This is a genomic window from Variovorax sp. NFACC27 (assembly GCF_048301545.1).
Lineage (GTDB): Bacteria > Pseudomonadota > Gammaproteobacteria > Burkholderiales > Burkholderiaceae_C > Variovorax > Variovorax gossypii.
Genome location: NZ_CP157613.1, coordinates 110,361 through 217,500, shown reverse-complemented (window position 1 = coordinate 217,500; position 107,140 = coordinate 110,361). Strand labels below are relative to the sequence as shown.

Genomic DNA, 107,140 nt, shown 5'->3' with positions numbered 1-107,140 from the left:
GCGGAGCCTTGTAGTCTAGCACGATTTTTTCAAATCTCACCAAACTTTCCTGGCTTTTCGCCTCAACCAACTTCTTTCGCAACCCGCAACATTCATCGCAAGTCGCTGAAGCAGTTCGTTTCAGCGAAGCCTTCGATTATGCACCGTTTTTTCAAACCGCGTCAACTTTCGAAGACTTTTTCTTCACCCCATCCAACCACCTCCGAAGAGACCGGCTGGACCTGAACACCAAGAGGTATTCAGCAGCGAAGCCCACGAGTATATGACAGATTTTGAGGTCCCGTCTACTCTTGAGCACTTTTTTGCGCGGAGGCTCTACACCTCCCCTCATAAATGAAGAAAGCCGCCCTCGGGCGGCTTTCTTCATTCAGCGAGACGCTACTTATTAGTAGTAGCGCGAGCTGTTCATGCGACGCATGGCTTCGTACAGCGTGGGCATGCGCACTTCCTGCGAACGGGCGCTCATGCGGGCCAGTGCGTCGATCTTGGCAGCTTCAGCCGCCGGGACAGCGCCTTCAGATTGCTGGCGCCACATCGCGGCTTGCAGATCCTGCATCACGCGCGGATCGTTCTTGGCGGTTTCCAGGAAGCGGGCATCGGCACGGGCAGCAGCGCGGCGTTGTGCGGCGGCGCGCCAGGCGGTGCCGATGGCACCCTGGCTGATCGAACCTGCGAACAGCGCGAACAGGCCGATGGCCGCGACGCAGAACACAGTCCAGACAGCGAGCAGGCCGCCGTCGTTCCAGTTGGAAACGAGCGATTCGGTCACCACCAGGACAGCCGCCGCGATGGCGATGATCAGCAGGGCGATGAGCGGGCGGGCGCCATTGGCACCTGCGCGGGCGGCCTGGATCTGGCCGAACAGGACTTCGGCGCGACGTACGCCGGGGTGGACGGTAGGTTGGTCAACGTGAACGAAGCTGGTCATGATGCATCCCTCCTGGGACAGTGGTAATCAGTGGTGGCGAACAAGGCCGATGTGGTGATATTAGGGCTTACCCTAGTGTTTATCCACTTTATCTTTCTGATGTTTATCATTCACAAGACTGATGGACGTCAACTTTCGCACGCTAGACCTCAACCTGCTCCGCGTCTTCGACGAGGTGATGGCAGAACGCAACCTCACGCGCGCCGCCCGCAACCTGTCGATCACACAGCCGGCGGTAAGCAACGCACTGCGACGCCTGCGCGAGGTTCTTGGAGATGAACTGGTGCGCCGCTCGGGCGCCGGCGTGGAGCCCACGCCGCGGGCGCTCGCCCTCTGGCCGACCGTACGGGACTCCCTGCGCCAGCTGCAGCACACGCTGGCCCCCGGCGAGTTCGATGCCGGCGTCGCCGACACCACCTTCCTGCTGGCTATGGCCGACGCCACGGCGGCCGAGCTCATCCCGGGCCTGGTCCAGATCGCCGAACAGGAAGCCCCCGCCATTTCGCTGCGCGTGCTGCCGCTGACCACGCGCGATCCGCGCCGCATGCTGGAACAGGAAGAAGTCGACATGGCCGTCGGCTACTTCCCGGCGGTGATCGCGAGCCTCGCGGCGCGGGGGCAGTCGGGGGTGGGGGTGCCGTTCGAGACCCAGCGGCTCTACCTGGGTCAATATGTATGCGTGATGCGACGGGGCCATCCACTGGCCGATGCGCCCCTCACGCTGGACGACTACTGCGCCGCCCGCCACCTGCTGGTGAGCTTCTCGGGGCGCCCCTACGGCTTCATCGACCAGACGCTGGGCGCCATGGGACGCGAGCGACGCATCGTAGTAACGGTGAACCAGTTCTTCACGGCGGGCCGGGTGGTCGCCAATTCAGACCTGCTGACCGTGCTGCCCCGTCACTTCGTGACCGTGACCGGCATCGACGACCAGCTGGTGCTGCGCGACCTGCCCTTCGACCAGCCCCCGGTGCACGTCGACGCCATCTGGCACCGGCGCGCCCAGCACGGGCACTCGCACGAATGGCTGCGCAATGCGCTGCTGCGCTCGGCGGCCGCAGCTTTCGCCGGGTCGGTCCTCGGGCAGAAAGTGCCCGGCTGACCGAACCGGAACTGGATCAGCGGACGACGCTGAGCCAGGCGCTGGCTGCAGCGCGCAGTTCCTGGGCGTGATGAGCGCCGCGGCCGGCGCGCATGTCGGCGCTTTCCATCAGTGCGGCGGCGTGGCTGGCCGGGGCATTGGCGCTGGAGGAACGGAAGAAACGGGCCACTTGGGCGATGAGGCTGAACATGATGGTGCGCGGCTCGTGGCTGCGCTTGAGTGGTTGATGTCCCAAGAATAAGGGTTAACCCTAGCAAATCAACCCGGGCTTTATGCGTGTCATGCATGGGGCAATTCACCTAGACTGGCCCGACGATGAAGCTGCAACTGCTGTCCGACCTGCACCTGGAGTCCCATCCCCACTTCCGCGCCGAGCCGCTACCGGGCGCAGACCTGCTGATACTTGCGGGCGACATCGGCTCCTACCAGCAGGGCTCCCGCCTGACCGACACCGATTTCGGCCTGGGCAGGTTCTCGCCCCGCAACGGCTGGCCGGTGCCGGTGATCTACGTGCCGGGCAACCACGAGTACGACAGCGTCGACTTCGACGAGACCCACCAGCGCCTGCGCGCGCTCTGCGACGAGCTAGACATCATCTGGCTGGAGCGCGAAACCCGGGTGATAGAAGGCGTCCGCTTCGTCGGCACCACGCTCTGGGCCGATTTCGACGCACTGGCCGAGCCGACCGACAGCCTGGCCGAGGCGCTCAAGAAACGCGGCAAGGCGATGCGCGCGGCCGATTTCTATCTTGAAAAAGCGGCCACCATGCGTAACGGCGAACTTTTCCTCGCCGCACAGCTGCGCGACCAGGCGCTGGCCTGCCAGACCTGGCTCACGCAAGCGCTGGCCGAGCCTTTCGAGGGCACCACGGTGGCCATCACCCACTTCGCGCCCAGCCTCGAAAGCGCGGATCCGCGCTACGGATTGACACCGGGCACCGCCGGTTTCTGCAATGCGCTCGACGAACTGCTGCCGCAGGCGAGGCTGTGGCTGCACGGCCACCTGCATTGCCCGTCCGACTACGTCAAGAACGGCTGCCGCGTGGTCGCCAACCCGCTGGGCTACGCCCGCAACGGCGAACAGGAAGGCTACAAGCCCCAGCTGCTGATCGAGGTGCCCGGCACCCGGTAACGGTCGGCAACGCCTTGGCAGCCGTCGCTGTGTAGACTGGCCCGATTCCATCTGATCGATGGGGAGCGCGCCATGACGCAGCAGCAGACACAACAACGACGTAACTTCCTGCAGCAGACCGCCGGCGCAGCCGCGGCCACGGGCCTGCTCTCCCTATGGCCGAGGGCCTTTGCCCAAGGATCGACGGAGCCGGCCACCGGCAGGGCCATGGGCCAGCTCTCGATGACCGAGATGTCCCGCCGCCTCGCCGCGGGCAGCCTCAGCAGCAGCCAGCTGGTGGAAGAAGCGCTGGCCGCCATCCAGAACCCCGCCGGCGAAGGCGCGCGCACCTTCATCCGGGTGCACGCCGACTCGGCCCGCGCCACGGCGGCCCGGCTCGACGCCGAGCGCAAGAGCGGCCGCCCGGCTGCCTCGCCCATCGCCGGCATCCCGATCTCGCTGAAGGACCTGTTCGACGAAGCCGGCGTCACCACGCTCGGCGGCTCGATGGTGCTGGCCGGCCAGCCGCCCGCGGCGCGCGACGCCCTCGTGGTCGAGCGGCTGCGGCGTGCCGGCGCGATCGTCATCGGACGCAGCAACACCGTCGAGTTCGCCTACACCGGGCTGGGCATCAACCCGCACTACGGCACGCCGAAGAACGTCTACGACCGCGCGACGGGCCGCATTCCCGGAGGCTCGACCTCGGGCGGCGCAATCTCGGTGGCCGACGGCATGGCGGCCGGCGCCATCGGCACCGACACCGGCGGCTCGCTGCGGATCCCGGCCGCGCTCAACGGGCTGGTGGGCTTCAAGCCGACGCAGCGGCGCATTCCGCTCGACGGCGTGATGCCGCTGTCGACCTCCTTCGACTCGGCCGGCCCGATGGCCTGGACGGTCGAAGACTGCGCCCTGCTCGACGCCGTGCTGGCCGCCGAGCTGCAGCGGCCGCTGCGCGTGCTGCCGATGCGCGGCCTGCGCTTCGCGGTGCCCAAGACCTTCTTCCAGGACGAGCTCTCGCCGCCCGTGGCCGCGGCATTCGCGTCGGCGCTGGCCAAGCTCTCGGCCGCCGGCGCCACCGTCACCGAGCTGCCGATGACGGAGTTCGCGAAGGCGCCGGCCATCAACCCGCGCGGCATGATCACCGCCGCCGAGGCCTTCACCTGGCACCGCGAAATCATCAAGACCGGCGCGGCCAAGTACGACCCGCGCGTGCTGGCCCGCATCAAGACAGGCGAAACCATCACCGCCCCCGACTACCTGCAGCTGCAGGCGCTGCGCCGCCAGTTCATCCGCTCGATCAACACGGCCGCCATCGGCTACGACGCGATGCTGATGCCCACCACGCCCGACATCGCCCCGCCGATCGCCGAGGTTCTGAAGGACGACGACACCTACTACCGCATCAACGCCCGCATGCTGCGCAACCCCTCGGTGGTGAACCTGTTCGACGGCTGCGCGCTCTCGGTACCCTGCCACGACGCGGGCACGGCGCCCGTCGGGCTGATGCTCGCCAGCATCGGCAATACCGATCACCGCCTGCTGGCGGTCGGCGCGGCGGTGGAGGCGGTGGTGGCCCCGCGGCGCGCGCTCGTCAGCAGCTGACGGGGGCTGCCTTCTCGCCAGCCGCTCAGCGCGCGGCCAGGCCGTCGAAGCAGGTCGCGAGCACCAGTTCGACGATCTGCTCGTCGGTCTGCTGTCCACCGGCCTTCAGGAAGCCCAGCACCGGATCGCAGGCGCGCGCGAACAGCGTGTAGAGCACGGCGATAGCCGGCAGCTTCGGGTTGAGCGAGCCGTCGGCCTGCGCCGCCTGGATCCAGCCGCCGAGCCGGTCGCTGATGGTCACGAGGCGGTCGAGGTAGCCCTTGTTGCCCATCAGCGTGGCGCGCAGGCTGGAGTTCTGGTGAGGCAGCAGGGGCATCTCGCCGGCCAGCTGCACCTCCATCGCCCAGCGCACAACTGCGCGCAGCTTGGCGGCCGGCTTGTCGTCGGCCGGCACCGAGGCCAGGAAATCGAGGGTGCGCTGCATGATGCGCACCATCGCGGCGGCGGCCAAGTCTTCCTTGCTCGGAAAGTGCTTGTAGAGGCTGGCCTTGGCGATGCCGACGGATGCGGCGACCTCGTCGACCGTCATCGATTCGAAGCCCTTCTCGGCAAGCAGGCGGTTGGCGGTCTGCACGATGGCCTCTTCGCGGGCCAGCAGCATCTGTTCCTTGAACGAGGTCTTGACGGGGGCGGTGGCGCTCATGCCGGAAATTCTAGTCTTGCCCGTCGCTGGGCAGACGGCACGGATGCCGAAATACCGGACAGTCTATTAATTACCAACCGGTTGCCTTCACTCATCCTCGGCCTCGGTCTCAGCCGCCGCGCCCCTTGGACACCAGCTTGATGCCCGGCATCAGCTCGGCCGCCAGCTCGGGCCGCTCCAGCGCGTAGTCGAGGTTCATGCGCGCGATCTCGACGTGCTCCTCGCCCAGCGCCTGCGCCCGCGAGCCCTGCCCGCGCTCGATGGCCTGCACCATCGCATGGTGCGTGCGGTGCGCCTGCCGCATCCACTGCTGGCCCTCCTCCATCGACGACTGCATCGGCAGCATGGCGCTGGGGGCGGCGAAGGGCTGGCCGCCGAGCATGTCCATCACCCGCTTGAGCGCGAGGTTGCCGCAGCCTTCGATGATCAGCTTGTGGAAGCGGTCGTTCATCTCGACGTAGGCCGCGTAGTCGTCGAGCTCCATGCTCGGCTTGTTGACGGCGCGATCGCCGTCCTCGAGGCAGTCCTTGAGGTCGCGCAGCAGCTGGCGGGGCGCGCCGTCCTCGGCCAGCAGGCGCGCGGCGAAGCCTTCGATCACGCCGCGCACGCGGATGGCGTCGGCCACCTCCTGCGAGGTGAAGCGGCGCATCTGGTAGCCGCCGCTGGGCGACTGCTCGATCAGCCCTTCGTGCTCCAGGCTGGCCAGCGCCAGCCGCACCGGGGTGCGCGAAGCCTCGAGCTTCTCGGCCAGCGGGATCTCGGCCAGCCGCTCTCCGGGCACGAATTCGCCCTTGAGGATCATGTCGCGCAGTTGCACGAGCACGCGGGATTGTTGGGAGTCCATCGGCGAATTCTAGGAGACGAGGCCGGCATTGCACGCAGCGTATTTACGCTGGCTCAGTTGTTGCATGCACTGCTTCACAAGAAGTGTCAAAAACTGACGATACGCTCAGCGTTTACCCTGATTTTCGGCTTTCAAAGCCCCAAATCGGGGCGAAACGGCAGATGAAAGTTTGACCCGGATCGAGGATCACCAACAGAATGCATACAGTTGCATGCAATAGCTGCAGACCTCTTTCCACAGTCCCCACGATGGAGCCCGCACGATGATCAGCGCAGAGCAGAACGATTTCATCACCCGCGTCGGACCCGGCGCCCCTGCCGGCAAGCTGCTGCGCCGCTACTGGCAGCCGGTGGCCCTGGCCGACGAACTGGCCGGCCCGCGCCCGGTCAAGCCCGTGAAGCTCATGGGGCAGGACTTCGTCCTGTTCCGCGACGAGAGCGGCCAGCTCGGCATGCTCGACCGAGACTGCCCGCACCGCGGTGCCGACCTCGCCTTCGGCCGGCTCGAGAACGGCGGCATCCGCTGCGCCTTCCACGGCTGGCTGTTCGACGCCAAGGGCAACTGCCTCGAGACCCCGGCCGAGCCCGCCACCAGCAAGCTGTGCAGCCGCATCAAGCAGTCGGCCTATCCGGTGGTCGAGAAGAGCGGCGTGGTCTTCGCCTACATCGGCGAGGGCGAGCCCCCCGCCTTTCCCGAGTTCGACTGCTTCGTCGCGCCCGACACCCACACCTTCGCGTTCAAGGGCCTGTTCGAGTGCAACTGGCTGCAGGCGCTCGAAGTGGGCATCGACCCCGCGCACGCCTCTTACCTGCACCGCTTCTTCGAGGACGAGGACACCTCCGAGAGCTACGGCAAGCAGTTCCGCGGCGCCTCGGCCGACTCCGACATGCCCATCACCAAGGTGCTGCGCGAGTACGACCGGCCCGACATCAGCGTCGAGCCCACCGACTACGGCTTCCGCCTGAAGGCGCTGCGCAAGCTGTCGGAAGACACCACCCACGTGCGCGTGACCAACCTGGTGTTCCCGCAGGCCTTCGTGATTCCGATGAGCTCCGAGATGACCATCTCGCAGTGGCACGTGCCGGTGGACGACACGCACTGCTACTGGTACGCCATCTTCACCAGCTTCACCGGCCCGGTCGACAAGCAGCAGATGCGCGAGCAGCGCCTGAAGCTCTACGAGCTGCCCGACTACACCTCGCGCAAGAACAAGCGCAACAACTATGGCTACAGCATCGAGGAACAGCTCACCGAGACCTACACCGGCATGGGCGACGACATCAACGTGCACGACCAGTGGGCGGTGGAGTCGCAGGGGCCCATCCAGGACCGCACGCGCGAGCACCTGGGCAGCACCGACAAGGGGATCATCGCCTACCGCCGCGTGCTGGTGAAGGCCATCGAGGCCACGCTCGCCGGCGAAGGCGCGCCGATGGTCATCGACGCCGCACAGGCCGGCGCCATGACCGGCCCGCCCTCCATCGACGGCATCGGCCGCAACGTCGCCGACGAAGCCTCCACCGAGGCCTACTGGCAGGACGCCGACCGCGCACGGCGCCTGAAGTCGGACTGGGCCTCCGCACGCCTGGCCGCTGCCTGACCCGCTCACAGGACGCACGCGCCATGAGCAGCCACACATTCGTCGACCGCTTCGGCCTCTGGAGCGAAGACCAGCACGCGCAGGCCAGGGAGCTGGTGCGCCGCATCGACAGCGGCGAGGTCGACCTCGTTCGCTTCGCCTGGCCCGACCAGCACGGCATCCTGCGCGGCAAGACGCTCGTCGCCGCCGAGGCGCGCTCGGCCCTCTGGGAGGGCGTGAACCTCACCTCCACCCTGCTGGCCAAGGACACCTCGCACAAGACCGTGTTCCCGGTGTTCACCCAGGGCGGGGGCTTCGCCGTCGAGGGCCTGCAGGGCGGCGCCGACTTCACCATCGTGGCCGACCCGGCCACCTTCAAGGTCCTGCCGTGGTCACCGCGCACCGGCTGGGTGATGTGCGACGCCTACATGGCCGACGGCAAGCCCTGCCCCTTCGCAACGCGGCAGATCCTGCAGCGCGCAGTGCGCCAGCTCGACGAGCTGGGGCTGGACTTCATCGCCGGCCTCGAGGTCGAGTTCCACGTCTTCAGGCTCGACGACGCGCGCATGGGCCTGGCCGACTCGGGCCAGCCCGGCGAGCCGCCGCGCGTGTCGCTGCTCTCGCACGGCCACCAGTACCTCACCGAGCTGCGCTACGACCGCGTCGACGGGCTGATGGAGCTGCTGCGCTCGCAGCTCATGGCGCTCGGCCTGCCGCTGCGTTCGCTGGAAATCGAATTCGGCCCCAGCCAGTTCGAGCTGACCTTCGGCCCCACCGCCGGCGTCATGCCCGCCGACACCATGGTGCTGCTGCGCAGCGCCATCAAGCAGGTCTGCCAGCGCAACGGGCTGCATGCCACCTTCATGTGCCGGCCGAAGATCCCGAACGTGATGTCCAGCGGCTGGCACCTGCACCAGTCGCTGCGCCGCAAGAGCGACGGCGTCAACGCCTTCATGCCGGAAGCCGCAAGCGGCCAACCGCTGAGCGAGACCGGCATGCACTACCTCGGCGGCCTCAAGGCGCACGCCTGCGGCGCCGCGGCGCTGGCGAGCCCCACCATCAACGGCTACCGGCGCTACCGCCCCTTCTCGCTCGCGCCCGACCGCGCGATCTGGGCCAAGGACAACCGCGGCGCGATGCTGCGCGTGCTCGGCGGCCCGGGCCAGTCCGCCACGCGCATCGAGAACCGCGTGGGCGAGCCGACGGCCAACCCGTACCTGTATCTCGCATCCCAGCTCTTCTCGGGCCTGGACGGCATCCGCAACCGGATCGACCCCGGCCCCTCGGCCGACGCGCCCTACGAGACGCCTGCGGAGCAGCTGCCCCGTTCGTTGGGCGACGCCCTCGCCTGCCTGCGCCGCGACGAGATGCTCAACGCGCAGATGGGCAAGACCTTCGTCGACTACCTCTGCCACATCAAGGAAGCGGAGATCGCCCGCTTCAACCTGGAAGTCTCGGAGTGGGAACACCGCGAGTACTTCGACATGTTCTAGAACCCATGCCCACGATCCACTACATCCTCAAGGACGGCACCACGCGCGAGGTCGACGCCAAGGTCGGCGCCAGCGTGATGGAGACCGCCATCCGCGGCAACGTGCGCGGCATCGACGCCGAGTGCGGCGGCTGCTGTTCCTGCGCCACCTGCCACGTCTACGTGGACGACGCCTTCATCGACATGCTGCCGCCGCCCGACGACATGGAGAGCGCGCTGCTCGATGCCGTGGCGTCCGAGCGCAGGCCCGGCTCGCGCCTGAGCTGCCAGCTCAGCATCACCGCGGCCTTCGATGGCCTCACGGTGCGCGTGCCCGATACCCAGGTTTGACGCCCCCTCGGGCATCATCGCCCGCTTTGTTTTCACCCGGTTACACGACAGCGGCGCCCGATCGGCGCATCCACTCCACCTGAAAGGCCCTTTTCCATGACGCCAACGACGATGACCAAGAGAACCCTCCTCTCGACCCTGCTGCTGGCCGGCCTCGGCTTGGCGGGCGCCACGGCGCATGCGGCCGGCGAGCCGCTGCGCATCGGCCTCATCGCCACCTACTCGGGCCCCTACGCCGACTACGGCCGCCAGTTCGACGCCGGCATCGCGCTCTACCTGAAGGAGCACGGCGGCAAGGTGGGCGGCCGCACGGTCGAGATCATCAAGAAGGACACCGCCGGCCCCGCGCCCGACGCCGCCAAGCGCATCGCGCAGGAACTCATCGTGCGCGACAAGGTGAGCGTGCTCACCGGCCTGGACTTCAGCCCCAACGCGTATGCCGTGGGCGCCATCGCCACGCAGGCGAAGATCCCGACCATCGTGATGAACGCGGCCTCGTCGGCCATCACCACCAGCTCGCCCTACGTGGCGCGCCTGTCGTTCACCGTGCAGCAGGTCACCGACCCGATGGCGCGCTACATGCTCAAGGAAGGCATCAAGGACGCCTACACCGTGGTCGCCGACTACGCCTCGGGCGTCGATGCGGAAACCGCCTTCAAGAAGACCTTCACCGCCGGCGGCGGCAAGGTCTCGGGCGAGGTGCGCACGCCGATGAACAACCCCGACTTCTCGGCCTACGTGCAGCGCATCAAGGACGCCAAGCCCCAGGCCGTGTTCTTCTTCTTCCCCTCGGGCGTGATGCCGCCGGCCTTCCTCAAGGTGTGGAAGGAGCGCGGCATGGAGCAGGCCGGCATCAAGCTCTACGCCACCGGCGAGGCCACAGACGACAGCTACCTCGACGCCACCGGCGACGTGGCGCTGGGCCTGGTCACCAGCCACCACTACTCCTTCGCACACCCTTCGCCGAAGAATCAGAAGTTCGTGAAGGACTTCGCCGCCGACAACGGCACCAAGCTGCGCCCGAGCTACTTCGCCGTGACCGCCTACGACGCGATGGCCGCCATCGACCTCGCGCTGGCCAAGACCAAGGGCGACACCGCCGGCGACAAGTTCATGGACGCGCTCAAGGGCCTGAGCTTCGAGAGCCCGCGCGGCCCCGTGGAGATCGACCCGGCCACCCGCGACATCGTGCAGACCGTCTACATCCGCAAGACCGAGCGCGTGAACGGCCAGCTGGTGAACGTCGAGTTCGACAAGTTCGAGCGCGTGAAGGACCCGGCCAAGGAAGGCGCCGCAGCCAAGTAGGCGCGCCCTCGTATCCATCGTTCAGCCAGCGAGTCAGCAAGCGGGAAATTCATGGGCATCGTGATCTTCGACGGAGTGGCCTACGGCATGCTCCTCTTTCTCATCGGCGTGGGCCTGTCCATCACGATGGGGCTCATGAATTTCGTCAACCTCGCGCACGGCAGCTTCGCGATGGTGGGCGGCTACGCCGCGAGCGTGCTCATGAACCAGCTCGGGCTGGGCTTCGGGCTTTCGCTGGTGGCCGCCTTCGTGGCGGCCGCGGTCACGGGCGCGGTGCTTGAATTCCTGTTCTATCGCCGGCTGTACCGCGCGCATCCGCTCGACCAGGTGCTGCTGTCGATCGGCGTGGTGTTCGTGTCCATCGCCGCCTTCACCTACTTCTTCGGCCCGACGATGCAGCCCTTCACGCTGCCGCCGGCGCTCGACGGGCAGGTGTCGCTGGCCGGACTGGAAGTGGGCCGCTATCGCCTCTTCCTGATCGTCTGCGGCGTGCTCGTGCTGGCCGCGCTGCTGCTGGGCCTGGGCAAGACGCGCTACGGCGCCATGGTGCGCGCGGCGGTGGACAACCAGCGCGTGGCCGGCGGCACCGGCATCCACGTGCAGCGCCTCTTCTTCCTGACCTTCTCGCTGGGCTGCGGCCTCGCGGGACTCGGCGGCGCGCTGAGCCTCGGCATGCTGGGGCTGGAGCCCTCGTTCCCGCTCAAGTACCTCGTCTACTTCCTGATGGTGGTCTGCGTCGGCGGCGCGGGCACCGTCACCGGGCCCTTCATCGCGGCGCTGCTGGTCGGCATCGTCGACGTGGCGGGCAAGTACTACCTGCCGGAGACCGGCGCATTTCTCATCTACGTCTTCATGATCGTCATGCTGCTCGTGCGGCCGAACGGCATCGTCGCGAAGAAGGGGCTCGCATGAGAGCCCTGAGCCTTTCCCCCGCGCAGATGCGCATCGCCGAAGCCGCGTTCTGGCTCGCGCTCGCGTCGAGTTTCTTCCTGCTTCCCGACAAGCTCACGCTGATGAGCCAGGTCATGATCTTCGGCCTGTTCGCCGTGTCGCTCGACATGGCGCTGGGCTACGCGGGCATCCTCACCGTGGGCCACGCGGCCTTCTTTGGCGCCGGTGCCTACGCGGCCGGCCTGCTCGCGAAGTACGGCTGGAGCGAACCCTTCAGCGGCCTCGTGTTCGCGCTGGCGGTGTGCGGCGCGCTGGGCTACGTGCTGAGCTACCTCGTGGTGCGCGGCGCCGACCTCACGCGGCTGATGATCACCATCGGCGTGTGCGTGCTGCTGTACGAGCTGGCCAACCGGCTCTCGGGCATCACCGGCGGCACCGACGGGCTGCAGGGTGTGGCCATCGCGCCGGTGCTGGGCCTCTTCGAATTCGACCTCTACGGCAAGACCGCGTTCGGCTATGCCTTCGGCGTGGTGCTCGCGATGTTCCTGCTCGTGCGGCTGGTGCTGCGCTCGCCCTTCGGGCTGGCGCTGCGCGGCATCCACGACAGCCGCAAGCGCATGACGGCCATCGGCTCGCCGGTGGAGGCGCGGCTGCGCATGGCCTACGCCTTCTCGGCGGCGGTGGCTGGCGTGGCGGGCGCCCTGCTGGCGCAGACCACGCAGTTCGTCGGCATCGAGTCGATCGGCTTCAACCGCTCGGCCGAGGTGCTCATCATCCTGGTGCTCGGAGGCACGGGGCGGCTGTACGGCGGGATGATCGGCGCCATCGTCTACATGCTGGTGCACGACTGGTTCGCGGACATGAATCCGCAGTACTGGATGTTCTGGCTCGGCATCTTCCTGATCGCGGCCGTCATGCTGGGACGCGGCGGCATCATGGGCGCGCTCTCGCGCTTCGTGCGCACGGGGAAGGCGCGATGACGAACACCACGCACTCCCTGCGCACGCAGGGCCTCGGCGTGCGCTTCGGCGCCTTCCAGGCCGTGGGCGACGTCAACCTCTCGCTCGAACCCGGCGCGCGGCAGGCGCTGATCGGGCCCAACGGCGCGGGCAAAACCACGCTCATCAACCTGCTGACCGGCGTGCTCAAGCCCACCAGCGGCAGCATCCACATGGGCGGGCTCGACATCACGCGCCTGCCGGGCGACAAGCGCGCACGCATGGGCCTGGCGCGCACCTTCCAGATCAACACGCTGTTCCCTAGCCTCACGCCGCTGCTGTCGGTGGTGCTGGCGATAAGCGAGCGCGAAGGGCTGGGCGCCACCTGGTGGCGGCCGCTGAAGGGCTGCACGGCCGTGTTCGACGAGGCGCACGCACTGCTGGGCACGCTGAAGCTCGACAGCCTCGCCGACGTGCCCGTGGCCGAGCTGGCCTACGGCAAGCAGCGGCTGCTCGAGATCGCGCTCGCGCTCGCGGCCAAGCCCCGCATCCTGCTGCTCGACGAACCCGCCGCCGGCGTGCCGGAGGACGAGAGCGGCGAGCTGTTCGAGGCCATCGCGGCGCTGCCGCGGGACATCAGCGTGCTCTTCATCGAGCACGACATGAAGCTGGTCTTCCGCTTCGCGCGCCGCATCTCGGTGCTGGTGGGTGGCCGCATCCTCACCGAGGGCACGCCTTCGGAAATCGGCGCAGACCCGCGCGTGCGCGAGGTCTACCTGGGCAGTTCGCACCTCCATCACCACCCACACGACCAACATGCCTGAAGCACTCGCCTTCGACAACGTCACCGCCGGCTATGGCAACGCCGTGGTGCTCGACCGGCTGGCTTTCTCCCTGCAGCAGGGCGAAAGCCTCGCCATCCTCGGGCGCAACGGCGTGGGCAAGACCACGCTGCTCGAGACGCTGATGGGCAACACACGCGTGATGCAGGGCGCGATCCGCTGGCAGGGCACGGACATCGTGCGCTGGCCCTCGCACCAGCGCGTGCGCGCGGGGCTGGGCTGGGTGCCGCAGGAGCGCGAGGTGTTCCCCTCGCTCACCGTCGAGGAGAACCTCACCGTCATCTCGCGCCTGGGCGGCTGGAACCTCAAGCGCGTCTACGACTTCTTCCCGCGCCTGCGTGAGCGCCGCGGCAACTACGGCAACCAGCTCTCGGGCGGCGAACAGCAGATGCTCGCCATCGGCCGCGCGCTGATGACCAACCCGAAGCTGCTGCTGCTCGACGAGCCCATGGAAGGCCTCGCGCCGATCATCGTGGAAGAGCTCGCCGCGGCGATCCGCCGGCTGTGCGAGTCCGAAGGGCTCGCCTCGATCGTGGTCGAGCAGCATCCGGTGCTCGCGCTGGAGATGACGCACAAGGCGATCGTGCTGGAGCGCGGCACGGTGGTGCACGCGGGGCCGAGCGCGGAGCTGGCGGCCGACCAGGAATTGCTGGAAGGCTTGCTGGGCGTCGGGGTCTGATTGCAGGACACCGCGGAACCGGCTTTGCCGGGCCGCAGGTGTCGCCCCCGGCGAGGGGGTTGGCGAAGCGACACGAAGTGCGCGAAGCCTGGGGGAGTACCTGGCCTAGCTGAGCATCTGCCCGCGGCTGCCGATGACGGCCACGTCCACGAACTGGCCGCCTTCGCGGTTGGTGCGCCCGTAGTTGATCTTCACGCCGCCCAGGTCGAAGTTCTCGATGCTCGCGAGGCCCGACATCACCGAGGCGCGCGTGAGCGAACTGCCGGCGCGGCGCATGCCTTCGGCCAGCACGGCGGCATTCAGGTAGCCCTCGAGGCTGGTGAGCGAGAACTCCTTGACGCCGTTGGCCGTCATGTCGGCCTGGTAGCGGCGCACGATCTCGAACTTGGTCGAGTACGGCGAGGGCACCACGATCACGAAGCCCAGGCCCTTGGCCAGGTCGCCCATGGCCGACAGCGCGCTGGCCGTGATCGACAGGCCGTAGGCCGAACTGCTGTTGCCCGCCTCGCGCAGCGCCTTCAAAAACACCGGCGCAGTGCCGGCCAGGCCGACCACCACCACCTGCGGCTTGGCCTTGGCGATGGCTTCGGCGGCGGGGCCCACTTCCATGCTGGTGGTGTTGGGCGTGGTCGCGATCACCGCCGGCTCCAGCTTGGCCTTGGCCAGCGCGTTCTTGAAGGCGGCCAGCACCGACTGCCCCAGCGGGTCGTTCGAATGCACGAGGCCGATGCGGCTCTGGCCGAGCACGGCGGCGGTGCTCACCAGCTTCTCGACTTCCTGGTCGTAGTTGGCGCGCACCCAGAAGGTGTTGGGCGAATTCTTCTTGCGAAGGGAGATGGTGCCGGTGATGGGGCCCACCACGGCCATGCCGGGCACCGCGTCCATCACCTCGGCCGTCTGGCGCGTGCCCAGCGGGTGCACCAGCGCGAGCACGGAGCTGTCCTTCTCGAAGGCCAGCGCGTTGGCCTTGGCCACTTCGGGCTTGAAGGTGTCGTCGGCCATCACGAGCTCGACCTTGGTGCCGTTGATGCCGCCCGCCTTGTTCAGCGCGTTGAAGAAGGCGCTCGAACCCTGGTAGAGCCCCTGACCGTTGGCCTTCTCGACGCTGCTGTTGTCGAAGGTGGTCCCGATGCGCAGCGGCCGGTTCTGCGCGAGCGCCGGAAACCCGAGGCCTGCGGCGGCGGTTGCGGCGGCCAGCCCGGTCAGTGCGCGACGACGGCTGGTGGAAAGCGGCGCAATCGACTCGCGCGGCACGGGAACGGTCATGTCGAAGTCTCCAGAAGAAAGGCGTCTGTGACAAAAGTTCACAATCTCGGAGGAAATGTAACGCACCTTCCCTCGCCGGCGATGACCCAGGCAGCTACTTCGTCGCCGGCTTCGGCATGGCCGCCACATAGCGCGCGTCGGTCAGGGTGCCGAGGAAGGCGCTGATCTCGTCGATCTCCTCGTCGGTCAGCGCCGGCGTTGTGCCGGGGCGACGGTTCATCGGCGTGGAATTGACGTTGATGTTGCCGCGATAGGCCGCCGGCACGTCGTCGAAGGTCGGCTTGCCGTGGTACCACTTCGCCGGGTCGGTAGAGCGCGTGGCGTAGAACGCGACCGCGTCGCGCAGCGTGGTGAACACGCCGTTGTGCATGAAGCTCTGGCGCACCGCCACGTTGCGCAGCCCCGGCGTGCGGAAGTAGCCGCACCACTGGTTGGGCTCCGGCCAGCGCAGCTGCGCGGCCGTGCGGCACAGGCCGTTGTCGAAGCGGCGCGGATCGCGGTTGGCGGGCAACGAGCGGTTGCGCGGCACGGCGATGGCGTCATAGCCGAAGTCGGTGAACAGCGATCGCTCGGGCCGGCTCGCGGTGTCGGACAGCGTGTGGCACGACATGCAGTTGCCCTTGTCCGGGTTCTTGAACAGCGCCAAACCGCGCATCTCCTGCGGGCTCAGCGGCGTGCGGTTGCGCAGGTAGTCGTCGAAGCGCGAGCTGAAGGGCGCCATCTCGTCGCTCTGCAGGAAGGCCTGCAGCGCCTGGCCGATGCCCTTCACCGCCTGCTCGGGGTCGCGCAGCACGCGAGGCCCGAAGGCCAGCGACATCGCGGGCGCGAGGTCGGTGCCGCGCAGCTTGCGCAGCAAGCTCTTCGGCGAGGCGTTGTTCATCTCGTCGCGATCGAACAGCGGGCCGCGCGCCTGTTCGGCCAGCGTGTCGGCACGGCCGTCGGCGAAGAGGCCGCCGAAGGGCGAGGCGAAAGGCGCGTCGTCGTCCTGGTAGAAGTGCCGGCGCGGCACGTAGCGCACGTACAGCAGCGACGGCGCGGTGCGCGCGCTGAAACGCCCCGGGCGGCTGCCCTGCGGCGTGCGGGGGCCGGCCAGCGAAGGCGCGTTCAGCGTCGATGTGAAGGCGCGCAGCGGATCGTGGCAGCTGGCGCATGAGGTGCCCTGCGGCTGCGACAGCCGCGTGTCGAAGAAGATGCGCTTGCCCAGCGCGGCCAGCGCCGGGTCGGACTTGAAGGTGGCGGCGGTGGGATCGATGCGTGCGGAGATCTTCGGCGTGGCGCCGATGCGATCGATCACCACGCTCGGCGGGCCGCCGGGGTTGATCTCCGCCGTGGTCGCGGCAATGGCAACGGCCGCCGTGCCCGTCCAGGCCAGGCATGCGGCCGCCATCGCCAGCGCGGCGCGCATCGTCACGGCGTGAGGAAGCCCGTCTTGTCGCAGGCCAGCGTCCGGCCGGTCTGCTCGCAGGTGGCGAGCAGCTTGCCGGCCACCGTGTAGGCCTTGAAGGTCCAGCCCACGCCGGGCGCCGCCTTGCGCTCCATCATCATGAAGCCGAAGCTGCTGTGGTGCGTGATGCGGTCGACCGTCACGTCGGGCGCGGGCGTGGTGCCGGGCGGCAGCGGATCGGGCAGCGCCACGTCGAGGTTGTCGCCGCCGTTGCCCGTCACCAGCGTGGCGGGGTGGTCGGTGGCGAAGTTCAGCGCCTGGAAGTCGTGCACGTGGCCGTGCAGCGCGATGTGCACGCCGCTCGGGTAGTAGGCCTTGGGGTTGAGATTGCCCATCACCGACTGCAGCGCGAGGTTGCCCGAGGCCGGGGTGGAGCCCGCGATCGGCGCGAAGGCCAGGATCGGGTGGTGGTTGGTGAACATGGTGGTCGTGATGCCGGCCTTGGCGGCCAGCGTCGCGACGGTCTGGAACTGCTTCTGGTAGGCGATGAACTGCGGGTCGTCCGTCTTCAGCGCCGCCTTGCCGGCCTTGGCCGAGTCGAACACGATGACCTGCGAGCCCGTGCCCAGCTGCACCGCGTACGGCTCGGAATAGTTGCCGGTGCTGTCGTTGGCCGGCTCGTTGCACGACCGCTTGTCGGAATACGGGCGCGGATCGAGGAAGCGCATCCAGCCCTGGCCGCCGCGCGCGCATTCCTCGTGGTTGCCGCGCACCAGGATCCACGGAGCCTTGGCCAGCAGCGGCGCCGCCGGCTTGAAGAAGTCGGCCTGCCAGGTGTCCCAGCCATAGCCCCAGGGGCTGCCCTTGCAGCCGGCAATGTCGTCGGGGCAGACGTTTTCGCGGTAGTGGTAGTCGCCGATGTGCAGCACCAGGTCGGGGTTGAAGCCCGCGCCGGTGGCGGCGAGCGGCGCGAACGGCCACACGCTGCTGTCGTTGCAGGGCTGGTAGGCGTTGTCGGCCTTCTTCAGGCGGCAGCCGGTGTCGGCCAGCACGAGGACGCGCTGCGGCTCGGCCTTGGGCAGCGGCAGCGCGCGGCTGCCGATGGCGGCCTGCTTCGCGTCGGCGGGCAGCGTGGTTTCGCAGGACGACACGGGAAAGGCGGAAGGCTTGGAGTCGGCCGGGTCGCTGGCCGTGGTGCGCAGCGCCATGGTGCCGGCGCCTGCGCGCAAGGTCATGCGCGTCGTCTTGCCGTCCACCGTGATCTGCGGGCATGCGGCGTTGGCGTCGGCCGTGGTGGCGGAGGCCGGCGCGGTGTAGCTGGTGATGGCGCGCGCGATGGCCGCGTTGTTGTCGCCGATCTCCACCCAGGTGGCCTGCAGGTTGGCATCGGCGGTGGCGGCGTCGGCTTGGGGGGCGGGTGCCGGAGCGGGGGCTGGAGCCGGCGTGCCGGCGACCGGGCCGAGAACGATCGACTGGCCGCTGCCGCCGCCGTTGCAACCCTGCAGCAGGGCGGAAGCGACGGCGAGTGCGGCGAGCCACCGCAGGTCGGGCATGGCTGGCGGTGCCGGCGGCACCGGGGGCGTGAGGCGCATCTGGAATCCCTCTGGTTGTTGTGTCGTGGGACGCCGCAATCTAGAGGGGCCGTGTGCAAGCCGTATTACACGGCCGCCGGCGCGCCGCGAGCGCGCGCAGTGGAGGTGGTGACGGAGGCGGAGGCGGAAGCGCCGGCTACAGCAGCTCTTCGCCCACGATGGGCAGCAGCAGCCAGTTCTTGAAGCGCAGCCAGAGGAACTCGCCGGGCTCGTCCTCGTGGACGATGTCGCCGCCCGCGTCGTCGTACTCCAGCCATTGCACGCGCCGGCCGTTGGGCCCGAGCCGCAGCCTGTAGCCGAGGTTCACGCGCTCGCCCGACATGAGCTTGTTGTAGTCCTGCACGAGCTCGGGGCTGTCGATGACCAGGCCGATCTCGGTGTTGACCGCGGCCGAGCGGTGGTCGAGGTTCATCGAGCCGACGAAGAAGCGCTCGTTGTCGACGATCGCGAGCTTGGCGTGCAGCCGGCTGATCGACTTTCCGAAGTCGCCGAAGCGCCCCGATCGCCCGCTGAGCGTGGGCGCGATCTCGAAGATGGTGACGCCGATCTTCAGCATGTCGGCGCGGTAGCGCTCGTAGCCCGCGTAGGCCAGCGGTTCGTCGGTCGCGCCCAGCGAGTTGGTCACGACCGTGATGCGCCCGCCCTTGGCGATGCAGGCACGCATCTCCTCCATGCCCTTCGGACCCGGAATGAAGTACGGCGAGGCAATGACCACCTCGCGCCGCGTGGCGTTGATCACGCTGAGCGCGCCCTCGGTCACGCTGCCGATGTAGGCCTCGTCGGCCTTGCGCGTGATCTTGTCCGGGTCGTCGATGAACAGCGTCGACGGCGCCCAGTAGCGGTCGATCTTGCCGGTGATGAGCTGCTCGCCCACCGGCGACTTGTTGAGCACGTCGCGCGGACGGATGGGCACGTCGGGCACGGCCGAGCGCGCGATCTCGTCGAAGCGGCGCTGCGCCGCCTCGCGCGTCAGTCCGTGCAGCGGCGCGATGCGCTCGATGGGCCATGCGTGCGAACTGTTCCAGTAGCGGTCGAAGCCCTCGGACATCTGCCGCACGACGGGGCCGCTGGAAATCACGTCCATGTCGATGAAGTTCGCGGCCGTGCTGCGCATGAAGTATTCGTTGCCGATGTTTCGCCCGCCCGAGACCGCGAAGCTGTTGTCGGCGATCAGCAGCTTGTTGTGCATGCGGTGGTTGATGCGGCCGAAGTCGGTCAGCGACAGCAGCAGCCGCGTGCCGAGCGAACTGGCGCGCGAGGGCAGCGGGTTGAAGAGCCGCACCTCCACGTTCGGGAAGGCGGCCAGCGTGCCGAAGAGCTCGTCCTCGCCGCCGGTGTAGAGGTCGTCCACCAGCAGCCGCACCCGCACGCCCCGCGCCGCGGCCTCGCGCAGTTCGCGCAGGAAGAGCAGGCCGATGTCGTCGCGCTGCACCAGGTAGTACTGCACGTCGAGCGACTTCTCGGCATGCCGCGCGAGCGAGATGCGCGCGTCGAACGCGAATGCCGCCTCCGGCAGCAGCCGGAAGCCCGAAAGCGCGGTGGAGCCCTCGGGCGCGCCCTTGGCCGCGAGCTGCCCGAGCTCGGTCTGCGCCACGTCGGTAATCGCCGTGACGGGCGTGTGCGGCACGGGCGGCGGCAGGCTGACACAACCGGCAAGCCATGCAGCCGCCACGACCCACAGGAAGGCGGCTAGGCGACGGGCGATGGAGGCGCGCATGGGCCGAACTGTAGCTCGCGGCGGGCCCGGATGGCGGCTCTATCATCGAAGCGAAACAAAAGGAAAAGAAGCGTGCTCAACGGCTTGTGGCTGGGTTTCTTCGGGGTGGCGGCGCTGGCGGCGCTGGGGCGGTGGCTCGTCGGGGGCGACCCCACCGTGTTCGCCGCGCTGGTGGAGGCGCTGTTCGCCATGGCGCGGCTGGCGGTCGAGGTGATGGTGCTGCTGTTCGGCACGCTCACGCTCTGGCTGGGCTTCCTGCGCATCGCCGAGGCTGCGGGGCTGGTGGGCTGGCTCGCGCGGCTGCTGGGGCCGCTCTTCAGGCGGCTCATGCCGGGCGTGCCGGCGGGGCATCCGGCGCTGGGGCTCATCACCATGAACTTCGCGGCCAACGCGCTGGGGCTGGACAACGCCGCCACGCCCATCGGCCTGAAGGCGATGCGCGAGCTGCAGCGGCTGAACCCCGATCCGGTGACGGCCACCAACGCGCAGATCCTCTTTCTAGTACTCAATGCCTCGTCGCTGACGCTGCTGCCGGTCACGATCTTCATGTACCGCGCGCAGCAGGGCGCAAGCGACCCGACGCTGGTGTTCCTGCCGATCCTGCTGGCCACCAGCGCCTCCACGCTGGTGGGGCTGCTGTCAGTGGCGGTGGCACAGCGCTTGCGGCTGTGGGACCCGGTGGTGCTGGCCTACCTGGTGCCGGGCGCGCTGCTGCTGGGCGGCTTCATGGCGCTGCTGGGCACGCTGTCGGCGGCGGCCATCGCCTCGCTGTCGTCGCTGCTGGGCAATCTCACGCTGTTCGGCGTGATCATCGTGTTCCTGCTGGCGGGCGCCGTCCGCCGCATCAAGGTGTACGAATGCTTCATCGAAGGCGCGAAGGAAGGCTTCGACATCGCGAAGAACCTGCTGCCGTACCTCGTCGCGATGCTGTGCGCCATCGGCGTGCTGCGCGCCTCGGGCGCGCTCGACTTCGCGCTCGACGGCCTGCGCTGGCTGGTGGGCGCGGCCGGCTTCGACACCCGCTTCGTCGACGCCATGCCCACCGCGCTGGTCAAGCCCTTCTCGGGCAGCGCGGCGCGCGCAATGCTGATCGAGACCATGAAGAGCCAGGGCGTCGACAGCTTCCCCGCGCTGGTGGCGGCCACCATCCAGGGCAGCACCGAGACCACCTTCTACGTGCTGGCCGTGTACTTCGGCGCGGTGGGCATCCAGCGCACGCGGCACGCGGTGTCGTGCGCGCTGCTGGCCGAGGTGGCGGGCGTGGTGGCCGCCATCGCGGTGTGCTACTGGTTCTTCGGCTGAGCCTTCGGTTCGACGATCGGGAACATCGGCTCGAAGGTGTCGAGCATCGACATCAGCTCGGCCAGCTTCGCGCGGTCGCCGTCGATCTTCACTTTGCCGGTGAGCACCGCCGCCGGGAAGCTCGTCTCCTTCAGCGTGACCGCATCGAGCACGGCCCGGCTCAGCGTCACCGTGGCGTCGGCCCCAGGCTGCTGGCCGGCAATGTGCGTGAGCGCCGAGTTCTCCAGCGTCAGCACGAACTGCTGATTGGAATCGGTGAAGTTCCAGTTGATGACCATCTTCCTGCCCTCGGCCTTGGCGGCGTCGAGCCGCACGCCGAGGAAGTCGAAGAACAGGTCGTTGCTCACGGCCTTCAGCGTGTCGGCGTTGGAGCTGTTGCCGCCCGGGATCTTCGGCACGCCGTTGCGCAGCTCCATCGCGCCCACGAGGTAGGCGCTGCGCCAGGTGCCGGCCTCCGACTGGTAGCCCATCTGCTCGAGCGCATCGGCACCCAGCTCGCGGGCCGCGCGGTTGGCCGGGTCTGCGTACACGAGCTGGCTCATCGCGCTGGCCACCCAGCGGAATTCGCCCTTCCTGAAGTCTTCCCGCGCGCGCGCCAGTACCGCGTCGGCGCCGCCCATGTACTCGACCGTCTTCTTCGCATAGGCCACCGGCGGCAGCGGGTTCAGGTTGGCGGGGTTGGCGTCGTACCAGCCCAGGTACTTCTGGTAGACGGCCTTGGCGTTATGCCGCAGCGTGCCGTAGTAGCCGCGCGCGGACCATTCCTGCTCCAGGCTCGCGGGCATGCGCAGCGTCTCGGCGATGTCGGCCGATGTGTAGCCCTGGTTGAGCAGGCGCAGCGACTGGTCGTTGATGAACTTGTACATGTCGCGCTGCTTCTTCAGCAGGTCGACGATGCGCTCCTGCCCGAAGGTCGGCCAGTGGTGCTGGGCGATCAGCACCTCGGCCTTGCCGCCGAAGGCCACGCGCGCCTCGTCGATGTACTTCGACCACAGATTACCGTCGCGCACCTCGGCACCGCGGATGGTGTAGAGGTTGTGCATGTTGTGCGTCACGTCCTCCGCCATGTTGAGCACGCGGAACTGCGGCAGGTACATGAGCATTTCCGATGGCGCCTCGGAGCCCGGCACCAGCCTGAAGACGAACTGCACGCCGTCGATGCTGCGCTCTTCCGTCGGCTTGTCGATGGTGGACGTGGGCGCGATCAGCGACATGGTGCCGCGCGCCAGCGCCTTGCCCAGCCCCGTGTCGACCTGCCCGCGCGGGCCGGGCGGCAGCAGCGTGCCGAACTGGTACTGCGAGCGCCGGCTCATCGCGTTGCCCGCGAGGATGTTCTCGGCCACCGCCGTTTCCATGAAACCCGAGGGCGCGAGCACCTGCACCTTGCCGGCCTTCACGTCGGCCTCGTCGACCACGCCCTTCACGCCGCCGAAGTGGTCGGCATGGCCGTGGGTGTAGATCACCGTGCCCACCGGCTTGCGCGGGCGGTGCTGGTAGTAGAGCTCCAGCGCGGCGCGCGCGGTCTCGGCGGCCAGCAGCGGATCGATCACGATCAGCGAGCCGTCGCCTTCCACGATGGTCATGTTGGCGATGTCGAAGCCGCGCACCTGGTAGACGCGGTCGGTCACCTTGAACAGGCCGTGGATCGCGTTGAGCTGCGCCTGGCGCCACAGGCTCGGGTTGACGGTGTCGGCCGGCGCGTCGGCCTTGAGGAAGTCGTAGGGCTTCATGCTCCAGACCGGGCGCGCGCCGGAGCCCGGCACCCGCGCGTCGGGCACGGTGCCGACGAAGCCGTGCATCGCGTCCTCGAAGTCCTGCCGGTTGGCGAAAGGCAGCGTCTTCGCCATGTCGGCGTTGGCCTGCAGCGTGGAAGGCTCCGGCGCCTTGGGCGCGACCTGGGCGAATACCGGCGAGGCTCCCAGCGCACAGGCCAGCGCAACGAGCACGACGGAAAAGGGGCGGGATGAAGGGGATGGGGCTTGCATCCGGCGATTCTGCGAAGCACCAGAATCATTGGCAAATGCAAAATATGTGCTTCCTTTTGAAGCAAAACGCAAAATGCAGCTTCGCCAGCTCCAGCATCTCGTCGCCCTGGCCGACCAGGGCAGCTTCGGCCGCGCGGCCCAGGCAGTGCATCTTTCGCAGCCTGCGCTTTCCCGCAGCATCGAGAACCTGGAAGAGAACCTGCAGGCCCGCCTGGTCGACCGCGCCTACGGCAGCGTGCGCTTCACCCAGGCCGGCGAACTGGTGCTGGCGCGCGCCCGCGAGCTGTTGGCCGACGCGCAGCAGATCGCGCGCGACGTGCTGCAGCTCGAAGGCCTCGCCATCGGCAGTCTTGCTGTGGGCTTCGGCCCCTTCGCCGCCGGCACGCTGGGCCGCGCGGCGCTGTCGCTCATGACGCAGCGCCACCCGCAGCTGCAGATGCGCATGGAGGTGGCCGACACCGCCACGCTGTGCGAGCGGCTGCACCGCCGCGAGCTCGACCTGTTCGTCGCCGACACGCGTGACCTGACGAAGCAGCAGCCCGGCCTGAAGCTCGTGCGGCTGCCCAACCTGCCGGTGTCGTTCTTCGTGCGAGCCAAGCACCCGCTGCTGAAGCCCAGGCAGCAGCCGGCGACGCTCGAGAAGCTCATGGCCTACCCCGTCGCCGGCCCGCGCCTGCCGGCGGAGGTGGCGATGCAGTTCGAGCGGGTGGCCCCGCGCGGCGACCGCGGCGTGTTCAACGTGACCTGCGACGACGCCGGCACGCTGCGGCACCTGGCGCTGACGGCCGACGCGGTGATCCTCGCGCCGGTCGCGCCCGTCCCGGGCCACGACACGGACACGCTCGTTCCCCTGCCGGTGGCGGGCCTGGAGCGCATGCAGACGCACTACAGCCTCGTCACGCTGGCGGGGCGAACGCCCTCCCCGGCCGCTGCCGTCTATACCCGGCTGGTAGCAGAGTTGATGGACCCGGCCGGGCAGGCCGGCGGGCGCTGAGCCAAAATGGCCCTCCGCCTCCAAGCCATTGCTTCCTTTCTTGTGACCACTCCCCGCCGGGCCCAGCCGCCCTCCTTTTCGTCCGACGAGTTTCGCGAAGCCCTCGGCATGTTCGCCACCGGCGTCACCGTCGTGACCGCGCGCGCGGCTGACGGCACGCTGGTCGGCCTCACGGCCAACTCGTTCAACTCGGTGTCGCTGACGCCGCCGCTGGTGCTGTGGAGCCTCTCTCGCGCCGCCGGCTCGATGCCCGCGCTCAGCGCCGGCTCGCACTACACGGTGAACATCCTGGCGGCCAACCAGAAGGCGCTGGCCGAACGCTTCGCCACCAAGAACATCGACCGCTGGGCCGACGTGGCCTTCACCGAGGGCCTGGGCGGCGCACCGGTGCTCGTGGGCGCGGCGGCCAGCTTCGAGTGCTTCAACCGCAGCCGCTACGACGAAGGCGACCACGTGATCTTCGTCGGCGAGGTGGAGCGCTGCTCCCACAACGCGGGCGCTTCGCCGCTGCTCTTCCACGGCGGGCGCTTCTACACAGAGCACCCCTTGTGACCCTCCGCCCTGCGCTCCTGCTCGTCCTGCTGCTCGCCGCGCAGACCGGCACAGCGCAGGAGACCGCGGCGCCACTCAAGCAGAACTGGTTCGACGACCCGTTCTTCCAGCTCTCGTCGGGCCTGCCGGCCTGCGCCGTGCCCGAAGGCCCGTTCTACACGACCGAGGAACGCCGCCTGCAGACCCACTCGCGGCTGGAGCGCGGCACCACCTGCTGGCTGGCCGGCAAGTGCGCCGACAGCAACGCCTACCGCTACGACAAGCCGCTCGCACCCAAGGTGCGCGCCGCGCTGCTGGCCGTGCCGGGCGTGAAGAAGGGCAGCGTCTGGGTCATCATCCAGCGCCGCTGGGTGTACCTGCAGGGCTGCGTGCCCGACGCGGCGCTCGCGAAGAAGCTGGAGCGCGCCGCGCGCGCGGTGGCCGACGTGGAAACCGTGGTGCCCGACCTGATGACAGGCACGCGCGGCAAGCCGCCCTACCCCGTGGCCGCCGCGGCGAAACAGGCGAAATAGGCGGCCCGGCTAGCTCCCCAGCGCCGATTCGTGCCAGTGCCGCAGCAGCAGCCGGCCGATCGCACTCACCGCCAGGAAGAAGAGAAAGCCCAGCAGCGTCGCCGCGATCACCTCGGCGAACAGCAGCGCGGTATACATGCGCCCCTGCGCGAAGACGATCTGCACGCCCAGCCCGCCTTCGGCATTGCCCGAGCCGATGATGAATTCGCCCACGATGGCGCCGATCACCGACAGCCCCGCCGAGATGCGCAGCCCCGCGAAGATGTGCGGCAGCGCGCCCGGCAGCCGCAGCTTCCAGAACGACACCAGCCCGCTCGCGCGGTGCAGCGCGAACAGCTCCGCGAGATTGCGCGAGGTGGAGCGCAGGCCCAGCATCGTGTTGTTGATGATCGGAAAGAGCGACATGATGAAGCTCACGATCACCACCGACAGCTCGTTGTAGCCGAACCAGAGCACGATGAGCGGGGCGATCGCCACCACCGGCACGGTCTGCAGCAGCACCGCGTACGGATACAGGCTGCGCTCCAGCAGCCGCGACTGCGCCAGCACCGCGGCGCCGGCGATGCCGACGACGATGGCCAGCGCGTAGCCCAGCAGCGCCTCCTTCAGCGTGGAGAGCGTGGCGCCCGCGAGCGTTGCGGCGTTCTCGGCGGTGGCCGCCGCCACTTCCTGCGGCGAGGGCAGCAGGTAGCCCTTGCCCTGGTAGACGGTGGCGCTCAGCAGCCACCAGAGGCCGATGGCGAGCAGCGCGACCGCCACCACGGGTGCGGCGTTGCGCGCGAGGGCCAATGCAGGGGAAGAAGATCGGGTCATCTCCACTCCCTCAAGCCACGGCCTGCGCGTGATGCTGAGCGCGCAGCACCGACGTCACCTGCCCCGTGAGTGCGGCGAAGTCCGCGCTGGCGCGCAGCTCCGGCGCGCGCGGGAATGCGAAGGGCACGTCGATCACGTCCAGGATGCGCCCCGGCCGCGGCGACATCACCACCACGCGGTTCGAGAGGTACACCGCCTCGTGCACGTTGTGCGTCACCAGCACGCCGGTGAAGCCGGCCTGCCGCCACAGCGACGAGAGCTCTTCCTGCAGCACGTCGCGCGTGAGTTCGTCCACCGCCGCCAGCGGCTCGTCGAGCAGCAGCAGCCCGGGTCGCAGGGCCAGCGCGCGCGCCAGCGACAGCCGCATGCGCATGCCGCCCGAGAGCTGGTGCGGATACGACTTCTCGAAACCCGCGAGCCCCACCAGCTTCAGCGCCTCCGCCGCGCGCGGGCGGTAGCTGTCGGGCGAGTGGCCTTCGAGCTCCATCAGCAGCTGCGCGTTGCGCTCCACGTTGCGCCAGGGCAGCAGCGCGGCCTCCTGGAACACGAAGGCGGTCTCGATGCCGTCCGGCCGCGTGCAGCGCCCGGTGCTCGGCGCGACCAGCCCCGCCATGATGCGCAGCAGCGTCGACTTGCCGCAGCCCGAGGGGCCGACGATGGAGACGAACTCGCCGGGGCGCAGCGCGAAGTCGACCTTGTCCAGCGCCAGCAGCCCGCCATCCTTGCGCGTGTCGAAGCGCTTCGACACACCCTCCAGCCCGACGGCCGCGCCCTTGTCGCTCATGGGTTGCAGCCCGGCACCAGCGTGCGGTCGTAGCCCTGCTTCGCGTCGAAGCCCGCCGGCAGGAAGCCGACGCTGCGCAGCTGGCCCGCCAGCTCGTTCCAGCGCGCATCCGTCATGCAGCCGATGCGGCCGAGGTCATGCGAGATCAGCGTCTCGATCATTTCCTTGTTGGCCGCGTCGTAGATCTCGGGCGTCATCTGCTTGTTCATGCCGGTGATCAGCGGCTTGAGCCCCTGCGGGTTGCGCACGTAGCCGGCCCAGCCCTTCTGCACCGCCGCGATGGTGGCCTTCACCAGCGCGGGGTTCTTGCGGATCATGTCGTCGGTGGTGAAAAGCACGTTGTAGGGCTTGTAGCCCAGCGAGGCCAGCGTGATCTGCTGCACCTGCACGCCGGCCGCGGCCATGCGCGCGGGCAGGAAGAGCGAGTAGCCCTGCTGCACCATCTTCGGGTCGTTGCGGAACAGGCTCAGGTCGCCGCTCACCGGGATCTCGCGCGTGCCCGCGAGCTTGTACTGCTTCTTCGTCCACTCCCAGTAGGCGTTGCCGATGTTCACCGCGAAGGTGCGGCCCTGCAGGTCGGCGATGGACTTCACGGCCGGATCGGCGTGGTAGACCAGCGTGTAGGGCACGTAGTCGAGGTGCGCGAACACCGCGCGCACCGGCGCGCCGCGCAGGCGGGCCAGCAGCACGTCGTCGGCGTTGCCGATGCCGAACTCGGCCTGGCCCGAAGCCACCTGCGGAATGGTCTGGATCTTCGGGCCGCCCTGCAGCACGCTGATCTCGATGCCGGCCTCCTTGCCGAGCCTGTCCTGCTGGGCCTGCCAGTAGCCGGCCTGGTCGGGCTGGGCGAACCAGTTGCTGAGGATGCGCACGGGCTTGGGCGCATCGGCGGCCTGCGCCGCGAAGGGCAGCGCCATGACCAGCGGAAGGGCCAGTCGGCGAAGAGCGGAAGAAATCATGATGCGGAAACCTTGAGCCAGGGAAGTTGCGCCGCGCTGTAGCGGAAGGTCTGGAACACGCTGTTCTGGCGGCCGGGCACGTACTTGCGCGCGGCCTCGTCGGGGTACTCGGCGAACCAGGGAATCACGTACTCCCAGACCACCTCGCCGGCCGGCGTGACCTCGAACAGGCGCCCCGTGGCCGACTCGGTGACGTGCGTGTTGCCGTTGGGCAGGCGCTGCGCGCTGCCCATGTAGGCGGTGTAGAAGGCGTTGACCAGCTCGTCCGCGTACTGCCACACGACCTCGTTGGAGGCCGGATCGATTTCGAGAACGCGCGAGAACGCCACATGCTTGCCGGTGCGGAAGTTGCCGTTGTCGAAAGCAAGAACGTTGCCGTTGTCCAGCGCGACCGGCGCGTGCTGGTGCGACAGCACCGAGGGCGGAATGTGCAGCTTCACGCCGCCCGTGGCGCGGTCGATGCCGACGATGCCCGAGGTGGTGCGCAGGCTCATGAGCACCAGCCCGTCGGCCGTCACGTCGAGCCCGTTCACCAGCGGCCAGTGGGTGCGGCCGAAGCCGGGGTGGATGGGGAAGTCTTCCGGCGCCAGGTGCTCCCAGGCCTTCCATTCCCACACGAGCCGGCCGTCGCGGTCGACCTCGCGGATCACGTCGCCGTGCATGGTCTCGTCGGGGCCGTGGGCCGTGCCGCCGGGCACGCGTTCGGCGAAACCGGCAGGCACCGTCGCGCAGCCGGCGTACAGCAGGTGGCCGTTGGCCAGCCAGCGGGCGTCGTGGTGGTGCGTCGGGTCCTGGAAGCGCCAGACGATCTCGCCTTCCGGCGTGGCCTCGTAGAAGTCGCCGCCGTGCCACAGCGACCAGGCCGGGTAGATCTCGGGCGAATCGGCGTGGTTGCCGTTGTAGCCGAGGTTGCCGTTCGGCAGGATCACGGCCGCGCGGCCCGGGCGCACCGGCATCTTCCACTGGTGCGCCACGCGGCCCTCGATGTCGACCAGGTAGACGTTGCCGTCGTCGGTCTGCGGCGCGATCAGGGTGTAGCCGCCGGCGCTCAGCGCCGGGTCGTGGGCGATCAGGCCGGTGCCGCGGCGGCGCTGGGTGATCTGGTCGACGGTGGTGGTCACGGGAACGAACCTCGGGAGATTGAAGAAGGTGCGAATCTAGGCCGCATCGTCCGTCAGGAAAATCTGTTTGTTTCGTACGGCGCGTATAGAAAATCCATACACTCCCACCACCATGCGCGCCATCTCCCAGACCTTCCGCTGTTTCGACGAAGTGGCCCGCCGCGGTTCGGTGCGCAAGGCGGCCGAGGCGCTGCACCTCACGGCCGCGGCCGTCCACCAGCAGGTGCTCAACCTCGAGGAGCAGGTGGGCACGCCCCTCTTCGACCGGCTGCCGCGCGGCATGCAGCTGACCACCGCGGGCGAGATCATGGTGGCCGCCGTGCGGCGCGGGCAGCGCGACTTCGACAACGCGCTGGCCCAGGTGGAAGACCTGCGCTCGCTGCGGCGCGGACACATCAACCTGGCGGTGCCGCACTCGTCGGCCGAGCAGCTGGTGCCCGAGGTCATCGAGACGGCGATGAAGAACTACCCCGGCGTGACCTACGGCGTGCGCTCGGGCAGCGGCGAGAACATCCTGAAATGGGTGGCCAACGGCGAATCGGACATCGGCTTCTGCCTGCGCCGCAAGCCGCCGCCGGGCGTGGAGGAGATCCGCAGCTTTCCGCAGCACCTGGGGCTGGTCACGCCGCCGGGCCATCCGCTGGCGGCGCTGGGCAAGCTGCCGCGGCTGCGCGACTGCCTGGAGCACCCGCTGATCCTCATGACGCCCGACACCGAGCTGCGCGCCATGGTCGACCAGATCGACCACCGCGAGCACCGCAAGGTGCGCCCGCTGGTGGAAACCAGCTCGGTCGCGATGGTGCGGCGCCTCGTGGCCGGCGGCACCGGCATCGGCTTCCTCATTCCCGAGAACGTGGCCGAGGACGTGGAGCGCGGCACGCTGGTGTGGACCGGCCTGGCCGACGCGGGCGCGCGCTCGTTCAGCTGCCTCTACCAGCGCTCGGGCCAGACGACCACGGTGGCCATGGGCATGTTCCTGCAGTTCCTGGAGGCCGCGCTGCAGGCCATCGGCCAGCGCTTCGAGCGACAGGCGCCGCTGCCCGCGCTGGACGCCTTTGCCCAGTGAACCCACGAGGATTGCGCTGGCGCGATACGATCATCGGATGAATCGAGCGGCCATCCGCCGCCGCCACCCGTTCGATCGACCGCCCCGAATGATCCAGCGCAAGACCCACCTCGACAGCCTCGCCATAGGCCTGCTCATCGCCTGCTGCGCCTTCTGGGGCCTGCAGCAGATCCTCATCAAGACCACCGTGGCCGAGGTGCCGCCGATGTGGCAGGCCTCGATCCGCATGATCGGCGCGACCGTGCTGCTGTGGCTGTGGTGCGTGTGGCGGCGCGTGCCGCTCTTCGAGCGCGACGGCACGCTGTGGCCCGGGTTGCTGGCCGGCCTGCTGTTCTCGGGCGAATTCGCCGGCATCTACCTCGGGCTGCAGCACACCAGCGCCTCGCGGCTCACGGTGTTCCTCTACACCGCGCCCTTCTGGGTGTCGCTGCTGCTGCCGCGCTGGGTGCCGGCCGAGCGGCTGCGCGGCTTCCAGTGGCTGGGGCTCTTCATTGCTTTCTCTGGCGTGGTGCTGGCCTTCAGCGAGGGCTTCGCCCACATGAGCTCGTCGCAGCTCATCGGCGACGGCATGGCGCTGGCGGCCGGCATGCTCTGGGGCCTGACCACGCTCACGCTGCGCACCACGCGCCTGGCCACGGCCAGCGCCGAGAAGACGCTGTTCTACCAAGTGGCGGTGACTGCGGCGATGTGCCCGGTGCTGTCGCTGGGGCTCGGCGAGCACTGGGGCTTCTCGTACTCCGCCTGGGCCTGGACCTCCATCGGCCTGCAGACGGTGGTCGGCGCCTTCGCCAGCTACCTCGCGTGGATGTGGCTGCTGCGGCACTACCCGGCCACGCAGATGTCGTCCTTCACCTTCCTCACGCCGCTGTTCGCGCTGGTGTTCGGCGTGGCGCTGCTGAAGGAGCCGCTCACGGCGCAGCTGATCGTGGCGCTCATCGGCGTGGCGCTGGGCATCGTGCTGGTGAACCGGCGGCCTGCGGTACAACGCACCGCATGAGCAGCAAGACCAGCAAATTCCAGCCCGTCCTCGACGAGATCGTCGCCACCCTGCGCCCGCAGCTGGGCCAGGGCGGCAAGGTGGCCAGCTACATCCCGGCGCTCGCGCGCGTCGATGCGCGGCAGTTCGGCATCGCGCTGCGCACCTGCGAGGGCGAGGAAGCCGGCGCGGGCGACTTCGAGACGCCCTTTTCCATCCAGAGCGTGTCGAAGCTCTTCACGCTCACGCTCGCCATGCAGCGCATGGGTGACGCGCTGTGGGAGCGCATCGGCCGCGAGCCCTCGGGCAACCCGTTCAACTCGCTGGTGCAGCTGGAGAACGAGCAGGGCAAACCGCGCAACCCGTTCATCAATGCAGGCGCCATCGCGGTGGCCGACCGGCTCGTGAGCCAGGCGAAGGCCAGCGGCGGCAGCGCCAAGGCCGACATCCTCGCGCTCATGTCGAGCCTGTGCGGCGAGCCCATCGCCTTCGACGACGAGGTGGCCCGTTCGGAGGCCGACACGGGCTTTCGCAACATCGCGCTGGCCAACTTCATGAAGAGCTTCGGCAAGATCGACAACGACGTCGAGACCGTGCTCGACACCTACTTCAACCAGTGCGCGCTGCGCATGAGCTGCCGCCAGCTGGCGCGCGCCGCGGCCTTCCTGTGCCGCGACGGCGCGCATCCGATCGACGGAGAGCCCGAGGTCACCGGCGAGCGGCAGACGCGCCGCATCAACGCGCTGATGCTCACCTGCGGCACCTACGACGCGGCGGGCGACGTGGCCTTCTCGATCGGCCTGCCCTGCAAGAGCGGCGTGGGTGGCGGCATCGTCGCCGTGGTGCCCGACAGACTCACGCTGTGCGTGTGGTCGCCGGCGCTCGACGCCACCGGCAATTCGCTGCTGGGCATGAAGGCGCTGGAACTCTTCGTGACGCGCACCGGGCTCTCGGTGTTCTGAGCGCCGCCGGTCAGGCCGGAGCGGCCACCGGCGCCGTGGCCAGGCAGCCCATGCCTTCGAGCGAGGCTTCCACCGCCTCCTCGAGCGGCGTGTGCGGTTCGCGGCCCAGGAAGGCCACCAGCTTCGCGTTGTCCATGCCCACGGGGGTGCGCCACAGGTAGCGCATCTCGCGCATTTCGCGGAAGGTGACGACGAAGGGCGAGGCCAGCGTCAGCAGCCACCACGGAAAGGCCGACACGCCGACCCTCGTGCCGATACGGCGCGCCACCACCTTGCGGATGGCGTCGCTCATGCGCGTGCCGTCGGCGTCCCAGTGGCCAGCCATGTGGAACCGCGCGAAGGCATCGAGCCGGTCGCGCCTCGCCAGCAGCTCGACCATGGTGCGCGCCACGTCGGGCAGGTACGACCACTGGTGGCCGACGCCGGCGCTGCCGGGGTAGCTCACGGACCTGACGGGCTGCCCCGCCTTCACCAGCCCCTGCGAGAACCAGTTGTTGCCCGCCTTCGGGCCGAAGAAGTCGCCGGCGCGCACGATCAGCACCCGCGCGCCCTGGCGGCTGGCTTCCTCCAGGCGCCGTTCCATCTCGACGCGGATCGCGCCCTTGCGGGTGAGCGGGCGCTGCGGCGAGTCCTCGGCCAGCAGCGGGAAGGCGTCAGGGCCGAAGTTGTAGACCGTGCCGGGCAGCACGACGGTCGCGCCCTCGGCCTTCGCGGCGGCGATGGTGTTGTCGAGCATCGGCAGCACCAGTTCCGACCAGTTGCGGTAGCCCGGCGGATTGACCGCATGCACGATGACCGAGCAGCCCTTCGCCGCCCGCCGCACGGCCTGCGCATCCATCGCGTCGCCGGCCAGCCAGGTGATGCCCTCGCGCTTGCCTTCCTGCGCATCGCGCTTCAGTGCACGCACCTCCCAGCCCGCATCGCGCAGCTGGCGGGCCACCTCGCCGCCGATGCCGCCTGTTGCGCCGAGAACCAGGACCGTGTCGCCGCGTGTCGTGTCGTGTGCCATGAAATGCTCCAGAAGTTGTTGCCGATGGAAGAATTCTGGAACCGCGTCGGCTCCATTGGAATTGCCGAACATGAGCTATTGGCCATACATTTATGTATGACTTCGAACATCGGCTGGGAGCTCTACCGCACTTTCCTGAGCGTGCTGCGCGAAGGCTCGCTCTCGGGCGCGGCACGCGCCCTCGGCATCACCCAGCCCACGGTCGGGCGCCACGTGGCGGCGCTCGAGGAAGCGCTGGGCACCGTGCTCTTCACGCGCTCGCAGACGGGGCTGCTGCCCACCGAGGTTGCGCTGGCGCTGCGCACGCATGCGGAGGCCATGGAAAGCACCGCCGCCTCGCTGGAGCGCGCCGCCAGCAGCCAGGGCGAAGGCGTGCGCGGCGTGGTGCGCGTGTCGGCCAGCGAGGTCGTCTGCGCGGAAGTGCTGCCGGCCATCGTGGCGGGGCTTCGCGAGACGCACCCGGCGCTGAAGGTCGAGCTGGTGTCGACCAACCGCGTGCAGGACCTGCTGCGGCGCGAGGCCGACATCGCCGTGCGCATGGTGCGCCCCAGGCAGGAGCAGCTGGTGGCGCGCCGCATCGGCAACATCGAGCTGGGCTTTCATGCGCATCGCGACTACTTGGCGCGCCACGGCACGCCGCGCAAGCTGGAAGAGCTGGCCGCGCACTCGCTGATCGGCTACGACCAGCCCACGGCCTTCGTGCGCAACGCGGGCAAGGCGCTCAAGGGCTTCACGCACGACGCCTTCTCGCTGCGCACCGACAGCGACCTCACGCAGCTGGCGCTGATCCGCGCCGGTGCCGGCATCGGCATCTGCCAGGTGGCGCTGGCCAGCCGCAACCCCGGGCTGGTCCGGCTGATACCGCGCGGTTTCTCTCTGAAGCTCGACACCTGGATCACGATGCACGAGGACCTGCGCGGCAGCCCGCGCTGCCGCGCCACCTTCGATGCGCTGGCCGAGGGTCTCGCGCGCCACATCGGTGGCCCTGCGGCGGAGGCGAAAATGCCCCGCGCCAGAACGACAGCAACCGAATGACAGAACCGACCACAGACTCCGACATCCTCCCCCTGCAGGAAGACCGCCTCTGGCGCGACGACCGCTGGACCGCCCGCGTCATCAAGAACGAGGAAGACGACGGCTGGGCCGTCGAGATGACTCGCCACGGCGACCCCGAGCCGGCCCTCGTCGGCCCCTGGACCATGGGCCGCGACAAGAAGAACCCGAAGCCGCTCGACGCTCCCGCCTTCTCCACGCTGGTGAAGACCGCCGCCGAAGTCATCCGCCGCCACGAGCAGCAGCTGCACGCCACGCTCAACAGGAGCGTGACCGTCACGGCGCGCGACGACCGGCGCGTGCGCGTGGCGCTTTCCATCGTGCCCGACGAGGACAACCCCACGGCCACGCTCACGGCCTACGACGACGCGGACGACAGCGAACTCGCCAGCGTGAGCGTATCGCCCGCGTTCAGGCTCACCGCCAGCAGTGCGAGCGCGTGGATCGAGTCGGACTACGCGCGCCCGCGCTGAGCGCGAATAACACATGCGCCGCGTTTTCGCCAATTAGCGAAACAGCGTATGTTCATGCCGGGGTGAGTTGAGAAGAATCCGCCCCAACGAGCAATCGTTACCAGTCATACGACACCCGCTGCCAGTGCTGCCAGCGAGGCGTCGGGCAATAAAGCCCGAATCGGTTTAACCACCGGTTCGGGCTTTTTTGTTTTCTCGGCCGCAAGAGTGCTTTTTCGAAACGGATGCGCCGCATCCGGTGGCGGAGTCTTGCCCGGAGAAAAGCGCACTGGCAACGCAGCGTTCGTTTGCAGGGCCGCGCCGCGGGAGGAGACACCCAACGCGCGGTTCCGAAGGTCGGATCTTCCTGATGACTCGCACAAATACGAAGGAATTTGACATGACGAACGTTTTCAACCGCCGCCAGATCGTGAAGACCGGCGGCTCGATGATCGTGCTGGGCGCCGCGGGCGGCGTGGCCGGCATCGCCTCGGCGCAGGACAGCGGCCCCGTGAAGCTGGGGCTGCTGCATTCGCTCTCGGGCACTATCGCCATCGCCGAGGCCTCGCTGGTCGATGCCGAGAAGCTGGCGATCGAGGAGATCAACGCGGCCGGCGGCGTGATGGGCCGAAAGATCGAGGCCGTGGTGGAAGACGGCGCGAGCGAGAACCCGGTGTTCGCCGAGAAGGCCCGCAAGCTGCTGGAGCGCGACAAGGTGGCCGCCATCATCGGCTGCTACACCTCGGCCTCGCGCAAGGCGCTGCTGCCGGTGCTCAACCAGGCCAAGGGGCTGCTGTTCTACCCGACCTACTACGAAGGCCAGGAGCAGGACAAGCGCGTTTTCTACCCCTCGCAGGAAGCCACGCAGTCGGTGATCGCGGCGGTCGAGTGGATGGCGCGCGAGAAGGGCAAGAGCTTCTTCCTCGTGGGCTCCGACTACATCTACCCGCGCACCTGCAACAAGATCGCCAAGCCGGCCATCGCCAAGGCCGGTGGCAAGGTGCTCGGCGAGGAATACGCGCCGCTGGGCCACACCGAGTTCTCGTCGATCATCAACAAGATCAAGGCCGCCAAGCCCGACTGCATCTACAGCACCGTGGTGGGCGGCTCCAACGTGGCCTTCTACAAGCAGCTGCGCGCGGCGGGCCTCGATGGCGCCAAGCAGGTGCTGCTGTCCACCGTGGTGTCGGAAAACGAGATCGACGGCATCGGCAAGGACAACGCCGCGGGCTACTACGCCTGCATGGGCTACTTCCAGAGCATCAAGTCGCCGGCCAACGAGAAGTTCGTGAAGGCCTTCAAGGCCAAGTACGGGCAGGACCGCGTGATCGGCGACCCGATGGAGGTGGCCTACAACAGCGTGTACCTCTGGAAGCTGGCGGTGGAGAAGGCCAAGTCCTTCGACGTCGACAAGGTCACCGCTGCCGCGGCGGGCGTGGAGATCGAGGCGCCCGAGGGCACGGTGCGCATCCACGCCACCAACCACCACGTCTGGAAGAAGGTGCGCGTGGGCCGCGCACGGCCCGACGGGCAGTTCGACATCGTGTGGGAATCGCCCCAGCTCGTCGAGCCCAATCCCTTCCCGAAGGTCTGAACGCGATGAACTTCGACATCGCGGTGATGCAGGTGTTCAACGGCGTGAGCCTGTTCACCATCCTGCTGCTGATGGCGATCGGGCTGGCCATCGTGTTCGGCCTGATGGGCGTCATCAACATGGCGCACGGCGAGCTGATGGCCCTGGGCGCCTACATGACCTACCTGGCCGCGCGCTTCTTCGAGCACTTCGCGCCGGGCTTCATGGACCTGTACCTGTTCGCCGCGATTCCGTTCGCGTTCGCCGTGACCTTCGCGTTCGGCTATGTGCTGGAGCGAGGCTTCATCCGCTTCTTCTACGACCGGCCGCTCGACACCCTGCTCGCCACCTGGGGCCTGAGCCTGATGCTGCAGCAGGCCTACCGCTCGATCTTCGGCGCGCAGGAGGTGAGCGTGCCGCTGGCCTCGTGGCTCGCGGGAGCGTGGGAGCCGACGGCGGGCATCCAGCTGCCGCTGAACCGCATCTTCATCGTGGGGCTCACCGCGCTGGTCGCGACCGGCGTCTACCTGCTGCTGTACCGCACCTCGTGGGGACTCAAGGTGCGCGCGGTGACGCAGAACCGCGCCATCGCCGGCGCGGTGGGCATCGACACGCACCGCGTCGACGCGATGACCTTCGCGCTGGGCTCCGGCCTCGCGGGCATCGCGGGCGCGGTGTTCACGATGATCGGCTCGACCAACCCCGGAACCGGCCAGCTCTACATCGTCGACTCCTTCATCGTGGTGGTGTTCGGCGGCGTGCAGAGCCTGGTGGGGACGGCCCTCTCGGGCTTCTCCATCGCGCAGTCGCAGACCTGGCTCGAGTACCTGATGAGCGGCTCCATGGCCAAGGCGACGATCCTGCTGCTGGTGATCGTGGTGCTGTATTTCCGGCCCAACGGGCTGTTCGCGGTCCGTTCGAGGAGCTGAGCATGCTGTCGAAGCTCTCTTCACAACGCAGGCGCGACATCGGCTCGATGGCCGCCGTGCTCCTGCTGCTGGCCGTGGTGCTGCCGCTCGCGCTCGACGCCTTCCGCCTGAACCTCGTGGGCAAGTACCTGGCCTTCGCCTTCGTCGCGATCGGCGTGGTGCTGACCTGGGGCTACGGCGGCGTGCTGAGCCTGGGCCAGGGCATGTTCTTCGGCCTTGGCGGCTACATGATGGCCATGTTCCTCAAGCTCGAAGCCTCCGCGCCCGAGCTGCCCGACTTCATGGTGTGGAGCAGCGTGGAGCAGCTGCCCACGTGGTGGCAGCCCTTCCATTCGCTGGGCTGGACCGTGGTCGGCATCCTCGTGGTTCCGGCGGTGCTGGCGTACGTGTTCTCGTACGCGATCTTCAAGCGGCGCGTGAGCGGCGTGTATTTCGCGATCGTCACGCTGTCGCTGGCGCTCACGCTCACGGTGGTGGTGATCGGCCAGCAGGGCGATACCGGCGGCGCCAACGGCATCACCGACTTCCGCACGCTGCTGGGCCTGGACATCGCGAGCGACGACGCGAAGCGCACGATCTACTTCGTCGAGGTGCTGGCCGTCGGGCTGGTGATGACGCTGTCGCTGCTCGTCGTGCGCAGCCGCTTCGGCAAGATCCTCATCGCCATCCGCGACCGCGAAGACCGCGTGCGCTTCAGCGGCTACAACACGGCGCACATGAAGGCCTTCGTGTTCGCGGTGGCCGCCGTGCTGTCGTCCATCGGCGGAGCCTTCTACAGCCTGCAGGTCGGGCTGATCGCGCCGGGCGTGATCGGCGTGGTGGCATCGGTGGAGATGGTGATCTACGCGGCGGTCGGCGGACGGCTGTCGATTCCGGGCGCGGTGATCGGCGCACTGCTGATCGGCTTTCTCAAGTCGTATCTGTCGGAGACCTTTCCCGAAGGCTGGCTGTACTTCCTGGGCGCCGTGTTCATCCTCGTGGTCTGGGCCATGCCCAACGGCCTTGCGGGCCTGGGCGAGAAGCTGCTGCGCCGGCGCGGCGCGGAGGCCGCGCCATGAACGCGACGATGACGATGCCCGGCGGCGGCCTGCCGCAGGCCGCTTCGGCGGCGCCGCCTTCCAGCGAGCAGATCCTGCGTGTGGAAGACCTCACCGTGTCCTTCGACGGCTTCAAGGCGGTGGACGGCTTGAGCCTTGCGGTCGAGCGCAACGAGCTGCGCGTGATCATCGGCCCGAACGGCGCGGGCAAGACCACGCTGCTCGACATGGTGTGCGGCAAGACCAAGCCGAGTTCGGGCCGCGTGCTCTTCAACGGCGCCGACCTCGCCCGCATGAACGAGCACGAGATCGTGCGCGCCGGCGTGGGCCGCAAGTTCCAGACGCCCTCGGTCTATGAAGACCTCACGGTGCTGGAGAACTTCGAGATCTCGCTGCCGCGCATGCACGGCCTGCTGCAGTCGCTGACCTTCCGCCGCACGGCGGCGCTGCGCGAGCGCATCGACGCGATGGCGGCCGACGTGTTCCTGCTCGACCAGCTCGACCGCCGCGCGGGCCAGCTCAGCCACGGCCAGAAGCAATGGCTGGAGATCGGGATGCTGCTGATGCAGGAGCCCGAGCTGCTGCTACTCGACGAGCCCGTGGCCGGCATGAGCCCGCGCGAGCGCGAGCAAACCGGCGACCTGCTGCGGCGCATCGCCTCGGGCAAGTCGCTGGTGGTGATCGAGCACGACATGGATTTCGTCAAGCGCATCGCGCACCGCGTGACCGTTCTGCACCAGGGCCGTCTCTTGAGCGAAGGCACCGCCGCCGAGGTGCAGGCCGACCCGCGCGTGATCGACGTCTACCTCGGCCACTGAACACAGGAGAAAACGGATGCTCGAAGTTTCCGGACTGAACGTGGCCTACGGTGAATCGCAGGTGATCCGCGACGTGTCGCTGCATGTGGCACCCGGCGAGGCTGTCGCCGTCATGGGCCGCAACGGCATGGGCAAGACCACGCTGCTGAAGTCGCTCATCGGCTTGCTGCCGGCGCGCGGAGGCCACATCCGCCTGGGCGGCGCCGACATCACCAGGCTGCCCAGCTACCAGCGCGTGGCACAGGGGCTGGCCTTCGTGCCGCAGGGGCGCATGGTGTTCCCGTTTCTCACTGTGGAGCAGAACATCCTCTCGGGCGCGGCGAAGTCGGGCCACCGCACGGTGCCCGAGTACCTCTACCGCTTCTTCCCGGTGCTCAAGGACATGAGGCAGCGCAAGGCCGGCAACCTCTCCGGCGGCCAGCAGCAGATGCTGGCGATTGCGCGCGCGCTGATCTCCGAGCCGAAGCTGCTGATCCTCGACGAGCCGACCGAGGGCATCCAGCCTTCGATCATCAAGGAGATCGCGCAGACGCTGAACGTGCTGCGCGCCGAGCGCGGCTTCGCCATCGTGGTGTCGGAGCAGGTGCTGAGCTTCGCGCTCGACCTGGCCGACCGCTTTCTCGTCATCGACCGCGGGCGCCTCGTGCACGACGAGGCGCGCGCGACGCTCGACCAGGACAAGGTCAGGTCGTTCCTGACCGTGTAGCCATCTTTTTCCTCAACCCCTCTTTCAGGAGCAGTCCCATGAGACACGGTGATATTTCGAGCAGCAACGATTGCGTTGGCGTCGCGGTCGTCAACTACAAGATGCCCCGCCTGCACACCAAGGCCGAGGTGCTGGACAACGCCCGCAAGATCGGCGAGATGCTGGTCGGCATGAAGAAGGGCCTGCCGGGCATGGACCTGGTGGTGTTCCCCGAGTACTCCACGCACGGGATCATGTACGACGCCAAGGAGATGTACGACACGGCCGCCATCGTGCCCGGCGAGGAGACGGCCATCTTCGCCGACGCCTGCCGCCGCGCGAACGTGTGGGGCGTGTTCTCGCTCACCGGCGAGCGCCACGAGGAGCATCCGAACAAGGCGCCCTACAACACGCTGATCCTCATGAACAACAAGGGCGAGATCGTCCAGAAGTACCGCAAGATCATGCCGTGGGTGCCCATCGAGGGCTGGTATCCGGGCGACTGCACCTACGTGAGCGAAGGCCCCAAGGGCATGAAGATCAGCCTGATCATCTGCGACGACGGCAACTACCCCGAAATCTGGCGCGACTGCGCGATGCGCGGCGCCGAGCTCATCATCCGCTGCCAGGGCTACATGTACCCGGCCAAGGAACAGCAGATCATGGTGTCGAAGGCCATGGCCTTCATGAACAACACCTACGTGGCGGTGGCCAACGCGGCGGGTTTCGACGGCGTGTACTCGTACTTCGGCCACTCGGCGCTCATCGGCTTCGACGGCCGCACGCTGGGCGAATGCGGCGAGGAGGAGATGGGCATCAACTACGCCGAGCTCTCGATGGGCCTGATCCGCGACGCGCGCAGGAATGGCCAGTCGCAGAACCACCTGTTCAAGCTGGTGCATCGCGGCTACACCGGCACCATCAATTCCGGCGACGGCGACAAGGGCGTGGCGGCCTGCCCGTACAACTTCTACACGAAGTGGATCAACGACCCCGAGGGCACGCGCGAGATGGTGGAGTCGTTCACGCGCAGCACGGTTGGCACGCCGGAATGCCCGATCGAGGGCATTCCGAACGAAGCGGCCAAGCATCGCTGAGCCGCCGCGCCATGGACTACGAGATCTTCGAGCTCGGCGACGTCGTTCTGCAGCGGGGCGCCACCCTGCGCGGCGCGAAGCTCGCCTACAAGACCTACGGCACGCTCAACGCCGACAGGAGCAACGTCATCGTCTACCCCACCTGGTATTCGGGGCAGCACTACGACAACGAGTGGCTCATCGGCCCAGGCATGGCGCTCGACCCGGCGAAGTACTTCATCATCGTGCCCAACATGCTGGGCAACGGGCTGTCGTCCTCGCCGAGCAACACGCCGCAACCCTACGACCTCTCGCGCTTTCCGAACGTCACGCTCTACGACAACGTGACGCTGCAGCACCGGCTGGTGACGCAGAAGTTCGGCATCGAGCGCATCGCCCTGGTGGTGGGCTGGTCGATGGGCGCGCAGCAGACCAACCAGTGGGGCTGCCTGTACCCCGACATGGTCCGGCGCATCGCGCCCTTCTGCGGCTCGGCGAAGACGGCGCCGCACAACATCGTGTTCCTCGAGGGCGTGAAGGCGGCGCTCACGGCCGATGCCGCGTGGAACGGCGGCTGGTACACCACGCCGCCCACGAGGGGCCTGCGCGCGGTGGGCCGGGTGTACGCCGGCTGGGGCCTGTCGCAGCCCTTCTACATGCAGCAGCTGTGGCACGAGCTGGGCTTCAGTTCGCTCGAGGACTTCCTGGTCGGCTACTGGGAAGGCTTCTTCCTGAAGAAGGACGCGAACAACCTGCTGGCCATGCTGTGGTCGTGGCAGCACGGCGACATCAGCGACAACCCGGTGTTCAAGGGCGACTTCAAGAGAGCGCTCGGCGCCATCAAGGCACGCGCCATCGTGATGCCGGCCGAGCGCGACCTGTACTTTCCCGCGGCCGACAACGAGTGGGAGGTGTCGCACATGCCGAACGCCGAGTGCCGCCCGATCCCGGGCGTGTGGGGCCACTTCGCGGGCGGCGGCAGCAGCCCCGCCGACACCCGCTTCATCGACGACGCGCTGAAGGAACTGCTCGCCACACCATGAACGCACCCGTGCACGATCCGCTCGCGGCCTACCGCATCGAGTCCGAGCCCTTCTACCGGCCCGCGGGCAACGAGGTGGCGCTCTACCGGCAGGCCTACCGCCACCGCATGCCGCTGATCCTCAAGGGCCCGACCGGCTGCGGCAAGACGCGCTTCGTGGAGCACATGGCCTGGTCGCTCGGCCGGCCGCTGGTGACGCTGGCCTGCAACGAGGACATGACGGCCTCCGACCTCGTCGGACGCTACCTGCTCGACGCCAACGGCACCGCCTGGCACGACGGTCCTCTGACGCTGGCGGTGCGGCACGGCGGCATCTGCTACCTCGACGAGGTGGTGGAGGCGCGGCAGGACACGACCGTGGTGATCCACCCGCTGACCGACGCGCGCCGCATCCTGCCGCTCGACAAGAAAGGCGAGCTGGTGCATGCGCATCCCGACTTCCAGCTGGTGGTGTCGTACAACCCCGGCTACCAGAGCAGCGCGAAGGACATGAAGCCATCGACGCGCCAGCGCTTCGCGGCGCTGGAGTTCGACTATCCGGGCAGCACGCTCGAAGCGGAGATCGTCGCGCACGAGGCCGGGGTCGGTCTCGATCTCGCCGCGAAGCTGGTGGCCATCGCACGCTGCTCGCGCGAGCTGAAGCACCGCGGGCTCGACGAGGGCGTGTCGACGCGCATGCTGATCTACGCGGGCGTGCTGATCCGCGACGGCGTGACGCCGCGCGAGAGCTGCGAGATGACGATGACGCGCGCGCTGACCGACGACCCCGACATGGCGAGCGCGCTGCAGGGCTTCGTCGAGGCGCAGTTCGGATGAGCGAAGGGCACGGCGGCCTCGGTGCGCTGGCGCTGCTGGCACGCGGCCTGGCCGGCATCGACGTGGAAGTACAGCCCCTGCCGGGCACGCGCGCCGTGCTCACTGGTCGCAGGCTGCTGCTGCCGGAGAGCGCCACCGGGCCGGGCCTTCGCCGCGCGATGGTCGCGCATGCGGTCGCGCACCTGCGCCACTCGCAGCCCGCGCGCCCGGCGCACACGCTCAGGCCCATGGGCATCGCCATCGTCTCGGCCATCGAGGATGCACGCGTCGAGCGGCTGCTGTGCCGCGACTTCCCCGGCCTGCACGGCTGGTTCGCCGCGTCGCTGCCGCCGGTGCCCGACGCGCTCGACCTGGGCTTCGCCGCGCTCGTCTCCCGCATGGACCGCCTGCTGCTGCTGCCCACCTCGCAGGACGACAACCACTGGGTGAACAAGGCGCGCCGCCTGTTCGAGGAGACCGCCGCCGGCGCGGGCCTGGAGGACTACGACGCCTTCCGTGCCATCGCCTCGATCCTCGCGAACGACCTGGGCCAGATGCGCGTGCGCTTCGAGCCCCGCGACTACGTCGTGCCCGCGCCCTGGCGCGACGACAACAGCTATCTGTGGGACTTCGCCGAAACCGATGCGGCGCCCGACGAAGCCATCGCGCTGCAGCAAGCGGGCGCACGGCCGCCACCGCCGCCTTCCGACGCGCCGACCGAAGGCAGCGCCCCTCCCCCGGATGCCGTGGGCGACATCGAACTCGGCCGCTACACGTATCCCGAATGGGACCGCAGGCTCGAACGCCTGCGCACCGACTGGTGCACGGTGATCGAGAAGCTGCCGGCATGGCAGGGCCTGCTGCCGGCGCGCGAGCAGGCAGCACCCGGCAGCGAGCGCATCGCCCCGCTCGCCCTGCCCCGCGCGAGGCACCTCGACCGCACGCACCGCCTGCGCCGGCAATGGGAAGGCGACGACATCGACCTGAATGCGGCCATCGAGGTGCTGGTCGACCGCCGCCTCCGGCTGCGGCCCGACGCGCGCCTGTTCATGCGCCCGGGCAAGGGCCCGCGCCCTTCGAGCGTGCTGGTGCTGCTGGACCTGTCGGCTTCCGCCAACGACCCGGGGCCGCATGCGGCTTCGCTGCTCGACATCGAGAAGCAGGCCGCGCTGATGCTGGCCGCGTCGAACGCGCGCGGCGTCGACCGGCTCGCGATCCACGGCTTCTCGTCGAACACGCGCGCCGAGGTTTACTACTACCGCCTGCTCGAATCTGGCATGCCGCTGGACGCGCCGGCGCGCGCCATGATCGGCGCGCTGCGCGGGCGCTACTCGACCCGCATGGGCGCCGCGCTGCGCCATGCCACGTCGCTGATGCGCGCCGAGCCGCCGGGCCAGCGCGCGGTGCTGCTGGTGACCGACGGTGCGCCCTCCGACATCGACGTGCACGATGCGCGCTACCTGATCGAGGATGCCCGCCAGGCCGTCGCCGAGGCACGCGATGCCGGCGTGCGCGCCGCCTGCGTCGCGGTGGACGGCGCGGCCGACGCCTATGTGCGGCGCATCTTCGGCTGGCGCGACTATTGCATCGCCGACGACGCGCGCAGCCTGCCCGCCCGGCTCGCGCGCATGAGCGCACGGCTCGCCGCCGCCCACTGACACCGCCGACTGAAGACTATGATGATTCGACACCCCAGGAGACTTCAGCGTGGCTGACAAGGACCCCATACGCGTCGGCATCCTCTATTCGGAAACCGGCGTCACATCGACCATCGGACTCTCGCAGCTGCAGGGCGCGCTGCTCGGCATCGAGGAGATCAACGCGGCCGGCGGCGTGGACGGCCGCGAGATCGTGGCCGTGCGCTACGACCCGCAGTCCAACCCCGCGCGCTACGCCGTGCTGGCCGAGCGGCTGATCGTGCAGGACCGCGTGAACGTGATCTTCGGCTGCTACATGTCGAGCAGCCGCAAGGCCGTGATCCCGGTCATCGAGAAGTGGAACAAGCTGCTCTTCTACCCGACGCTCTACGAGGGCTTCGAGTACTCGGGCAACGTGATCTACACCGGCGCCGCGCCCAACCAGAACAGCGTGCAGCTGGCCGAATTCATGACCACGAACTTCGGCGCGCGCGTGTACCTGATCGGCTCCGACTACATCTACCCCTACGAGTCGAACCGCATCATGGGCGAGCTGGTGATGCAGCGCCCCGGCAGCGAGAAGCTCGGCGAACGTTATGTGGCGCTGGACGCGGGCGAGCGCGACTACCGGGCCATCATGGACGACATCCGCGACAAGCGGCCCGACTTCATCTTCTCGACCGTGGTGGGCGACTCCACCGCGAGCCTGTACCGCGCCTACGCCGAGGCCGGCTTCGACCCGAAGACCATGCCCATCGCCAGCCTCACGACCTCGGAGGCCGAGATCTCGCAGATGGGCCACGGCGTGGCGACCGGGCACTTCACGGCGGCGCCGTACTTCCAGTCGATCGACTCGGCCGCCAACCGGCGCTGCCTGGCGATGCTGCGCGCGCGCTTCGGCGACGGCTGCGTGCCCAACCTGTGCTGGGAGGCTTCGTACTTCCAGATGCACATCTTCGCCAATGCCTACCGGCAGGCGGGCAGCGATGGCATCGCGGAGATCCTTCCGCACATCCTGGGCAGCGAGTTCGACGCGCCGCAGGGGCTGGTGAAGATCGACCCGACCAATCACCACACCTGCCTGTACCCGCGCATCGGCCGGGTCGATGCGCACGGCCAGTTCACCATCGTGCGGCAGGCAACGCGGGCGGTGTACCCGGACCCCTATCTCGTCACCCACTCGCTGGGCGACTGGACCGCCAAGCTGGACACGCTGGAGGCCTGAGCGTGGAAGGCCCGGCTCCAAAACGGCACACCCTGCGCGTGACCCCGCCGCAGCTGAAGGAGCTGCGGCTGCTGAAGATCGCGGTGATCCACCCCGACGACAGCGACGGCCGCCAGCTCACGCAGCAGCTGCAGCGCATCGGCTGCCAGGTGCAGGCTTTCTGGCCGCCGGTGCAGGTGCTGCCGGAGGGCATCGACGTCGCCTTCATGGCGGTGCAGCCCGACTTCATCAACCTGCGCTTCGAGTGGACCCGCAGCGAGGACGCGCCGGCCATCATCGCGGTGGTGACCTACGAGAACCCGACGATCATCGAGGCGGTGCTGGAGATCGGCGCCAAGGCGGTGCTGCCGTCGCCGGTGCGCTCGTTCGGGCTGTTCTCGGCGCTGGTGGTGGCGCGCGAGGCGCACAAGGAGGCGCGCTCGCTGGCCAAGCGGCTGCGAAAGGTCGAGGCCAAGCTGCTGGGGCAGCGCCGCATCGCCGAGGCCAAGGCGATATTGATGAAGACGCACGACGTGTCGGAGGGCCAGGCCTACGACCTGATCCGCGACCAGGCCATGAGCAAGCGCACGACAACGGAAGAGATCGCCACTGCCATCGTCAACGCCAACGAGATCCTCTCGCTGGGCATGCGCAAGCCCGACGGGGCCTGACACCCGGCAGGCCGCCGGTCAGGCCTGGCTGAAGGTCTTCAGCACCTCGAGCACGCTCCGCGTCGCGCCGTCGAGCAGCGCATGCTGGCGGTGCGCGATGCCCACGCGGCGAGTGAGCTTCGGGCTCACCGGCAGGACCTGTATGCGGTCGTTCCCCGGTGCGACGTCGGTGGACTGCTGCAGCGGCAGCAGCGCCGCGCCGTAGCCGGCCGCCACCAGGCTGCGCATGGCGGCGTCGTAGTTGAGCTCGATGCGCGCGCGCGGCGCGAAGCCGGCGGCGGCGAACCATTCCATGGTTAGGCGGTACATGTGCGTGGTCGCCTCGTTGAAGATCAGCGGCTGCGCCGCCAGCCACGCGGGCGTGACGCGCTTCGGCGCCTTCCAGCGGCGCGGCACGAAGGCCATCATGGGCTGCTCGCACCAGGGCGTGACGACGATGCCGCGCAGCGGCGGCTGCGGAATGGCGACGAGGCCGATGTCGAGCGTGCCCGCCGCCAGCCGCTCCATGGCCTCGTAGGAGCCGCGGATGCTCACCTCGACGTCGATGCCGGAGTGCTCCGCGCCCAGCGCCTCGAGCACCTGCGGCAACAGGTCGACCAGCACGCCGGTGGATGTGCCCAGCCGCACGCGGCCGGTGCGCCCCTCGGCCTGGCGTTTGACTGCCTCGACCGCGTCGTCGGTATCGCGCAGCAGCTTGCGCCCGCGCTCCACCAGCGCGGCCCCTGCCGCCGTCGGCGTGATGCGCCGGTTGCCGCGCACCACCAGCGGCGCGCCCAGGCGCGATTCGAGCTCGCTGATATGCAGGCTCACCGTGGCCTGGGCCAGGTGAAGCGCCTGGGCGGCGGCCGAGAAGGTGCCGAGGTCGACGATGGCGATGAGGGTGCGCAGTTGGTCGAGGTTGAGCTGTCGCATGGGCTGTGCCGATATCAGGAAGCCTGATTGCCAGGCTCAGAATTCTCAACTTCCACAATATCACGCCCGGCGGGAAGATGAGCGCACCAACCAAGGAGCCCATCGTGAATGCGCCGAAGCCAACGTCCTTTCATCAACGCCTGATCCATGCCCTGCGCGGCTGGCGCCGCCGCGTGGTGAATCGCCGCCGCGCACGCGCCGATTCGCGGCACCTCGCCGGCATGAGCGAGCACGAGCTGCGCGACCTGGGCATCGGGCGCAGCGAAGTGCCCGGGCTGCTGGACGAGCACCGCTACTGAGCACGAGGCCTTTCCGTCGCCGGCATCTCTTCAGGTAACGCCCTCGTTTTGAGGTTCAAATCGGGGGCGTGCCCAAGCCAGCCCCACACGCAGATCACGTTTCCATAGAGCTCACCTCGCCGCAGTCGGTGAACGGCAGGCGCGCGGCCTTCCAGTCGCTGTGGCTGCTGGTGCGCATGCAGCACGCCCACGAGGCCGACGCCGGCGTCGTGCGACTGGCCGACCTGCGCGGCGAGGTGTCCGACGCCAGCACGCTGCGCATGGTCGTGAGCCGCGCCTTCCGCGACTTCAAGACCTGGGGCATCGACGCCGGCTGGGGCGAGGACACGCAGCGCGAGCCCCGCTTCCTGAACGCCGAGCGGCGCAGCCAGGGCCCCTTCTGGCTGCCTGCCGCCGAGGCGAAGCGCGTGCGCGTGCTGGTGCAAGGCCGCGCGGCCACCGCCGCCGAGATCGCGTCCTTCCTCGGACTGCGCTCCCGCAGGCATCAGCAGGCCGCCGGCTCGCCGCCGCCCGATGCGGTGCACCTGCAGGACGCGGCTTTCTGGAAGCAGCTCGTCGCCTCGCAGCAGGCGGCGCGACAGGGGCGGCTGATGGCGCCCGTCGCCGGCGAGAAGGCGGGCGAGAACCTGGGCGGCAGCGCCCTCGAATCGATCCGCCTCGCCGGCACGCTGGCGGCCACCGACTTCCAGCGCGCGCTGGTCACGCTCAACGAGGCCATGCTGTGGCGCCGGCTCGGCGACAACGAGCAGGCGCGGCGGCGGCTGCAGGCGCTCAAGAAGCAGCGGCTCGCGCACCACGTGGCGGGCAGCGACTACCTCGGCGCGATGGAGTGCATCGTCTCCGCGTGGTGCGCCTATACCGCGCGCGACCTGCCGCTGGCGCAGTCGCTGCTGAGCGGCATGGCCGAGGACGCAGTGCGCGGACTGGTGCTGCGCCACCACCCCGACGTGCGCTTCGAGTGGTGCAACCTGTGGGCGCTGGCCTGCCGCTCGCGCGCGCTGACGCTGTCGGCAGACGACAAGCCCGCCGCTGCCGCGCTGGCCGAGGAGTCGCTGCAACGCTTCGGCGAAGCGCTGGCGGCGGCCTTCGAGTCGCACTCCTTCGACGCGGCGCAGCACGTGGCGGCCAACATGGGCATGGCCGCGTGGCTGTTCGACCGCGTGGGCCTCTCCGACCTGCCCGCGCTGGCGCACGACGGCAACACCGACACCACCCGCCGCGCGGTGCAGTGGATCGCCTTCAGCGAATGGCTCTGCGGCCACACAGACGGCCAGGGCCGTTCGGCGTGGAACGCGATCTACCTGATGCGCATCGCGCGCGGGCACTGCCGGCCCGAGCAGCAGCCCACGCTCGCGCAGTTCCGCGCGCAGAAGCCGCTGGATCCGACCGCCATCTCGAAGCTGGCCGGTCCGCTCGCCGATGCCTTCGATGCGACCAACTGGCCCGCGCGCTGGGTGCAGGTGGCGCAGGCGCGGCTGGCCGACCACCAGGCCGGACGCCGCCGCTATCCGGGCCTGCAGCACTGCAGCCTGCTGTTCGAGCACGCCTGGTACGCGGCGCATGCCGGCGACCTGAAGGCCGCCGAGCAATCGCTGGCGCTGCTGCGCGAGGCGCTGCCCCAGCTGGTGCCCAGCGACCGCGCCTACTTCACCGAGTCGTGGAACGACACGCTGCCGGCCGAGCTGGTGCTGGAGGCGAAGCCGCCGCGCCGTCCCGCCGCGCGCAGGAAGGCCGCGCCGCGCGCTGTACGCTAGGGCCTGTTTTCATCCGAGCATGTCCGACAAGCCCAACGACCCCATCGACCTGGCCGCGCACCGCGAGCGCCGCGCGAGGCTGCAGCAGCAACGCGAGAGGCAGCAGCGCACGAACGGCTCGCCGCCGGAGCCCGGTCCGGACGAAGTGCCCTGCCCGCGCTGCAAGGAGCCGATCTACGGCAAGGTGCGGCAGTGCCCCCATTGCGGCGTGCACTTCGTCGGCAGCGCGGCGGACTTCGCGCCCAGGCCGAAGATGTCGCTGCGCGCCAAGTGCATCGTCGCGCTGGTCACGCTGGTGCTGCTCTACATGGGGTTCAGCGACGACATCGCCCGCTGGTGGTGGTAGGCCCGCCGCGGCTCAGCGCGTGCCGGCCGGCGCGCCGGTCGACTTGCGCACCACCAGCTCGGGGCGCAGCACCACGGTCGAGGCCGACATCGAATGGCCGTCGATCTCCTCGAACAGCATCTCGGCCGCGCGCCAGCCGAGTTCGCGGTGCGGCAGGCGGATGGTGGTGAGCGGCGGGTCGACCATGTCGACCAGCGGCATGTCGTTGTGGCCGGTGACTGAAATGTCCTGCGGCACGCGCAGGCCCGCCTCGCGCAGCGCGTCGTAGGCGCCCAGCGCGACCAGGTCGTTGCAGCACACCACGGCCTGCGGCGCGGCTCCGGCCGCGAGCATCTGCTTCATCGCCTCGGCACCGGCCTCGCGGCTGTAGCTCGCGCACTCGACCACGCGGAAGGGCTTCATGCGGTGGTCGCGGAGAGCCTGCTCCACGCCCAGTCGGCGGCCCACGCCGGTGGGAATGGTCTGCGGGCCCGCGAGATGCGCGATGCGCTTGTGGCCGAGCCCCACCAGGTGGTCGACCGCGAGCTTCATCGCGAGCCGGTCGTCGCTCACCACGGCCGGCAGGCGGCCGGTCTCGTCGGCGCGGTTGACCAGCACGGCCGTCATGCCCGCCTTGGTGACGAAGTCGACCAGCGGATCGTCGCGCGTGGCGGTGGCCATGACCACGCCGTCGACGCGCTGCGCCAGCATGCGCTCCAGCACCGGCCGCGCGAGCGCGTGGTCGACCACGTTGGTGACGAACACGAAATACCCGCGCGCGGCGGCGCTGGCCTCTATGCCCTGCAGGATCGGCGGGAACACCGCGTTGGTGATGTCGGGCACCAGCACGCCGATGGTGTGGGTGCGCCCCGTGCGCAGCGCCGAGGCCGCACGGTTGGGCCGGTAGCCCAGGCGCTGCGCCGCCTCCTCGACCACGCGCAGCACCTCCTCGCTGATCAGCGAGCGCTTCTCGGGGCTGAGCGCGCGCGAGACGGTGGACACGTGCACGCCGGCGGCGCGGGCGACGTCGCGGATGGTGACGGGTGAGGACGGGGCGGGTTGGTTGGCGCTCATTGGTGCAAACGATTGTCACCGGGTGCAGTGGCTTCAGGCGGCTTTCTGCCATTCAGACACCCCGGATTGCCGCCATTTTACTTTTCGGCGATTTGGACTAATATCGTGCAAACGATTGCAAAGGCTTGCCATGAACATCGCCACCTCTCCCCACTCGGTGCTGGGCCACGTGCTCGACGCCATGAGACACACGCCCGACTCCAGGCTGCGCACCGTGATGGAAGCGGTCACGCGCCACCTGCACGCGCTGGTCCAGGAAGTGAAGCTGACGGAAGAAGAGTTCGAGCAGGCGCTCGAATTCATCGTCGCCATCGGCCAGGCCACCGGCGAGACCAAGAACGAGGTGGTGCTGGCGGCGGACATCCTGGGCGTGTCGACCGTGGTCGCGCTGCAGAACAACCAGGACCCGCAGGGCGAGTCGCCGGCCGCGCTGCTCGGGCCCTTCTGGCGCGCGAACGCGCCGGCCTGCGCGCAGGGCGAGAGCATCGCGCGCTCGGGCACGCCGGGCACCCCGCTCGAGGTGACGGGCACGGTGCGCGACCACGAGGGCCGGCCGGTGGCCGATGCCACCGTCGACGTGTGGCAGGCCTCGCCGGTCGGCCTCTACGAGAACCAGGACCCGTCGCAGGAAGACATGAACCTGCGCGGGCGCTTTTCCACCGATGCCGAGGGCCGCTTCCACTTCCGCAGCGTGCGTCCGGCCGGCTACCCGGTGCCGACCGACGGCCCCTGCGGCGTGCTGCTGCGCGCGCAGAAGCGCCACCCGAACCGGCCCGCGCACCTGCACTTCATGGTGAGCAAGCCGGGACACAAGGTGCTCATCACGCAGGTGTTCGCCGATGACGACGAGAACCTGGAGAGCGACCCGACCTTCGGCGTGACGCGCCGCTTGATCGGCCGCTTCGCGCTCGCTCCTGACGGAAAGAGCGCCTCGCTGCACCACGACTTCGAGCTCGAACCCGGCGAGATGAAGTTTCCCCGCCCACCCATTCCCTGAATCAACTCTTCCGCACCACATCCATGAGCTTCGACCCAGTCTCCAGACTAGACGGCAAGGTCGCCGTCATCACCGGCGGCCTAGGCGCCATCGGCTACGCCACCGCCACGCGCCTCGCTGCGCTGGGCGCCACCTGCGTGCTGCTGCACCGCAAGGGCGACGATGCCGCGGCCCGTGCGGCCGCCCTGCCCTCGGCCAGCGGCCAGCGCCATGCGGCGATCCGCGCCGACATCGTCGACACGCCGAGCCTCGTCGCCGCCGCAGCCGAGGTGAAGGCCACGCTCGGGCGCTGCGACATCCTCGTCAACAGCGCGGGCCACACGAAGCCGGTGCTGGCCGCCGACCTCGACGCGCTGACCGACGAGCTCATCGACGACATCGTGCGTTCCAACTTCCGCGGCGTGTTCGCCACGATCCGCGCCTTCGCGCCGCTGCTGAAGGCGAGCGGCGACGGCCTCGTGGCCAACATCTCGTCCATCGCGGGCTTCACGGGCGTGGGCAGCAACCTCGCGTACGTGGCGGCCAAGGCCGGGCTCGACGTGGTGGGCGATGCACTGGCCAAGGCCCTGGCGCCGGCGGTGCGCGTGGTGTCGGTCTCGCCGGGCGCGGTGGAATCTGGCTTCGTGCCGGGGCGCGGCGCGGAGTTCGCCAGCAAGATGGCCGGCACCACGCCGCTGGGCCGCATCGGCCAGCCCGATGACGTGGCCGCCACGGTCGAGGCGCTGGCCACCACCATGCGATTCGTGACCGGCACGCGCATCGTGGTCGACGGAGGGCGCCACCTGTGAGCAACGCCAAGACACTCATCACCTGCGCCGTCACGGGCAACCTCGTGAAGCCGGAGCAGACGCCGCACCTGCCGATCACGCCGGTGCAGATCGCCGACGAATGCCTGGCCGCCGCCGAAGCCGGCGCGAGCCAGGTGCACATCCACGTGCGCAACCCCGAGACCGGCAAGCCCTCGATGGAAGTCGAGCTGTACCGCGAGGTGGTGGACCGCATCCGCCGCGGCAACCGCGAGCTGATCGTCAACCTCACGACCGGCCCGGGCGGGCGCTTCATTCCCAGCGAGGACGACCCGAAGATCGCCGCGCCCGGCACCACGCTGCTGCCGCCCGAGAAGCGCGTGGAGCACATCGCGCTCATCAGGCCCGACGTGTGCTCGCTCGACCTGAACACCATGAACTCCGGCCCCGACGTGGTCATCAACACGCCGAAGAACGTGCGGCGCATGGCGAAGGTGATGCGCGAGGCGGGCGTGAAGCCCGAGCTGGAGATATTCGACTCGGGCGACATCAACCTCGCGCTCGACCTCATCGCCGACGGCACGCTCGACGGCCCCGCCATGTGGACCTTCGTTCTCGGCGTGAAGTACGGCTTCGCGCCCACGCCGGAGACGCTGCTCTACGCACGCAACATGCTGCCGCGCGGCGCCTTCTGGAGCGCCTTCGGCATCGGGCGCATGGAGTTCCCGATCGTCGCGCAGGCCTGGCTGCTGGGCGGCCACGTGCGCGTGGGGATGGAGGACAACATCTACCTCGAGAAGGGCGTGCTCGCCGAGAGCAATGCGCAGCTGGTGGCCAAGGCGCGCGACATCCTCGTGAGCCTGGGCGGCGAAGTCGCCAACCCGCGCGAGGCCCGCGCCATGCTGGGCCTGCCCGATGCGAGGAGCTGAACGATGAGCGCAGCAGCCATGCACCCCGCCCACAGCTCGCGCGCACTGCGCGTGAACGAGAAAGCCGCCGACCTCGACGCGTTGCGGCTCGAAGCGGCGCCGCAGGCCGAGCCGGTGCCTCCGCCCGCCCATGCCGTGGTGCGCGTCGCGGCCGCCGCGGTGAACCCCAGCGACGTGAAGGCCACACTGGGCATCATGCCGCAGGCGGTCTGGCCCCGGACACCCGGCCGCGACTTCGCGGGCACCGTGGTGAGCGGCCCTTCGGAGTGGATCGGCCGCGAGGTCTACGGCTCCGGCGGCGACGTGGGCATCACGCGCGACGGCTCGCATGCGCGCTACCTGGTGCTGCCGGAGCAGGCGCTGCGCGCCAAGCCTCGCGGCATCTCGATGGACGAGGCCGGCGCGGTGGGCGTGCCCTTCGTCACCGCCTACGAGGGCTTCCGCCGCAGCGGCATGCCGCAGGCCGGGCAAACGGTGCTGGTGCTGGGCGCCAACGGCAAGGTCGGGCAGGCGGCGGTGCAGCTTGCCTCGCAGGCCGGCGCGCGCGTGATCGCGGTGCAGCGGCACGCCGGCCCTTTCCAGGGCTTCGCGGCCGGGCCGGTGGACACGATCGACGCGCGCCACCACGCCGACGTGGGCGCGCGGGTGCGCGAGCTCACCGACGGACGCGGCGCGAACATCGTCTACAACACCGTGGGCAGTGCCTACTTCGAGGCGGCCAACAAGGCGATGGCCAAGGGCGCGACGCAGATCTTCATCGCCACGCACGACCGCGCGGTGCCCTTCGACATCTTCGCGTTCTACCGGGGCATGCACACCTACGTGGGCATCGACTCGCTGGCGATGGACTGCGTCGCCAGCACCGCGCAGCTCGACGCGATGCGCGAGGGCTTCGAGCGCGGCACGCTGAAGCCCTTTCCGGTGGCGCGCCACTTCACGCTCGACGAGGCACACGACGCCTACCGGCTGGTGCTCTCGGGCAGCACCGACCGCGTCGTGCTGCGCCCCTGAGTCCTTTCCTTTCCGGAGCACACCCCATGCACGTGACCCGCTTCAGCGAGGCGCCGCACTACGAGGCGCCCAACCATTTCGACATGCGCTGCCTGCGCCTGCAGGGCAAGGAAGCCGGCCCCTCCACGCAGATGTGGATGGGCATGAGCCAGATCCTTCCCGGCGGCCACACCGGCCTCGACGGCTCGCCGATGGAAAAGCTCTACCTCGTGCTCGAGGGCCAGCTGCACGTGGTCGGCGAGATCGACGGCACGCGCGAGGAAGAAGTGCTCGGCCCCTACGACAGCTGCCGCTTCGCGCCCGGCGAGAAGCGCCAGCTGGAGAACCGCGGCAACCGGCCGGTGCTGGTGGCGCTGGTGATGCCGAACGCGCCGCCCGCATAGCACGGCCCCTTCCCTTTTCCCGGTCATTCATCGCTCAACCAAATAGATCAACGGAGACAAGACGCATGAAGAAGACTTTCAACCGGAGCCGCCGCCACACGCTGGCGATGGCGGCGGCCCTCGCAGCCTGCGCGCTCACGGGCGCCCACGCGCAGGGCAACTGGCCAGGCACGCAGGCGGTCAGGCTGGTCGTGCCTTTCACGGCAGGCAGCGGCACCGACATCGTCGCTCGCCTCGTGGCCGAGAAGCTCGGGCCCGCGCTGGGCACCAGCGTGATCGTGGACAACAAACCCGGCGCGGGTGGCACGCTGGGCGCGGCCATCGTGGCCAAGTCGCCGGCCGATGGCTACACGCTGCTGGTGCACTCGGCCGGCCACCTCGTGAACCCGTGGATCTACAAGGGCCTGTCGTACGACACCATCAAGGACTTCACCGGCATCACGCCGATGGCCAGCCTGCCCAACGTGCTGGTGACGGCGCCCTCGCACTTCTCGGACGTGAAGGACCTCGTGGCCAAGGCGAAGGCCAAGCCCGGAGGCTTCAACTACGGCTCCGCGGGCAACGGCTCGGCCACGCACATGAACGCCGAGGTGTTCCGCCTCGCGGCCGGCGTCGACGCGCAGCACGTGCCCTTCCGCGGCACGCCCGAGGCCATGACCGAGGTGATGGCCGGACGCGTCGACTGGTTCTTCGCGCCGATGGTGTCGGCCCTGCCGCTGATCCAGACCGGCAAGCTGCAGGCGCTGGCCGTGGGCACGGGCAAGCGCTCGTCGGCGCTGCCGAACGCGCCGACGACTGTGGAAGCCGGCGTGCCGGGCTCGGAGTACCTGTTCTGGGTCGGCCTGTTCGCGCCCGCGAAGACGCCGCAGCCGGTGGTCGACCGGCTGCAGGCCGAGATCGCGAAGATCATGGCGTCGCCCGAGCTGAAGGAGCGGCTGGAGAAGCTGGGCGCCGAGCCGTTCACGATGCCTTCGGCGCAGTTCAACAAGTTCATCGTCGACGAGACGGCGAAGGCCCAGCAGGTCGTGAAGGCCGCCAGCATCAAGGTGGACTGACATGGCACGCACACTCCTCTCGGCGGCGGCCATCGCCGCCAGCCTGCTGCTGCCCGTCGCCGCACAGGCGCAACCGGCAGACCTCGTCGTCACCAACGCGAAGATCGCCACCCTCGATGCCGCTGGCACCATGGCGCAGGCCATCGCCGTGCGCGACGGCCGCATCGTTGCCGTGGGCAGCGCGGCGCAGATGGGCGCTTTCACGAGCCCCGCGACACGCACCGTCGACGCCGGCGGCCGCACAGTCATTCCGGGCCTGATCGACTCGCACATGCACGCGGTGCGCGCTGCGCTGAGCTACTCGACCGAGGTCAACTGGATCGGCGCCGGCACCATCGCCGAGGCGATGGCGCGCATCCGCGCCGCGGCGGCGAACGCGCGCCCCGGCGGATGGCTGATCGTGGCCGGCGGCTGGACCGAGCAGCAGTTCGCCGAACGCCGCCGCCCCACGCTGGCCGAGCTGCAGGAGGCCGCGCCGAACAACCCGGTGTACGTGCAGCTCTTCTACGAGGCGGTGGTGATGACGCCCAAGGCGCTGGAAGCGCTGGGCGTCGCGCCCGGCACGCTGCCCGCGGGCATGAAGCCGACGCCCGACGGCGCGCCGGGCTGGATGAGCGGCGACATCGTCGGCATCTCGGCGCTCTTCGACAAGCTGCCCAAGCCCACCTACGACGACAACGTGGCCGGCACGCGCGCCTTTTTCACCGAGCTGAACCGCCTCGGCATCACCGGGCTGGTGGACCCGGGCGGCTTCAGCATCGCGCCCTCGCAGTACGCGGCGCTGTTCGAGCTGTGGCGCGAGAAGGCGCTGACGCTGCGCGTGGCCTACAGCGTGTTCGCGCAGAAGCCCGGCGCCGAGCTGCAGGAGTTCCGCGACCTGACGCAGATGCTGCCGATGGGCTTCGGCGACGACATGCTCAAGTTCAACGGCCTGGGCGAACGCGTGACGCTCGCGATGTACAACAACAACTTCCCCGACGAGGCGGCGAAGGCGAAGTTCTACGAGCTCGTCAAATGGGCCGCGCAGCGCAAGCTGGCCGTCACCATCCACTGGCAGGAGAACGGCTCGGTCGACCACCTGCTGGGGCTGTACGAGAAGCTGAACGCCGAGGTGCCGATCAAGGACCTGCGCTGGTCCATCGCCCACCTCGACGACGCCTCGCCCCAGACGCTCGCACGCATGAAGGCGCTGGGCATCGGCTGGACCATGCAGGACGCGATGTACTTCCAGGGCGACCGCGCGCTCGCCATGCGCGGCGAGGCCGCACGGCGCATGCCGCCCATAGGCACCGCGCTGCGCGCCGGCGTGAACGTGGGCGCTGGCACCGACGCGCACCGCGTGGCCTCGTACAACCCCTTCGTCGCGCTGCAGTGGATGCTCGACGGCAAGACGGTGAGCGGCAAGGCCATGCGCGGCCCCGACGAGACGCCCACGCGCGAGCAGGCACTGCGCCTGTACACCGCCGGCAGCGCCTGGTTCAGCTTCGACGAGAACAGGCGCGGCACGCTGGAAGTGGGCAAGCTCGCCGACTTCGCCGTGCTCGACCAGGACTTCTTCGCCGTGCCGCTGGAGCGCATCGGCAAGACGACATCGCTGATGACGGTGGTGGGCGGGCGCGTCGTGTACGCGGCGCGGCCGTTCGACGCCGCGGGTGCGTCGGTCGCCTCGGCGCCCTGAAGATTGCTCAGAGCCCCAGCGCGTGCCGCACCCGCTCGCGCAGCACCGGCAGCACGTCGCTCTCGAACCACGGGTGGTGCTTGAGCCAGCCCGTGTTGCGCGGCGACGGATGCGGCAGCGGAATGAAGCGCGGCGCGAAGTCGGCGAAGGCCTGCACGGTCTCGGTGACGCCGGCGCTCGCCTTCCTGCCGAGGAAGTGGCGCTGCGAGTACTGGCCGATGAGCAGCGTCAGCTCGACCTGCTTCATCTGCGCGAACAGCCTGTCGTGCCAGAGCTCGGCGCATTCCCTGCGCGGCGGCAGGTCGCCGCTCTTGCCGCGCCCCGGGTAGCAGTAACCCATCGGCACGATGGCCACGCGCGCGGCGTCGTAGAACACCGTGCGGTCGATGCCGAGCCAGCGGCGAAGCTGGTCGCCGCTGCGGTCGTTCCACGGCACGCCCGTCTGGTGCACCGTGAGGCTGGGCGCCTGCCCGACGATCAGCAGCCTGGCGCTCGCGCCGGCCTGCACCACCGGCCTGGGGCCCAGCGGCAGGTGCGCCTCGCACGCATGGCAGGCGCGTACCTCGGCGAGCAGCGCCTCCAAGGACTCGGCCGGCAAGAGCTCAGTCGGCAAAGGGCTTGAAGAAGGCGTTGAGCTCGGCGCCCGGCGCCGCGTCGGCGAAACCATCGAAGCGCCCCTCCGCCAGCGTGCGCGCGGCGCGGATGAAACCGCCCCAGGCCGAGCGCGCCAGCCCGCCGCCCACGCTCACGCGGCGCACGCCGAGCTCGGCGATGTCCTGCATCGTGAGTTCGCTGGGCGCGCCCACGAGCAGGTTGACCGGCTTGCCTCCGGCAGCGGCGACCACGGCGGCGATCTGCTCGCGGGTCTTGATGCCGGGCGCGTAGAGGCAATCGGCGCCCGCGCTCGCATAAGCCTTGAGCCGCGCGATGGCGTCGTCGAGGTCGGGCCGGCCCACGAAGAAGTTCTCGGCGCGGCCGACCAGCAGCACGTCGGCGCCCGATGCATCGATGGCCTTGCGCGCGGCGCGCAGGCGCTCGACCGCCACGTCGACGGGGAAGAGCGGATCGGCGGCATTGCCCGTCGAGTCCTCGATGGACAGGCCCGCCACGCCCATCTCGACGGCGAGGCTCACGCTCTCGGCCACGCCCCGCGCGTCGGCGGCAAAGCCGTTCTCGAAGTCGGCGTTCACCGGCAGGTCGGTGGCTTCCACGAGTTCGCGCAGGTGCGCCAGGATGTGCTCGCGCGACATCGCGCCGTCCGCATGCCCCTGCGACCAGGCGAAGCCCGAGCTGGTGGTGGCCAGCGCCTTGAATCCCAGCCCTTCGAGAAAGCGCGCGCTGCCCGTGTCCCAGGGGTTCGGAATGACGAAGCAGCCCTGTTCGTGGAGGGCACGGAAGTCGGCGCGTTTCTGGGCGATGGTGCGGGTCATGGCGGTGTTCGGCTTTCTTTCTTGTTGCGTGGGAGAAAACAGGACGGCGGGAAGGGCGGTCAGGATACGCCGGCCCCCGGTTCCGCAGCGCCCGGCGGGTTTTGCAGCAAGTGGTCGATGAAGGCGCGCACTGCCGGCAGCATGCCGCGGCGCGAGGCGAAGGCGGCCTGGATCTCGCTGGCCGCGCAAGCCCACTCGCCGCACAGGCGCAGCAGCCGGCCGTCGGCAAGGGCATCGCGGCACATGATCTCGGGCAGCAGCGCGAGCCCCATGCCCTGCTCCGCCAGGTGCCTCAGCGCGAACATGTCGTCGGTCACGAAGTGCGGCGTGAAGGCGAAATCATGCGACTGGGCACCGCGCTCCAGTGCCCAGTGGTAGCGCTCGTTCTCCGCGGGCAGCGACAGCACGGGCCACGCGGCCAGGTCGGCGAGCGACTGCGGCATGCCCAGCCGCTCCACCAGCGCGGGGCTGGCAAGCAGCACGTCGACGGTGCCGCCCAGCGGGCGCGCGACCAGGCTCGAATCCTCGAAGGGCGGGCGCCGCACGCGCAGCACCACGTCGATGTTCTCCTGCAGCGGGTCGACGCGGCGGTTGCTCACCTCCAGCTGCAGCCGCACGCCGGGAAAGGTGCGCATGAATGACGGAATCAGCGGCGTGAGCCAGAACTGCGCGAGCGTGAAGGGGCAGCTCACGCGCAGCAGGCCCTGCGGCTGCGCGGTGGCCTGCCGAGCCACGTCGAAGGCTTCCTCGCCGGCCGCCACGGTCGCCTGGCAGCGCTCGTAGAACTGCCGGCCCACGCTGGTGAGCAGCAGCCGTCGCGAACTGCGCTGCAGCAGGCGCACGCCGATGCGCTCCTCCAGCAGCGAGACGCGCCGGCTCAGGCGCGACTTGGGAATGCCCAGGTGCCGGCTGGCGGCACTGAAGCCCTGCTGCTCGACCACGTGGGCGAAAAGGGCGAGGTCGTTGAAGTCTTCCATGTCTCTTCCGGTTTTTTTTCGGCCTTCTTCGTTCTGCTGGCGGAACGATCCGTTCTTTCATGGCGAATTGTTCCGCGTTCGTTCCACCAGCATCATCGATCGACCACCTCCCGGTCAACCACCTGCCCGCGCACACGCCATGAAACTCGCCAGCTTCCACCATCGCGACACGCTTCGCTTCGGCGTGGTCCGAAACGACGATGAAGTCGCCGACCTGAGCGCACAGCCCGGCGCGCCCGCGGGGCTGCTCGAACTGCTCGCGCGCGGCGACGAAGGCATGGCCTGGCTGCACGCGGCGCTGGCCGATGCGCCGCGCCTGGCCTTGTCCGACGTGCGGCTGGCCGCGCCGATTCCCGCGCCGCGCAAGTTCCTCGGGCTCGGCGGCAACTACGCCTCGCACCTCGAGGAAGCCGCGAAGCTCGGCCTGGCGCGGCCGCCGGGGCAGGTGTGGTTCAACAAGCAGGTCTCATGCGTGGCCGGCCCCTTCGACGCGGTGCACAAGCCGCGCGTGTCCGGGCAGTTCGACTACGAGGGCGAGCTGGGCGTGGTGATCGGCCGGCGCTGCCGCCATGTTCGCGCCGAGGACGCGATGGCAATGGTGGCCGGCTACGTGGTCGTGAACGACATGAGCGTGCGCGACTGGCAGATGCGCGCGCCGACGCACACGCTGGGCAAGTCCTTCGACACGCACGGGCCCTTCGGCCCCTGGCTGGTGACACGCGACGAGATCGCCGATCCGCACGCGCTGCGGCTGCGCACCTGGGTCAACGGCGAGCTGCGGCAGGACGGCAACACGGCGCAGATGATCCACCGCATCGAGGCGATGCTGGTCGAGCTGAGCACCGCCTTCACGCTGGAGCCTGGCGACGTGCTGAGCACCGGCAGCCCCGCCGGCGTCGGCGGCCTGATGGACCCGCCGCGCTACCTGGTGCCGGGCGACGTAGTGCGCGTGGAGATCGAGGGCATCGGCCACATCGAGAACCGCGTGGTGGCCGAGCCCGACGCCGCCTGAACGCACCGCCCTTCGAAGAAGAAAAGGAGACACCCATGAACGACGAAATCGCCCTGCCCGCGCGCCGCCCCCTGCCCGACTTCGCGCACGCCGCGCTGCGCCCCGTCAAGCTCGCGCACGTGGTGCTGCGCGTGGGCGAGCTCAAGCGCTCGCGCGACTGGTACCTGGAAGTGCTGCAGGCCCGCGTGGCCTTCGAGAACGCGATGCTGTGCTTCCTGAGCTACGACGACGAGCATCACCGCATCGGCCTGATCGCGCCGCCGGGGCTGAAGCACGAGGCCGACGCGAGCACGGGGCTGGAGCACATCGCCTTCACCTACGGCTCGCTCGGCGAGCTGCTGGCCAACCACCGGCGGCTGGCGGCCCGCGGCATCCTGCCCTACTGGTGCATCAACCACGGGCCGACGATCTCGATGTACTACCGCGACCCCGACGGCCACCGGCTGGAGCTGCAGCACGACGTGTTCGAGACGGCCGAGGAAGTCGACGCCTTCTTCGCGGGCGGCGCCTACGCCGAGAACTTCATGGGCGTGGTGTTCGATCCCGTCGAGCTGGCCGCGCGCTACGAGGCCGGCGAGCCGCTGGCTTCGCTCACCGCGCGGCCGCGGCTGCCGACAGGCAAGGGGCCGTGGGACATGTTCGTGCCCTGAGCCCGGCGCGACCTGAGGACGCTCAGCACTCCACCACGTTCACCGCGAGGCCGCCGAGCGAGGTTTCCTTGTAGGTCGCCTTCATGTCCTCGCCGGTCTGCTTCATGGTGCGGATCACCGCGTCGAGCGACACGTAGTGGCTGCCGTCGCCGCGCAGCGCCATGCGCGCCGCGTTGATCGCCTTCACCGCGCCCATCGCGTTGCGCTCCACGCACGGTATCTGCACCATGCCGCCGACCGGGTCGCAGGTGAGGCCCAGGTTGTGCTCCATGCCGATCTCGGCCGCGTTCTCGACCTGCGCCGGCGTGGCGCCGAGCACCGCGGCCAGCGCGCCGGCCGCCATCGAGCAGGCCACGCCGACCTCGCCCTGGCAGCCGACCTCGGCGCCCGAGATGGAGGCGTTGGTCTTGTAGAGCATGCCGATGGCCGCGGCGGTGAGCAGGAAGTCGACGATGCCTTCGTCGCTCGCCTGCGGCACGAAGCGCTGGTAGTAGTGCATCACCGCGGGCACCACGCCGGCCGCGCCGTTGGTGGGCGCGGTGACCACGCGGCCGCCGGCGGCGTTCTCTTCGTTCACCGCCATCGCGAAGGCGTTGACCCAGTCCATCGCCGCGAGCGGATCGGCTGCGCCGGCCTGTGCCAGCAGTTCGCGGTGCAGTTCGGGCGCGCGGCGGCGCATGCGCAGCGGGCCGGGCAGTGCATGCGCGGCCAGCGGGTTGTCGATGCCGAAGCCGCGCTGCACGCACTGCTGCATCACGCCCCAGATGCGCAGCAGGCCGGCGCGCACCTCGGGCTCGGGCCGCCACACGCATTCGTTGCGCATCACCAGCGCGGCCACCGACAGGCCGTTGTCGCGGCATTGCGCCATGAGCTCATCACCGGTCGAGAAGGGATGCGGCACGGCGGCGGTGGCTGCCACCGTGGCGGCCACCGCCTGCCCGCCCTCGACGACGAAGCCGCCGCCGACCGAGAAGTACCTGCCCTCGGCCAGCGTGGCGCCATCGGCCGCGAAGGCGGTGAAGCACATGGCGTTCGGGTGCTCGGGCAGCGACTCCTCGCCGCGGAAGGCGATGTCGCGCACGCGGTCGAAGTCGATGGGCGTGGTGCCCAGCAGGCTCAGCCGGCCGGTGCGGCGCAACTCCTCCAGCCGGGGCTGCACGGTCTCGGGCCGCACGGTGTCGGGCGCGTCGCCGAAGAGGCCGAGGATCACGCCCTGGTCGGTCGCGTGGCCGCGGCCGGTGGCGCCGAGCGAGCCGAACAGGTCCACGCGCAGCCGCGCCACCTGGGCGAGCACGCCGCGCCGCTCGAGCGACTGCGCGAACATGAGCGCCGCGCGCATCGGCCCGACGGTGTGCGAGCTGGAGGGGCCGATGCCGATCTTGAAGATGTCGAAGACTGAGAGCATCAGCGCATCATGCGGCCGGGAGCTGCTGTTTGACCAGTGCCACCCAATAGGCCGCGCCCAGCGGCAGGATGTTGTCGTTGAAGTCGTAGTACGGGTTGTGCACGTTCGGGTCGTTCGGGCCCTCGCCCGCGCCGATGCCGATGTAGGCGCCCGGGCGCTTCTGCAGCATGAAGGCGAAGTCTTCCGAGCCCATGGCGGGCGGGATGTCGGTGTGCACCTGCGCAAGCTCCACCAGGCTGGCAGCGGCGGCGATGGCGGCGTCGGTCTCGGCGGGCGTGTTGACCACGCCGGGGTAGCCGCGGCGGTAGTCGAGCGCCACCTTCGCGCCGTGCGTGGCGGCCACGCCGTCGCAGATCTGCTGCATGGCGGCCTGGGTCTGGTCCTGGATGCCGGGGTCGAGCGTGCGCACGGTGCCGCGCAGCACCACCGTTTCGGGAATCACATTCCAGGTGTCGCCGCCGTGGATCTGCGTGACGCTCACCACGGCCGAATCGGTGGCGCCGGTGCGGCGGCTCACGATGGTCTGCAGCGCGTTGACGAGCTGGGCCGAGACCACTACCGAGTCGATGCCGGTCTCGGGCATGGCGCCATGGCTGCCCTTGCCGGTGACGACGATCTCGAAGGTGTCGAGAAAGGCCGTCATCGTGCCCTTGCGGATAGCGAACCGGCCGCGCGGCAGGCTCGGGAAGTTGTGCATGCCGTAGACGGCGTCGGCCGGGAACTGCTCGAACAGGCCCTCGTCGACCATCACGCGGCCGCCGCCCTCGTTCTCCTCGGCGGGCTGGAACACGAAGTGCACCGTGCCCTTGAAGGGCTTGTGGCGCGACAGGTGCTCGGCCGCGCCCAGCAGCATCGCGGTGTGGCCGTCGTGGCCGCAAGCGTGCATCTTGCCGGCGCACTTCGAGGCGTGCGCCTGCGTGCCGAGTTCCTGCATGTTCAGCGCGTCGAGGTCGGCACGCAGCGCGATGCTCGGACCCTCGCCGTTCTTCAGCGTGCCGACCACGCCGGTGCCGGCCAGGCCACGGTGCACGGGCAGGCCCATCAGCATCAGCGCGTTGGCGACGACGTTGGCGGTGCGGTGCTCCTCGAAGGCGGTCTCGGGGTTGGCGTGGATGTCGCGGCGCCAGGCCAGCATGCGGGCGCGGGTGTCTTCGGCGATTTCGGGGTCGCGGTACATGGTTCTTTTCAGCTCTCTCGTGGAATGGGGTCAGTGGAAGAATTCGGCGATCACCGTGGCACCAAGGAATGTGCCGGCCGTGGCGGTGAGCGACACCACCACGATGCGCCAGCCCAGCTGGCGGAACACCGGCAGGTCCTTCGCGACCGAGAAGCCGGCCAGCGCGAGCACCGGCGTGGTGAAGGCCAGGAAGTTGAGCTTGCCGGTGATCGCGATCAGCGCATCGGAGAACGGAAACAGCCCCGGAATGCCCGCCACGGTGGCCACCACCGACAGCACCAGCACCATCGGCAGGCGCGGCACGAGGCGCTTGATGCCTTCGACGATCAGCGCGATGACCACCACCGCAGCCAGGCCCTCGAGCGACACCAGCACCGGCACCTTGTAGGTCAGCGAATTGCCGATGAGCACGCCGCCGCCCACCACCGCCCAGGCGATGAGCGTGTCGCGCAGCGACATCGCACCGCCATGGCCGACGCTGGCCTGCGAGACGGCCGCCGTGCCCGCGTCCTGCGCGCCGCGCTTCGAGAAGCGGCCCAGCACCGGCTCCAGCTTGCCGTAGAGCCACGAGCACAGCGGCAGCGACAGGAACAGCGTGAAGTAGAAGCCCACCACCGTGGTCAGCAGGTTCGACGCGGCGGCAATGGCGGTGAGCTGCGGCAGCATCTCGGCCGGCTGCTGCGCCGCGATGGCGCCCAGCGCCGCCGCCATCAGGCTGCCCGAGCCCACGCCGGCGCCCATGGCCAGCGAGCGCGGATCGAAGACGTGCAGGCTGGCGACGAAGCCCGCCAGCACCGCGATGAAGAGCGCGCCCAGCACGGTGCCGGTGATGTACTCGGCCAGCACGCCGCGGCCCTCGGGCGAGGCCATGCCGTACTTCTCTCCGATGATCACGAGGTTGCCCTCGCGGCCCACCGAGAAGGTGGCGCCCACCGCCTCGCGCTTGATGCCCAGCAGCAGCGCCAGCGGCAGGCCCAGCGCCAGAGTGCCGAGCGCATGGCCGAACTCCTGGAACAGCAGCGCCCAGCCGGCCTGCTTCACTTGCGGCAGCGCGGCGCCGACCGTGAGGCCCAGCTTCACCACGAAGAGCAGCAGGCCCGCGTTCAACAGGCCGCCGGCGAAGGACTGCTCGGCGGTCGCCACGCGCACCACGCCCGGCACGCGGCGGTGCGCGATGCCCCATGCGGCCGCGATCAGCAGCGCCCACAGCATCGGCAGCAGCGCCACCTTGCCCGGGCCGACGCTGAACTGCACCGGGCCGATCAGCTCGGCCGCGGCCACGACGGCCAGGGTGACGAGCACGAGCCTGAGTTTTCCGGAAGCCGAGGAAGAAGGGGCAGCGGCGGCGAGCGTGGTGGAGGCGGCGGATGTCATCGCGTGGGGCATCGTGTGGCGCAGGACCTGCGGGGTGCCGGCGAGTTTGGGGTTGCCAGCCTCTTGCATCAATGACCGCGAATCGACATATTTGTTGCATTGAATGCAACACTCAGGAGACGAAGGCCATGGACGACAGGCTCGACACGCGCCGCGTGCGCTACTTCATGCAGGTGCTCGAGAGCGGCTCCGTGCGCGGCGCCGCCGAGGTGCTCGACATGGACCCGTCGGCCGTGAGCCGGGCCATCGGCATCCTCGAGCAGGAGTGCGGGCTGCCGCTGCTGGAGCGCCACGGGCGCGGCGTGGTCGCCACCGACGCGGGCCAGATGCTGGCCGGCTACGTGCGGCGCCAGAACAGCCAGAAGCAGCACCTGATGGCGCAGATGGACGGCATCCGCAAGATCGAGCGCGGCCACATCTACATCGTGGCCGGCGAGGGATACGTGGACTGGCTCATGCGCCACAGCCTGCGCGACTTCATGACCACGCACCCGCGGATCACCATCGACCTCGACGTGGCGAGCACCGACGAGATCGTGCAGCGGGTGGTGGAGGAACGGGCCCACGTCGGCCTGCTGTTCCAGCCGCCCAAGGACGAGCGGCTGACCTCGCACCATTCGCACCCGCAGCCGATCCAGGCGCTGGTGCTGGCTTCGCATCCGCTCACGCAACTGGGCCGCCCGCTCAAGCTGAGCGACCTGCTGCCCTACGCGGGCGCCACGCTGCACCGAAGCTTCGGCGTGCGCCAGCACATCGAGGCCGCCGAGATCAGCGAAGGCGTGCGCCTGCCCTCGCTGCTGACCACCACCTCGTTCAGTGCGCTCGGGCACTTCGTGTCGGCGGGACTGGGCTATGCGCTGGGCACGCGCATCTCGCTCACGCCCAACGCGAGCAATCCGGAGCTGGTCGAGCTGCCGATGAAGAACCCGCTGCTGTCGCAGGGCCGCTCGCACATCGTGTCGCGCCACGGGCGCATGCTGTCGCCGGCGGCCGCGGAGCTGCTGCGCTGCGTGGTGGCCGACATGCGCCGCTATGCCTCCGGGGGCGGCGGCGAGGAGAAGCCGGAAGGGACGGGCAAGGCGGACAAGGTCGAAAAGGCGGCCAGGAAAACCGGGAAGCGCGCGGCATGAGGCGCGGCATGAGGCGCGACATTGCGCGCCACGCCCCTTCGGTGTTCTGATCGGGCCCCATGTCCTACGTCATCCCGCTCTTCATCCACCTGCTCTGCGCCGCCTTCTGGGTCGGCGGCATGGCGACCATGCACTTCGCGGTGCGCCCCTCGGCCGTCGCCACGCTGGAGCCGCCGCTACGCCTGCGCATGATGGCCGCGACGCTGCGGCGCTTCTTCGTGGGGGTGGACGCATCGGTCACGCTGCTCTTCGCGACCGGCGTGGCGATGATCCTCGCGGGCGGCGGCTTCCGCGGCCTGCACTGGCGCATCGAAGCGATGATGAGCATCGCGATCGTGATGCTCGCCATCTACGTCTACATCCGCGCCTCGGTATTCAGGGCCATGCGGCGCGCGGTGGACGAAAGCGCCTGGCCGGCGGCGGCCGCGCGGCTGAACACGGTGCGCAAGCTGGTGACGGTGAACCTCGTGCTGGGCGTGATCGTGTTCGGCGTGGCGACTATCGGGCGGGCAGCCTAGCTTTTGCGGTACTCCGGCTCAATCCGCGGCTCACCGATGCAAAGAACGGAGACGCATTCGGCCACGCTGGTCACCAGGTATTCACGGACATCGCCATAGAACAATCCGATGCAACTGCCAGGGCGAGTGGACTCCTGTGACAGCCACCCACCAGATTGAATTGAGAACACCGAGCAGTTCGGAGAAGAGCAGGCTGGCCAGTATTCGGCAAGATCGCGCTCATCCATGACCCTGTAGGCTACGACGTCGTCGAATCTGATACTGATCAACGTATTGCTCTTGGGAGCCTGCGCGACGACTGTGAGCTTTCGCGCTGCATAGTCGATACGCACGATCTCACTGACACCGTAGTCGTCGACCGCGACCGGCAACGCAACCGCCTCGACCTTTGTCGGCTGAGTCATGGCACGGCCCGCTCCAACACGATGTGCATCGCATAAGAACGTTCAGACATCGAAATCTCCCCAAGGACCGTTCTGCGCAATATGGCGTTCACCGATTCTCCGCCAGGCTCCGCGATGGAGGTGGCCGTCCAAGCGCATCACCAGCGCCAGGCTTTCAATGCCTACAGCGCTATCTTCAGCTCACCAAAAAGGGAGGTCGCTTGAGTTGCAGAGAAGCGCAATCCGTGCGCGAGCCTGCCTAGCGCCACTGGCGCCGGCAGGCCGCACCGCTCAGACCAAGTTCAACTCCACGTCGATGTTGCCGCGCGTGAGCTTCGAGTAGGGGCAGGTCTGGTGCGCGGTGTCGACCACGGCGCGCGCGGTTTCGCGGTCGAGGCCGGGCAGGCTGATGTTCAGGCGCGCCTGCAGGAAGTACTGGCCCTCCTGGAGCACGAGGTCGACCTCGGCGTCCACCGACAGGTCAGCCGGCAGCTTGACCTTCAGCGTGCCCGCAGCCTTGCCCATGGCGCCGATGAAGCAGGCCGACCAGCCGGCCGCGAACAGCTGCTCGGGGTTGGTGCCCGTGCCGTTGCCGCCGGGGGGCGAGAGCTGGATGTCCAGGTGGCCGTCGCTGCTGCGCGATGCGCCGAGGCGGCCGCCGGTGGTGTGGGTCTTGCCGGTGTAGAGGACTTGCTTGTCGGTCATGGAGATTCCTTTGGACTGGAAGGTGGTTCGAAAGACTTGGTTGTGGGCTCCATCGCCTCGTCTGCATGCGCATCGTTGGCGATGCGGGAATTACATCGACAGGCTGTATCCGCGATGTGTCGAACCACCGGCCGGTTTGCATGCGCGTGTGTCCGCTGCGCCATGCAGACACAGTGGCGTACAAATCTCCGGACGGAGGGGATCAGGAAGAAGGAAGGCTCAGGCCGCAGGGCCCTTGAGTTCGACGCCGTTGCCGTCGGGATCGGCGATGTAGATCGAGGGGCCGTTGCCCTCGGCGCCGAAGTTGTTCTGCACCTCGCCGTGCACCGCGACGCCGTTCTGCGCCATCAGCGCGCGGATGGCCGCCTCGTCGAAGGGCTCGATGCGCAGGCAGAGGTGGTCGACGTTGCGGCCTTCGGTGCCGGCGAGCGCCCCGCCCTGCCTGCCCAGCGGGCCGTCGGGCGTGACGAGGTCGATCAGGCTGGCCCCGGCGCGCAGGTGCACGAGCCCCAGGTCGTCGCGGCGTTTCTCGACGGTGCAGCCCAGCACGCCGCAGTAGAAGGCGATGGAACGCTCGGCGTCCTTCACGCGCAGCACGACGTGGTCGATGCGCAGCACCGAGAACGGTGGCTGGCGCATCGGGTTCGTCATGCGGACCTGCTCATCGGTTCAGACCACGCCGGCCGAACGCAGCGCCTCGAAGCGGGCCGCGTCGATGCCCATTTCCGCCAGCACCTCCTGCGTGTGCTGACCCAGTGCCGGCGGTGCATGGCGCAGCACGGGCGGCGTGCCCGAAAGGCGCAGCGGGCTCGCCACGCCGGTGATGCTGGCGATGCCGTCGCCCGCGTCGCGCGGCAGCGTGACCGCGAGGCCTCGCGCCTTGACCTGCGCGTCGTCGAAGGCCTGCGCGATGTCGTTGATGGGGCCGCAGGGCACGGCCTTGTCTTCGAGCAACGTGACCCATGCGGCGGTGGTGCGGGTGCGCGTGAGCTCTTCCATCATCGGGATCAGCACGCCGCGGTGCTTCACGCGCAGGGTGTTGGTGGCGAAGCGCGCGTCGGTCGCCCATTCGGGGTGGCCGCCGGCCTCGCAGAAGCGCGCGAACTGCCCGTTGTTGCCGATGGCCAGCAGCATCGCGCCGTCCTGCGTCGGAAAGTCCTGGTAGGGCGCGAGGCTGGGGTGCGTGTTGCCCTGGCGCCCGGGCGCCTTGCCGGTGTTGAGGAAGGCGCTCGCCTGGTTGGCGAGGATGGCCATGCCCACGTCGAGCAGCGCCATGTCGATGTGCTGGCCTTCGCCGGTGCGATCGCGCACCTGCAGCGCGGCCAGGATGGCGGTGCTGGCGTAGACGCCGGTGAACAGGTCGGTCAGCGCCACGCCCACGCGCAGCGGGCCACCGCCGGGCACGTCGTCGGGACGGCCGGTGATGCTCATCATGCCGGTCATGGCCTGGATCATCAGGTCGTAGCCCGCGCGCTCGGCATACGGGCCGTCGTGGCCGAAGCCGGTCACGCTGCAGTAGATGAGGCGCGGGTTGGCCGCGCGCAGGCTCTCGTGGTCGAGGCCGTACTGCTTGAGGCCGCCGGTCTTGAAGTTCTCGACCACGATGTCGGCCTGCGCCGCCATCTGCTTCAACAGCGCCTGCCCGTCGGGCGTGGCCATGTCGACCGTGACCGAGCGCTTGTTGCGGTTGCAGGCGGTGAAGTAGCTGGCCTGGTCGGTGTCGTTGCCGTTCGCGTCCTTGATGAAGGGCGGGCCCCAGGTACGCGTGTCGTCGCCGACGCCGGGGCGCTCGATCTTGACGACGTCGGCGCCCAGGTCCGCGAGGATCTGCGTGCACCACGGGCCCGCGAGCACGCGGGAGAGGTCCAGAACCTTGATGCCGTCGAGTGCTGCGGGCTTGCCGGTCATGCGCGGATCAGTTCGAGAAGGCGGCGATGCCGGTGATGGCGCGGCCCAGGATCAGCGCGTGGATGTCGTGCGTGCCTTCGTAGGTGTTGACCACTTCGAGGTTCACCAGGTGGCGGGCCACGCCGAACTCGTCGCTGATGCCGTTGCCGCCCATCATGTCGCGTGCCATGCGGGCGATGTCCAGCGACTTGCCGCAGTTGTTGCGCTTCATGATCGAGGTGATTTCCACCGCGGCGATGCCCTCGTCCTTCATGCGGCCCAGGCGCAGGCTGCCCTGCAGGCCCAGCGTGATCTCGGTCTGCATGTCGGCCAGCTTCTTCTGGATGAGCTGGTTGGCGGCCAGCGGGCGGCCGAACTGCTTGCGGTCGAGCGTGTACTGGCGGGCGCGGTGCCAGCAGTCTTCGGCGGCGCCGAGCGCGCCCCACGAGATGCCGTAGCGGGCGCTGTTCAGGCAGGTGAAGGGACCCTTCAGGCCCTGCACTTCGGGGAAGGCGTTTTCCTCGGGGCAGAACACGCCGTCCATCACGATCTCGCCGGTGATGCTGGCGCGCAGGCCGACCTTGCCGTGGATGGCGGGGGCGCTCAGGCCCTTCATGCCCTTCTCGAGCACGAAGCCGCGGATCGGGCCGACGGCACCGCTCTCGCTGACTTCCTTGGCCCACACCACGAACACGTCGGCGATGGGGGAGTTGCTGATCCACATCTTCGAGCCGGTGAGCGAGTAGCCGCCCGGAACCTTCTTGGCGCGCGTGGCCATGCTGCCGGGGTCGGAGCCGTGGTCGGGCTCGGTCAAGCCGAAGCAGCCGATCCATTCGCCGGTGGCGAGCTTGGGCAGGAACTTCTGCTTCTGGCCCTCGGAGCCGAATTCGAAGATCGGCACCATCACCAGCGAACTCTGCACGCTGGCCATCGAGCGGTAGCCCGAGTCGACGCGCTCGACTTCACGGGCGATCAGGCCGTAGGCCACGTAGTTGAGGCCGGGGCCGCCGTACTGCTCGGGAATCGTCGGGCCCAGCAGGCCGAGGGCGCCCATTTCGCGAAAGATGGCGGGGTCGGTCTCGCCGGTGCGGAAGCCTTCGAGCACGCGGGGAGCCAGGCGCTCCTGGCAGTAGGCATTGGCCGCGTCGCGGATCATGCGTTCTTCGTCGGTCAGCTGCTGGTCGAGAAGAAGGGGGTCGTCCCAGTGGAATTGCGCTTTGGCGGCCATGTGGCTGTCTCCGGAAAAGGGGAAAAAGAGAAAAGAGGGGGGAATGGGGCGATGCTAGCCACGCGGGGGCCATGACGCAAACGAGGATTCCGCACCCAGATATGCGTTCGTAGAATGTCTTGCAAGATGTTCGACCGGCTTCTCCATTGACGAGCCATCGAATCCATACATACAGCCGAGGCATACATGCGCCGCAAGATCCCGCCCCTGCAGACCCTCGTGTGCTTCGACGCCGCCGCGCGCCACGAGAGCTACACCCGCGCCGCGCAGGAGCTCGCCCTCACGCAGAGCGCGGTGTCGCGCCAGATCGGCACGCTCGAGGCCTTCCTCGGCGTGGCGCTGTTCCGCCGTACCCGGCACGGCGTGGCGCTCACCGCCAGCGGCACAGCCTACGCGCGTCAGACGGCCAAGCGGCTCGAGGCGATGGAGCGCGACACGCTCGACGCCATGGCGCACCAGGGCGAAGGCGGTTCGCTCTCGCTCGCGGCCGTGCCCACCTTCGCCACCCGCTGGCTGATGCCGCGCCTGAAGGGTTTCGCTGCGCTGCAGCCCGACGTGGTGGTGCACATCGAGACCCGCACCCGCCCCTTTCTCTTCGCCGACGCGGAGTTCGACGCCGCCCTCTATGCCGGCACGCCCGCGCAGGTCGAGAACTGGGCCGGCACGCGCGCGCTGCTGCTGATGCACGAGGACGTGGTGCCGGTGTGCAGCCCCGCCCTGCTTCCGCGCGGCAAGGCCGTGACGCCCGCCACCATCGCGAAGATGCCGCTGCTGCAGCAGAGCACGCGCCCCGACGGCTGGCGCCAGTGGTTCGACGCGCAGCAGATCGATGCGCCCAACGCGCGCGGCGGGCCGCGTTACGAGCTGTTCTCCATCCTGGCCGCCGCCGCGTCGCACGGGCTCGGCGTGGCGCTGATGCCGACCATGCTGGTGGCCGACGAACTCGCGCGCGGCGAGCTGGTGGTGGCCTGCGCGCGGCCGCTCTCGGGCGAGCGCAACTACTACCTCGTGACGCCCGAGCGGGCCGACCAGCGGCCGCTGCTGAGGTTCTTCAGCGACTGGCTGTTGGAGCAGGCGCGGCAAGGCTGAGTACGCCATGAAGCGAGACAGCCGGTCCGAATACGAATGGCGCATGTACAAGGTGCTGACGCACATCGACGAACACCTGGACGAACCGCTCGAACTCGCCGAACTGGCCGACGTGGCGCATTTCTCGGCCTATCACTTCCACCGGCTGTTCGCGGCCTGGGCCGGCGAGACGCTGGGCGACTACGTACGCCGCCGGCGCGTGGAAGTCGCCGCGCTGCGGCTCGCGACGCAGCCGCGCGTGTCGGTGCTCGACGCGGCGCTGTCGGTGGGCTTCGGTTCGGGCGAGGCGTTCTCGCGGGCGTTCCGCGCACGCTTCGGCAGCTCGCCAACGGCGTGGCGCGCGGTGCACCGCTGGTCACCGGCCGACACGGAAAGCAATCCTGATCAGATCGCCTTGCACGGCTTCACGAAGAATGAGCCTTCACCGCGCGACACCGCGCCAACGGAGGCCATGCCCATGAACGTCGAACTCATCACCCGCCCGCCCGTCACCATCGCCTACCTGCGCTACGTGGGCCCGTTCGGCGCGCCCGTGGGCGTCTTCTGGGAAACGAAGGTGGCGCCGTGGATCGGCGCCCGCAAGCTGTGGTCGAACCCGCGCTACGGCATCAGCCACGACGACCCAAGCATCACGGCGCCGGAGCAGTCGCGCTACGACGCCGCCGTGGAAGTGCCCGAAGACTTCGTGCCGGACGGCGGCTTCCAGAAGACGGTGCTGCCCGGCGGGCGCTATGCGGCGATGAAGTTCAAGGGCCTGCCCCAGGAGATCAACGAAGCCTGGGCGAGGGTGCTGCGCGACTGGCTGCCAGCCAGCGGCTTCCAGATCGACAACCGGCCGGCGTTCGAGTACTACCTGCGGTGCGTTCGACGAAAAGACCGGCGCCTTCGAATGCGACATCTGCATTCCGATCGCGCCGCTCTGAACGGCACGAGCCGCCGCTAGCGCAGCGTGATGCCGAGCGAGTCGAAGGGCGCGTCGAACTCGGCGCGCCACGACTGGCCGGGCTCCAGCGGCCAGGCATCGGTCCAGGTGCCGGTGGTGACCACGTCGCCGGGCATCAGCGCCGGCGCGCCGGGGCAGCGCTGCAGCTCCTGGTTGAAATGGTGCAGGGCATGCAGCGGGCCATCGAGCACGTTGACGCCCTTGCCTTCTTCGATGAGTTCATCGCCGCGGTAGAGCCTCATGCGCGTGCGGCCAAGCAGTTCGTCGAGCGCATGGGCGCTGGTGGCGAAGCGGCCGACCGGCGTCTCGCGCCCGATCAGCAGGCGCGCATGCAGCCCGCCGTCGGCCACGGTGTCGGCGGCGGTGAACTTCCAGCCGGGCAGGTGCGACTGCACGATCTCGAAGCCCGGCGCGAGCCATGCGATGCAGCCGAACAGCTCTTCCAGCGTTGCGTCGCGCGGCGGCGTCGCGGCGATGCTGAAGACGATCTCGGGCTCCAGGCGCGGCTGGCAGAGCTTGTCGAGGCTCACTTCGCCCTTGCCGCCGCTGCTGCGCGCGAGCGTGGTGTGCCACACGGTGCCCCAGATGGGCGCATAGACCTCGTAGCGGGGCCAGATCGTGCGGTTGGTGAAGCCGATCTTGTAGCCCACGGGCCGTTCGCCGCGAGCGGTGCGCAGCGCGCGCAGGGCCAGCGCCTGCTGGTATCCGGCGTCGACGTCCGCCGCGATCGGGAGCGGGCGATCGGCGGGCCACAGCAGCCCCCGGTCGTAGTGGTCGAGAACAGCCTGGGGTGTCATGCGCATCACCTCTTCGCGGGCCGGACGCCTTCCCGGGCATAGGCCTCGACCAGCGCCGGAAAGGCGTCGAAGGCGGGCATGGTGCCGAAGCTGTGCTTCGCGGGCGTGGAGGCCCACGGCAGCTTCTCGTCGGCCCAGGTCTCGATGAAGGGCTCGACCCATTCATGCCGGTCGAGCATGCTGGGGCGCAGGTTGACGAAGTCGTCGAGCCCTTCGGCGCGCGTGAACATCCAGCTCTTGCAGTGCGGGCAGAAGTAGTGGTGCGAGTCGGCGCCGTGCAGGCCGCCGATGACGGGCTCGCCCGACACCACCTCGAAGCCCGGTGTGGGAATGGCCAGCGAGAGCGAGAAGGCGCTCGCGCTCATGGCCTGGCAGCCGGTGCAGTGGCAGGCCATCGACAGCAACGGCGGCGCGCTGATGCGCAGGCGCACCTGGCCGCAGCGGCAGCCGCCGGTCCAGGGGAGTTGCCAGTCGCCGGCGGCTTGATCGGAGGATGGGTTCGAGGTGCTCATGGGGTGCTGCGGTCCTTCTGCTGTTGCTTCGGTGCGGTCTCGGCGGTCTTCTTCGGCTGCGGGGCGCGCGACGGCCTGAACGGCCCCGTGACCTTCTCGAGCCATGGGTCGCACACGGCACGCAGCTCGGGGTCCACGTCGAACCGGGGGTCGCGCGCGTCGAAGAGAACCGATTTCTTCGCCTGCGCGCGCACCAGCGCGAAGGCGTTCTTTTCGGAGCGGCTGTTGTCGAACATCAGCGTCATGTTCGCGATCTGCGCCGCGTGGCCGACGGCCGCCTGCGTGCGGGGAAAGCGCTCGACGAGCTTCTTGCGGTCCACGTCGTAGCCGCCCTGCTGCTTTCGCGTGCTCACGCGGAAGACGGACATGTCCACAGAGACGAGGCCGACGAAGAGCAGCACGACGAAGTAGCCGGCCTCCTGCATCGCGCGGATGTCGTCGGCCTTCGACTCGTGGCCGCCGCCGGGCAGCGGCTTCCAGTGCGAGAAGACAGTCTCGAAGGCGAAGGGCATGCGCTGGTCCATCACCAAGCTCTTGAAGGCGCGCACGCCCTTCTGCGAGAGGATCTGCCAGCGCTCGTCGTCGTCGCGCAGGCGCTGGGCCCAGCCGGGGATGTGTCCGGTGGCGGGATCGGCGTCGGGCAGGATGGACATCATCATCCGGTCGGCATTGACCAGCGGCAGCCGCAGCGACGGCGCGAGGCGCGAATACCAGAGCGTCGATTTGCCGGAGCCGTTGTGGCCGGCCAGCACGAAGGCCACCGGACGCGGCCCGTGCGTCTGCTCCAGCAGCTTTTCGAGCTTCGGCGGCCGGCTGCTCACGCCTTGCTCGCGCGGAACCTGCCGTCGACCATGCGGCCGATGACCTTGGTGCCGTCGGCCGCTTCGCGCACGACCTTGGTCGGGTCTTGCGGATAGGCGGAGTAGGCGTAGACCTTGGCCGCGTTGGGCCCGCGGAAGACCACCGAACGGTCGATGCCGGGCTTGTTGAGCGCACGTGCCGCCTTCTTCAGCAGCACGGTGGTGTTGTCCTCGGGACGCACCGCCGGACGCGGCGCCTTGCCGACCTTGACCAGGGCCATGCCGCGCCCCAGCACGGCGACCGACCGGCCCTGGACCATTTGCCCCGTGGCGGCTTCGCGTGCAGCGGTTTTTTCTCTTGCCATGAGCGCATGATCGCTCAAAACGGATGACGGCCGCCCCGCCTTGCCGCAAAGCCCGCGCGGGAAAGCCGCGTCCGGAAACGGCGAGCCCCGCGCGCCCGGAAGCGGGACACTGCGTCCATGACAACCCCCGCCTCCCTGGTCGAAGCGCTCGACTGGCCCCGCATCGAAGCCGACATCGCCACCCGCGGCTGCGCCACCACCGGCGCCGCGATCTTCACCCCGAAGGAATGCGCCGCGCTCGCGACGATGTACGAGCAGCCCCGCCACTTCCGCAGCCGCGTCGTCATGCAGCGCCACGGCTTCGGCCAGGGCGAGTACCAGTATTTCGCCAACCCGCTGCCTCCCAAGCTCGCGGCATGGCGCAGCGCGCTGTACGAGCGCCTCGCGCCGCTGGCCAATGCCTGGGCCGCGGCGATGGACCAGCCGGCCGACTACCCGTCGGACCACGCCGCCTACCTGGCGCGCTGCCACGCGGGCGGGCAGGAGCGCCCCACCCCGCTGCTGCTGCGCTACGACGAGGGCGACTACAACTGCCTGCACCAGGACCTGTACGGCGACCTGCAGTTCCCGCTGCAGCTCACGGTGCTGCTGAGCGAGCCGGGCCGCGACTTCACCGGCGGCGAGTTCGTGCTGACCGAGCAGCGCCCGCGCATGCAGTCGCGCGCCGAGGTGGTTTCGCTCGCGCAGGGCGAGGCAGTGATCTTCGCGGTCAACCAGCGGCCGGTGGCCGGCACGCGCGGCAGCTACCGCGTGACGATGCGACACGGCGTGAGCCGCGTGCGCTCGGGGCGGCGGCACACGCTCGGAATCATCTTCCACGACGCGCGCTGACGGGCCGCCTCCTTTTACGCAGCTTCCCCGGACTGGTCTAGACAGGTCCGGGCCACGGCGGCGCTGTGCAGTACCGCACGGAACGCCGAACTCAGGCGAAAATCACGCCCGCTTCCGAGCAGCCACAGGACCCCGACGCCAATGATCGGGGCCGTGGGCCTGCCGGAAGCCGGCCCACGGCTTCGGCTCAGCGGGCGCGTCGAGTGGTTGCCAGGGAGCTGTATGAACAAGAACTCGTCCGGGAATCCGGAAGCGGCTGGAAAGCCGTCGGTCAAATCTGTCACAGGAGCGTCGCCGCCCGCGGCTGCGCTCGTCGCACCGCCCGGGCGCTCGCGCCGCTTCAGGGTGGATGTGGGAACCATCGTCAGCGCCGTGGCGCTGGCCCAGTCGCTGCTGCTGGTGTCGCTGGGCTATTGGGGCTCGCAGCGGCTGGTGTCGCGCGTCGGCGTGTCGGCGCACAAGGCCAACCACGACCGCACCGAGGACAAGGTGCGGGCCTTCCTGCACAAGGCGGAATCGGTCATCAACGCGGTGGGCACCGCGCCCAGCCTGCGTCCTGCGGGCGAGCAATCGGAGAAGACGGCGGAGCTGCTCTGGACGCTGCTGCAGCAGTCGCCCGAGCTGGACAGCATCTACGTGAGCAACGAGAGGGGCCAGATGCTGATGGCCCTGCGCTACCCGGTGCCGGCCATGCGCCACATCGAGCTCGACGAAGGCTTCACCACCGAGACCTGGCAGTACAAGCTGCCGCTGGACGCCGAGGCCAACGTGCAGCAGCGCTACGCCACCCAGCGCCTGGGAGCCTTCCGCAGCGACTACAACCCGACCAGGCGCAGCTGGTACCTGCAGGCCTCGAAGGCAGGCGGGCCGGTCTGGACGCAGCCCTACGTGTTCGCCGCCGCGCAGGAGCTGGGCGTGACGTACGCGCTGCCAAGCCAGCGCAACTACCCGGGCGGCGCGCAGAAGCTGGTGGTGGCGGGCGACGTTTCGCTCGGCCGGCTTTCGGAATTCGTGCGCCAGTTCAACAACGATGGCTACGGCGACAGCGCGCTGCTGAGCGCCGACTTCCGCGTGCTCGCACGCAGCGACCTGCCCGGCGTGCTGCACAAGCTGGAGTCGCCCAGCGGCGTGCTCGGCGCATTGCACGCCCACATGCAGGCCGCCGGCACGGCGGGAAGCGGCAACGACACGGAGTTCTCCTTCGCCTACGAAGGCCGCCGCTATCTGGTTCAGACCTCGCGCATCCCGAGCACCGGCTGGCAGCTGGTGAGCTGGGTGCCGGAGGACGTTCTCCTGGGCGACCTGCGCCGCGCGGTACTCCTGGGACTGGGGCTTGCGGTGGCTTTCCTGATGATCGCGCTGTTCATGTCGCTGAAGCTGTCGAAGCTGGTGACCGCGCCGGTGGAGAACCTCTCGCACATCGCGCGCCGCATCGGCCTGCTGGAACTCGACAACCTTCCTCGCGAGCCCAGCCGCGTGCTCGAGATACAGCATCTCGACCAGGCGCTGGACGACTCGGCCCGCAGCCTGAAGGCCTTCAGCAAGTTCGTGCCGGTGGACGTGATCAACCAGCTGATCGACGAAGGCCACGCGCTCGGCCCCTCCGGCTCGCCGCGCCGCGTGACGGTGATGTTCACCGACGTGGAGGGCTTCACTTCCATCTCGGAGTCGCTGGACACCGACGTGCTGGTGGGCATGTTGACCGAATACTTCAACCTGGCGACCGGCGTGTTCGCGCGGCACGGCGGCGTGGTCGACAAGTTCATCGGCGACGGCATCATGGTGCTGTGGGGCGCGCCCTCCGACCTGAAGGACGCGGAGTACAAGGCCTGCCTGGCCGCGCTGGAGCTGCACGTGGAAATGGACGAGCTCAACCGCAAGTGGGTCGAGCAGGGCCTGCCCGAGTTCCGCACGCGCGTGGGCATCCACACGGGCACGGTGATCGCGGGGGTGCTGGGCTCGAACGACCGGCTGTCCTACACCGCCTTCGGCGATGCGATCAACGTGGCGAGCCGCATCGAGGGCATCAACAAGCAGCTGGGCACGCAAGCGCTGATTTCGGAAACCACCTTCGCCGGGCTCGACGGCCGGCTGCATGCGCGGCGCATCGAGGAACAGGTGGAACTGCGCGGCCGGCAGACGCGCATGGTGCTCTACGAGCTGGTGATGTCGTGATCGGCGGCTAGCGCGGCGCCTGGGTGACGCGCACCAGCACGAGGTCGGCGCTGGTGCCGCCGCCCTGCGTGAGCACGGAGTACTGCGTGTCGTTGATGAACAGGAGCTGGTCGCCGCGCGAGATGCGCGCCGACACGGCATAGCGCATGCGCGGATCGATGCGCGCGGCGTCGACCTTCAGCTCGTAGGCGAAGGGCACCTGCCTGCCGTTGGCCTTGATGCGCTGTTCGGCGAGCACCACCGACGGCGCGTCCATGCGCGACACGTCGAGCAGCTGCACCTGGATCTCGGCCGCCGGGTCGAGCGCGATGCGCTCGCGGTAAGTGACGGTGCCGCTCACGCGCAGCTGCGCCGCGCTGCCGCCCGCCGACGGCGAGGAAGGCACGGCGCAGGCACTCAGCAACGAGGCGCCCGCGATGGCGGAGAACATGAGGAGGCTGGTTCGTCTTTTCATGCGCCCCATTATGCGGAGGCGGCCTCCGCGCGCCGCGCGGCAAAAGCCACGAACCAGTCAAGGCTTCCCGGATTGGCCATGGCCTCGCGGTTGACCACCTTCTCGATGGGTTGGCCCAGCAGCAGCTTCTTGATCGGCAGCTCCTGCTTCTTCCCCGACAGCGTGCGCGGTATCTCGGCCACCTGGAAGATGTCGTTGGGCACGAAGCGCGGAGAAAGCGATGTCTTGATGGCGTTGTTGATCTTCGCGCGCATGGCGTCGTCGAGCGCCACGCCGGGGCGAAGCACCACGAACAGCGGCATGTAGCTCTCGCGGCCCAGGTATTCGAGGTCGACCACCATGGAGTCGAGCACCTCGGGCAGGCCCTCGACGGCGCTGTAGATCTCGCTGGTGCCCATGCGCAGGCCCTGGCGGTTGATGGTGGCGTCGCTGCGGCCGTAGATGATGCAGCCGCCGTCCTCGCCAATCCTGATCCAGTCGCCATGGCGCCAGACGCCGGGGTAGGTGTCGAAATAGCTCGAGAGGTAGCGCGCGTTGCCCTCGTCGCCCCAGAAGTACAACGGCATCGACGGAATGGCCTTGGTGCACACCAGCTCGCCCACTTCGCCGATGACGGGCTGACCCTCTTCGTTCCAGGCCTCGACCGCGTGGCCAAGTTCGCGGCACTGCATCTGCCCGGGCACTTCGGGCAGGTCGCGGTTGCCGCCGACGAAGGCGCCGCAGAAGTCGGTGCCGCCGGAGATGTTGCACCACCACACTTCCTTCGAGCCCGCGTCGAGGATCTGCTTCGAGCCCCAGCGCTGCACTTCCTCGGGCAACGGCGAGCCGGTGCTGCCCAGCGCGCGCACGCGCGAGAGGTCGCCGCACTCCTTCGCGACGAGGCCGGCCTTCATGCAGTTGGTGAAGTAGGCCGCGCCCGCGCCGAAGAAGGTGACCTCGTGGCGCGCCACGAAGCGCCACAGCACGCCCCAGTCGGGCTTTTCCTTGCTGCCCGCCGGGTTGCCGTCGTAGATGCAGATGGTGGCGCCGAAGGCCATGCCCGAGAGCTGCGAGTTCCACATCACCCAGCCCGTGGAGCTGTACCAGTGGTAGCGCTCGCCGAAGTTGTTGGTGCCGTAGCTCGCGCCCACGTCGTTGTGCAGGCCGCAGGCATGCATGGTGAGGATGATGCCGCCCTGCCCGTGCACGATGGGCTTGGGCAGGCCGGTGGTGCCGCTCGAATAGACGATCCAGATCGGATGGTCGAAGGGCAGCCACTCGGGCTCGAAGGCGGCGACCTCGTCGTCGTCGCGGCCGATGGCCTGCGTCCAGTCGGTGTCGTGCGGCACCGCACCGGCGGCGTATGGCGACTTCACGAGCAGCAGCTTGCGCACGCTCGGCAGCTGCGCGCGCAGCTCCTGCAGCACGGCGCTGCGGTCGAGCGGCTTGCCACCGTAGTGCACGCCATCGACGGCAATCAGCACCTTGGGCTCGATCTGGCTGAAGCGGTCGGCCACGGCGGCCGTGCCCATGTCGGGCGCGCACACGCTCCAGATCGCGCCAATGCTGGAGCATGCGAGAAAGGCCACCATGGTCTCGGGCACGTTGGGCATGTAGGCCGCGACGCGGTCGCCGCGCTTCACGCCGAGCGACTTGAGCGTGAGCGCCACCGACGCGACCTGCCGGCGCATCTCGGGCCACGACATCTCGCGCACCTGGCCCAGTTCGTTGTCGCTCACGATGGCGGGCATGCCGGCTGCATGGGCGGCGTCGACATGACGCAGCACCTCGCGCGCGTAGTTGACCTGGGCGCCGGGGAACCAGCGCGCGCCGGGCATGCGCGATTCGGCGAGCACCGCGGTGTGCGGCGTGGGCGACTGGATGCGGGCGTAGTCCCAGATGCTCTGCCAGAAGGCGTCGAGCTCGGTGACGGACCAGCGCCACAGGGCGTCGTAGCTGTCGAAGGAAAGGCCGCGCGTCTCGCGCAGCCATTCTCGGTAGAGGCGGATCTGGGGGATGTTGGGAGCGGGCATCGCACGAGGTTAGCGCTGCGAACGACCGTGCTCAATGAGGGTTGACCTCAGGGTTTGTACGCGTGTTCAATGTTTTTGTACAAGTGTTCAATACGCCCCGATGAGTACCCGCACACCCACCGCAAGGCACCGCGCCTCGCGCGCTCCGGCGCAGGCCCTGGCAGAAGTCGCCATCGAGACTGCGCGCCCCGACCGCAAGCAGGCGATCCTGCTGGCGGCGGAGAAGCTTTTTTCGCAGCACGGCTACCACGTCGTGACGATCCGCCAGATCGCCGAGGAGGCCGGCGTTCCGCTGGCGCTGGTGGGCTACTACTACGGCCAGAAGCACGAACTCTTCCACGCGATCTTCGAGCACTGGTCGCACTCGATCGATGCGCGTCTCGCGGGCCTGGCCGCCGTGAACATCGACCCCGACGATCCGCGCACGCTGCAGCGCATCATCGAAGCCTTCACCGCGCCCGTACTGGCACTGCGCGCGAGCTCCGAAGGCGAGTACTACGCGCTGCTGGTGGCGCGCGAGCTCTATCACGCCACCGAGGAAGCCGACCGCGTGCTGCGCGCCTACTTCGACCCGCTGGCCGAGGCCTACATCGACGCGCTGCACGTCGCGCTGCCTCACGCCACGCGCAGCCAGGCGGCCTGGGGCTACCAGTTCGCGCTGGGCGCGCTGCTGCACCACCTGAACGACAGCCGCATCGAACGGCTCACGCGCGGCGAGAACAAGCGCGCCGACCCGGCCGTGGCGCCGATGCTCGTGAACTTCATCGTCGGTGGCCTGCGCGCGGTGCTGCCGCGCCCGAAGACCGCCCGCCCCACGCAGAAGAAAACCACCCCCAGGAGACAGAAGACATGATGAAACGACGCACCCTGCTGTCGGCGCTCGCCGCGGCATCGGCTGTCGCCGCGCTGCCTTCGCGCGCACAGTCCGCCACGAAGATCGTGTTCGGCTACACGGCCGTGACCGACTTCGCCTCGGTGTTCGTGGCCGCCGAAGAGGGCTACTTCAAGAAGCGCGGCCTCGACGTGGAGCTCAAGTTCATTCCGTTGAACTCGACAATCCCGGCCGCGCTGCAGTCCGACTCGCTGCAGATCGGCGGCCCCACGCCCTCGGTGTTCCTGCAGGCGGTGGACGGAGGACTCGACCTGGTGCTGGTGGCCGGCGGCGGCCTCACTTCGAAGACCATCACCGGCTTCGGCCTGGTGGCGCGTGCGGGCTCTGGCATCAAGAGCGCGCAGGACTGCGTGGGCAAGAAGATCGGCGTGCCGGGCCTGGGCGCCTTCCTGCACGTGACCTTCCGCGCCTGGCTGAAGGACAGCGGTGTGGACTACCGCAAGGTCAACTTCGTCGAGGCCGCGTTCCCGCAGCATGCCGACCTGCTGCGCGGGGGGTCGGTCGACGCGGTGGTGTCGGCCGACCCGTTCATGAGCCGCATCACCGAGAGCGGCGCGGGCTACGTGGCCTCGTACTACTCGACCTTCCTGCCCGAGAACAACCAGACCATCGTGCACGCGGCCAAGCGCGAGTGGGTGGCGAAGAACCCGGCGGCGGCGCGCGCATTCCGCGAGGCATTGGTCGAGGCCGCATCGTTCATGCAGCAGCCGAAGAACGACGCGAAGGTGCGCGCATCGATCGGCAAGTACATCAAGCTTCCGCCCGACGTGCTGGCCAAGGTGCAGGTCTCGCCGCCCGGCCCCGTGGTGACGGAGAAGCAGCTCGCCTACTGGACCGGGCTGATGAAGGAGCAGGAAATGCTCAAGACGAACATCGACGTGGCGAAGCTGGTGGCCAAGTGATCGCCGCACCTTCTCCCGTCACCACGCGCGCCGCACTGCCGGCGGGCGCCTTCCACCCGCCAGCCGGCTCCGCCATGCAAGCCACTCCCTTCCTGCGCTTCGACGGCGTGACCATCCGCCTCGGCGGGCGCGAGATCCTCTCGCCCACTTCGTTCGACGTGGCGCGCGGCGAGTTCGTCTGCATCGTCGGCCCCAGCGGCTGCGGCAAGACCACGCTGCTGCGCGCGGCCAGCGGGCTGGTCACGGCCAGCGCGGGCGAGGTGCGGCGCAACGGCGTGAAGATGACCGAGCCTTCACGCGAGGTGGCTTTCGTGTTCCAGGACTACGGCCGCGCCCTGCTGCCCTGGCGCACGGTGGAAGGCAACGTGAGCCTGGCGCTCGAAGCGGCCGGCGTTCCCGCAGCCGAGCGCGCACCGCGTATCGCCGACGTGCTCGGCAAGGTCGGGCTCGCGAAGCACGCGCACAAGTTTCCGGTGCAGCTCTCCGGCGGCATGCAGCAGCGCGCGCAGATCGCCCGTTGCCTCGCGCAGAAGCCCGAGCTGATGATGATGGACGAGCCCTTCGGCGCGCTGGACGCGCTCACGCGACAGAGCCTGCAGGACGAGCTCGCGCGGCTGGTGCGCGAGGACGGGCTCACGGTGCTCTTCGTCACGCACGACCTGGAAGAGGCCATCTACCTCGGCGACCGCGTGATCGCGCTGCAGGCCAATCCGGGGCCCGGGCGGCCCAGCCTTGCGCGGATGATCGACGTGAAGATCCCGCGCCCGCGCGACCAGCTCTCGACCAAGGAGCATCCGGAATACCTGCATCTGCGGCGCGAGCTGTTCGCCTTCATCGAGCAGGGCCATGACTGAGAACCGCCTCTTCCGCTGGCTGCGGCCATGGGTGTTTCCCGTCGTGCTGATCGGCGCCTTCGAGTGGTACGCACGGCGCGCGGCCGCGCTGGGCAGCGATGCGCTCGCGCCGCCGAGCGCCGCCGCCAAGGCCTTCGTGGGTGCCGCGCTCGACGGCTCGCTCTGGCAGGCCACCGGCTTCACGCTCGGCACTGCGGCGCTAGGCCTGCTGCTGGGTGCGGTGCTCGGCATCGCATTGGGCGTGGTGCTCGGGCTCTCGCGCCGCGCGGCGCAGCTCGGGTCGGTCTCCATCGAGGTGCTGCGGCCCGTGCCTTCCGTGGCGCTGATTCCGCTCGCGATGCTGGGCTTCGGCTTCGGCGTGCGCATGGAGCTGGCCATCGTCGCCTTCGCGACCTTCTGGCCGCTGCTGGTGCTGGTGCAGGCGGCGGTGCAGCAGGTCGAGCCCCGGTTGCTCGAAGTGAGCCGCGTGCTGGGGCTTTCGGCGCGCGAGCGTGCCTTCAAGATCGTGCTGCCGGCCATCGTGCCGCGCCTGTTCGTCGCGTTGCGGCTAGGCGTTGCCGTGGCGCTGGTGGTGGCCGTGACGGTGGAGATCGCGGCCAATCCCAACGGCATGGGCTACGCGATGATGATCGCGCAGCAGAGCTTCGATCCGGCGCTGATGCTGGCCTGGCTGGGCTGGATCGGCGTGGTGGGCTTTGCGGTCAACGCGGGCATGCTGGTGCTGCAGCGCGCGGTGTCGCGGCGCATGGGGGTCCAGGCATGAACGACAACGACAACCGCATCGGCGTTTACCGGCTCGGATCGCTGGGCGTTCTGCTGGCGCTCGTCGCGCTGTGGTGGGTGGCGAGCAACGCGGGCTGGGTCAGCCGCGTGTTCCTGCCGACGCCGCAGGCCACTTTCGCCAGCCTGCTCGAGGGGTTGAATCTTGCGGGCGGCGACGGCAACGGCGAGCTGTTGGCATTCACGCGCGCCACCGTGGGCCGCATGGTCGAAGGCTGGCTGCTCGCCTCGCTCTTCGGCGTGCTGCTGGGCGCGGCCATCGGCGTGTCGCCCCAGGTGCGCGCTTGGGTGCAGCCCACGCTCGAATTCATCCGCCCCCTGCCCGCCTCGGCACTGCTGCCGCTGGCCATCTCCATCTTCGGGCTGAACCCCGGCATGGTGCTCTTCGTGGTCGCGTTCGGCGCGATGTGGCCGGTGCTGCTGGCCACGGTGCACGGCTTCGCGGCCGTGGAGCCGCGCCTTTCGGAAGTGGCGCGCTGCCTGCAGATGTCGCGCGCGGCGTACATCTGGAAGATGGGCCTGCCCAACGCGATGCCCGACATCCTGGCCGGCATGCGGCTCGCGCTGACCATCGCACTGATCGTCGCGGTGGTGGGCGAGATGATCGCCTCGCAGAGCGGCCTGGGCCAGGCCATCCTGCTGGCCGCGCGCGCCTTCCGCGCGAGCGACCTGTTCGCCGGCATCGTGCTGCTGGGGCTCATCGGCTTCGTGAGCAACGCATTGCTGGCCTTCGCCGAACAACGCCTGCTGCGATGGCAGCGCCCCTGATTCCTTCGTCTTCCTGCCCTCCTCCAACACGTACACCCCACAAGGAGCCTCTTCATGCCACGCAAATTCGTCGACCTCTCGATCTTTCTCGAGAACGATGTGCTCTCCGACCCGCCGGCCTTCGCGCCGAAGATCCAGTACTTCACGCACGAGCAGACCTACGAGCAGATCGAACCCTTCTTCCCCGGCCTGAAGAAGGAAGACCTGCCCGACGGCGAGGGCTGGGCCGTGGAGCTGGTGCAGCTGTCGACGCACAACGGCACGCACCTCGACGCGCCCTATCACTTCCACTCGACCATGGACAAGGCGCTGGGTGAGAAGAAGCCCGCGATCGCCATCCACGACGTGCCGCTCGAATGGTGCTTCCAGCCCGGCGTGAAACTCGACTTCCGCCACTTCGCGGACGGGTACGTGGTCACCGCCGACGATGTCGAGGCCGAACTCAAGCGCATCGGCCACACGCTGAGCCCGCTGGAGATCGTGGTCGTCAACACTCGCGCCGGCTCGCGCTACGGCCATCCCGACTACGTGTCCGCCGGTGCCGGCATGGGCTACGAGGCGACGATGTACCTGCTGGAGCGCGGCGTGCGCCTCACCGGCACCGACGCGTGGAGCTGGGACGCGCCCTTCGTGCACACCGCCAAGAAGTACGGCGAGACGCACGACGCCTCGCTGATCTGGGAAGGCCACAAGGCCGGCCGCGACATCGGCTACTGCCACATCGAGAAGCTGCACAACCTGGAGGCGCTGCCGCCCACGGGCTTCTACATCAGCTGCTTCCCGCACAAGATCCGCGGCGCGTCGGCCGGCTGGACCCGCGCGGTCGCGATCTTCGACGACGCGCTGATGGCATCGGCCTGAGGTTCCGTTCACCATGAGCATCGCACTCAACCATACGCACGACGCTCACGCGCGCAGCTGGGTCGAATCGGCCAACGCGCAGGGCAGCGACTTCCCGATCCAGAACCTGCCGCATGCGGTGTTCCGCCGCGCCGGCAGCAACGAGGCATTTCGCGGCGGCGTCGCCATCGGCGACCAGGTGCTGGACCTGGCGGCGCTCGCGAGGCTGCAGCAGCTCGACGGTCTCGCCCTCGACGCGGCGAAGACTGCCGCGCAGCCCGCGCTGAACGACTTCTTCGCACTCGGCCCCGCCGCATGGAAGGCACTGCGCCACGCACTCTTCGCCCTGCTGAAGAACGACGCGCCCGTCGCCGCGGTGCAGGCCGTGCGCGACTGCCTCGTGCCGCAGGCCGAAGCCGAGTACACCGTGCCCGCGCGCATCGGCGACTACACCGACTTCTACACCTCGATCGACCACGCGCTGAACATCAGCCGCCTGATGAATCCCGACGGCGACGTGACGCCCAACTTCCGCTGGATCCCGATCGCGTACCACGGGCGCGTGTCGACCATCGGCGTGAACGGCCAGCGCTTCCACCGCCCGATGGGGCAGGCGATGGCGCCGGGCGCGAAGGCGCCGACCTACCAGGCCTGCGCGCGGCTCGACTACGAGCTGGAGCTCGGCGTGTGGATCGGCACGGGCAACGCGCAGGGCGAGCCCATTCCGCTCGAGCGCGCGGAAGAGCACATCTTCGGCATCTGCCTGCTCAACGACTGGTCGGCGCGCGACATCCAGTTCTGGGAAATGGCGCCGCTCGGCCCCTTCCTCGCGAAGAACTTCGCCACCACGATCTCGCCATGGATCGTGACCATGGAAGCGCTCGCCCCCTACCGGCAGGCATGGACCCGTCCGGCCAACGAGCCGCAGCCGCTCGCGTACCTGGAAAACCCGGCGAACCGCGATGGCGGCGCGATCGACATCCGACTGGAGGTGTGGCTGGAGAGCGAGAAGGCCCGCAGCGAAAAGACCGGAGCGTCGCGGCTTTCGTCGACCAGCTTCCGGCATCAGTACTGGACCGTGGCGCAGATGGTGACGCACCACACGATGGGCGGCTGCAGCCTTAACCCGGGCGACCTGTTCGGCAGCGGCACGATCTCGGGCCCCGGCGAAGGCGAGGCCGGCGCGATCATCGAGCTGACACGCGCCGCGCAAAGCCCGGTGACGCTGGCCAACGGCGAGCAGCGCGGGTTCCTGGAAGACGGCGACGCGGTGCTGCTGCGCGGCTGGTGCGAGAAGCCGGGGCATGCGCGCATCGGGTTCGGGGAGAGCCGGGGGACTGTGTTGCCGGCGAGGGGTTGACGCCGGCATAAACACTCTTTACAGTCCGGCTCCCTTCGCGGTCTCGCCGCAAGGATCGCCGACAACACAAGAAGCAAACCGCACTCATCCGAAAGCCACTCCGTGAGCACCACACTGGTCATCGCCAAGAACGTCAGCAACGCGAACCCGACAACGGGTCACGCGTTCGTGTACGTCGCGGGCCATGCAATCGGCCAGCAGCAAACGGGCAACCAGGCCTCACCGGGTGGAGTCGGCGCATAGCGCGCACCGCTTCAGAACTCTTTCTTTTCAAAGAGGCCCGGACACCGAATGGTTCCGGGCCTCTTTTCTTTTTGCGTCACCATCAACCACAGGGAGAAAACAATCATGCGCAAACTCGTCACCGTCCGCACCGTCGACGTCGTACGCCCCATCCCCGGGGCCGACGCCATCGAATGCGCCGTCGTCGAAGGCTGGAGCGTCGTCATCAAGAAGGGGGAGTTCGCCGTTGGCGATCGCTGCGTCTTCTTCGAGATCGACGCGTTCCTGCCGCTCGACGACCCGCGCTTCGCCTTTCTCGAAAAGGCCGCGATCACCTGGAACGAACAGCGCGGTGTTCGGCTTCGCACGATGAAGCTGCGCGGCCAGATTTCGCAGGGACTGATCCTGCCGCTGTCGCAGTTCCCGGAGATCGACGCGCTCGCGCTGGCCGATCCTGACCTGCGCCACCGCGATTGGGCGGAGCTGCTGGGCATCGGCAAATGGGAGCCTGTGATCCCGGCCTGCCTGTCTGGCGAAGTGGAAGGCCCGTTCCCTTCTTTCATCTCGAAGACCGACCAGGAGCGCATCCAGAACCTGCCGGAAGTGCTTGCAGCGAATGACGGGCTTGCGTTCGAGGTCACGGTCAAGCTCGACGGATCGAGCATGACCGCGTTCCACAACGCAGGTGCAGTCGGCGTGTGCGGGCGCAACTGGCAGCTGCGCGAAGCCCCGGGCAACAGCCTGTGGCGCGTGGCGCGGGAAGACCGCCTGCTGGAAGTGCTCGCGACGCTGGGCCGCAACCTGGCTCTGCAGGGCGAGATCATCGGAGAGGGCATCCAGGGCAATCCGGAGAAGCTGCGCGGGCAACAGTTCCACGTCTTCGATGTATTCGACATCGACCGTGGCGCTTACTGCGGCATGGACGAGCGCAACGCAGTGATCGATGCACTGCGCGTGCTGGGAGCGACGGTGCGCAGCGTGCCGCTGCTCGAAGTGGCCGCGCTCGACCGATTCGATGGATCGATGGCCGGGGTGCTGGCGTACGCCGAAGGGCCGTCGCTGAACCCGGGCACTTCGCGCGAAGGGGTGGTGTTCAAGCGTCTGGACGGCGGGCTGTCGTTCAAGGCGATCTCGAACACCTACCTGCTGAAGCACGCGGACCGCTGAACAGGCGCCCAAATGAAAAAGGCCACCGATGAGGTGGCCTTTTTCTGCAATGTGGAGCGGGAAAAGAGTCTCGAACTCTCGACCTCAACCTTGGCAAGGTTGCGCTCTACCAACTGAGCTATTCCCGCGTGAGCCTCAGATTATAGGGTGATTTGGGGCCGATTTTTCCGAATCACCGAAAAAAGTTCTTTTTCTCCCCTCCTTCAGACGTCGAAGACCATCGACCGGTGCATCGATACGCCAGCAGACAGTCCGTCCGCCGAGGCCAGCGTGGCGTTGGAGAACATCATCGCGAGATCGCCAGCAGCGTAGACGCCGGGCACGGTAGTCATCTTCATCGCGTCGACACGCAGTACCTTGCCGAGCGGCCCGTCGTCGAAGGCGCAGCCCAGCTGCTCGGCCAGCGGGCTCGCCGGGCGCGTGCGCGGTGCGACGTAGAGCGCCTCGATGGGCAACAGCCGGCCGTCGTCGATACGCACGCCGGTCAGGCTGCGCCCCTCTCCTTCCAGACCCGCGATGCGACCCGGCTCGATCGTCACTCCGCGCGCCTGTAGCCGCGCACATGCCTCGGCATCGGGCGCCTCGCCACCATTCAGGAAGAGCGTGGTCGGGCCCCATTCGGCGATCAGCAGCGCGTGGTCCGGCGGCTGCGCGCCGTGGTGATAGAGCACGCCCAGCTGACGCCCGCTGAACTCGTAGCCGTGGCAGTACGGACAGTGCAGCACGCTCTCGCCCCAGCGCTCGCCAAGGCCGGGAACATCCGGCAGCCCGTCCTGCACGCCGAACGCCAGCAGCAGCTTGCCGGCCGCGCGGCGTTCGCCGTTGCTCAATGAAACAGTGAACCCCGCTGCGCCATCGGCGCCCGCTTCCACCACGCTGGCCTTGATGAACTCGACGGTGGGATACGCGAGCAGCTTCTCGCGCGCATCGGCAATCATCTTCAGCGGCGGCACGCCGTCCTGCCCGAAGAAGCCGTGCGACGCGGCGGCAAAACGGTTGCGCGGCGCGCCCGCGTCGACGACGCAGACCTTGCGTCGCGCGCGGGCGAGCTGCATGGCGGCGGAAAGGCCGGCGAAGCTGCCGCCCACGATGAGAGCGTCATGACGCATGTTCGATGTCCTTCAATGTGAAGCCGCCGCCAGTCATGCGGCGATGAAAGTCCCTGGAGAGATCCGCCAGCGTGATGCTGTTGAAGCGCCTGAGCAGCAGCGCCTCGGCCTCGTCGCACACGCCGTCGAGTGCCGCGTTCACGGCCTGCTCGACGATGCAGCCCGGGCTCTCGGTACGGTTACCCATGGCCAGCAGCGCGGGCGCGCCGACGGCGTTGTGGATGTCGCCCAGCGTCACCGCCGACAAGGTGCAAGACAGCACCCAGCCGCCGCCATGCCCCTTGGCGGAACTCACGAACCCCGACTGCCGCAGGCCGGCCATGAGCCGGCGCACCACCACCGGATTGGTCTGCATCGCGATCGCGAGCGACTCGGAGGTGACGGGCGTCTTCATCTCGGCCATGTGCAGCAGCACGTGCAGGACGGCTGAAAGCTTGCTGTCTCGCTTCATGCAACATTATGAGTTGCATGTGATTGACGTGACCGGCCGAAGGGGCTTTCGAAGACGAAGACGCATCGGCCGTCGCCTCGCATGTCCTGCGCCCCGGCCCACGGGCAAGGAGGCGGGGCTAACGTCCGAGCCCCCGATTCCGCCGACAGCCGATTCCCACACGTTCGGGCGACTGTGGCGCACATGGCGACAGATCCCGGCCCGGCCATGGTTGCCCCCGAACCGATCGAACCCCGGTCGGTTCATTGAAACGTGACCATGCAACGAAAGGAACAGTCACCCATGAAGCAGCAAAAGCAACACAACCGCATCGTCCTCGGCGCCCTGCTCGCAGGCCTGCTGGCCATCGGCGGCGCAGCCCAGGCGCAAGGCGTCGGGGTCGGCGTCGGGGTCAATGCCGACGTGAATGCGTCGGGCTCCGGCACGGGCACACGCGGCAACGCGGGCGCGGCGACCGGTGCCAATGCGGGTGCCAGCGCGAACACGAATGCCGGCGGCGCTGCAGGCGGCGCGGGCAATGCAGTCGGCGGCCTGGTGAACGGTGCGACCGGCGCCGTCGGCGGTGCCACCAATGCGGTCGGCGGGGCCACGAACGCCGTAGGCGGCGTGACCAACACCGTGGGCGGCACGCTCGAAGGCGCAACCGGTGCTGTCGGTTCGGCCGGTGGCGCGGTGAAGGCACCTGCCGTCGGCGCGAAGGCTCATGGCAAGGCCCAGGGTTCGGGCGCGGTCGACATCAAGAAGTAACGACGACTTCGGCCCGATGAGAAAGGCCCGCGGTGCCGGTGCGCCGCGGGCCTTTTTCTCGTTGTTTCGTCTCGTTGCTTCTTTCTGTCAGTCGGCAGGCTTGAGCTTGAACAGGCTCGTGACCTCTGCGTCGAGCACCATCAGCTCGCGCTGGTTGAAGAGCCGCCAGCGCCAGCGCAGGATGCCGAGCGTCGGGCGCTTCTCGGAGCGGCGCACCTCGATCACGTCCGCCACCAGCCGCAGCGCGTCGCCCGGCCTTACCGGGTTGGGCCAACGCACGTGCTCCAGTCCCGGCGATGCGAAGGATTCGGAACCGGCGAGCGCAGCCCCAACCACCAGCTTCATCGCGATGGAGCAGGTATGCCAGCCGCTCGCGATGAGACCGCCGAAAGGGCTGTCGGCGGCCGCTTCCGCATCGGTGTGGAACCACTGCGGGTCGTAGGCCCGCGCGAACTGCACGAGCTCGGCCTCCGTGAGCACATAGGGCCCGGCCTCGATGACCTGGCCCGCGTGGAAGTCGGCGAACTTCATTCGCCGCAGCTCAGTACGTTTCGAGGTGCAGGCGGCCTTCGCGCTTCAGCGCGGCGCCCACCGTGTCCCAGTCGAGCCCCGCATCTTTGGCCACGTCGCGCAGCGCGAGCACCACGCCCTCTTCCATGCTCTTCAGGCCGCACACGTAGAAGTGGCTGGCGCCGTCCTTGAGCAGCGCGGCCAGGTCGGCGGCGCGCTCGCGCATCAGGTCCTGCACGTAGCGCTTGGGTTGCCCCGGCGTGCGCGAGAACGCGAGGTTGATGTCGATGAAGTCCTTGGGCAGCGACTGCAGCGGGCCGAAGTACGGCAGCTCCTGCTGCGTGCGCGCGCCGAAGAACAGCATCAGCTTGCCGCCCTCGAACTTGCCGCTCTTGCGCAGGCGGCGGCGCCACTCGGTCATGGCGCGCATGGGGGCGCTGCCGGTGCCGGTGCAGATCATCACGATGTGCGAGCGGGGATGGTTCGGCATCAGGAACGAGGAGCCGAAGGGCCCCACCACCTGCACCGTGTCGCCCACCTTCAGATCGCACACGTAGTTGGAGCACACGCCGCGCACCGGCTCGCCCTCATGGTCCTCGGTCACGCGCTTCACGGTGAGCGAGACGTTGTTGTAGCCGGGCCGCTCGCCGTTGCGCGGGCTGGCCACCGAATACTGGCGCGCATGGTGGCGCTTGCCGATGGCGTCGACGCCCGGCGGCACGATGCCGATCGACTGGCCTTCGAGCACCGGGAACGGCAGCACGCCGAAGTCGAGCACGATGTGGTGCGTCTCGCTGTCGAAGCCGGCCTCGGTGCAGTTGAAGTTGCCCACCACGGTGGCGGTGGTCGGCGTCTTCGGCGGAAAGAGGTTGGTGTAGGCGTGCGCGGCCGACCAGGGCGGCACGGTGGCGCCGTACTGCGCGGAGTTGAAGGCCGGCTCCAGCGATTCGACCGCCGCCTGGGCCTGTGCCTGCGTCTGCGCGGGCACCGCGGCTTCAGGGTCGCCCGCCACGTCCGCCGAAACGCCGGCCGCCTCGAGCTCTTCAGGCGAAAGCTCCGCCGGCAGCGACTCCCACGTGAACTGCTCCTCGATGGAATACGCACGCACCAGCGGCATGGTTCGCCAGTTGTCGATGGAGCCAGTCGGGCACGGCGAGATGCAGGCCATGCAGCCATTGCAGATATCGGCCCGCACGACATAGTTGTTGTCGTCGTGCGTGATCGCGTTGACGGGGCAGGTGGCCTCGCAGGTGTTGCAGCGGATACAGATCTCGGGGTCGATCAGGTGCTGCTTGATGATCCCGGCTTCGACGGCCATGTCCATGTTGTTCTCCTAGAGCCCTCCCCCGCTGGGGGAGGGTTGGGTGGGGGCACGCGGCGCTTGTCGTGGTCACGCTGCTTGCCCCCATCCCAGCCTTCCCCCAGAGGGGGAAGGAGCAATACCCAAATACCAATCAACCGAAGCGCACGTACTCGAAATCGACCGGCTGCCGGTTGATGCCCATCACCGGCGGCGAGATCCAGCCCGCGAACTTGCCCGGCTCCACCACGCGGCCCATCAACGATGCCACGAAAGCGAAGTCTTCGGCACTGGGCAACCACTCGTCGCGCTTGGCGGCCCATTCCATGTCGTTCACCACGCGGCCTTCCGGCGACATCTTGATGCCGGCGAGCGCGCCGATCTGGCGGTTGAAGGCCTTGTGCGGCACCACCAGGCGGGTCGGGATGCCGGCCTTTTCCAGCACCTTGTTCCAGCGGCCCACGCCGGCCACCGAGTCCTTGATGAAGTCGTCGCGCAGCACTTCGTTGAGCGCGTTGAGCATCGGCACGTCCTTCTCGACGAGCTGGCCGTCCTTCACCTCGAGCACCTTGTAGGTCTGGCCCTTGAGCACGTGGTCGTCGGTGCGCTTGCCTTCCTCGTAGCGGCCCTTCAGGCCCGAGCTGTAGAAGATGGCGGCGTTGCTCGACTGGTCGGCGCCGAACAGGTCGATGGTCACGCTGTAGTGGAAGTTCAGATAGCGCTGGATGGTGCCCAGGTCGATGCAGCCGGCCGCGCGCACCTTCTGCGGGTCGTCGGTCTTCAGCTCGTTCATGACCTGCGCGGTGCGCGCGATGACGCGCGACACGCCGCTCTCGCCCACGAACATGTGGTGCGCCTCTTCGGTCAGCATGAACTTCGTGGTGCGCGCCAGCGGATCGAAGGCGCTCTCGGCCAGCGCCGACAGCTGGAACTTGCCGTCGCGGTCGGTGAAGTACGTGAACATGAAGAACGCGAGCCAGTCGGGCGTGCGTTCGTTGAAGGCGCCCAGGATGCGCGGATTGTTCTCGTCGCCCGAGGTGCGCTGCAGCAGGGCCTCGGCTTCCTCGCGGCCGTCGCGGCCGAAGTGCTTGTGCAGCAGGTAGACCATGGCCCACAGGTGGCGGCCTTCTTCCACGTTGATCTGGAACAGGTTGCGCAGGTCGTACATGCTGGGCGCGGTCAGGCCCAGGTGGCGCTGCTGCTCCACCGACGCGGGCTCGGTGTCGCCCTGCGTCACGATGATGCGGCGCAGGTTGGCGCGGTGCTCGCCGGGCACGTCCTGCCAGGCCTTCTCGCCCTTGTGGTCGCCGAAGTGGATCTCGCGGTTGGCGTCGCCCGGGTTCAGGAAGATGCCCCAGCGGTAGTCGCGCATCTTCACGTGGCCGAACTGGGCCCAGCCCTGCGGGTCGACGCTCACGGCCGTGCGCAGGTACACCTCGTGGTTGGTCGAGCCCTCGGGGCCCACGTCGTCCCACCAGTTGATGAAGTTCGGCTGCCAGCCCTCGAGCGCGCGCTGCAGCGTGCGGTCTTCGCCGAGGTTGACGTTGTTGGGGATCTTCTCGCTGTAGTTGATCGTGCTCATCGTTGTTCCTTGGGTTGTGCGGACTGCCAGTTCAAACGCGGTTCAGGTCGAAGCCAGCCTTCTGGCCGGTGCCGTAGACCTTCAGCGCGCCCTTCTCGCCGACGGCGTTGGGGCGGTTGAAGATCCAGTTCTGCCAGGCCGAGAGGCGGCCGAAGATGCGGGTGACCATGTTCTCCTTGCTCGCGAAGCGCAGGTTGGCTTCCAGGCCGGTGAGCGAGTCGGGCGACATCGCGGCGCGCTCCTCGATGGCGATGCGGATCTCGTCGTCCCAGTCGATATCGTCGGGCGCGGCGGTCACCAGGCCCAGCTTCAGCGCCTCGTCGGCGTCGAGCGCCTTGCCGGCGGCGGCGCGCGCGGCTTCCAGCGGCGCGGCCTCTTCATAGAAGCGGCGTTGCAGGCGGCTCTGGTCGTTCACCATCGGGAAGAAGCCGAAGTTGAATTCGTCCAGCGTGAGCTTGGGCGCACGCGCGGCGTCGTCGGGCAGTGCGAGCATGTAGGTGCGGTCGGCCGCGAAGGCCAGCTCGGCCAGCGTGCCGGCGAAGCACGAGCCGGCGTCCACCAGCGCGAACAGGCTGCGCGAAGACACGTCGAGGCGAGCCAGCGTGCGACGCAGCGCGCCGATGGTTTCGCGCACCAGCCAGTGGTCCTTGTTGGCGAGCATCACCGCGTCCGACGCGAGCACGGCGGCGGCGTCGCCCTCGGTCTTGAGCAGCCAGGTGCCGACGTCGAGCTCGTTGGTGCGCAGGTTGAGGATGGCGTCGTCGAGCTCACGGCACATCGCGAGCGGCCACCATGCGGCGCCCGCCGCCTCGATGGCGGCGATGTCGGCCGGCTGCGCGCCGGTGGGCGCCTTCACCGTGATGGTGGCGGTGCGCTTGCTGCGGTCGATCTGCACATTGACGTTCGCATACGAAATGCCGTCGGCGCTGTCGGTGCGCTCGATGCGCGTCAGCGCCACGCCCTTGCCGTTGGCGGGGCGGTCGCTGCCGGCGGCGAGCTGCGAGGCGCGCTCCTGCACGGCGGCGGCGAACTGCGCGGGCTTGGCCACGGCGTCGACCAGGCGCCATTCGACAGCGCGCTGTCCGCGCACGCCTTCGACGCTGGTGCAGAAGATGTCAGCGAGGTCATGGCGCACGTGGCGCTTGTCGGTCACGCGGGTCAGGCCGCCGGTGCCGGGCAGCACGCCCAGCAGGGGCACTTCGGGCAGCGACACGGCGGAGGAGCGGTCGTCCACCAGCAGGATCTCGTCGCAGGCCAGCGCCAGCTCGTAGCCGCCGCCCGCGCAGGCGCCGTTCACGGCCGCGAGGAACTTCAGGCCCGAGTGCTTCGAGGAGTCTTCGATTCCATTGCGCGTCTCGTTGGTGAACTTGCAGAAGTTGACCTTCCAGGCATGGGTGGAGACGCCCAGCATGAAGATGTTGGCGCCCGAGCAGAAGATGCGGTCCTTGCCGCTGGTGACGATCACGCTGCGCACCTCGGGGTGCTCGAAGCGCACGCGGTTGAGCGCGTCGTTGAGCTCCACGTCCACGCCCAGGTCGTAGCTGTTGAGCTTGAGCTTGTAGCCGGGGCGGATGCCGCCGTCTTCCGCGATGTCGAGCACGAGGCGCGCGATGGCGCCGTCGAAGCTCAGCGACCAGTGGCGGTACTGGCCGGGTTCGGTGCGGTAGTCGACGCGCTGGGGCGCCTGGAGCGTGGTGGTGTCGGTCATGCGGAAGTCTCCTGTGGGGCAGTGTTCGGAAACCGTGAACAGGAAAGATAATGCACTTTCCTGCTCCGATGACATGCATCATGCTGCATGCAAACAGGCAAGTCAATGCCTGCTGCACTTTTTTTCAGATTTCAGAAGCCCGGAGGGTGCCTAGACCAGCCCCATGGACTGCCGGGCGACCGCCCGGAGTGCCTGGAAGCTCTGCGACAGGGTCTTGCCGCTGGTGTCCACCGACAGGTCGGCCTTCGAATAGAAGGCGGCGCGGCCGTTCAGGATGCGGCGCAGGTCTTCCATTGCCTCCTTGCTGGCGGCCATCGGGCGGGTGTCGCCCTGGGCGGCCACGCGGCCCATGTGCTCCTCTGGCGCGGCCTGCAGCCACACGGTGGTGCAGTGCGCGAGCAGCTCGTTGAAGGTGGCCGGGTCGGAGACGATGCCGCCGGGCGTGGCGATCACCACCTCGCTGTAGATCTGCACCGCCTCTTCCAGCGCGCGGCGCTCGTAGCGGCGGTAGGCGTTGGTGCCGTACAGGTCGTGGATCTCGCGCACGCTGCAGCCCGCGAGCTTCTCGATCTCGCGGCTCAGCTCGATGAAGGGAATCTCCAGGTCCTCGGCCAGCATCTGGCCCAGCGTCGACTTGCCCGCGCCGCGCAGCCCAACGAGCGCGATGCGCCGGTGCCGCGCCGGGTCGACCGAGGCGGTGCCCAGCAGTTCGCCGATCGCCACGCGCACGCGGCGCAGGTCGGCTTCGCTGCGGTTCTCGAGCAGTTCGCGGATCAGCAGCCACTCGGGCGAACTGGTGGTCACGTCGCCCACCAACTCGGCCAGCGAGCAGTGCAGCGCGCCGGCCACCTGCTGCAGCACCAGGATCGACGCGTTGCCGATGCCGTATTCGAGATTAGCGAGGTGGCGCTCCGACACGTCGGCCGCGATGGCCACCGCCTTGCGCGTGAGGCCGCGCTGCGCACGCAGGTTGCGCACGCGGTCGCCCAGCGCCGCGAGCAGCGGATTCTTCGCCTCCCCGGCGGGCGCAGCACCGTTGCCGCCATTGCCGCCTTCCAGCGCGGCGGCCAGCGCCGCGTCTACATGCTCATTCATGCAATTCCTCGTTCTTCGCCGGGATTGTGCTCGCTCAGGGTAAACACCATAGATGCACTATATTGCTTGACACTCATTGTCTCGATGCTTATTGTTCGGCCACACGCAAGATACTGCACACACAGTGATCCTGCAAGGTAGTTCCAAAGTTCGAGGCCCCACGATGTCCGACAGCAGCAGCACTCCCGCCTCCGGCAAGGAAGCATTCCACCAGCTGATCGCCGGCCTGACCGCCGAAATTGCCGGCAAGCCGCTCGACGGCGAGCTGGACCGGTGGCTCAACGCCAACCACGGCGCCGGCAGCGCCAGCTTCGATCGACTGCGCCGGGCTTGCATCGGCGGCGTCGCCGAAGGCTGGCTCTGCGAGCGCGAAGGCGGCGGCATCAAGTACGGCCGCGTCTTCAAGGCCGAGGACGCCCTGCACCGCTTCTCGGTCGACGTGGTCGAAATGCAGGACATCGCCGGCCCGCACCACACGCATCCCAACGGCGAGATCGATCTGATCATGCCGCTCGACGGCGCAGCCGCCACCTTCGACGGCCGGCCCGCGGGCTGGTGCGTCTACGGCCCCGGCACCGCGCACCGCCCGACCGTGGCCAAGGGCCGCGCGCTCGTCCTTTACCTACTGCCCGAGGGGCAGATCAAGTTCACCGTATGACGCACTCCCCCAGGCTTGCCCACTTCGTGTGGCCGCCAACCCCCTCGCCGGGGGCAACACCAGCGGCCCGGCAAAGCCGGTTCCGCGGTGTTCCCCGAATCTGCCCACGTTGAGACCCATCGAATGACCGAGCTTCTTTCCAACTACGTCGCCGGCCGCTGGCAAAGCGGAACGGGCGCCGGCACTCCCCTGTTCGACCCGGTGCTGGGCACCGAACTCGCGCGCGTCGATGCCACCGGCCTCGACCTTCCCGCCGCCTTCGCCTTCGCACGCGAACAGGGCGGCAATGCGCTGCGCGCCCTCACCTACCGCCAGCGCGCGGGGCTGCTCGCGGCCGTCGTGAAGGTGCTGCAGGCTAACCGCGACGCCTACTACGAGATCGCCACCGCGAACTCGGGCACGGTGAAGAACGATTCGGCCGTGGACATCGACGGCGCGATCTTCACGCTCGGCCAGTACGCCAAGTGGGGCGACGCGCTCGGCGACGTGCGCGCGCTGCGCGACGGCGACGCGGTGAAGCTCGGCAAGGAGCCGGTGTTCCAGTCGCAGCACCTGCAGGTGCCGACGCAGGGCGTGGCGCTCTTCATCAACGCCTTCAATTTCCCCTCGTGGGGCCTGTGGGAGAAGGCCGCGCCCGCGCTGCTGTCGGGCGTGCCGGTGATCGTGAAGCCTGCCACCGCCACCGCCTGGCTCACGCAGCGCATGGTGAAGGACGTGGTCGACGCGGGCGTGCTGCCCGCCGGCGCGCTCTCCATCGTCTGCGGCAGCTCGGCCGGTTTGATGGATGCGCTGCAGCCCTTCGACGTGGCCTCGTTCACCGGCTCGGCCGAGACGGCGGCGGTGATCCGCTCGCACCCGGCCGTGGCCCAGCGCTCGGTGCGCGTGAACATCGAGGCCGACAGCCTCAACAGCGCCCTGCTCCTGCCCGGCACCGAACCCGGCAGCGATGCCTTCAACCTGCTCGTGCGCGAAGTGGTGCGCGAGATGACGGTGAAGTCGGGCCAGAAGTGCACCGCCATCCGTCGCGTCCTGGTTCCCGCTGAGCTGTACGACGCGGCGGCCGAGGCCATCGGCGCGAAGCTCGCTGGCATCAGCGTCGGCAATCCGCGCAACGAGAGCGTGCGCATGGGTTCGCTGGTGAGCCGCGCGCAACTGGACTCGGTGCGCGAGGGGCTGGACGCGCTGGCCGCGCAGACTACCGTGCTGCACGACGGCCGCGACAAGCCCCTGGTCGACGCCGACCCGGCCGTGGCCGCCTGCATCGCCCCCGTGCTGCTGGGCGCGCGCGACGCCGACGCCGCGCAGCGCGTGCACGACGTCGAAGTGTTCGGCCCCGTCGCCACGCTGCTGCCATACCGCGACCTCGCACACGGCATCGCGCTCGCCCACCGCGGCCAGGGCTCGCTCGTCACCTCTCTATATGGAAGCGACGACGCGGCGCTGGCGCAGGCCGCGCTCGCCGTAGCGCCGAGCCACGGCCGCGTGCACGTCATCACGCCCGAGGTGGCGCAGGCCCACACCGGCCACGGCAACGTGATGCCGATGTCGCTGCACGGCGGCCCCGGCCGCGCGGGCGGCGGCGCCGAGCTGGGCGGACTGCGCGCGCTCGATTTCTATCACCGCCGCGCGGCGGTGCAGGCAAGCCCCGGCGTCCTCGCCGCGCTCGGCCTCTAGAAGAAGAAACACGGCCGAAGGAGACAAGACCATGACACTGCCCCCACGATTCAACTTCGCCGGACATCTGTTCGACCTCAACCGCGAGCGCGCCGCGCGCCCCGCCTACATCGACGACCGCGGCACGCTGAGCTACGGCCAGCTCGAAGACCGCTCGCGCCGGCTGGCCGCTGCCCTGCAGGCCGCCGGCATCCGGCGCGAGGAGCGCGTGCTGCTGCTGATGCTCGACGGCAACGACTGGCCCGTGAGCTTCCTGGGCTGCCTCTATGCCGGCGTGGTGCCGGTGGCGGTCAACACGCTGCTCACGTCCGACGACTACGCCTACATGCTCGACCACAGCCGCGCTCAGGCCGCGCTGGTCTCGGGCGCGCTGCTGCCCACGCTGCAGGAGGCGATGTCGCGCGGCGGGCACGAGGTGCGCGCGCTGTTCGTGTCGCAGCCCACCGGGGCGCTACCCGAGGGTGCGCAGGAGTTCGACGCAGCGCTCGCCGCCGCAGAGCCGCTGGCGTCGCCGGTGACGACCGCATCCGACGACCCGGGCTTCTGGCTGTATTCGTCCGGCTCCACCGGCAAGCCCAAGGGCACGGTCCACACGCACGCCAACCTGTGGTGGACAGCAGAACTCTACGGCAAGCCGGTGCTCGCACTGACCGAGGACGACGTCTGCTTCTCGGCCGCCAAGATGTACTTCGCCTACGGCCTGGGCAACGCGCTGACCTTCCCGCTCTCGGTGGGCGCCACCGTGGTGCTGATGGCCGAGCGCCCCACGCCCGACGCCACCTTCCGGCGCTGGGTCGGAGATACGGGCCCCCAAGGCGCTTCGCGCCTGCCCCCCGAGGGGGCTGCATCGGCTTGGGGCGGCCCGGCGCCGATGCGGCCCACCGTGTTCTTCGGCGCCCCCACCGGCTTCGCCGGCATGCTCGCCTCGCCGAAGCTGCCTGCGCGCGAAGCGGTGGCACTGCGCATGTGCTCCTCGGCCGGCGAGGCGCTGCCGGGCGAGATCGCGCAGCGCTTCAAGCAGCACTTCGGCTGCGAGATCATCGACGGCATCGGCTCCACGGAGATGCTGCACATCTTCATCTCCAACCGCCCCGGCGACGTGCGCTACGGCACCACCGGCCGGCCGGTGGAAGGCTACGAGGTCGAGCTGCGCGGCGAGGACGGCCGCCCCGTGCCCGACGGCGAGGTGGGCGACCTCTACATCCGCGGCCCCAGCTCGGCGCTGATGTACTGGAGCAACCGCGAGAAGTCGCGCGAGACCTTCCAGGGCGGCTGGACCAAGAGCGGCGACAAGTACACCCGCGACGCCGACGGCTACTACACCTACGCCGGGCGCAGCGACGACATGCTCAAGGTCAGCGGCATCTACGTCTCGCCCTTCGAGGTCGAGGCCACGCTGATGCAGCACCCCGCCGTGCTCGAGGCGGCGGTGATCGGCAAGGAAGACGCCGACGGCCTGACCAAGACCAAGGCCTTCGTGGTACTGAAGGACGGCAGCGCGGCCACCGAGGAAGAGCTGAAGGCCTTCGTCAAGGAACGCCTGGCGCCGTACAAGTACCCGCGCTTCCTGGAATTCGTGGGCGAGCTGCCGAAGACCGCCACGGGCAAGATCCAGCGCTTCCGCCTGCGCGAGAAGGAAAAGCAGGCATGAGCGCGCCCGCGTTCGCCACCATTGGTTGGCGCGGCCGCGAGGTGCGCATCGAGTGCCAGTGGATCGCGCCCGAGCGCGGCGATGCACCGCTCGTCGTGTTCCTGCACGAGGGCCTGGGCTCCGTCGCGATGTGGAAGGACTTCCCCGCGCGGCTGTGCGAAGCCGCCGGCGTGCGCGGCCTCGTGTTCTCGCGCCCGGGCTACGGCCGCTCGACGCCGCGTGCCGAGGACGAGATCTGGGGCGTCGACTTCATGCACCGCCAGGCGCACGAAGTGCTGCCCGCCCTGTTCGCCGCGCTCGGGCTCGGCCACGAGAAGCCCTGGCTCTTCGGCCACAGCGACGGCGGCTCGATCTCGCTGCTGTACGCCTCGCGCTTTCCGGACAAGGTGGCCGGTCTCGTCGTGCTGGCGCCGCACATCTTCGTGGAGGACGTGACCGTCGCGAACATCGAGAACGCGCGCACCGCCTACCTCGGCACCGACCTGCCGCAGAAGCTGGGCCGCTACCACGACAGCGCCGACTCGGCCTTCTGGGGCTGGAACCGCATCTGGCTGCACCCGCCATTTCGCGACTGGAACATCGAGAAAGAACTCGACGCCATCCGCTGCCCCGTGCTCGCCGTGCAGGGCATCGACGACGAGTACGGCACCCTCGCGCAGATCCGCGGCATCGCCGCGCGCGTCAGTGGTTGCGAGCTGCTCGAAATCCCTGAATGCGGGCATTCCCCGCATCGCGATCAGCCGGATCGTGTCATCGTCGCGGCCACTTCCTTCATCACCAAAAACCGGAGAGAGACATCATGACCATTCGCACCGCCTCGACCATCCGCCTGGCCCTCACGGCCATCGCATTCGCCTCGCTGGCGACGGCCGCTGCGGCCCAGGGCACAGGCAAGCTCAAGGTCGGCCTGATGCTGCCCTACAGCGGCACCTACACCGCACTGGGCGTGGCCATCGAGAACGGCTTCAAGCTCTACGTCGACGAACAGGGCGGCAAGCTCGCCGGCCGCGAGATCGAGTACTTCAAGGTCGACGACGAGTCCGACCCCGCCAAGGCCACCGACAACGTCAACAAGCTCATCAAGCGCGACAACGTCGACGTGATCGTCGGCACCGTGCACTCCGGCGTGGCGATGGCCATGGCCAAGGCCGCCAAGGAAAGCGGCACCGTGCTGATCGTGCCCAACGCCGGCGCCGACGCCGTCACGGGCCCGATGTGCGCGCCCAACATCTTCCGCAGCTCGTTCAGCAACTGGCAGCCGGCCTACGCCATGGGCGAAGTGGCGGCCAAGCAGCAGGGCAAGAAGAAGGCGATGACCATCACCTGGAAGTACGCGGCCGGCGACGAGTCGGTCAACGGCTTCAAGGAAGGCTTCGAGAAGAACGGCGGCAAGGTCGACAAGCAGCTCACCCTGCCCTTCCCCAACGTGGAGTTCCAGGCGCTGCTGACCGAGATCGCGGCGGCCAAGCCCGATGCGGTGTACGCCTTCTTCGCGGGCGGCGGCGCGGTGAAGTTCGTCAAGGACTACCAGGCCGCCGGCCTGAACAAGACCATTCCGCTGTACGGCCCCGGCTTCCTGACCGACGGCACGCTCGACGCGCAGGGCGAATCGGCCCAGGGCATGCTCACCACGCTGCACTACGCCGACGGCCTGAACACCGCGCGCGATAACGCCTTCCGCGTGGCGTACGCCAAGTCGTTCAAGCTGCAGCCCGACGTGTATGCCGTGCAAGGCTACGACGCGGCACAGATGCTGGGCATGGGCCTGAACGCCACCAAGGGCGACATCTCGAAGAAGGCCGAGTTCGCGGCCGCCGTCGAGAAGGCCAAGATCGACAGCCCGCGCGGCACCTTCACCGTGAGCAAGGCCCACAACCCGGTGCAGGACATCTACCTGCGCAAGGTCGACGGCAAGGAGAACAAGCTGGTGAGCACCGCCATCAAGGGCTTGGCCGACCCCGCTCGCGGCTGCAGGATGTAAGGCTCACCCCCAGGCTTCGCTCACTTCGTGTGCTGCGCCAACCCCCTTGCAGGGGGCGACACCTGCGGCCCGGCCAAGCCGGTTCCGCGGTGTCACGCGCAATGCACTCCCATTGAACAACGATCCCGCCCAGAGAGAACCTCCACGTGGATTTCGGAACCTTCCTGGTCCAGTGTCTGAACTCGGTTCAGTACGGACTCCTGCTCTTCCTCGTGGCCTCGGGGCTGACGCTGATCTTCGGGATCATGGGCGTCATCAACCTCGCCCACGGGAGCTTCTACATGATCGGCGCGTACATGGCGTTCTCGCTCGCGCCTGTCTTCGGCGATCAGTTTTTGCTGATGCTGGTGGCCGGCGTGGTGCTGGCGGCCGTCTTCGGCTACCTGCTCGAATGGGCCTTCTTCAGCTACCTCTACCAGCGTGACCACCTGCAGCAGGTGCTCATGACCTACGGCCTGATCCTGGTGTTCGAGGAACTGCGCTCCATCCTCGTGGGCAACGACGTGCACGGCGTGAAGGTGCCCGCGTGGCTCGACGGCAGCTTCGCGCTGGGCAGCGTCATGAGCTATCCGTGGTACCGGCTCTTCGCCTCGGCCGCCTGCATCGTGCTAGCGGTGGGGCTGTACTGGGTGGTCAACCGCACGCGACTGGGCATGATGATCCGCGCCGGCGCGAGCAACCGCGACATGGTGCGCGGCCTCGGCATCGACGTGAAGCGGCTCTACCGCATCGTGTTCGCCGCGGGCGTGGCGCTCGCGGCGCTGGCCGGCATGATCGCCGCGCCGATGTCCTCGGTGTATCCCAACATGGGCGCGAGCGTTCTCATCATCTGCTTCGTGCTGGTGGTGATCGGCGGCATCGGCTCCATCACCGGCGCGCTGGTGGCCTCGCTGCTGGTGGGCTTCGTCGACACTTTCGGCAAGGTGTTCTTCGCCGACTTGAGCGGCATCGGTATCTACCTTCTGATGGCCATCGTGCTGATCTGGAAGCCCGAGGGGCTGATGGGGAGGCGGCCATGACAGCCATGAAGAAGGGAGCATTCCTCCTGCCCGTGGCCTGCGCGATCGCCATCGGCGTCGCCGGCCCGTTCATGGGCAACTACGCATCGGACTTCATCGTGAAGGTGATGATCCTGTCGATCTTCGCGCTGAGCCTGGAGCTGCTGGTGGGCATGACCGGCCTCGTGAGCCTGGGCCATGCGGCGTTCTACGGCATCGGTGCCTACGTCACCGTGCTGGCCTCGGGCAACGAAGGCGGCAACTTCGCGCTGCTGCTGCCGGCGGCCATGGGCGCGGCCGGGCTCTATGCCCTTTTCGTCGGCGCGCTGAGCCTGCGCACGCGCGGCGTGTACTTCATCATGGTGACGCTGGCCTTCGCGCAGATGGCCTTCTTCGTGTTCCACGACACCAAGGTGGGCGGCGGCAGCGATGGCATCTACATGTACGTGCGGCCCGCCATCGGCGCGCTCGACATGGAGAACCGCACGGTGCTGTTCTACGTGGTGCTGGGCTCGCTGGTGTTCACCTACGCGCTGCTGGCGCTCATCCGGCGCTCGCGCTTCGGCGCGGCGCTGGCCGGCATCCGCGTGAACGAGCAGCGCATGCGCGCCGCCGGCTTCGCGGTGTACGGCTACAAGCTCGCGGCATTCGTGCTGGCCGGTGCGCTGGCCGGGCTCGCCGGCTTCCTGCTGGCCTCGCGCGACGGCGTGGTCAACCCGGAGCTGATGGCCTGGCACAACTCGGGCGAAGTGCTGCTGATGGTGATCCTCGGCGGCCTCGGCCACCTGCGCGGCGCGGTCATCGGCGCGGTGGCGTTCACGCTGCTGAAGGAGATCTTCTCCACACATGCCGTGATGGGCCCGCTGGCCGACCACTGGCAGCTGACGCTGGGCCTCACGATCATCGTGTTCGTGGCACTGCTGCCCAAGGGCCTGATCGGCCTGGTTCAGCGCCTGTCGCCGAAGGGGGCTGCATGACTTGCACGATGACTTCCTCCCTCCCCCGCTGGGGGAGGGCCGGGGTGGGGGCACGCGGCGCCTCCATCGAGCGCCCTGCCTGCCCCCATCCCAACCTTCCCCCAAAGGGGGAAGGAGCAAGATCATGAGCGCACTTCTCTCCGTCGAAAAACTCACGCGCCGCTTCGGCGGCCTCACCGCCGTCAACGCGGTCACGCTCGACCTGCACGTGGGCGAGGTCCACGCCGTGATCGGCACCAACGGCGCCGGCAAGTCGACGCTCATCAACATGCTCTCGGGCGAGATCGAGGCCAGCGAGGGCCGCATCACGCTGGCCGGCACCGACATCACCGCCCGCGCGCAATGGAAGCGCGCGCGCGACGGCGTGGGCCGCAGCTACCAGCGCACGACCATCTTCCCGGAGTTCAGCGTGCACGAGAACTGCCGGCTCGCCGCGCAGGCCGCGACGCCGAAGCCCTGGGCCTTCTGGCAGTCGTCGCAAGGCTGCGCCACCAGCAGCGCCTCGGCCGACGCGGCGCTGGAAGCCGCCGGCCTCGCGCACGAGGCGCAGCGCGTCGCCGGCACCATGAGCCACGGCGCGCAGCGACAGCTCGAAGTGGCGATGTGCCTCGCCACCAACCCGCGCGTGCTGCTGCTCGACGAGCCGCTCGCCGGCATGGGCGCCGAGGAAACCGACCGCATGCTCACGCTGCTCGCGCGGCTGAAGGCCACGCACGCGATCCTGCTGGTGGAGCACGACATGGACGCCGTGTTCCGCATCGCCGACCGCATCACGGTGATGGTGAACGGCACCGTCATCGCCACGGGCAACCCGACCGAGATCCGCGAGAACCCCGAAGTACGCACCGCCTACCTGGGGGAGGATCACTGACATGCTGATAGTGCGCGACCTCAACACCTACTACGGCAACAGCCACATCCTGCGCGGCGTTCATGCCGGCATTCCGGCGGCCACCTCGGTCGGCCTGCTCGGGCGCAACGGCATGGGCAAGACCACGCTGATCCGCACCATGATGGGCTACGTGCGCCCCGCCTCCGGCGAAGTGCAGGTCGACGGCCGCACCGTCACCGGCCTGCCGCCCGAGAAGATGGCGCGCCTGGGCATCGGCTACGTGCCCGAGGGGCGCGGCATCTTCCCGAACCTGTCGGTGCGCGAGAACCTCGTGATGAGCGAGCGCGCGGGCATCGACGGCCGGCGCGAATGGACCTTCGACCGCGTGATGGCCACCTTCCCGCGCCTGGCCGAGCGCCTGTCGAACGGCGGCCAGCAGCTCTCGGGCGGCGAGCAGCAGATGCTGTCCATCGGCCGCGCGCTCATGACCAACCCGCGCCTGCTGATCCTCGACGAGGCCACCGAAGGCCTCGCGCCGCTGATCGTGGCCGAGATCTGGCGCGTGATCGGCGAGATCCGCGCCACCGGCATCGCCACGCTGATCGTCGACCGCGACTACCGCAAGGTGCTCGCGCACACCGACCTCGCGGTGGTGATGGAAAAAGGGCAGATCGTGCGGCACGGCGCATCGGCGGACCTGCTGGCCGAGCCGCACGCGCTGGAGGAACTGCTCGGCGTGTAGGCCTCGCCATGACGCGCGAGATCAGCCTCCTCGACGCCTCGGGCAAGCCCCTGCCCTTCGACGGCAGGATGC

At 68.8% G+C, this 107,140-nt stretch carries 109 protein-coding genes, 1 tRNA gene and 1 pseudogene (1 of these 111 running past the window's edge); 70 read left to right on the top strand and 41 right to left on the bottom strand.

What is annotated here, in order from left to right:
• Window positions 1-385 precede the first annotated feature (385 nt).
• Window positions 386-928, bottom strand: a complete 543-nt coding sequence (locus ABL840_RS01095) for a hypothetical protein (protein WP_093195621.1) — start codon at window positions 926-928, stop codon at window positions 386-388.
• A gap of 121 nt (window positions 929-1,049) precedes the next feature.
• Here ABL840_RS01095 and ABL840_RS01090 point away from each other — a divergent pair, with 121 nt between their 5' ends.
• Window positions 1,050-2,030 (top strand): LysR family transcriptional regulator, encoded by a 981-nt coding sequence (locus tag ABL840_RS01090; protein ID WP_093300547.1) that lies wholly within the window; start codon window positions 1,050-1,052, stop codon window positions 2,028-2,030.
• A gap of 16 nt (window positions 2,031-2,046) precedes the next feature.
• Here the strand turns inward: ABL840_RS01090 and ABL840_RS01085 are convergent, their stop codons facing one another.
• Window positions 2,047-2,220, bottom strand: a complete 174-nt coding sequence (locus ABL840_RS01085; protein WP_165909565.1) for a hypothetical protein — start codon at window positions 2,218-2,220, stop codon at window positions 2,047-2,049.
• Between the two features lie 125 nt (window positions 2,221-2,345).
• Between ABL840_RS01085 and ABL840_RS01080 the strand changes: the two genes are divergently transcribed.
• Together ABL840_RS01080 and ABL840_RS01075 are read left to right on the top strand one after the other, a co-directional pair.
• Window positions 2,346-3,161: a metallophosphoesterase gene (locus tag ABL840_RS01080; protein ID WP_093300546.1), complete on the top strand. Its 816-nt coding sequence runs from the start codon at window positions 2,346-2,348 to the stop codon at window positions 3,159-3,161.
• Window positions 3,162-3,233: 72 nt separating this feature from the next.
• Window positions 3,234-4,742, top strand: coding sequence for an amidase (locus ABL840_RS01075; RefSeq protein ID WP_093195625.1), 1,509 nt, complete (start codon window positions 3,234-3,236; stop codon window positions 4,740-4,742).
• A 25-nt stretch (window positions 4,743-4,767) separates the two neighbouring features.
• Here the strand turns inward: ABL840_RS01075 and ABL840_RS01070 are convergent, their stop codons facing one another.
• Window positions 4,768-5,385: a TetR/AcrR family transcriptional regulator gene (locus ABL840_RS01070; protein ID WP_093300544.1), complete on the bottom strand. Its 618-nt coding sequence runs from the start codon at window positions 5,383-5,385 to the stop codon at window positions 4,768-4,770.
• A 109-nt stretch (window positions 5,386-5,494) separates the two neighbouring features.
• Window positions 5,495-6,229: a GntR family transcriptional regulator gene (locus tag ABL840_RS01065; protein ID WP_093195627.1), complete on the bottom strand. Its 735-nt coding sequence runs from the start codon at window positions 6,227-6,229 to the stop codon at window positions 5,495-5,497.
• Window positions 6,230-6,491: 262 nt separating this feature from the next.
• Here ABL840_RS01065 and ABL840_RS01060 point away from each other — a divergent pair, with 262 nt between their 5' ends.
• From ABL840_RS01060 to ABL840_RS01025, 8 genes are all read left to right on the top strand, one after another.
• The gene (locus ABL840_RS01060; protein WP_093195628.1) at window positions 6,492-7,829 is read left to right on the top strand and encodes an aromatic ring-hydroxylating dioxygenase subunit alpha; all 1,338 of its coding nucleotides are present in this window, start codon (window positions 6,492-6,494) and stop codon (window positions 7,827-7,829) included.
• Between the two features lie 23 nt (window positions 7,830-7,852).
• Complete coding sequence (locus ABL840_RS01055) at window positions 7,853-9,301, top strand: glutamine synthetase family protein (RefSeq protein WP_093300543.1); 1,449 nt, start codon at window positions 7,853-7,855, stop codon at window positions 9,299-9,301.
• A 5-nt stretch (window positions 9,302-9,306) separates the two neighbouring features.
• Window positions 9,307-9,630, top strand: a complete 324-nt coding sequence (locus ABL840_RS01050) for a 2Fe-2S iron-sulfur cluster-binding protein (RefSeq protein ID WP_093195630.1) — start codon at window positions 9,307-9,309, stop codon at window positions 9,628-9,630.
• Window positions 9,631-9,741: 111 nt separating this feature from the next.
• A complete protein-coding gene (locus tag ABL840_RS01045) occupies window positions 9,742-10,935 on the top strand; it encodes an ABC transporter substrate-binding protein (RefSeq protein WP_093300542.1) in 1,194 nt (397 codons plus the stop codon).
• A 51-nt stretch (window positions 10,936-10,986) separates the two neighbouring features.
• Entirely contained in the window at window positions 10,987-11,847 is an 861-nt protein-coding gene (locus ABL840_RS01040; protein WP_093195632.1) for a branched-chain amino acid ABC transporter permease, read from the top strand.
• Window positions 11,844-12,806 (top strand): branched-chain amino acid ABC transporter permease, encoded by a 963-nt coding sequence (locus ABL840_RS01035; protein ID WP_093300540.1) that lies wholly within the window; start codon window positions 11,844-11,846, stop codon window positions 12,804-12,806. Before ABL840_RS01040 ends, ABL840_RS01035 begins: the two co-directional genes overlap by 4 nt.
• Complete coding sequence (locus ABL840_RS01030) at window positions 12,803-13,588, top strand: ABC transporter ATP-binding protein (RefSeq protein WP_093300539.1); 786 nt, start codon at window positions 12,803-12,805, stop codon at window positions 13,586-13,588. The genes ABL840_RS01035 and ABL840_RS01030 overlap by 4 nt, the downstream gene beginning before the upstream one ends.
• Window positions 13,581-14,285: an ABC transporter ATP-binding protein gene (locus tag ABL840_RS01025; RefSeq protein ID WP_093195635.1), complete on the top strand. Its 705-nt coding sequence runs from the start codon at window positions 13,581-13,583 to the stop codon at window positions 14,283-14,285. The genes ABL840_RS01030 and ABL840_RS01025 overlap by 8 nt, the downstream gene beginning before the upstream one ends.
• Window positions 14,286-14,390: 105 nt before the next feature.
• Here the strand turns inward: ABL840_RS01025 and ABL840_RS01020 are convergent, their stop codons facing one another.
• From ABL840_RS01020 to ABL840_RS01005, 4 genes are all read right to left on the bottom strand, one after another.
• On the bottom strand, window positions 14,391-15,551 hold the full coding sequence (locus tag ABL840_RS01020; protein WP_093195636.1) for an ABC transporter substrate-binding protein: 1,161 nt from the start codon (window positions 15,549-15,551) through the stop codon (window positions 14,391-14,393).
• A 94-nt stretch (window positions 15,552-15,645) separates the two neighbouring features.
• Window positions 15,646-16,956, bottom strand: a complete 1,311-nt coding sequence (locus ABL840_RS01015) for a cytochrome-c peroxidase (RefSeq protein ID WP_093300538.1) — start codon at window positions 16,954-16,956, stop codon at window positions 15,646-15,648.
• Between the two features lie 2 nt (window positions 16,957-16,958).
• On the bottom strand, window positions 16,959-18,527 hold the full coding sequence (locus tag ABL840_RS01010; protein ID WP_176947422.1) for a metallophosphoesterase: 1,569 nt from the start codon (window positions 18,525-18,527) through the stop codon (window positions 16,959-16,961).
• Window positions 18,528-18,663: 136 nt separating this feature from the next.
• Entirely contained in the window at window positions 18,664-20,244 is a 1,581-nt protein-coding gene (locus ABL840_RS01005) for a phospholipase D family protein (protein ID WP_093195639.1), read from the bottom strand.
• 72 nt (window positions 20,245-20,316) lie between these two features.
• On the opposite strand from ABL840_RS01005, the gene ABL840_RS01000 reads away from it, so the two are divergent.
• Entirely contained in the window at window positions 20,317-21,546 is a 1,230-nt protein-coding gene (locus tag ABL840_RS01000; RefSeq protein WP_093300536.1) for a nucleoside recognition domain-containing protein, read from the top strand.
• Here the strand turns inward: ABL840_RS01000 and ABL840_RS00995 are convergent.
• Window positions 21,528-23,531, bottom strand: a complete 2,004-nt coding sequence (locus tag ABL840_RS00995) for an alkyl/aryl-sulfatase (protein ID WP_093300535.1) — start codon at window positions 23,529-23,531, stop codon at window positions 21,528-21,530. The two genes, ABL840_RS01000 and ABL840_RS00995, sit on opposite strands and share 19 nt — an antisense overlap.
• 73 nt (window positions 23,532-23,604) lie before the next feature.
• Here ABL840_RS00995 and ABL840_RS00990 point away from each other — a divergent pair, with 73 nt between their 5' ends.
• Genes ABL840_RS00990 through ABL840_RS00980 form a run of 3 tightly spaced genes read left to right on the top strand, consistent with a single transcriptional unit; the run spans window position 23,605 to window position 25,589 of the window.
• Window positions 23,605-24,525 (top strand): LysR family transcriptional regulator, encoded by a 921-nt coding sequence (locus ABL840_RS00990; protein WP_093300533.1) that lies wholly within the window; start codon window positions 23,605-23,607, stop codon window positions 24,523-24,525.
• 42 nt (window positions 24,526-24,567) lie between these two features.
• Window positions 24,568-25,077, top strand: coding sequence for a flavin reductase family protein (locus tag ABL840_RS00985; protein WP_093195643.1), 510 nt, complete (start codon window positions 24,568-24,570; stop codon window positions 25,075-25,077).
• The gene (locus tag ABL840_RS00980; protein WP_093300532.1) at window positions 25,074-25,589 is read left to right on the top strand and encodes a BON domain-containing protein; all 516 of its coding nucleotides are present in this window, start codon (window positions 25,074-25,076) and stop codon (window positions 25,587-25,589) included. Before ABL840_RS00985 ends, ABL840_RS00980 begins: the two co-directional genes overlap by 4 nt.
• Window positions 25,590-25,598: 9 nt before the next feature.
• Here the strand turns inward: ABL840_RS00980 and ABL840_RS00975 are convergent, their stop codons facing one another.
• Genes ABL840_RS00975 through ABL840_RS00960 form a run of 4 tightly spaced genes read right to left on the bottom strand, consistent with a single transcriptional unit; the run spans window position 25,599 to window position 29,266 of the window.
• Window positions 25,599-26,402, bottom strand: a complete 804-nt coding sequence (locus ABL840_RS00975; RefSeq protein WP_093195645.1) for an ABC transporter permease — start codon at window positions 26,400-26,402, stop codon at window positions 25,599-25,601.
• A gap of 10 nt (window positions 26,403-26,412) precedes the next feature.
• Window positions 26,413-27,186, bottom strand: a complete 774-nt coding sequence (locus ABL840_RS00970) for an ABC transporter ATP-binding protein (RefSeq protein WP_093300530.1) — start codon at window positions 27,184-27,186, stop codon at window positions 26,413-26,415.
• Window positions 27,183-28,145, bottom strand: coding sequence for an ABC transporter substrate-binding protein (locus ABL840_RS00965; protein WP_093300529.1), 963 nt, complete (start codon window positions 28,143-28,145; stop codon window positions 27,183-27,185). Before ABL840_RS00965 ends, ABL840_RS00970 begins: the two co-directional genes overlap by 4 nt.
• A complete protein-coding gene (locus ABL840_RS00960) occupies window positions 28,142-29,266 on the bottom strand; it encodes an aryl-sulfate sulfotransferase (protein WP_093300527.1) in 1,125 nt (374 codons plus the stop codon). The genes ABL840_RS00965 and ABL840_RS00960 overlap by 4 nt, the downstream gene beginning before the upstream one ends.
• A 112-nt stretch (window positions 29,267-29,378) precedes the next feature.
• Here ABL840_RS00960 and ABL840_RS00955 point away from each other — a divergent pair, with 112 nt between their 5' ends.
• The 3 genes from ABL840_RS00955 to ABL840_RS00945 all read left to right on the top strand — a co-directional run bounded on the left by ABL840_RS00955 (window position 29,379) and on the right by ABL840_RS00945 (window position 32,270).
• A complete protein-coding gene (locus ABL840_RS00955) occupies window positions 29,379-30,332 on the top strand; it encodes a LysR family transcriptional regulator (RefSeq protein WP_093195649.1) in 954 nt (317 codons plus the stop codon).
• Window positions 30,333-30,420: 88 nt separating this feature from the next.
• Window positions 30,421-31,329 carry a DMT family transporter gene (locus tag ABL840_RS00950; protein WP_093300525.1) on the top strand — a complete coding sequence of 303 codons (909 nt, stop codon included), beginning with the start codon at window positions 30,421-30,423 and terminating at the stop codon, window positions 31,327-31,329.
• On the top strand, window positions 31,326-32,270 hold the full coding sequence (locus ABL840_RS00945) for a glutaminase (RefSeq protein ID WP_093300524.1): 945 nt from the start codon (window positions 31,326-31,328) through the stop codon (window positions 32,268-32,270). Before ABL840_RS00950 ends, ABL840_RS00945 begins: the two co-directional genes overlap by 4 nt.
• A 10-nt stretch (window positions 32,271-32,280) precedes the next feature.
• On the opposite strand, the gene ABL840_RS00940 is transcribed toward ABL840_RS00945, so the two are convergent.
• A complete protein-coding gene (locus ABL840_RS00940) occupies window positions 32,281-33,279 on the bottom strand; it encodes an SDR family oxidoreductase (RefSeq protein ID WP_093300522.1) in 999 nt (332 codons plus the stop codon).
• A 96-nt stretch (window positions 33,280-33,375) separates the two neighbouring features.
• Here ABL840_RS00940 and ABL840_RS00935 point away from each other — a divergent pair, with 96 nt between their 5' ends.
• From ABL840_RS00935 to ABL840_RS00870, 14 genes and pseudogenes are all read left to right on the top strand, one after another.
• Window positions 33,376-34,314, top strand: coding sequence for a LysR family transcriptional regulator (locus ABL840_RS00935; RefSeq protein WP_093300521.1), 939 nt, complete (start codon window positions 33,376-33,378; stop codon window positions 34,312-34,314).
• On the top strand, window positions 34,311-34,805 hold the full coding sequence (locus ABL840_RS00930) for a hypothetical protein (protein ID WP_093300519.1): 495 nt from the start codon (window positions 34,311-34,313) through the stop codon (window positions 34,803-34,805). The genes ABL840_RS00935 and ABL840_RS00930 overlap by 4 nt, the downstream gene beginning before the upstream one ends.
• 379 nt (window positions 34,806-35,184) lie before the next feature.
• Window positions 35,185-36,378, top strand: coding sequence for an urea ABC transporter substrate-binding protein (gene urtA, locus ABL840_RS00925; RefSeq protein WP_093300517.1), 1,194 nt, complete (start codon window positions 35,185-35,187; stop codon window positions 36,376-36,378).
• A 5-nt stretch (window positions 36,379-36,383) separates the two neighbouring features.
• On the top strand, window positions 36,384-37,286 hold the full coding sequence (gene urtB, locus ABL840_RS00920) for an urea ABC transporter permease subunit UrtB (protein ID WP_093300516.1): 903 nt from the start codon (window positions 36,384-36,386) through the stop codon (window positions 37,284-37,286).
• 2 nt (window positions 37,287-37,288) lie between these two features.
• Window positions 37,289-38,344 (top strand): urea ABC transporter permease subunit UrtC, encoded by a 1,056-nt coding sequence (urtC, locus tag ABL840_RS00915; RefSeq protein ID WP_093300514.1) that lies wholly within the window; start codon window positions 37,289-37,291, stop codon window positions 38,342-38,344.
• Window positions 38,341-39,078 (top strand): annotated as a pseudogene (gene urtD, locus ABL840_RS00910) (urea ABC transporter ATP-binding protein UrtD); the annotation flags it as partial. The gene urtC and the pseudogene urtD, both read left to right, overlap by 4 nt.
• Window positions 39,079-39,096: 18 nt before the next feature.
• Window positions 39,097-39,141, top strand: a complete 45-nt coding sequence (locus ABL840_RS00905) for a hypothetical protein (RefSeq protein WP_418116387.1) — start codon at window positions 39,097-39,099, stop codon at window positions 39,139-39,141.
• 16 nt (window positions 39,142-39,157) lie between these two features.
• Window positions 39,158-39,847 (top strand): urea ABC transporter ATP-binding subunit UrtE, encoded by a 690-nt coding sequence (urtE, locus tag ABL840_RS00900; protein ID WP_093300513.1) that lies wholly within the window; start codon window positions 39,158-39,160, stop codon window positions 39,845-39,847.
• 38 nt (window positions 39,848-39,885) lie between these two features.
• Window positions 39,886-40,923, top strand: a complete 1,038-nt coding sequence (locus ABL840_RS00895; protein WP_093300511.1) for an aliphatic amidase — start codon at window positions 39,886-39,888, stop codon at window positions 40,921-40,923.
• Window positions 40,924-40,934: 11 nt separating this feature from the next.
• Entirely contained in the window at window positions 40,935-41,945 is a 1,011-nt protein-coding gene (locus ABL840_RS00890) for an alpha/beta fold hydrolase (RefSeq protein WP_093300510.1), read from the top strand.
• Window positions 41,942-42,760, top strand: coding sequence for a CbbQ/NirQ/NorQ/GpvN family protein (locus tag ABL840_RS00885; RefSeq protein WP_093300508.1), 819 nt, complete (start codon window positions 41,942-41,944; stop codon window positions 42,758-42,760). The genes ABL840_RS00890 and ABL840_RS00885 overlap by 4 nt, the downstream gene beginning before the upstream one ends.
• The gene (locus ABL840_RS00880) at window positions 42,757-44,397 is read left to right on the top strand and encodes a nitric oxide reductase activation protein NorD (protein WP_093300507.1); all 1,641 of its coding nucleotides are present in this window, start codon (window positions 42,757-42,759) and stop codon (window positions 44,395-44,397) included. Before ABL840_RS00885 ends, ABL840_RS00880 begins: the two co-directional genes overlap by 4 nt.
• A 49-nt stretch (window positions 44,398-44,446) precedes the next feature.
• Entirely contained in the window at window positions 44,447-45,601 is a 1,155-nt protein-coding gene (locus ABL840_RS00875; protein ID WP_093195663.1) for a transporter substrate-binding domain-containing protein, read from the top strand.
• A 2-nt stretch (window positions 45,602-45,603) separates the two neighbouring features.
• Complete coding sequence (locus ABL840_RS00870) at window positions 45,604-46,251, top strand: ANTAR domain-containing response regulator (protein ID WP_240652270.1); 648 nt, start codon at window positions 45,604-45,606, stop codon at window positions 46,249-46,251.
• Between the two features lie 18 nt (window positions 46,252-46,269).
• On the opposite strand, the gene ABL840_RS00865 is transcribed toward ABL840_RS00870, so the two are convergent.
• Entirely contained in the window at window positions 46,270-47,163 is an 894-nt protein-coding gene (locus tag ABL840_RS00865; protein WP_093300505.1) for a LysR family transcriptional regulator, read from the bottom strand.
• Window positions 47,164-47,240: 77 nt separating this feature from the next.
• Between ABL840_RS00865 and ABL840_RS00860 the strand changes: the two genes are divergently transcribed.
• The 3 genes from ABL840_RS00860 (at window position 47,241) to ABL840_RS00850 (ending at window position 49,562) form a co-directional block, all read left to right on the top strand.
• Window positions 47,241-47,462, top strand: a complete 222-nt coding sequence (locus ABL840_RS00860) for a DUF1127 domain-containing protein (protein WP_240652269.1) — start codon at window positions 47,241-47,243, stop codon at window positions 47,460-47,462.
• Between the two features lie 68 nt (window positions 47,463-47,530).
• Window positions 47,531-49,216 (top strand): hypothetical protein, encoded by a 1,686-nt coding sequence (locus ABL840_RS00855; protein ID WP_093300504.1) that lies wholly within the window; start codon window positions 47,531-47,533, stop codon window positions 49,214-49,216.
• A 19-nt stretch (window positions 49,217-49,235) separates the two neighbouring features.
• Window positions 49,236-49,562 carry a hypothetical protein gene (locus ABL840_RS00850; RefSeq protein WP_093300502.1) on the top strand — a complete coding sequence of 109 codons (327 nt, stop codon included), beginning with the start codon at window positions 49,236-49,238 and terminating at the stop codon, window positions 49,560-49,562.
• 12 nt (window positions 49,563-49,574) lie between these two features.
• Here ABL840_RS00850 and ABL840_RS00845 read toward each other — a convergent pair whose 3' ends face one another.
• Window positions 49,575-50,615 (bottom strand): LacI family DNA-binding transcriptional regulator, encoded by a 1,041-nt coding sequence (locus ABL840_RS00845; RefSeq protein ID WP_093300501.1) that lies wholly within the window; start codon window positions 50,613-50,615, stop codon window positions 49,575-49,577.
• Between the two features lie 130 nt (window positions 50,616-50,745).
• Here ABL840_RS00845 and ABL840_RS00840 point away from each other — a divergent pair, with 130 nt between their 5' ends.
• From ABL840_RS00840 to ABL840_RS00810, 7 genes are all read left to right on the top strand, one after another.
• The gene (locus ABL840_RS00840; protein ID WP_093195669.1) at window positions 50,746-51,612 is read left to right on the top strand and encodes a dioxygenase; all 867 of its coding nucleotides are present in this window, start codon (window positions 50,746-50,748) and stop codon (window positions 51,610-51,612) included.
• Window positions 51,613-51,635: 23 nt separating this feature from the next.
• Complete coding sequence (locus ABL840_RS00835) at window positions 51,636-52,400, top strand: SDR family NAD(P)-dependent oxidoreductase (RefSeq protein WP_093300499.1); 765 nt, start codon at window positions 51,636-51,638, stop codon at window positions 52,398-52,400.
• Entirely contained in the window at window positions 52,397-53,287 is an 891-nt protein-coding gene (locus ABL840_RS00830; protein WP_093300498.1) for a 3-keto-5-aminohexanoate cleavage protein, read from the top strand. Before ABL840_RS00835 ends, ABL840_RS00830 begins: the two co-directional genes overlap by 4 nt.
• A gap of 3 nt (window positions 53,288-53,290) precedes the next feature.
• Entirely contained in the window at window positions 53,291-54,298 is a 1,008-nt protein-coding gene (locus ABL840_RS00825) for a quinone oxidoreductase family protein (RefSeq protein WP_418116168.1), read from the top strand.
• A 26-nt stretch (window positions 54,299-54,324) separates the two neighbouring features.
• Window positions 54,325-54,681 (top strand): cupin domain-containing protein, encoded by a 357-nt coding sequence (locus tag ABL840_RS00820; RefSeq protein WP_093300496.1) that lies wholly within the window; start codon window positions 54,325-54,327, stop codon window positions 54,679-54,681.
• A 65-nt stretch (window positions 54,682-54,746) separates the two neighbouring features.
• Window positions 54,747-55,736 carry a tripartite tricarboxylate transporter substrate binding protein gene (locus ABL840_RS00815; protein WP_093300495.1) on the top strand — a complete coding sequence of 330 codons (990 nt, stop codon included), beginning with the start codon at window positions 54,747-54,749 and terminating at the stop codon, window positions 55,734-55,736.
• A 1-nt stretch (window position 55,737) separates the two neighbouring features.
• Complete coding sequence (locus ABL840_RS00810) at window positions 55,738-57,414, top strand: amidohydrolase (protein WP_093300493.1); 1,677 nt, start codon at window positions 55,738-55,740, stop codon at window positions 57,412-57,414.
• 7 nt (window positions 57,415-57,421) lie between these two features.
• On the opposite strand, the gene ABL840_RS00805 is transcribed toward ABL840_RS00810, so the two are convergent.
• The 3 genes from ABL840_RS00805 to ABL840_RS00795 are packed head-to-tail and all read right to left on the bottom strand — an operon-like array spanning window position 57,422 to window position 59,821.
• Complete coding sequence (locus tag ABL840_RS00805; RefSeq protein ID WP_093300492.1) at window positions 57,422-58,081, bottom strand: uracil-DNA glycosylase family protein; 660 nt, start codon at window positions 58,079-58,081, stop codon at window positions 57,422-57,424.
• On the bottom strand, window positions 58,017-58,844 hold the full coding sequence (locus ABL840_RS00800; RefSeq protein ID WP_093300490.1) for an isocitrate lyase/PEP mutase family protein: 828 nt from the start codon (window positions 58,842-58,844) through the stop codon (window positions 58,017-58,019). Before ABL840_RS00800 ends, ABL840_RS00805 begins: the two co-directional genes overlap by 65 nt.
• A 59-nt stretch (window positions 58,845-58,903) precedes the next feature.
• On the bottom strand, window positions 58,904-59,821 hold the full coding sequence (locus ABL840_RS00795) for a LysR substrate-binding domain-containing protein (RefSeq protein WP_093300489.1): 918 nt from the start codon (window positions 59,819-59,821) through the stop codon (window positions 58,904-58,906).
• A 139-nt stretch (window positions 59,822-59,960) separates the two neighbouring features.
• Between ABL840_RS00795 and ABL840_RS00790 the strand changes: the two genes are divergently transcribed.
• Together ABL840_RS00790 and ABL840_RS00785 are read left to right on the top strand one after the other, a co-directional pair.
• Window positions 59,961-60,833, top strand: a complete 873-nt coding sequence (locus tag ABL840_RS00790) for a fumarylacetoacetate hydrolase family protein (protein WP_093300487.1) — start codon at window positions 59,961-59,963, stop codon at window positions 60,831-60,833.
• Between the two features lie 35 nt (window positions 60,834-60,868).
• Window positions 60,869-61,483, top strand: a complete 615-nt coding sequence (locus tag ABL840_RS00785) for a VOC family protein (protein WP_093300486.1) — start codon at window positions 60,869-60,871, stop codon at window positions 61,481-61,483.
• 22 nt (window positions 61,484-61,505) lie between these two features.
• On the opposite strand, the gene ABL840_RS00780 is transcribed toward ABL840_RS00785, so the two are convergent.
• The 3 genes from ABL840_RS00780 to ABL840_RS00770 are packed head-to-tail and all read right to left on the bottom strand — an operon-like array spanning window position 61,506 to window position 65,439.
• Window positions 61,506-62,891, bottom strand: coding sequence for an L-serine ammonia-lyase (locus ABL840_RS00780; protein WP_176947425.1), 1,386 nt, complete (start codon window positions 62,889-62,891; stop codon window positions 61,506-61,508).
• Between the two features lie 4 nt (window positions 62,892-62,895).
• Window positions 62,896-64,065 carry a M20 aminoacylase family protein gene (locus tag ABL840_RS00775; RefSeq protein ID WP_093300483.1) on the bottom strand — a complete coding sequence of 390 codons (1,170 nt, stop codon included), beginning with the start codon at window positions 64,063-64,065 and terminating at the stop codon, window positions 62,896-62,898.
• 30 nt (window positions 64,066-64,095) lie between these two features.
• On the bottom strand, window positions 64,096-65,439 hold the full coding sequence (locus ABL840_RS00770; protein WP_093300589.1) for a DUF3100 domain-containing protein: 1,344 nt from the start codon (window positions 65,437-65,439) through the stop codon (window positions 64,096-64,098).
• A 128-nt stretch (window positions 65,440-65,567) separates the two neighbouring features.
• Here ABL840_RS00770 and ABL840_RS00765 point away from each other — a divergent pair, with 128 nt between their 5' ends.
• Together ABL840_RS00765 and ABL840_RS00760 are read left to right on the top strand one after the other, a co-directional pair.
• Window positions 65,568-66,569 (top strand): LysR family transcriptional regulator, encoded by a 1,002-nt coding sequence (locus ABL840_RS00765; RefSeq protein WP_418116167.1) that lies wholly within the window; start codon window positions 65,568-65,570, stop codon window positions 66,567-66,569.
• 59 nt (window positions 66,570-66,628) lie between these two features.
• Window positions 66,629-67,087: a CopD family protein gene (locus ABL840_RS00760; protein ID WP_093300481.1), complete on the top strand. Its 459-nt coding sequence runs from the start codon at window positions 66,629-66,631 to the stop codon at window positions 67,085-67,087.
• Here ABL840_RS00760 and ABL840_RS00755 read toward each other — a convergent pair.
• From ABL840_RS00755 to ABL840_RS00735, 5 genes are all read right to left on the bottom strand, one after another.
• The gene (locus ABL840_RS00755) at window positions 67,084-67,491 is read right to left on the bottom strand and encodes a hypothetical protein (protein WP_093300480.1); all 408 of its coding nucleotides are present in this window, start codon (window positions 67,489-67,491) and stop codon (window positions 67,084-67,086) included. The two genes, ABL840_RS00760 and ABL840_RS00755, sit on opposite strands and share 4 nt — an antisense overlap.
• A 270-nt stretch (window positions 67,492-67,761) precedes the next feature.
• Window positions 67,762-68,175: an organic hydroperoxide resistance protein gene (locus ABL840_RS00750; protein ID WP_093195684.1), complete on the bottom strand. Its 414-nt coding sequence runs from the start codon at window positions 68,173-68,175 to the stop codon at window positions 67,762-67,764.
• Between the two features lie 219 nt (window positions 68,176-68,394).
• Window positions 68,395-68,826, bottom strand: coding sequence for a VOC family protein (locus tag ABL840_RS00745; protein ID WP_093300478.1), 432 nt, complete (start codon window positions 68,824-68,826; stop codon window positions 68,395-68,397).
• Between the two features lie 18 nt (window positions 68,827-68,844).
• Window positions 68,845-70,083: a CaiB/BaiF CoA transferase family protein gene (locus tag ABL840_RS00740; protein ID WP_093300476.1), complete on the bottom strand. Its 1,239-nt coding sequence runs from the start codon at window positions 70,081-70,083 to the stop codon at window positions 68,845-68,847.
• Window positions 70,084-70,090: 7 nt separating this feature from the next.
• Window positions 70,091-71,290: an acyl-CoA dehydrogenase gene (locus ABL840_RS00735; RefSeq protein ID WP_093195687.1), complete on the bottom strand. Its 1,200-nt coding sequence runs from the start codon at window positions 71,288-71,290 to the stop codon at window positions 70,091-70,093.
• Window positions 71,291-71,476: 186 nt separating this feature from the next.
• On the opposite strand from ABL840_RS00735, the gene ABL840_RS00730 reads away from it, so the two are divergent.
• Window positions 71,477-72,379: a LysR substrate-binding domain-containing protein gene (locus ABL840_RS00730; RefSeq protein WP_093300475.1), complete on the top strand. Its 903-nt coding sequence runs from the start codon at window positions 71,477-71,479 to the stop codon at window positions 72,377-72,379.
• 7 nt (window positions 72,380-72,386) lie between these two features.
• Window positions 72,387-73,322 carry an AraC family transcriptional regulator gene (locus ABL840_RS00725; RefSeq protein WP_418116166.1) on the top strand — a complete coding sequence of 312 codons (936 nt, stop codon included), beginning with the start codon at window positions 72,387-72,389 and terminating at the stop codon, window positions 73,320-73,322.
• On the opposite strand, the gene ABL840_RS00720 is transcribed toward ABL840_RS00725, so the two are convergent.
• Genes ABL840_RS00720 through ABL840_RS00705 form a run of 4 tightly spaced genes read right to left on the bottom strand, consistent with a single transcriptional unit; the run spans window position 73,319 to window position 75,796 of the window.
• Window positions 73,319-74,119 carry a 2-keto-4-pentenoate hydratase gene (locus tag ABL840_RS00720; protein ID WP_093300587.1) on the bottom strand — a complete coding sequence of 267 codons (801 nt, stop codon included), beginning with the start codon at window positions 74,117-74,119 and terminating at the stop codon, window positions 73,319-73,321. The genes ABL840_RS00725 and ABL840_RS00720 overlap by 4 nt on opposite strands.
• A gap of 5 nt (window positions 74,120-74,124) precedes the next feature.
• Entirely contained in the window at window positions 74,125-74,631 is a 507-nt protein-coding gene (locus ABL840_RS00715) for a GFA family protein (RefSeq protein WP_093195689.1), read from the bottom strand.
• Window positions 74,628-75,452, bottom strand: coding sequence for a zeta toxin family protein (locus ABL840_RS00710; protein WP_093300474.1), 825 nt, complete (start codon window positions 75,450-75,452; stop codon window positions 74,628-74,630). The genes ABL840_RS00715 and ABL840_RS00710 overlap by 4 nt, the downstream gene beginning before the upstream one ends.
• Complete coding sequence (locus ABL840_RS00705; protein ID WP_240652265.1) at window positions 75,449-75,796, bottom strand: hypothetical protein; 348 nt, start codon at window positions 75,794-75,796, stop codon at window positions 75,449-75,451. Before ABL840_RS00705 ends, ABL840_RS00710 begins: the two co-directional genes overlap by 4 nt.
• A gap of 117 nt (window positions 75,797-75,913) precedes the next feature.
• Here ABL840_RS00705 and ABL840_RS00700 point away from each other — a divergent pair, with 117 nt between their 5' ends.
• Together ABL840_RS00700 and ABL840_RS00695 are read left to right on the top strand one after the other, a co-directional pair.
• On the top strand, window positions 75,914-76,627 hold the full coding sequence (locus ABL840_RS00700; protein ID WP_093300473.1) for a 2OG-Fe(II) oxygenase: 714 nt from the start codon (window positions 75,914-75,916) through the stop codon (window positions 76,625-76,627).
• A 222-nt stretch (window positions 76,628-76,849) separates the two neighbouring features.
• A complete protein-coding gene (locus ABL840_RS00695) occupies window positions 76,850-78,802 on the top strand; it encodes an adenylate/guanylate cyclase domain-containing protein (protein WP_093195692.1) in 1,953 nt (650 codons plus the stop codon).
• 7 nt (window positions 78,803-78,809) lie between these two features.
• Here the strand turns inward: ABL840_RS00695 and ABL840_RS00690 are convergent, their stop codons facing one another.
• Entirely contained in the window at window positions 78,810-79,256 is a 447-nt protein-coding gene (locus ABL840_RS00690) for a YbaY family lipoprotein (RefSeq protein WP_256228164.1), read from the bottom strand.
• 8 nt (window positions 79,257-79,264) lie between these two features.
• On the bottom strand, window positions 79,265-81,268 hold the full coding sequence (locus ABL840_RS00685) for an acetoacetate--CoA ligase (protein ID WP_093300471.1): 2,004 nt from the start codon (window positions 81,266-81,268) through the stop codon (window positions 79,265-79,267).
• Window positions 81,269-81,368: 100 nt separating this feature from the next.
• Here ABL840_RS00685 and ABL840_RS00680 point away from each other — a divergent pair, with 100 nt between their 5' ends.
• The 9 genes from ABL840_RS00680 (at window position 81,369) to ABL840_RS00640 (ending at window position 89,053) form a co-directional block, all read left to right on the top strand.
• Complete coding sequence (locus ABL840_RS00680) at window positions 81,369-82,121, top strand: TetR/AcrR family transcriptional regulator (RefSeq protein ID WP_093300470.1); 753 nt, start codon at window positions 81,369-81,371, stop codon at window positions 82,119-82,121.
• Window positions 82,118-83,062, top strand: a complete 945-nt coding sequence (locus tag ABL840_RS00675) for an ABC transporter substrate-binding protein (RefSeq protein ID WP_093300468.1) — start codon at window positions 82,118-82,120, stop codon at window positions 83,060-83,062. Before ABL840_RS00680 ends, ABL840_RS00675 begins: the two co-directional genes overlap by 4 nt.
• Entirely contained in the window at window positions 83,059-83,916 is an 858-nt protein-coding gene (locus ABL840_RS00670; protein WP_093300467.1) for an ABC transporter ATP-binding protein, read from the top strand. Before ABL840_RS00675 ends, ABL840_RS00670 begins: the two co-directional genes overlap by 4 nt.
• The gene (locus ABL840_RS00665) at window positions 83,909-84,679 is read left to right on the top strand and encodes an ABC transporter permease (protein WP_093300466.1); all 771 of its coding nucleotides are present in this window, start codon (window positions 83,909-83,911) and stop codon (window positions 84,677-84,679) included. Before ABL840_RS00670 ends, ABL840_RS00665 begins: the two co-directional genes overlap by 8 nt.
• Window positions 84,676-85,464 (top strand): ABC transporter permease, encoded by a 789-nt coding sequence (locus tag ABL840_RS00660; protein ID WP_093300464.1) that lies wholly within the window; start codon window positions 84,676-84,678, stop codon window positions 85,462-85,464. The genes ABL840_RS00665 and ABL840_RS00660 overlap by 4 nt, the downstream gene beginning before the upstream one ends.
• A 54-nt stretch (window positions 85,465-85,518) precedes the next feature.
• Window positions 85,519-86,325, top strand: coding sequence for a cyclase family protein (locus ABL840_RS00655; protein WP_093195700.1), 807 nt, complete (start codon window positions 85,519-85,521; stop codon window positions 86,323-86,325).
• Between the two features lie 13 nt (window positions 86,326-86,338).
• The gene (fahA, locus tag ABL840_RS00650; protein ID WP_093300463.1) at window positions 86,339-87,664 is read left to right on the top strand and encodes a fumarylacetoacetase; all 1,326 of its coding nucleotides are present in this window, start codon (window positions 86,339-86,341) and stop codon (window positions 87,662-87,664) included.
• Window positions 87,665-87,766: 102 nt separating this feature from the next.
• The gene (locus ABL840_RS00645) at window positions 87,767-87,907 is read left to right on the top strand and encodes a hypothetical protein (protein WP_170217211.1); all 141 of its coding nucleotides are present in this window, start codon (window positions 87,767-87,769) and stop codon (window positions 87,905-87,907) included.
• A 105-nt stretch (window positions 87,908-88,012) separates the two neighbouring features.
• Window positions 88,013-89,053, top strand: a complete 1,041-nt coding sequence (locus tag ABL840_RS00640) for an RNA ligase (ATP) (RefSeq protein ID WP_176947419.1) — start codon at window positions 88,013-88,015, stop codon at window positions 89,051-89,053.
• Window positions 89,054-89,105: 52 nt separating this feature from the next.
• Here ABL840_RS00640 and ABL840_RS00635 read toward each other — a convergent pair.
• The 3 genes from ABL840_RS00635 to ABL840_RS00625 form a co-directional block, all read right to left on the bottom strand.
• A tRNA-Gly gene (locus tag ABL840_RS00635) sits at window positions 89,106-89,181 on the bottom strand.
• 75 nt (window positions 89,182-89,256) lie between these two features.
• Window positions 89,257-90,162 carry an NAD(P)/FAD-dependent oxidoreductase gene (locus ABL840_RS00630; protein WP_093300460.1) on the bottom strand — a complete coding sequence of 302 codons (906 nt, stop codon included), beginning with the start codon at window positions 90,160-90,162 and terminating at the stop codon, window positions 89,257-89,259.
• Window positions 90,152-90,613, bottom strand: a complete 462-nt coding sequence (locus ABL840_RS00625; protein ID WP_093195704.1) for an RrF2 family transcriptional regulator — start codon at window positions 90,611-90,613, stop codon at window positions 90,152-90,154. The genes ABL840_RS00630 and ABL840_RS00625 overlap by 11 nt, the downstream gene beginning before the upstream one ends.
• Before the next feature lie 282 nt (window positions 90,614-90,895).
• Between ABL840_RS00625 and ABL840_RS00620 the strand changes: the two genes are divergently transcribed.
• Window positions 90,896-91,360, top strand: a complete 465-nt coding sequence (locus tag ABL840_RS00620; protein WP_093300458.1) for an adhesin — start codon at window positions 90,896-90,898, stop codon at window positions 91,358-91,360.
• 87 nt (window positions 91,361-91,447) lie between these two features.
• On the opposite strand, the gene ABL840_RS00615 is transcribed toward ABL840_RS00620, so the two are convergent.
• The 5 genes from ABL840_RS00615 to ABL840_RS00595 all read right to left on the bottom strand — a co-directional run bounded on the left by ABL840_RS00615 (window position 91,448) and on the right by ABL840_RS00595 (window position 97,555).
• Complete coding sequence (locus ABL840_RS00615; protein WP_093300457.1) at window positions 91,448-91,891, bottom strand: MaoC family dehydratase; 444 nt, start codon at window positions 91,889-91,891, stop codon at window positions 91,448-91,450.
• A gap of 10 nt (window positions 91,892-91,901) precedes the next feature.
• Complete coding sequence (boxA, locus tag ABL840_RS00610) at window positions 91,902-93,194, bottom strand: benzoyl-CoA 2,3-epoxidase subunit BoxA (RefSeq protein WP_093195707.1); 1,293 nt, start codon at window positions 93,192-93,194, stop codon at window positions 91,902-91,904.
• Between the two features lie 130 nt (window positions 93,195-93,324).
• Window positions 93,325-94,752: a benzoyl-CoA 2,3-epoxidase subunit BoxB gene (boxB, locus tag ABL840_RS00605; protein ID WP_093195708.1), complete on the bottom strand. Its 1,428-nt coding sequence runs from the start codon at window positions 94,750-94,752 to the stop codon at window positions 93,325-93,327.
• Between the two features lie 31 nt (window positions 94,753-94,783).
• Window positions 94,784-96,460, bottom strand: a complete 1,677-nt coding sequence (gene boxC, locus ABL840_RS00600) for a 2,3-epoxybenzoyl-CoA dihydrolase (protein WP_093300455.1) — start codon at window positions 96,458-96,460, stop codon at window positions 94,784-94,786.
• A 150-nt stretch (window positions 96,461-96,610) separates the two neighbouring features.
• Complete coding sequence (locus tag ABL840_RS00595; RefSeq protein ID WP_093300453.1) at window positions 96,611-97,555, bottom strand: helix-turn-helix transcriptional regulator; 945 nt, start codon at window positions 97,553-97,555, stop codon at window positions 96,611-96,613.
• A gap of 163 nt (window positions 97,556-97,718) precedes the next feature.
• Between ABL840_RS00595 and ABL840_RS00590 the strand changes: the two genes are divergently transcribed.
• The 10 genes from ABL840_RS00590 to ABL840_RS00545 form a co-directional block, all read left to right on the top strand.
• Window positions 97,719-98,213: a DUF4863 family protein gene (locus tag ABL840_RS00590; RefSeq protein ID WP_093300452.1), complete on the top strand. Its 495-nt coding sequence runs from the start codon at window positions 97,719-97,721 to the stop codon at window positions 98,211-98,213.
• A 123-nt stretch (window positions 98,214-98,336) separates the two neighbouring features.
• Window positions 98,337-99,887 carry a 3,4-dehydroadipyl-CoA semialdehyde dehydrogenase gene (locus tag ABL840_RS00585; RefSeq protein WP_093300450.1) on the top strand — a complete coding sequence of 517 codons (1,551 nt, stop codon included), beginning with the start codon at window positions 98,337-98,339 and terminating at the stop codon, window positions 99,885-99,887.
• A gap of 31 nt (window positions 99,888-99,918) precedes the next feature.
• A complete protein-coding gene (locus ABL840_RS00580; RefSeq protein WP_093300449.1) occupies window positions 99,919-101,538 on the top strand; it encodes a benzoate-CoA ligase family protein in 1,620 nt (539 codons plus the stop codon).
• A complete protein-coding gene (locus tag ABL840_RS00575) occupies window positions 101,535-102,341 on the top strand; it encodes an alpha/beta fold hydrolase (RefSeq protein WP_093300447.1) in 807 nt (268 codons plus the stop codon). Before ABL840_RS00580 ends, ABL840_RS00575 begins: the two co-directional genes overlap by 4 nt.
• Entirely contained in the window at window positions 102,338-103,519 is a 1,182-nt protein-coding gene (locus ABL840_RS00570; protein ID WP_093300446.1) for an ABC transporter substrate-binding protein, read from the top strand. The genes ABL840_RS00575 and ABL840_RS00570 overlap by 4 nt, the downstream gene beginning before the upstream one ends.
• Window positions 103,520-103,665: 146 nt before the next feature.
• Window positions 103,666-104,538 (top strand): branched-chain amino acid ABC transporter permease, encoded by an 873-nt coding sequence (locus ABL840_RS00565; RefSeq protein ID WP_093195716.1) that lies wholly within the window; start codon window positions 103,666-103,668, stop codon window positions 104,536-104,538.
• On the top strand, window positions 104,535-105,494 hold the full coding sequence (locus ABL840_RS00560; RefSeq protein ID WP_093300444.1) for a branched-chain amino acid ABC transporter permease: 960 nt from the start codon (window positions 104,535-104,537) through the stop codon (window positions 105,492-105,494). The genes ABL840_RS00565 and ABL840_RS00560 overlap by 4 nt, the downstream gene beginning before the upstream one ends.
• A 124-nt stretch (window positions 105,495-105,618) precedes the next feature.
• Window positions 105,619-106,365: an ABC transporter ATP-binding protein gene (locus tag ABL840_RS00555; RefSeq protein ID WP_093300443.1), complete on the top strand. Its 747-nt coding sequence runs from the start codon at window positions 105,619-105,621 to the stop codon at window positions 106,363-106,365.
• 1 nt (window position 106,366) lies between these two features.
• Window positions 106,367-107,068: an ABC transporter ATP-binding protein gene (locus tag ABL840_RS00550; RefSeq protein WP_093195719.1), complete on the top strand. Its 702-nt coding sequence runs from the start codon at window positions 106,367-106,369 to the stop codon at window positions 107,066-107,068.
• A gap of 8 nt (window positions 107,069-107,076) precedes the next feature.
• On the top strand, window positions 107,077-107,140 hold the 5' portion of the coding sequence (locus tag ABL840_RS00545; protein WP_093300441.1) for a helix-turn-helix domain-containing protein. Its footprint extends 815 nt past the window's final position; the window shows 64 of its 879 coding nt (coding positions 1-64); the start codon lies at window positions 107,077-107,079; its stop codon lies beyond the right edge, outside the window.

Excerpts from the sequence above, each read along its gene's own strand:
- ABL840_RS01095 (WP_093195621.1), bottom strand. The coding sequence starts at position 928 with ATGACCAGCTTCGTTCACGTTGACCAACCTACCGTCCACCCCGGCGTA.
- ABL840_RS01090 (WP_093300547.1), top strand. The coding sequence starts at position 1,050 with ATGGACGTCAACTTTCGCACGCTAGACCTCAACCTGCTCCGCGTCTTC.
- ABL840_RS01085 (WP_165909565.1), bottom strand. The coding sequence starts at position 2,220 with ATGTTCAGCCTCATCGCCCAAGTGGCCCGTTTCTTCCGTTCCTCCAGC.
- ABL840_RS01080 (WP_093300546.1), top strand. The coding sequence starts at position 2,346 with ATGAAGCTGCAACTGCTGTCCGACCTGCACCTGGAGTCCCATCCCCAC.
- ABL840_RS01075 (WP_093195625.1), top strand. The coding sequence starts at position 3,234 with ATGACGCAGCAGCAGACACAACAACGACGTAACTTCCTGCAGCAGACC.
- ABL840_RS01070 (WP_093300544.1), bottom strand. The coding sequence starts at position 5,385 with ATGAGCGCCACCGCCCCCGTCAAGACCTCGTTCAAGGAACAGATGCTG.
- ABL840_RS01065 (WP_093195627.1), bottom strand. The coding sequence starts at position 6,229 with ATGGACTCCCAACAATCCCGCGTGCTCGTGCAACTGCGCGACATGATC.
- ABL840_RS01060 (WP_093195628.1), top strand. The coding sequence starts at position 6,492 with ATGATCAGCGCAGAGCAGAACGATTTCATCACCCGCGTCGGACCCGGC.
- ABL840_RS01055 (WP_093300543.1), top strand. The coding sequence starts at position 7,853 with ATGAGCAGCCACACATTCGTCGACCGCTTCGGCCTCTGGAGCGAAGAC.
- ABL840_RS01050 (WP_093195630.1), top strand. The coding sequence starts at position 9,307 with ATGCCCACGATCCACTACATCCTCAAGGACGGCACCACGCGCGAGGTC.
- ABL840_RS01045 (WP_093300542.1), top strand. The coding sequence starts at position 9,742 with ATGACCAAGAGAACCCTCCTCTCGACCCTGCTGCTGGCCGGCCTCGGC.
- ABL840_RS01040 (WP_093195632.1), top strand. The coding sequence starts at position 10,987 with ATGGGCATCGTGATCTTCGACGGAGTGGCCTACGGCATGCTCCTCTTT.
- ABL840_RS01035 (WP_093300540.1), top strand. The coding sequence starts at position 11,844 with ATGAGAGCCCTGAGCCTTTCCCCCGCGCAGATGCGCATCGCCGAAGCC.
- ABL840_RS01030 (WP_093300539.1), top strand. The coding sequence starts at position 12,803 with ATGACGAACACCACGCACTCCCTGCGCACGCAGGGCCTCGGCGTGCGC.
- ABL840_RS01025 (WP_093195635.1), top strand. The coding sequence starts at position 13,581 with ATGCCTGAAGCACTCGCCTTCGACAACGTCACCGCCGGCTATGGCAAC.
- ABL840_RS01020 (WP_093195636.1), bottom strand. The coding sequence starts at position 15,551 with ATGACCGTTCCCGTGCCGCGCGAGTCGATTGCGCCGCTTTCCACCAGC.
- ABL840_RS01015 (WP_093300538.1), bottom strand. The coding sequence starts at position 16,956 with ATGCGCGCCGCGCTGGCGATGGCGGCCGCATGCCTGGCCTGGACGGGC.
- ABL840_RS01010 (WP_176947422.1), bottom strand. The coding sequence starts at position 18,527 with ATGCGCCTCACGCCCCCGGTGCCGCCGGCACCGCCAGCCATGCCCGAC.
- ABL840_RS01005 (WP_093195639.1), bottom strand. The coding sequence starts at position 20,244 with ATGCGCGCCTCCATCGCCCGTCGCCTAGCCGCCTTCCTGTGGGTCGTG.
- ABL840_RS00995 (WP_093300535.1), bottom strand. The coding sequence starts at position 23,531 with ATGCAAGCCCCATCCCCTTCATCCCGCCCCTTTTCCGTCGTGCTCGTT.
- ABL840_RS00990 (WP_093300533.1), top strand. The coding sequence starts at position 23,605 with ATGCAGCTTCGCCAGCTCCAGCATCTCGTCGCCCTGGCCGACCAGGGC.
- ABL840_RS00975 (WP_093195645.1), bottom strand. The coding sequence starts at position 26,402 with ATGACCCGATCTTCTTCCCCTGCATTGGCCCTCGCGCGCAACGCCGCA.
- ABL840_RS00970 (WP_093300530.1), bottom strand. The coding sequence starts at position 27,186 with ATGAGCGACAAGGGCGCGGCCGTCGGGCTGGAGGGTGTGTCGAAGCGC.
- ABL840_RS00965 (WP_093300529.1), bottom strand. The coding sequence starts at position 28,145 with ATGATTTCTTCCGCTCTTCGCCGACTGGCCCTTCCGCTGGTCATGGCG.
- ABL840_RS00955 (WP_093195649.1), top strand. The coding sequence starts at position 29,379 with ATGCGCGCCATCTCCCAGACCTTCCGCTGTTTCGACGAAGTGGCCCGC.
- ABL840_RS00950 (WP_093300525.1), top strand. The coding sequence starts at position 30,421 with ATGATCCAGCGCAAGACCCACCTCGACAGCCTCGCCATAGGCCTGCTC.
- ABL840_RS00945 (WP_093300524.1), top strand. The coding sequence starts at position 31,326 with ATGAGCAGCAAGACCAGCAAATTCCAGCCCGTCCTCGACGAGATCGTC.
- ABL840_RS00940 (WP_093300522.1), bottom strand. The coding sequence starts at position 33,279 with ATGGCACACGACACGACACGCGGCGACACGGTCCTGGTTCTCGGCGCA.
- ABL840_RS00935 (WP_093300521.1), top strand. The coding sequence starts at position 33,376 with ATGACTTCGAACATCGGCTGGGAGCTCTACCGCACTTTCCTGAGCGTG.
- ABL840_RS00930 (WP_093300519.1), top strand. The coding sequence starts at position 34,311 with ATGACAGAACCGACCACAGACTCCGACATCCTCCCCCTGCAGGAAGAC.
- urtA (WP_093300517.1), top strand. The coding sequence starts at position 35,185 with ATGACGAACGTTTTCAACCGCCGCCAGATCGTGAAGACCGGCGGCTCG.
- urtB (WP_093300516.1), top strand. The coding sequence starts at position 36,384 with ATGAACTTCGACATCGCGGTGATGCAGGTGTTCAACGGCGTGAGCCTG.
- urtC (WP_093300514.1), top strand. The coding sequence starts at position 37,289 with ATGCTGTCGAAGCTCTCTTCACAACGCAGGCGCGACATCGGCTCGATG.
- urtE (WP_093300513.1), top strand. The coding sequence starts at position 39,158 with ATGCTCGAAGTTTCCGGACTGAACGTGGCCTACGGTGAATCGCAGGTG.
- ABL840_RS00895 (WP_093300511.1), top strand. The coding sequence starts at position 39,886 with ATGAGACACGGTGATATTTCGAGCAGCAACGATTGCGTTGGCGTCGCG.
- ABL840_RS00890 (WP_093300510.1), top strand. The coding sequence starts at position 40,935 with ATGGACTACGAGATCTTCGAGCTCGGCGACGTCGTTCTGCAGCGGGGC.
- ABL840_RS00885 (WP_093300508.1), top strand. The coding sequence starts at position 41,942 with ATGAACGCACCCGTGCACGATCCGCTCGCGGCCTACCGCATCGAGTCC.
- ABL840_RS00880 (WP_093300507.1), top strand. The coding sequence starts at position 42,757 with ATGAGCGAAGGGCACGGCGGCCTCGGTGCGCTGGCGCTGCTGGCACGC.
- ABL840_RS00865 (WP_093300505.1), bottom strand. The coding sequence starts at position 47,163 with ATGCGACAGCTCAACCTCGACCAACTGCGCACCCTCATCGCCATCGTC.
- ABL840_RS00860 (WP_240652269.1), top strand. The coding sequence starts at position 47,241 with ATGAGCGCACCAACCAAGGAGCCCATCGTGAATGCGCCGAAGCCAACG.
- ABL840_RS00850 (WP_093300502.1), top strand. The coding sequence starts at position 49,236 with ATGTCCGACAAGCCCAACGACCCCATCGACCTGGCCGCGCACCGCGAG.
- ABL840_RS00845 (WP_093300501.1), bottom strand. The coding sequence starts at position 50,615 with ATGAGCGCCAACCAACCCGCCCCGTCCTCACCCGTCACCATCCGCGAC.
- ABL840_RS00840 (WP_093195669.1), top strand. The coding sequence starts at position 50,746 with ATGAACATCGCCACCTCTCCCCACTCGGTGCTGGGCCACGTGCTCGAC.
- ABL840_RS00835 (WP_093300499.1), top strand. The coding sequence starts at position 51,636 with ATGAGCTTCGACCCAGTCTCCAGACTAGACGGCAAGGTCGCCGTCATC.
- ABL840_RS00825 (WP_418116168.1), top strand. The coding sequence starts at position 53,291 with ATGAGCGCAGCAGCCATGCACCCCGCCCACAGCTCGCGCGCACTGCGC.
- ABL840_RS00820 (WP_093300496.1), top strand. The coding sequence starts at position 54,325 with ATGCACGTGACCCGCTTCAGCGAGGCGCCGCACTACGAGGCGCCCAAC.
- ABL840_RS00815 (WP_093300495.1), top strand. The coding sequence starts at position 54,747 with ATGAAGAAGACTTTCAACCGGAGCCGCCGCCACACGCTGGCGATGGCG.
- ABL840_RS00810 (WP_093300493.1), top strand. The coding sequence starts at position 55,738 with ATGGCACGCACACTCCTCTCGGCGGCGGCCATCGCCGCCAGCCTGCTG.
- ABL840_RS00805 (WP_093300492.1), bottom strand. The coding sequence starts at position 58,081 with ATGGTTTCGCCGACGCGGCGCCGGGCGCCGAGCTCAACGCCTTCTTCA.
- ABL840_RS00800 (WP_093300490.1), bottom strand. The coding sequence starts at position 58,844 with ATGACCCGCACCATCGCCCAGAAACGCGCCGACTTCCGTGCCCTCCAC.
- ABL840_RS00795 (WP_093300489.1), bottom strand. The coding sequence starts at position 59,821 with ATGGAAGACTTCAACGACCTCGCCCTTTTCGCCCACGTGGTCGAGCAG.
- ABL840_RS00790 (WP_093300487.1), top strand. The coding sequence starts at position 59,961 with ATGAAACTCGCCAGCTTCCACCATCGCGACACGCTTCGCTTCGGCGTG.
- ABL840_RS00785 (WP_093300486.1), top strand. The coding sequence starts at position 60,869 with ATGAACGACGAAATCGCCCTGCCCGCGCGCCGCCCCCTGCCCGACTTC.
- ABL840_RS00775 (WP_093300483.1), bottom strand. The coding sequence starts at position 64,065 with ATGTACCGCGACCCCGAAATCGCCGAAGACACCCGCGCCCGCATGCTG.
- ABL840_RS00770 (WP_093300589.1), bottom strand. The coding sequence starts at position 65,439 with ATGACATCCGCCGCCTCCACCACGCTCGCCGCCGCTGCCCCTTCTTCC.
- ABL840_RS00765 (WP_418116167.1), top strand. The coding sequence starts at position 65,568 with ATGGACGACAGGCTCGACACGCGCCGCGTGCGCTACTTCATGCAGGTG.
- ABL840_RS00760 (WP_093300481.1), top strand. The coding sequence starts at position 66,629 with ATGTCCTACGTCATCCCGCTCTTCATCCACCTGCTCTGCGCCGCCTTC.
- ABL840_RS00755 (WP_093300480.1), bottom strand. The coding sequence starts at position 67,491 with ATGACTCAGCCGACAAAGGTCGAGGCGGTTGCGTTGCCGGTCGCGGTC.
- ABL840_RS00750 (WP_093195684.1), bottom strand. The coding sequence starts at position 68,175 with ATGACCGACAAGCAAGTCCTCTACACCGGCAAGACCCACACCACCGGC.
- ABL840_RS00745 (WP_093300478.1), bottom strand. The coding sequence starts at position 68,826 with ATGACGAACCCGATGCGCCAGCCACCGTTCTCGGTGCTGCGCATCGAC.
- ABL840_RS00740 (WP_093300476.1), bottom strand. The coding sequence starts at position 70,083 with ATGACCGGCAAGCCCGCAGCACTCGACGGCATCAAGGTTCTGGACCTC.
- ABL840_RS00735 (WP_093195687.1), bottom strand. The coding sequence starts at position 71,290 with ATGGCCGCCAAAGCGCAATTCCACTGGGACGACCCCCTTCTTCTCGAC.
- ABL840_RS00730 (WP_093300475.1), top strand. The coding sequence starts at position 71,477 with ATGCGCCGCAAGATCCCGCCCCTGCAGACCCTCGTGTGCTTCGACGCC.
- ABL840_RS00725 (WP_418116166.1), top strand. The coding sequence starts at position 72,387 with ATGAAGCGAGACAGCCGGTCCGAATACGAATGGCGCATGTACAAGGTG.
- ABL840_RS00720 (WP_093300587.1), bottom strand. The coding sequence starts at position 74,119 with ATGACACCCCAGGCTGTTCTCGACCACTACGACCGGGGGCTGCTGTGG.
- ABL840_RS00715 (WP_093195689.1), bottom strand. The coding sequence starts at position 74,631 with ATGAGCACCTCGAACCCATCCTCCGATCAAGCCGCCGGCGACTGGCAA.
- ABL840_RS00705 (WP_240652265.1), bottom strand. The coding sequence starts at position 75,796 with ATGGCAAGAGAAAAAACCGCTGCACGCGAAGCCGCCACGGGGCAAATG.
- ABL840_RS00700 (WP_093300473.1), top strand. The coding sequence starts at position 75,914 with ATGACAACCCCCGCCTCCCTGGTCGAAGCGCTCGACTGGCCCCGCATC.
- ABL840_RS00695 (WP_093195692.1), top strand. The coding sequence starts at position 76,850 with ATGAACAAGAACTCGTCCGGGAATCCGGAAGCGGCTGGAAAGCCGTCG.
- ABL840_RS00690 (WP_256228164.1), bottom strand. The coding sequence starts at position 79,256 with ATGAAAAGACGAACCAGCCTCCTCATGTTCTCCGCCATCGCGGGCGCC.
- ABL840_RS00685 (WP_093300471.1), bottom strand. The coding sequence starts at position 81,268 with ATGCCCGCTCCCAACATCCCCCAGATCCGCCTCTACCGAGAATGGCTG.
- ABL840_RS00680 (WP_093300470.1), top strand. The coding sequence starts at position 81,369 with ATGAGTACCCGCACACCCACCGCAAGGCACCGCGCCTCGCGCGCTCCG.
- ABL840_RS00675 (WP_093300468.1), top strand. The coding sequence starts at position 82,118 with ATGATGAAACGACGCACCCTGCTGTCGGCGCTCGCCGCGGCATCGGCT.
- ABL840_RS00665 (WP_093300466.1), top strand. The coding sequence starts at position 83,909 with ATGACTGAGAACCGCCTCTTCCGCTGGCTGCGGCCATGGGTGTTTCCC.
- ABL840_RS00660 (WP_093300464.1), top strand. The coding sequence starts at position 84,676 with ATGAACGACAACGACAACCGCATCGGCGTTTACCGGCTCGGATCGCTG.
- ABL840_RS00655 (WP_093195700.1), top strand. The coding sequence starts at position 85,519 with ATGCCACGCAAATTCGTCGACCTCTCGATCTTTCTCGAGAACGATGTG.
- fahA (WP_093300463.1), top strand. The coding sequence starts at position 86,339 with ATGAGCATCGCACTCAACCATACGCACGACGCTCACGCGCGCAGCTGG.
- ABL840_RS00640 (WP_176947419.1), top strand. The coding sequence starts at position 88,013 with ATGCGCAAACTCGTCACCGTCCGCACCGTCGACGTCGTACGCCCCATC.
- ABL840_RS00630 (WP_093300460.1), bottom strand. The coding sequence starts at position 90,162 with ATGCGTCATGACGCTCTCATCGTGGGCGGCAGCTTCGCCGGCCTTTCC.
- ABL840_RS00625 (WP_093195704.1), bottom strand. The coding sequence starts at position 90,613 with ATGAAGCGAGACAGCAAGCTTTCAGCCGTCCTGCACGTGCTGCTGCAC.
- ABL840_RS00620 (WP_093300458.1), top strand. The coding sequence starts at position 90,896 with ATGAAGCAGCAAAAGCAACACAACCGCATCGTCCTCGGCGCCCTGCTC.
- ABL840_RS00615 (WP_093300457.1), bottom strand. The coding sequence starts at position 91,891 with ATGAAGTTCGCCGACTTCCACGCGGGCCAGGTCATCGAGGCCGGGCCC.
- boxA (WP_093195707.1), bottom strand. The coding sequence starts at position 93,194 with ATGGACATGGCCGTCGAAGCCGGGATCATCAAGCAGCACCTGATCGAC.
- boxB (WP_093195708.1), bottom strand. The coding sequence starts at position 94,752 with ATGAGCACGATCAACTACAGCGAGAAGATCCCCAACAACGTCAACCTC.
- boxC (WP_093300455.1), bottom strand. The coding sequence starts at position 96,460 with ATGACCGACACCACCACGCTCCAGGCGCCCCAGCGCGTCGACTACCGC.
- ABL840_RS00595 (WP_093300453.1), bottom strand. The coding sequence starts at position 97,555 with ATGAATGAGCATGTAGACGCGGCGCTGGCCGCCGCGCTGGAAGGCGGC.
- ABL840_RS00590 (WP_093300452.1), top strand. The coding sequence starts at position 97,719 with ATGTCCGACAGCAGCAGCACTCCCGCCTCCGGCAAGGAAGCATTCCAC.
- ABL840_RS00585 (WP_093300450.1), top strand. The coding sequence starts at position 98,337 with ATGACCGAGCTTCTTTCCAACTACGTCGCCGGCCGCTGGCAAAGCGGA.
- ABL840_RS00580 (WP_093300449.1), top strand. The coding sequence starts at position 99,919 with ATGACACTGCCCCCACGATTCAACTTCGCCGGACATCTGTTCGACCTC.
- ABL840_RS00575 (WP_093300447.1), top strand. The coding sequence starts at position 101,535 with ATGAGCGCGCCCGCGTTCGCCACCATTGGTTGGCGCGGCCGCGAGGTG.
- ABL840_RS00570 (WP_093300446.1), top strand. The coding sequence starts at position 102,338 with ATGACCATTCGCACCGCCTCGACCATCCGCCTGGCCCTCACGGCCATC.
- ABL840_RS00560 (WP_093300444.1), top strand. The coding sequence starts at position 104,535 with ATGACAGCCATGAAGAAGGGAGCATTCCTCCTGCCCGTGGCCTGCGCG.
- ABL840_RS00555 (WP_093300443.1), top strand. The coding sequence starts at position 105,619 with ATGAGCGCACTTCTCTCCGTCGAAAAACTCACGCGCCGCTTCGGCGGC.
- ABL840_RS00550 (WP_093195719.1), top strand. The coding sequence starts at position 106,367 with ATGCTGATAGTGCGCGACCTCAACACCTACTACGGCAACAGCCACATC.